Source organism: Bacillus sp. RB3, assembly GCF_030164735.1.
GTDB lineage: Bacteria > Bacillota > Bacilli > Bacillales > Bacillaceae_G > Bacillus_A > Bacillus_A cereus.
On the sequence record NZ_JASNGE010000001.1, the window covers coordinates 346,029 to 461,371 of the forward strand.

Consider the following 115,343-nt stretch of genomic DNA (forward strand, 5'->3'; position numbering starts at 1 on the left):
TTTCTTTTGATAACTCTCCAATTCGCAATGTGTTTCACTCCTTTTACATGTATTGTAAACCTTCACACTAATGTGAAGGTCAATGCTGTTTTTTCGCAAAGGAATCTACATGATTTAAAAACACTTGAATAGCTTTAGACTGAATAAAATATTTGCCGCGCACGATGGAGAATGGACGGATGAGTTGTTCATTTGGAACTTCGACGTGGAATAGTTCTTTTGCTAGTAGCTCTTTCCGTACAGTCCAATCAGAAAGGATAGCGATGCCAAGCCCGGCACTAACAGCTTCCTTTACGCTTTGGATACTACTGAATGTAAAGAATCGTTTCATTTTTAAATGGTGTTGATGAATAAAGCGGTCACTATAAGCGCGTGTACCAGAACCACTTTCTCTTAATACCCATACTTGATCTTGGAGTGTACTTTCATTTATTTCATTTGTGCGGAGTAATGGATGATTTGGCGGGACGACGAGCTTCATTTCATCTTGCATAAATGTTTCAACATCTACGTCGGCGTATACGACTTGTCCTTCCACTAGGCCGATATCAATTTGATTAGAGCGAAGGCTTTGCAAAACGTCTTCTGTATTTGAGATAAAGGTATGAACTTCGACGTGTGGATTTTCATTTGCATAGTTAGCCAGTATTTTTGGAAGTAAGTATTCGCCAATTGTAAAACTAGCACCAATGCGCAGTGTTCCTGTTACAACGTTATGTAGTTCATTAATTTCTTGTTTCGCATCTTCGTAAAGAGAGAGCATTTGCTTTGCATGTATATATAATATGTTTCCAGCTTCCGTAACTTGGACGTGCTTCGGGGAGCGTTGAATAAGTGTAGTGCCAAATTCGTTTTCTAAGTTGCGTATATGCATACTTACTCCAGGCTGTGAAAGGTTTAATAATTCTGCTGCACGAGAGAAGTGTTTCTGCTCAACGACAGTAACAAAAATTTTTAAAATGTCTACGTTCATATAATGGGCTCCTTTCTTTTTCTATTATCTTATCATAAGTATTTCTAATGATAGAGATTTGGTATTGGTATTAAACTTATTATAGAAACTCTCTTATAATGTAAGTAGAAAGAACATGCATGTTCCAATACGATTATTGGAGTGGTTCAAAATGGAACAAACACTTGTTATACAAAAGAAGAAGCGTTTTGGATTTTCGCAAGGGATTGGGATTACGCTATTAATCGCAATTGCCGCGAAATATTTAGCAGAGCTTCCATTTTTAAATATTATGGGACAATTAGTAATTGCTATTCTAATTGGGATGGTTTGGCGTGCGGCAATTGGAGTCCCTCAAGATGCGATTGCAGGGACGAACTTTGCGAGTAAGAAGTTGCTGCGCTTTGGAATCATCTTACTTGGAATGCGATTAAATCTTGTTGATATTGCGAAGGCAGGGCCGAAAGTATTGGTCATCGCAGCGGTTGTTATTACATTTACGATTTTCGTTGTATATGGACTAACGAAAGTATTTAAGGTAGAAAAGAAACTTGGGATTTTAACCGCATGTGGTACAGCAATTTGCGGGGCGGCAGCGGTCGTGGCAATTGCGCCGCAAGTGAAAGCAAAAGATGATGAAACGGCAGTTGGGGCTGCAATTATTGCTATTTTAGGTACGATATTTACGCTTATTTATACGTTGTTATATTCAGTGCTTTGCCTATCTCCATATGGTTACGGTGTATTCTCAGGGGCCACGCTGCATGAAATTGCTCATGTTATCGCAGCTGCGGCGCCAGGAGGAAGTACAGCTGTAGACATCGCAGTTATCGTGAAGTTAACGCGCGTTGCAATGCTCGTACCAGTAGCAATTTTAATTGGATTATGGTTTGGAAAGAGTGAAGGAAGCAAGGAAAAAAGATCGTGGCGTGATCTTCCGATTCCGTGGTTCATTTTCGGATTTTTAGCGATGAGTGCAGTGCATTCGCTCGGGATTATTCCAGAAGTTGTTGCGGGATACATTGTTGTCATTGCTTATATGCTAATCGCAATGGCGATGGCAGGACTTGGTTTAAATGTAGAGTTTAAAACGTTCCGTAAGTTAGGAAGCAAAGCGTTCGTGGCGGGGCTGATTGGCTCGGTTTGCTTATCGGTTCTTGGATACGTTCTTGTATATGCGCTAGGATTTATGTAGTAGAGGAGAAAGCTGTTCCCGAAGGTATTTGGGGACAGCTTTTTCTTATGATTATAGTAGCGCTACGGATGTCGATATATTTGGGAAATCGCCGATATAATTTAAGTTGCGCTGATATATTTGGGAAATCGCCGATATAATTTAAGTTGCGCTGATATATTTAAAAAATCGCTGATATAAATTGAATTACTCTTGTACTTCGTTAGAGTAGATGTTTAATGAAACATTTTTCTAAAATTTGTAAAGATATCTTTACTTATAACTGGAAAATATTTATAATTTAAGTAAAGATATCTTTACTTTTGAAGGTGGAGCCTATGGGTGTGAAAAATAAAATAAAAGAGTTAAGAAAGCAAAATCATATAACGCAAGTTGAAATGGCAAAGGCGATGCAAGTGACGCGGCAGACGATAGTGGCGATTGAAAACCATCATTACAATCCGAGTCTAGAGTTATCTTTAAAAATCGCCAAGTATTTTGGAGTGAAGGTGGAGGAAATATTTACGCTGGAGTAAGGAGAAAGAAAATAAATGATAAGCTTGAGAGATTTCAATTAGAGTAAACGTTTAAATATATAAGGATTGGTTTTGATTTATTAATTAGTATCGCATCAACGAGCGTGTTAGCAACAAGGAATAATAGATAGAAAAAGGGGAACTGGGATGGGATTACCGGTGTTATGTGTCGCTACAGCTATATTTTCGCTTCTTTGGGGAATGCAAAACTTTTCTCGTAATCCAGTGCCGAGCATTTGTATTATGATTGGTACTGTAGGTTTATCGTATTATTTATTATTATTAGCCCATTATCATAAAACGGCAACGAATGTTGTTGTTGGGGCACTTATTTTATTTTGTGGGCGCGCCATACAAAAGGGGTTATTTCCATAAAAGCTGTTTATACACTTTGTATAAACAGCTTTTTGTATTTTTTTTACAAAACGCTTGAAAGTTACGTAACGTCATCTTTTATAATGAGAGGGAAGAGGTGATGGTAGTGATTTCAATACAAGAATTGACGAAAGAAACAGGGGTTACAGTACGTACACTACGTTATTATGATCAAATAGATTTATTAAAGCCGAGCGGAAAAACAGAGGGTGGACATCGGTTATATAGTGAAAATGACGTTATTCGTTTGCAACAAATTTTATTTTTGAAAGAAATGGGATTTTCATTAAAAGAAGCTGCGAATATGTTAGTAAAAGGTGAGCTGGATTTAAAAAATTCGCTTGAAAAACAACTTCGGTTTGTACAGGAAGAACAAAAGAAATTTAATCGAATGGAGCGTGTTTTACAAGCAGTTGTTTATTCGGTAGATGTAGAGGGAGAACTTGATTGGAAAGTTATGTTTGAACTTATTCAGCTTTCAAAACAGTCTCCTCGTATACGTGAAATATTTCAAAATGAAGTATTTTCAAAGGAAGAACAAAAATTGCTTCAGAATTTGCCAAATATGAGTGAGGAAGATCCGAATGTTTTAGAATGGGTAGATTTATTAAAGCAATTACGTACTTTTATGAAAGACGGTAAAGAAGTCACGAGTGATGAAGTACAAGAGGCAACGAAGAAATTAATGCAGAAATGTTTAGAAATGGCTAATGGTGACGAAGCGTTTTTAGATAAGTTATGGGAAGTTAGAAAATCGAAGGAAGATTCACAGAAAATGAGCATGTATCCAATTGAAGAAGAACTTTTAGTATATATGGATGAGGCTTTTCGTATTTATGATGAAAGGGAGAAGGATAAATGAGTATACTCGCAGAATATCGTTGGTATTTTTTAATTGGGGCAGAAATTGTATTTTGGTTATCAGCTATCGGTTTCTTTTTACTTCGCTACGGATTCCGTTTGAAAAGGGCGAGTTTTATTCTGGGGATTGTACTCCTCGTAAATGAAGTATTTATTTTAACTTTAGGGGTAGTGGACTATTATCAAACAGGAAAGTTCTCTAACTTTCAGATTATTACTGTAATCATTTTATTATATGCAGTTTTCTACGGGAAAAAGGATTTAAAGAAGCTTGATATATTTGTACAAAAATCAGTTGCGAAATGGCGTAATGAACCGGCGCCTATTATTGAAGAACAGGTAGAATTAACAGGTATGGCCTATGCAAAGCAGGAAATAAAAAATTGGGTATTACATCTTGTTTTATTCGTTGGTGTGCACATATTCTTTTTCTTCGCGTATGGATTTATTCCATTTGAACAATGGGGTAATTGGTTAGAATCGGGAATCGTTTTAAATAAAGCTGCAAGTCGCGTGAGTCAAGTGTGGGCGATTATATTTTTAGTTGATACAGCGATTTCATTTTCATATGTGATTTTTCCGAAGAAGGAGAAAGGAAAAGAAAAGCTACTTTCATAATTGAAAGTAGCTTTTCTGGTATACAAATAATTTTTATAGGAGAGGATGACAATAGGAAAAAGAACCAGTTTTATAAGTCTATTTCTCTTTAGTTTAGTAGCATGTTCACCATCTAGCACTACAATTGATAAGAAGAATAATGTCATTGTAAAGGGAGCAGGAATTCTCAATCTAGATAAATTTGAAAAGTTCGTTTTGAATGTCGAGCAAAGGGAAGTTGATAAAATAAGAATTGTACAGTATACCCTTGAAGGGGACCCGATTTTTCAAACGTTAGAGTATAGTGGGAACGATATATTTTATGTGTCAGATAATAGAAAAGACAAATTTGCTGGGAAGGGTAAAGGGTTACATAAAGATAGTTGTAAAGGTATTGTTAAAGAGCAGCGCGAATCAGAAAGTACTTATCGGTTAATAGATTGTATGAATGAAGCTGGGCGCAATGGATATGACTTAGTATATGTACCTAAAAAATAGAATTAGTAGAGGAAGGAAGTATTTACTCCTTCCTTTTTCTATGTGTATATTGTCGAAAACTTTACCGAATATCTGTTCGTTTTTTTAGGTTTTTTATAGGTATTCGTGGTAAAATAATAATACAGATTTTTATGAGGAGGTCGGATTTTCTTGGAACGTCAATTTGAAATTGTCTCAGCGTATTCCCCGCAAGGTGATCAGCCGGTAGCTATAGAGAAGCTTGTAGAGGGAATTAATAGTGGAAAGAAAAAGCAAGTGTTGCTTGGAGCGACAGGAACGGGTAAGACATTTACGATTTCAAATGTCATTAAAGAAGTGCAAAAGCCAACACTTGTTATGGCTCATAATAAAACGTTAGCAGGGCAGTTATATAGTGAGTTGAAAGACTTTTTCCCGAATAATGCAGTTGAATATTTTGTTAGTTACTACGATTATTATCAGCCAGAAGCGTATGTACCACAAACAGATACGTTTATTGAAAAAGATGCGCAGATTAATGATGAAATTGATAAATTGCGTCACTCGGCAACGTCTGCATTATTTGAACGGGACGATGTAATTATCGTTGCGAGTGTTTCGTGTATATATGGCTTAGGTTCTCCAGAAGAATACCGCGAGCTAGTTGTTTCGCTTCGAGTTGGTATGGAAAAAGACCGTAATCAATTGCTTCGTGAACTTGTTGATGTACAGTATGGACGTAATGATATTGATTTCAAGCGTGGTACATTCCGTGTACGCGGAGATGTAGTTGAAATCTTCCCAGCATCACTTGATGAGCATTGTATTCGAATTGAGTTTTTCGGTGATGAAATCGATCGTATTCGTGAAGTAAATGCGTTAACAGGTGAAGTATTAGCAGAACGTGATCATGTAGCAATCTTCCCAGCATCTCACTTCGTTACACGTGAAGAGAAAATGAAGGTCGCTATTGAAAATATCGAAAAAGAATTAGAAGAACGTTTAAAGGAGTTAAATGATAACGGTAAGTTGTTAGAAGCGCAGCGTATAGAGCAACGTACACGTTATGATTTAGAAATGATGCGCGAGATGGGCTTTTGTTCAGGTATTGAAAACTACTCCCGTCATTTAACACTTCGTCCAGCGGGGGCAACGCCGTATACGTTATTAGACTATTTCCCGAAAGATTTCTTAATCGTTATGGATGAGTCGCACGTATCAGTACCGCAAGTAAGAGCGATGTATAACGGTGACCAAGCACGTAAACAAGTGCTTGTGGATCATGGATTCCGTCTGCCATCAGCTTTAGATAATAGACCGCTCATGTTTGATGAGTTTGAGGAGAAAACGAATCAAGTTATTTACGTTTCAGCAACGCCAGGACCGTACGAGTTAGAGCAGTCACCAGAAGTAATAGAACAAATTATTCGTCCAACAGGGCTTTTAGATCCACCAATTGATATACGACCAATTGAAGGGCAAATTGACGATTTATTAGGAGAAATTCAAGATCGCATTGCAAAAAATGAACGTGTATTAATTACGACTTTAACGAAGAAAATGTCAGAGGATTTAACGGATTACTTAAAAGATGTAGGAATTAAAGTTAACTATCTTCACTCTGAAATTAAAACGTTAGAACGTATTGAAATTATCCGTGATCTTCGCCTCGGTAAATTTGATGTACTTGTCGGTATTAACTTATTGCGAGAAGGATTAGATATTCCGGAAGTATCACTTGTAGCTATTTTAGATGCTGATAAGGAAGGATTTTTGCGTTCAGAACGTTCATTAATTCAAACAATTGGTCGTGCCGCGCGTAATGAAAACGGCCGCGTTATTATGTATGCAGATCGTATAACGAAATCTATGGGGATTGCGATTGAAGAAACGAAGCGTCGTCGTAGTATACAAGAAGCTTACAATGAAGAGCATGGTATTACACCGAAAACGATTCAAAAAGGCGTTCGTGATGTTATCCGTGCAACGACAGCAGCTGAAGAAACAGAAACATATGAAGCAGCACCAGCTAAGAAGATGACGAAAAAAGAGCGTGAAAAAACAATTGCGAAGATGGAAGCAGAGATGAAAGAAGCAGCAAAAGCGTTAGACTTCGAGCGTGCAGCTGAACTAAGAGATTTACTATTAGAATTAAAAGCGGAAGGGTGAAAAAAGTGAGTAAGAGCAAGGATTTTATCGTTGTAAAAGGTGCTAGAGCACATAACTTAAAAAATATTGATGTAACCATTCCGAGAAATCAGCTTGTCGTTGTAACGGGATTGTCTGGTTCGGGGAAATCATCATTAGCATTTGATACGATTTATGCAGAAGGGCAGCGCAGATACGTAGAATCATTATCTGCGTATGCGCGCCAGTTTTTAGGACAAATGGATAAGCCGGATGTGGACACGATTGAAGGATTGTCACCAGCGATTTCAATCGATCAAAAAACGACGAGTCGTAATCCACGTTCAACTGTCGGAACGGTAACGGAGATTTATGATTATTTACGTTTATTATTTGCGCGAATTGGTACGCCAATTTGTCCAAATCATGGGATTGAAATTACATCACAAACAGTAGAGCAGATGGTAGACCGTGTTCTTGAATATCCTGAACGTACGAAATTACAAGTGTTAGCTCCTATCGTGTCTGGGCGTAAAGGTGCACATGTGAAAGTACTTGAAGATATTAAGAAGCAAGGATATGTTCGTGTACGTGTTGATGGTGAAATGCTTGATGTATCTGAGGATATTACGTTAGATAAAAATAAGAAGCATTCCATTGAAGTTGTAATTGACCGTATTGTTGTAAAAGAAGGAATCGCAAGCCGTCTTGCTGATTCACTTGAAAGTGCATTAAAGCTTGGCGGAGGCCGAGTGTTAATTGATGTAATGGGAGAAGAGGAACTTCTATTTAGTGAACATCATGCTTGTCCGCATTGTGGTTTTTCAATCGGAGAATTAGAGCCGCGTATGTTCTCATTCAACAGTCCGTTCGGAGCATGTCCTTCTTGTGATGGACTTGGTTCAAAGCTAGAGGTAGATTTAGAGCTTGTTATCCCGAACTGGGATTTATCATTAAATGAACATGCAATTGCACCTTGGGAACCGACAAGTTCACAATATTACCCGCAACTTTTACAATCTGTATGTAATCACTACGGCGTTGATATGGATGTGCCTGTGAAAAATATACCGAAAGATTTATTTGATAAAGTGTTGTACGGAAGCGGGGAAGAGAAGGTTTATTTCCGCTATGTAAATGAATTTGGTCAAGTAAAGGAAAATGAGATTTTATTTGAAGGTGTTATTCCAAACATTGAACGTCGTTATCGTGAAACGAGCTCCGATTACATTCGTGAGCAAATGGAAAAGTATATGGCAGAACAAGCTTGTCCGAAGTGTAAAGGTGGACGCTTAAAGCCTGAGAGCTTAGCTGTATTTGTTGGCAATAAAACGATTGCTGACGTAACGAAGTATTCAGTTCAAGAAGTACAAGAATTCTTCTCGAATGTAGAGCTAACGGAGAAGCAACAAAAAATAGCTCATTTAATTTTAAGAGAAATTCAGGAGCGCGTTGGGTTCTTAGTGAACGTTGGTTTAGATTATTTAACGTTAAGTCGTGCCGCAGGAACTTTATCAGGTGGTGAGGCGCAGCGTATTCGTTTAGCGACGCAAATTGGTTCTCGTCTAACTGGCGTACTTTATATTCTTGATGAACCTTCAATTGGTTTACACCAGCGTGATAACGATCGTCTTATTCGTACATTGCAAGAAATGCGCGATTTAGGTAATACGTTAATTGTTGTTGAACATGATGAAGATACGATGATGGCTGCTGACTATTTACTTGATATAGGGCCTGGTGCAGGTATTCACGGTGGACAAGTCGTATCAGCAGGTACACCGGCTGAAGTGATGCAAGATGATAATTCATTAACAGGGAAGTATTTAAGCGGTAAAGAGTTTATTCCTGTTCCACTTGAAAGACGTAAAGGTGACGGAAGGAAAGTGGAAATTGTCGGCGCAAAAGAGAATAACTTAAAGAATGCGAAGATGTCATTCCCGCTTGGTACGTTTGTAGCGGTAACAGGTGTATCTGGATCAGGTAAAAGTACGATGATTAATGAAGTACTATATAAATCGTTAGCGCAAAAGTTATATAAAGCGAAAGCGAAGCCGGGTACGCATAAAGAAATTAAAGGTCTTGAGCACTTAGATAAAGTAATCGATATTGACCAATCACCAATCGGTCGTACACCACGTTCTAATCCAGCGACTTACACAGGTGTATTTGATGATATTCGTGATGTGTTTGCACAAACGAATGAAGCGAAAGTGCGCGGATATCAAAAAGGACGTTTCAGCTTTAATGTAAAAGGTGGACGTTGTGAAGCGTGCCGTGGTGATGGAATTATTAAAATCGAAATGCACTTCTTACCAGACGTATACGTTCCGTGTGAAGTTTGTCATGGTAAACGTTACAACCGTGAAACGTTAGAAGTGAAATATAAAGATAAGAATATTTCTGAAGTGTTAGGGATGACAATTGAAGATGGAGTAGAGTTCTTCGCTAATATCCCAAAAATTAAGCGTAAACTTCAAACGCTTGTAGACGTTGGGCTTGGTTATATGAAATTAGGTCAACCAGCAACAACATTATCTGGTGGGGAAGCACAGCGTGTGAAATTAGCCTCTGAATTACACCGTCGTTCTACAGGACGTACGTTATACATTTTAGATGAACCAACGACTGGTTTGCATGCGCATGATATTGCACGTCTTCTAGAAGTGCTGCAACGTCTTGTTGAGAGCGGTGAGACGGTACTTGTAATTGAACATAATTTAGATGTGATAAAAACAGCTGATTATATAGTTGACCTTGGACCAGAGGGTGGAGATAAAGGTGGACAAATCGTTGCTTCCGGAACGCCAGAGCAAGTAGTGAAAGAAGAGCGCTCGTACACAGGTAAATATTTAAAAGAGATTTTAAATCGTGATAAAGCAAGAATGAAAGAGAAAATAAAAGAAGTAGAGTTATCGCAATAAGTTTATTGATAAAAACCGGGTGGAAATGACGCTCGGTTTTTATTTTATAGGGGGAGAAAATGGAGTTTTTAGAGGTGTTAAGAAAGAAAAATATGAAAGTAAGAGAGTTTCAAAATTGGGGTGTATATTTTCGAAAGCGCTGGGAGGATCACTTTGCAAATCATTTAAGTGATGAAGAAAAAGAAGACATTTTTCTTTATGGAGATAAGTATGGATGTGGGTATCTTTGGAACATATTTAGTTATGAGAAAAAGAAGTGTTTAGAGGGTAAAGAAGCAAAGAACGCGTTTCATAATGAAGTGAAAAAGGATTGCTACATTTTCTACCAACACTGTGATGAGGTACTGTTAATAAAGGATGCGAGTTTGTTACATATGGATGATATATTGTGTGAGAGGGACGATATGTATAAGGGTGATATCTATATTGTAGATAAGGAGTTCACTTGGACTTTTGTAAAAACTCATGAACATAGATGGTGCGGCCCTTATTTTACTAAGAAATGTTAGTAGGTATACAAGCATGAAAGATAGAATAAGTTGATATAAGTGTTCGTATCATACTTGCGTTTCTTATCTATTAGCGTATGATGAAATATATATGTTTAAAAGGATGTGTAACGAAATGAGATGGATTGTATCACTTCTTGTAAATAGCGTTGTGTTAATCGCTGTATCGGGACTTTTAAAAGGGATTGCACCAGATGCATTTTACGTAGCAAATATACAAACTGCAATTATTGCGAGTATTATATTGGCGGTTTTAAATGTGTTCGTAAAGCCATTTTTAATTTTAATTACGCTACCAATTACTGTTGTAACTTTCGGCTTCTTCTTAATTGTTATTAATGCGATTACGTTAAAAATAGCAGATTCATTATTAGGAGATGCTTTTAATATATCAGGATTTGGTGTAGCGATTGTTGCGGCAATTTGTATTTCAATTTTTAATATGATAATTGAAAAGGCAATTGTTGAGCCTCTGTATGAAAAAAAGAGAAAGTGACAAAAAGAAAAACATTTCATTATTCGTATGAAATGTTTTTTTCTATTTATTAGAAACCGTATTTCTTGTTTTCAGAAAAAAATGGTACAATATCCGATAGAATGGAATTTTACATCAAACGAGACTGAACCCGCAGCGGAGTGGAGGTTTATACATATGCCGAAAGTAAGGACAAAAGATTTAATTGAACAATTTCAATTGGAGTTAATCAGTGGTGAAGAAGGTATTCATCGTCCAATTGATACAAGTGATTTATCACGACCTGGAATTGAAATGGCAGGATTTTTTACATACTATCCAGCAGATCGTGTGCAGCTTCTTGGTAAAACGGAGCTTACTTTCTTTGACACGTTAACGTCAGAGCAAAAACAAGAGAGAATGAAAGCGCTTTGTACTGAGGAGACGCCATGTATTATTGTAACTCGTAATCAAGATGTACCAGATGAGTTATTACAAGCATCACGTGAATCAGGTATGCCTTTATTACGTTCTTCTCAAACGACAACGAGATTATCAAGTCGTTTAACAAACTATTTAGAAGGTAAGTTAGCACCAACAACAGCTGTTCATGGTGTGTTAGTAGATATTTACGGCGTTGGTGTTTTAATTACAGGTCAAAGTGGTGTTGGTAAAAGTGAGACAGCTCTTGAGCTTGTAAAGCGTGGTCACCGTCTTGTTGCGGATGATAGTGTAGAAATTCGTCAAGAAGATGAAGATATGTTAGTCGGAAGTTCACCAGATTTAATCGAGCATTTATTAGAAATTCGTGGTCTAGGTATTATTAACGTTATGACGTTATTCGGTGCAGGGGCAGTACGAAATTATAAGCGTATTACACTTGTTATTAATCTTGAAATTTGGGATCAAAAGAAAAATTACGATCGCTTAGGTCTTGATGAAGAGAAGATGAAAATTATTGATACAGAACTTACGAAGATTACACTTCCAGTTCGTCCTGGTCGAAACTTGGCTGTTATTATTGAAGTAGCAGCGATGAACTTCCGTTTGAAACGTATGGGAGTCAATGCAGCACAGCAGTTCTCTGAACGATTAATGAGTGCAATTGAGTTAGGAAATCAGGAGTAAACTTTGGAGAGGGAGGTCATATACATATGCTGTTAGCTTCTGTACCACAGCTTGACCGTGTAGCTATCCAACTTGGGCCGTTTCCTGTGTATTGGTACGGGATTATTATCGGTACAGGTGTGCTATTAGGTCTTTGGCTGGCAACTCGCGAGGGAGAAAGGCTAGGTATTCCAAAAGATACATTTGTTGACCTTGTATTAATTGCAGTACCGATCGCTATTCTTTTTGCGAGAATGTACTATGTTATTTTTGAATGGGAATATTACGCACAAAATCCGAGTCAAATTATTAATATTCGTCAAGGCGGTTTGGCGATTCATGGTGGTTTAATCGGAGCTGTTATTACCGGAATTCTTTTTGCGAAGCGACGCGGGGTTTCCTTCTGGAAGTTGGCTGATATTGCTGCACCAAGTATTTTACTAGGACAAGCAATTGGCCGATGGGGAAACTTTATGAACCAAGAGGCGCATGGTGATGAAGTAACGAGACAGTTTTTAGAAGGTCTTCATTTACCGGATTTCATTATTAATCAAATGTATATTGAGGGTGTGTACTATCATCCGACGTTTTTATATGAATCATTATGGAATTTTGCAGGCGTAATTTTACTACTTGCATTAAGAAAAGTGAATTTACGTCGCGGGGAGTTATTCTTCACATATTTAATTTGGTATTCAGTAGGACGCTTCTTCGTAGAAGGCTTACGTACAGATAGTTTAATGCTAGGACCACTTCGTATTGCACAAGTAATGTCAATTGGACTTGTTGTTATTTCTATTATTTTCATTATTGTGAGACGAAAAATGGGGCAAGCTGATAAAAGATATTTAGAAAATTAGAGACAAGTAGCATCTTATTATAAGATGCTGCTTCTTTCATATTCAGGAAGGCGAAAGGACTAAGGCGATGAGAATAAATACCGTGTTATTTGATTTAGATGGAACTTTAATTAATACAAATGAACTTATTATTTCTTCGTTTTTACATACTTTAAATACATATTATCCAAATCAATATAAGCGTGAAGATGTGTTGCCATTTATCGGTCCATCTTTGCATGATACTTTCAGCAAGATTGATGAAAGTAAGGTTGAAGAGATGATTACTAGCTATCGGAAATTTAACCATGATCATCATGATGAATTAGTAGAAGAATATGAAACTGTATATGAAACAGTTCGAGAGTTGAAGAAGCAAGGTTATAAAGTTGGTATTGTTACAACGAAAGCGAGACAAACCGTTGAGATGGGATTACAGTTGTCAAAGCTTGATGAATTTTTTGATGTTGTCGTGACAATTGATGATGTAGAGCATGTGAAACCACATCCGGAGCCACTTCAAAAAGCGCTTGAATTATTAGATGCAAAACCAGAAGAGGCATTGATGGTTGGGGATAATCATCATGATATTGTCGGTGGTCAAAATGCGGGGACGAAAACAGCTGCGGTTTCATGGACGTTGAAAGGTAGAGCGTATTTAGAGGCTTACAAGCCGGACTTTATGCTAGATAAAATGAGTGATTTGCTACCGATTTTGTCTAACATGAACCGTTCATAAAGGTCCAAGTAAGTTAGTAGAGGAGCGAGCTAAGTGCGACGGACAACGCGCTATCCTGTTTCAGGAGAAAATTCGTTATGGAATGTGTATAAAACAGTGTCTTTTTGGAAGGTAATGAAAAACTTTATTATTATCCAAATTGCGCGTTACACGCCATTTTTATCCGTGAAAAATTGGTTGTACCGCACTTTTTTACGGATGAAAGTAGGAAAGAAAACATCATTTGCGCTTATGGTAATGCCGGATATTATGTTCCCAGAAAAGATAACTGTGGGAGAGAATTCGATTATTGGCTATAACACAACGCTTTTAGCACATGAATATTTAATTCGTGAATATCGACTTGGCGAAATCGTCATTGGAAATGAAGTAATGATTGGAGCGAATGTAACAATATTACCAGGTGTGAACATTGGAGACGGTGCGACTGTCTCAGCTGGCACACTTGTTCATAGAGATGTACCGAGCGGTGCTTTCGTAGGTGGAAATCCAATGCGTATTATTTATACGAAAGAGCAAATGACCGCAAGAGAAGGTTCATGGTGAAAATGTAACATTTCTCCTCTTTTTTTATGAATAAAAAGGAAATAATTGAGTATAATATACTGTTTTGTTTTTTACGGAATCGTTTATACTTATAGATAGAAGAATGTGTGAACGAAGAAAACAAAAAACTGGAGGATATATGGGGAAAAATCAAAGGATATATAAGGAGAACGGACAAGTTATCTCTTTTAATCAATTAGCGGACTTCTTTTATAAAAAAGGGATGAGAGCTTACAAAGGACAAAAATTGCAAGATGCAATTAAATATTTTCGAAGAGCGGCACAAAGTGAGAAGGAGCCGTTTATTTTATGTCAATTAGCATCAGTATTATCTGAGGCTGGTGAATATCAAGAATCGAATCAAATCTTCTTAAAGTTAGTTAGATCTAATCCAGAACTTGAACAGTGCTATTATTTTATTGCAAATAATTATGCATATATGGGGTTATTTCAACAGGCGAAGAAATATGCAGATCGTTATTTAGAAGTTGCAAAAGAGAAGGAATTCGTAGAAGATACGTTAGAACTTCTTGAGATTATGGAAGAAGAAGCAATGGGTGCGGAAGAGATTGAAGATGAAGATGATTTAATTGTTATGCAGGAAGAAGCGAATCGCTATATTCGTAATGGACAATTGGAAGAAGCAATTGCTACATTAGAAATTGTTACGAAAGATTATCCGGAATTTTGGTCAGGTCATAATAATTTAGCCATTGCACATTTTCAATCTGGTAATGTAGACAAAGCACTGAAGTTAACAGAAATGATTTTAGAGAAAAACCCTGGTAATATACATGCGCTTTGTAATACGCTTATTTTTCTATATTCAATTGGAGAGCATAAACAAGTAGAGGCATTAGCGGGACAGCTAGTTTCGGTATATCCGATTTCATTTGAACATCGTTTGAAACTGGGAACTACACTCGCAACAATTGGTTATTTCGAGCATGCATATAAGTGGTTCAAACTATTAAAGCGTCAAGGATATGAGGGAGACGTTAGTTTTTATTATTGGTTTGCATATTCTGCGTATATGGTGAAAGACCAGCAACTAGCTGAAAAAATGTGGCAATATGTCGTGGAATTACATCCTGATAAAAAGGGGAAAGAACCGTGGAATGCGCTGAATTTAGCAGATGAAGGGCAAAATGTGTTATTTGAAGAATTACGAAAATCATTTCAGCAAAGTGCGACGCTAGAAGAACAAATGCTAGCTTTATATTTAATGAATGAATTGTCAACGCCGGAGAAGGTTGGATTCTTCTTTGATATAACGCAAGCGAAGAACGGTGTTCCCATCGTATCGCAACTTGCAAAGTACTTCTTTTTACTTAATAGTCATAAGAGTATTCCAGCTGATTTACAGCAATTTGAGCAGTGCGCGAGAATTGCGGATGCATTATACAATTATACGAAAAAAGATGATGAATTAATCGAAGAGTGTTTACACTTTTGGTTTTGTACGTTCATACGTTTATATACATCTGGAGACATATTTACAAATGTGTACGGCTGGTCAGCTGCGATTGAATACATTGTACGCGGCGAACAAGGAAATAAAATGACACAGTCGGAGCTTGGAGATGTATATAATGTATCTGTAGCGACTGTCCGAAAGTATGTGCAAGCTGTTAAGCGTACGCACACATAAGATAAGCAAATCATTGGGAAAAAAATGATGCTAACAGTATAATGAGGGTAACTTAATTGTGTAGGAATGGATAGGAGTGAATAGTGTGTCAGAAGAAAAAATTTATGATGTCGTTATTATTGGTGCAGGACCAGCTGGTATGACAGCTGCAGTATATACATCTCGTGCAAATTTAAGCACATTAATGCTTGAGCGAGGTATTCCAGGTGGCCAAATGGCAAACACGGAAGATGTAGAAAACTACCCAGGTTATGAGTCTATTTTAGGACCAGATTTATCAAATAAAATGTTTGAGCATGCGAAGAAATTTGGTGCTGAATATGCATACGGTGATGTGAAAAAAGTCATCGATGGTAAAGAATACAAAACAATTATTGCTGGTAAAAAAGAATATAAAGCACGTGCAATTATCGTTGCAAGCGGTGCAGAGTATAAAAAAATTGGTGTACCGGGTGAAACAGAACTTGGCGGCCGCGGTGTATCATATTGTGCAGTATGTGACGGAGCATTCTTTAAAGGAAAAGAGCTTATCGTAATTGGTGGCGGAGATTCTGCTGTTGAAGAGGGTGTGTTCTTAACACGCTTCGCATCAAAAGTAACGATCGTTCACCGTCGTGACACGCTTCGTGCACAGAAAATTTTACAAGACCGTGCTTTCCAAAACGAAAAAGTAGATTTCATTTGGAATCACACTATAAAAGAAATCAACGAAGCAAGTGGTAAAGTAGGAAGTGTAACACTTGTGGACGTAAATAGTGGAGAAGAGAAAGAAGTCAAAACTGACGGCGTATTTGTATACATCGGTATGTTACCTTTATCAAAACCATTTGTTGAACTAGGTATTACAAATGAAAATGGTTACCTTGAAACGAACGAGCGTATGGAAACGAAAATCCCTGGTATTTTCGCAGCTGGTGATGTTCGTGAAAAAATGCTTCGTCAAATTGTAACTGCAACAGGTGACGGTAGTATTGCAGCGCAAAGTGCACAACATTACGTAGAAGAGTTATTAGAGGAATTAAAAACTGTATCAGAAAAATAAGGGATAATATACCTTGTGAGAAGAAAGCTACCGACAGGAGCTTTCTTCTTTTTTTGTGTGAAAATGTCAAAGTTTTGTCAAAAAATATAAGGATTATAAGCTTTCTTATTGATATACTGGACTTTACGGAAAAAATCACTATAAGAAATGAGGAATTTATTCAGTATGGAATGGCGTAATATATATCGTGGATTTTGTATGGGCGTTAGTGATTTAATTCCTGGTGTGAGCGGCGGTACAATCGCTGTTGTGTTAGGGATTTATGAACAATTGCTTGCGGCAATTAGTGGATTCTTTAGTCGTGAATGGAAAAAACATTTAGGATTTTTAATTCCCCTTGCAGCTGGTGTGGCAGCGGCATTTTTAACGTTAAGTCACGTTATTAAATATTTACTTGCAAATCATTATGAACCGACTCAATTTTTCTTCCTCGGTTTAATTATTAGTATATTACCGATGTTAATGAGGGAAGCTGATGCAAAGTCGTCGTTTAAAGGTAAGCACATCGTTTTATTAATAGTTGCAGCAATTCTTGTTGCGATTACAGCTTTCTTTAAACCAGATAAGGCAGCAGATCCAATTACGACTTTAACAATTTTAAATGCAATTGGTTTATTTTTCGCAGGATGGATGGCTAGTATGGCAATGCTGCTTCCTGGGATTAGTGGATCGTTTATTTTATTAATTATTGGTGTGTATCCAACAGCAATTAACGCTTTAACTACACTTAACTTACCTTTAATCGTGGTTATCGGTGCTGGTGTTATGGTTGGATTTGTTGTAAGTAGTAAAGGTATTAGTTTTTTATTAGATCGTTATAAAAGTATGACATTTGCGGCAATTATTGGACTTGTAATCGGTTCGATTGTAATTGTATTCCCTGGGATTCCGACTGGTGGATTTTCAATTATAAGTTCAATCATTACCTTTATTTTAGGATTTGCGATTGTTACTTATTTCGGTAAGAAATAAGGGCTTTAATCCCCTTGGCGATAAAAATCGTTAAGGGGATTTTTCATGCTATTCATTAAAAGTCTAAGCATTTACATTGCTTGTTATAGAAAGCTTTTTTAAAATTGCTGAGTAGCATATGCTTAGCGAAAGAGGACTGGCTCCTTCGTTGTAGCAAACTGTTTTTGATAGTATAATGAAAGAAGTATGCAGTGAGGAATTTTACTGCAAGTAGCTGAGGTGAAGAAACATGCAAAGAGTGACAAACTGTGTGTTAATTAGAGATAATGAAGTACTCTTACTCCAAAAACCTCGCCGGAATTGGTGGGTTGCACCAGGCGGGAAAATGGAGCGTGGTGAGACTGTAAGAGATTCCGTTGTTCGCGAATATCGCGAAGAAACAGGTATTTATTTGAAAAACCCAGCGTTAAAGGGGGTCTTCACCTTTGTCATCCAAGAAGGTGATAAAGTTGTTTCTGAATGGATGATGTTCTCCTTTTTAGCGACAGATTTTGCAGGAGAAAACAAACTAGAGAGCGAAGAAGGCATCATTGGTTGGCATACATTTGATAAAATTGATGATTTAGCAATGGCGCCAGGAGATTATCACATTATTGATTATTTAATTAAAGGAAATGGCATAATCTACGGTACATTTGTATATACCCCAGATTTTGAGTTGCTTTCATATCGATTAGATCCGAGTTAAACCGTCAAGGAGAGGATACGATGACAGAGAATAATGATATAAAAATGGTAATTATTACAGGGATGTCTGGAGCTGGAAAAACAGTAGCTTTACAAAGTTTTGAAGATTTAGGATATTTTTGTGTAGATAATTTACCACCGATGTTATTGCCAAAGTTTATTGAGCTTATGGCGGATTCAAAAGGGAAAATGAATAAAGTGGCACTTGGTATTGATTTACGTGGCCGCGAGTTTTTCGAACATTTATGGGGAGCACTTGATGATTTATCAGAACGTACATGGATTATTCCTCATATTTTATTTTTAGATGCGAAAGATAGTACGCTTGTAACTCGTTATAAAGAAACGAGACGTTCGCATCCACTTGCACCAACTGGTTTGCCGTTAAAGGGAATCGAAGCAGAGCGCAATTTATTAACAGATATGAAAGCACGAGCGAATATTGTGCTTGATACATCGGATTTAAAACCGAAAGAATTACGTGAAAAAATTGTTCACTTGTTCTCAACAGAAACTGAGCAAGCATTTCGTGTAAATGTTATGTCATTTGGATTTAAGTACGGTATTCCAATTGATGCAGATTTAGTATTTGATGTTCGTTTTTTACCAAATCCATATTACATTCCACACATGAAGCCATTAACAGGACTAGATGAAGAAGTTTCTTCGTATGTACTGAAATTTAATGAGACACATAAGTTTTTAGAGAAGTTGACGGATCTGATTACTTTCATGCTGCCTCATTATAAAAGAGAAGGCAAAAGTCAACTTGTAATTGCAATTGGATGTACAGGTGGACAGCATCGTTCTGTTACGCTTACAGAATACCTTGGGAAACATTTGAAACCAGAGTATAGTGTTCATGTATCTCATCGTGATGTGGAGAAGAGAAAGGGCCATTAAGGGATGAAAAAAGAGAGAAAACCTAAAATTGTCATCATGGGAGGCGGAACTGGACTCTCAGTTTTATTAAGAGGATTAAAGCAATATCCTGTTGATATTACAGCAGTTGTTACAATCGCTGATGATGGTGGCAGTTCGGGTCGATTACGTGATGAGCTAGAAATTCCACCTCCAGGTGACATCCGTAACGTACTTGTTGCGTTATCGGATGTAGAGCCACTGGTGGAAGCTTTATTTCAGCACCGTTTCACAACAGGAGACGGACTGAAAGGTCATGCGTTAGGAAATCTATTATTGGCAGGTATGACCTCGATTACAGGAGACTTTTTCCATGCAATTACAGAAACAAGTAAAGTATTAAATGTCAGAGGACGTGTATTACCAGCAGCGAATCAAAGTGCGGTACTTCATGCGGAACTTGAAGATGGGGAAATTGTAACAGGTGAATCAAAGATTCCTTATTACGGAAAGAAGATTAATCGTGTCTTTTTAACTCCAGAAGATGTAGAGCCATTGCATGAAACGTTGGCTGAGATTAAACGAGCTGATTTACTTGTTTTCGGTCCTGGCAGTTTGTATACGAGTATATTGCCCAATTTAGTTGTTAACAAAATTGGAGACGCTGTTCTTGCTGCAAAGGCGAAGAAGGTATATGTATGTAACGTTATGACACAAGCGGGTGAAACGATGGGATATACTGCTTTTGATCATGTGCAGGCGTTACACGATCATTTAGGGCAACCATTTATCAATACTGCAATTGTAAATAACCGTGAGATTCCTTGTGAATTACGTAAGTTATATGATGAAGAAATGTCTACACCAGTTGTAGTGGATGAAGAACGTTTTGTTGAAAATAATATTGATGTTATTCAAGAGGGATTAGCGAAGTATGATGATCATGTTGTAAGGCATGATACGTTAAAGTTAGCTTCCATTTTATATTCATTGTTATAAATATGCGTTGCCTCGTTTGAGGTAGCGCTCCTCATTCATATAGGACAAGAATTTTGTTCCATAATAATCGTATAAGGAGGTGTTGACTGTGTCATTTGCATCAGAAACAAAGAAAGAGTTGACGAATCTTGAGATGAAGGAATGCTGTGAGAAAGCAGAATTATCAGCGTTACTTCGAATGAACGGGTCGCTTTCTTTTTCAAACCGTCGTCTATCTATCGATATTCAAACGGAAAATGCGGCAATTGCAAGAAGGATTTATACGCTTTTGAAAAAAGGATATGACGTGACGGTAGAATTGCTTGTTCGTAAAAAAATGCGCTTGAAGAAAAATAATGTATATATTGTGCGGCTTGTTGAGAAGTCTCGTGAAATATTAGCTGATCTTCATATCGTTCGAGATGACTTTTCATTTATTCGAAATATATCACAAGAATTGATTGAGAAGAAGTGTTGTAAACGATCGTACTTACGCGGCGCATTTTTAGCAGGTGGTTCAGTAAATAACCCAGAAACATCATCTTATCATTTAGAGATCTTTTCGTTATATAAGGAACATAATGATGCTATATGTGAACTGATGAACGGATTTGATTTAAATAGTAAGACGTTGGAAAGAAGAAAAGGGTACATTACGTATTTGAAAGAAGCAGAAAAAATTACAGAGTTTTTAAATATTATAGGTGCTCATAATGCACTTTTAAGATTTGAAGATATTCGAATCGTACGTGATATGCGTAATTCTGTAAATCGTTTAGTGAACTGCGAAACAGCTAATTTAAATAAAACAATTGGTGCAGCACTAAGGCAGATTGAAAATATTCGTTACATTGATGAGACAGTTGGTCTTGATATATTGCCGGATAAACTACAAGAGATTGCACAATTACGAAGAGATTATCAAGATGTAACATTGAAAGAGTTAGGTGAGATGGTATCCGGGGGGAAGATTAGTAAGTCGGGTATTAATCATCGTTTGCGTAAAATCGATGAAATTGCAGAGAAATTACGCGCGGGGGAAACGGTAGCAAAAAAATAAGAGGTTAAAGGGGAAATGGAGCTGTGGTTCAAAAACGAGTTCAGGTTTCATTAAAAAACGGTTTACAAGCACGTCCGGCTGCGTTGTTTGTACAAGAGGCAAATCGCTTTCATGCAGATATCTTCATCGAGAAAGATGGAAAGACAGTAAATGCAAAGAGCATAATGGGGATTATGAGCTTAGCAATTGGAACTGGAAGCATGATAACAATTACAACAGAAGGTTCAGATGCAGAAGAGGCTTTAGAAGCATTAGCTGCATATGTACAATAAAAAGCTATCGCGTATATGCGATAGCTTTTTGTTGTCTGTGCGAATTAGCGAGGAGGGGTATTTAAGGGGTACGTGCTTGTCGAGAATTGTCGGTAAGTCGATAAGTTGTGTCGAAACGTCGATATATTAGAATAATCGCTGATATAATCGGAGTTACGGTCGATATATTTGAAAAATCGCTGATATATTTAGAGAGATACTGGATGGGGTATGTGAGCGGGGAACAATATATAAAAGAAGCGCCCAATTATAGGGCGCTTCCACTTTTAGTTGTATCCAGCTCCAGCGACCTGCGATTCTAAACGAGCCGCTTTCGCTTTTAAGTATTAACGATTTGTAAAGATCTTATCGATTAAACCGTATTCTAAAGCTTTTTCTGCTGTCATGAAGTTGTCGCGGTCTGTGTCGCGTTGTAGTACTTCAAGTGGTTGACCAGTGCGGTCAGCAAGAATTTGGTTTAGTTTTTCACGTAAGAATAGGATACGTTTTGCAGCGATTTCGATTTCAGTCGCTTGACCTTGTGCTCCTCCAAGTGGTTGGTGAATCATTACTTCACTGTTTGGAAGTGCATAACGTTTTCCTTTTTCACCTGCTGCAAGTAAGAATGCACCCATAGATGCTGCCATACCGATACAGATTGTTGATACTTGTGGCTTAATAAACTGCATTGTATCATAGATTGCCATACCTGCTGTGATAGAACCACCAGGGCTGTTGATGTAGATATGAATATCTTTTTCTGGATCTTGAGATTCCAAGAATAAAAGCTGGGAAACGATTGAGTTAGCTACGTTGTCATCAATTGCACTACCAAGCATAATGATGCGGTCTTTTAATAGTCGAGAGTAAATATCGTAAGCGCGTTCTCCACGATTTGTTTGTTCAATTACTGTAGGAATTAAATTCATCTGTTATTTCCTCCTTATAAAGCTTTCTTAGTCTTATAATACAATTATGGTCAATAAAGGTCAAACGAAACCACTTTAAATCAAAAAAATATGTAGTTGTACCATGAAATATTCGCTATGTTTTCGAAATTCCCTGCTTATGTATCTTCAACATCATAACCGAATTACATAAATTTAAACGTTATGAAAACTGGAGAAAAAAGAAAAGAACGCCTTTTAACTGAAGCGTTCTTTCGATAATTAGTCTTTTAAAAGATAGGTTACTTTATTTAAAATCTTTTCGATTTGTTTCGCGTTTTTACTATACATTTCACTTGCTGATTTCGACTTTGTTTCTAAGGAAAATAGTTCAAGATCAGCATGACATTTTTTTAAAGATGCTAATAATAAAGGTTTGTTTTGAGGAGAAGGCATTTGGAGTTTGTCATTGTAAATGTCGATAGTAAGTTGTCCGTATGAATCCACTTGACCGAGGAAGACATTTTCAATAACAACACCAAGTTTTTCTAATTCTGAATGTAGCCAAGCGCGGTTATGTCCGCTTGCTGAAAGAGGTTCATCTAGTACATTTCCATCCATAATAACAGTTTGTGGTTCTTTCTCGTTTGGTACTTTTAAACCGATGTCTTTTGCTGTAAGTGGCTGGGAATCTTTCTTTAATAATACATTTAATTCTCCGCTCGGTTCTAAGACAGCAAATTCGACTTCAGCTACGCTGAACGCACTTTTTCCACGGAGAAGTTCCAGTAATTCGTCACTGGTATATTTTTCTTTCTTTAAGTTATCTTCGAGTATCTTTCCGTCTTTTATTAATACGGTAGATTTCCCTTCAAAGAAGTCCCGAGCTGTTTTGTTCTTTAAAGAGAGGATTCCTGTTAAAAAAGGTACCACAGCGAAAATGAGTATCGCAAAGACGCCGTGAAAAAATTTTGAATCGAGCCCTGTAGATACTTGGGCAGCGATGTCACCAATCGTCATTCCGGCTATGTATTCAAAAAAGGAAAGCTGAGAGATTTGTCTTTTCCCTAACCATTTCGTAATAGCGAATAAAATAATTAATATGAATACAGAGCGAAGAATGACAAGTGTCCATTCCGGCAGGTGAGACATAGTCGTTTCCTCCAGTCTACTTAAAACCCTTTATATTGAGGTTCTTCACGTTCTAATACTGAAATTCTATCCTTTAAATCAGCGATGACGCTGTCCATTTCTAACATACATTCATGAAATACGCGTTTTGATTCTTCGTCTTGTGAATTTAATGAAAGGGAGCTTAAACTTGCTTGAGCGCCCCTTACACTAGCAAGGCAAGTTTTTACGCTAGCGATAACAGTCATATAAACACCTCTTATCCTTTCGGTTTGAATAACAATGCTCCAATGAAGCCGAAAATAATAGCCGCTGATACACCGGCGCTCGTTACTTTAAACATGCCGGTAATAACGCCAACGATGCCATGTTTTGCAGCTTCTTCCATTGCGCCATGAACGAGGGCATTACCAAAGCTTGTAATAGGTACAGTTGCCCCGGCTCCAGCGAAATCAATTAATGGCTCATACAAATTAAATCCATCTAATATAGCTCCAGCAACAACGAGTGTTGCCATTGTATGAGCAGGTGTTAGTTTGCCGACATCAAACATAAGTTGGCCGATTACACATATGAGTCCGCCAATGACGAAAGCCCAGAAAAAAATCATTGCGTTGCACCTCCAAATTCAATCGAAACGGCGTGAGCGATACACGGAATCGTTTCTTCTTGTTGGAATGTAAGTGGAGATAGTAAAGCGCCTGTCGCAACGACAAGTATTTTTTTGAACTCTCCTCTTTTCATTCGGTTTAATAAATGACCGTACACGACTGTTGCAGAACATCCAGGTCCGCTAGCACCAGCTATGACAGGTTGTCCTTCTCTATAAATGATAATTCCGCAATCTTGAAATTGTTCGCTCGTTACTTTCGTTCCGTGTTTATGTAGTAAGTCATAAGCAATTTCGCGTCCTACATGTCCGAGATCGCCTGTTACGATTAAATCGTAGTAAGAGGCATCAATTTGACGTTCACGTAAATGGGCTTCAATTGTATCAACTGCAGCTGGAGCCATTGCGCCTCCCATATTAAACGGATCCGTTAATCCCATATCAACCACTCGGCCGATTGTTGCAGAGGTTACTCTTGGACCGTGTCCAGTATCGCTTAAAATAGCGGCTCCTGCTCCGGTTACTGTCCACTGTGCAGTAGGCGGCTTTTGTCCACCGTATTCGGTAGGGTAGCGGAACTGTTTTTCTACAGCTGTATTATGGCTTGAAGCTCCAGTTAATAAATATTTTGCACCTTTTGCATTTACGATACTTGCCCCAAGTGCTAAACCTTCCATAGAAGTAGAGCAAGCCCCGAATAATCCGAGATAAGGAGTCCCAAGTGTGCGGCAAGCAAAGCTTGTTGGAGTAATTTGATTAATTAAATCTCCTGCGAGTACGAATTGAATATCATCTTTACGAAGTTCTGCTTTTTCAGTAGCGCGACTACAAGCTTCTTCAAATAAAATCTTATGTGCTTTTTCATAGGAATCTTGTCCGAGCCATAAATCTTCATGAAGGATATCGAAGTCTTCTGGGATGTTCCCCTTTGCTTCAAATGGTCCACCGACAACCCCTGTTGAAATAATGACTGGTTTGTTTTCAAATACCCACGTTCGGTGTCCTTGTAACATTTATAGCCCTCCCCATTGAACGAGAATAGTTTTAATAAGTGCGATGACGAAAGCGGAAAATACACCAAATAAAATAACAGAACCAGCTAGTTTAAACATATTACCGCCGACACCAAGTACAAAACCTTCCGTTCGGTGTTCAATACACGCGGAGATAACAGAGTTACCAAATCCAGTGACAGGTACAGCTGTTCCAGCGCCTGCAAACTGACCGAGACGATCGTATACACCGAATCCGGTTAGCAACATTGAGATAAAAATGAGAGTTGCGACTGTTGGATTTCCTGCTGAGCGTTCGGTAAAATCGAAATACGTAATATAAAAAGTTGATATCAGTTGCCCGATTAGGCAGATAAAACCACCAACGAAAAAGGCCTTTAAACAATTTTTTAGAACAGGGCGTTTCGGTTCGCGTTCTTGCTCAAATTTTTTGTATTCCTGTTGTACAGGGGTTAAGTTTTTATCTTTACTTGACATTGCAATCCTTCCTTTTCTATTCGAAAGCGTTAAGTGTTAGATTCCATTTCTGATCCGATTAGCTTTAACTGTTTTTTGATCTCATCTTTAGATACTTCTTTTTTCTTAATTTTGTTTGCAAGCTTTTCGAGTAACATAAAGATTTTTTTATCTGTACTAACACGAACATCGAAAGTAGGATATTCATCACTTAGTTGCTTTTGAAGTTTCTTGCGCAAAGGTTTTAATCCAAACCTTTCATGATGCTCAGGTATAACCGCTATGTAGAGATCTAAATTTGAATTCACTGCTGCGCTTTTTATAATTTCATCCATAGCGAGGGCCTTTTTCTTAGCTCCTTGCGATATAGATTGATTAAAGGATTCTGTACTCATCTTTGTTAATTTTGGACCCTTTTCTTTTTCTGTTCGTTTTGTTTCTTCTTTCTTTACCTTTTTATCTAATGGGCTATGATCACAACCGGTAAAAGAACTAAATAGAAGTATAAATAACGCGGTTATAAGTCCAATCTTTCGCATAATCATCATTCCATTTCTATTGCAATATGTAATGTGATAGAAAAAGGATGACTGCATATCATCCTTTTTCTATTTCACAGCAAGACTGATTCATTATTGCTGTGAGTATTGTGGTTCTTCTTGTTGGACTTCTTCAACACGTGGGTTTAAAGAATCGATAATCGTTTGTGTTTGCTGCGCAGCTGTTTGGAAAAGTTGCTTAGCTTGTTGGTTATCCGTATCAAGAGCGAATCCCTCTAAGCTAGCTTGTGCACTTTTTAATCCAGAAACAGTCTGCTTTAATTTTGTAATTACAGTCATTGAATGAAGCCCCCTTTGGAATATCAATTCAAAGATTATAATTTGTGAGTTGGGGAGAATTTATGATTGGAAAATTTAGGGGTGGAATGGATTTTATATGCTTTTAGCTAAGATGCATAAGGTATTACGGGGATATTTTTATTGATTTAGATGGATTTTATTGCTATTATTATGAGAAGAAAATGAAGTGTTTTCTATAATCATGCGCCCATAGCTCAGTCGGATAGAGCGGTGGTTTCCGGTACCACGTCTGCCGGGGGTTCGAATCCCTCTGGGCGCGTCAAAAAGTCCTAACTTACGTTTTGTAGGTTAGGACTTTTTTTATTTACCTCTTGTTATATCTAGTAATAAGATTTACTATTAGTACTTGATAATAATTTTTAATTTTATTATTTTCTTTCAATATTATTCAAATTTCGGTTGTAAGTTGTAAATCTCATTAATACATATAAATTAATAATATTTTGGAATGGGTGTCTGCGTGAGGATTCTCCTTTTACCAAACTTATTGTACAATAGAAACAAGGGGGAGATTAGTTTGAAGGCAAGTCTTTTACAAGAACAAAGCTTACGTTTGGCAATGACACAAGAGTTAAGGCAAGCGATTACAATGCTCCAGTATAATGTACAAGAATTATCGGAGTTTTTGTATGAGCAATCGTTAGAGAATCCCCTTATTGAGTTAGGTGGTTTTGAGAGGGAGAAGAAAAAGAGCTCTAACAACAGTAAAAGTACCAGCAAACAAGTCGAGAATCAGATGGAGATCTACAGTGTGGATTCTACAACGATTCAGCAACATTTATTAAATCAAATACAGTATTATAAAATAGATGAAGAAGAGCGAAAAGTAGCTTCTTTCATTATTATGAACATGGATGGAAATGGATATTTACAAGAAACGAATGAAGAGTTAGCAGAGCTCCTTTCTGCACATATTCATGTAGTCGACCGTTCTGTAGAGCTTGTCCAATCACTGGAGCCAGCAGGGGTAGGGGCGCGTAATATTCAGGAATGTTTAACCTTACAATTGAAGCGCTTACAAAGACGTAATGGATTAGCAGAAGAGGTTGTAGAAGATCATTTCGCTTATTTTGTGAAGAAAGATTGGCGAAAGCTCGTTCAAGTGTTGAAATGTAGTAATGAGGAATTGCAGAGTGCGGTAAATTGTATAACGTCATTACAACCAAAACCAGGTCTTGCGTTTTCTTCAGATAAACCACTTTACATTGTACCTGATATGGCGGTGAAAAAAGATGGCGATCGCCTCGTTTTACAAATGAATGAGAGAAATATGCCGAGAATTGAAATTCATTCTGAATATAGTGCGCTTCTTAATAATAGTGAAAGTGAAGTAGCATCTTACGTATCAGAAAAGTATCAGCATGTGCAGTGGATTATGCGCAGTTTGAAGCAGAGAAAACAGACGCTTCTGCAAGTAATGACTATTATTATGGAAAAACAACGTGATTTCTTCTGGAAAGGTCCAGAGTATTTAAGACCTCTCGCTTTAAAAGAGGTAGCGGAAGAGTTAAGTGTGCATGAATCGACAATTAGTCGTGCGACGCGAAATAAATATGTGCAAACACCACACGGTTTATTTGAGATGAAATCGTTCTTTAGCAATGCCGTTTCGACGACTGAAGATGAAGCAGTTTCTACAAAACGTGTAAAACAATTTATTCAAACGCTAATTGGGGCAGAGGATAAGAAAAAGCCACTTTCAGATCAAAAGATTTCAAAATTATTAGAAGAAGAGCATGAAATTGTTATTTCTCGAAGAACAGTGGCGAAGTATAGAGAACAAATGCATATCCCAGCTTCGTCATTACGAAAAACGATCGGATAGGTGAAGAAGATGAAAGTTGTACTGTATACTAAAAAAGATTGTGGCCTTTGCGTGAAGGCGAAACAAGTTTTACAGGAAGTACAATGTGAATATTCTTTTCAAATCGAGGAAATAGATATATATGAAGATAATGACCTTTTAGAAAAATATCACTTAATGATTCCGGTTGTAGAAATGGACGGAAAACAAGTAGAATATGGTAACATTCACAAAGGTGTCATAATAAACTATATAAAGAATGCAGTTAAGAGTTGAATAAGTTTCTATCTCCTGTTACAATAATACACGTAGCAGGGATTATTTTTTTAACCTATGTGGGACACAAAATGTCACTACGGGACGTAAAGTGACCACGAGGGAAAATGAACCGATGTAGTGAGGAGAAAAGATATGCGCTCATGGATTCAGAACACAAAAAAATTATTACCTGATCTGCTACCTGTTATGCAAACGAGAATGCAAATTCTTCAATACATTAGGCTCATGCAGCCGATTGGAAGAAGAAACTTATCAGCAAGTCTCGGTATGACAGAACGAGTATTGCGAAGTGAAGTTCAAGTTTTGAAAGAACAAAACTTAGTTCACGTCGCTTCTTCTGGAATGACTTTGACAGAAGAAGGAACAGCTTTAGTTCTTGCTTTGGAAGACTTTATGAAAGAAATTTCCGGGTTAAAGGTTTTAGAAAAGCAACTTAAGGAAACATTAGACTTGGATGAAGTTTTCGTTGTCCCTGGTGATAGTGATGAATCACCTTGGGTCAAACTGGAGATGGGCCGTGCTTGTGTGACTTGTATAAAAGACCGTCTGACAGCGAATAATATCGTTGCTGTGGCTGGAGGAACTACGCTAGCTGCTGCTGCGGACATGATGCAACTTGATTGCAAAGATTTACATATGCTGTTTGTCCCAGCACGTGGTGGAATTGGAGAAGGTGTTGAATTAGAAGCCAATACCATTTGTGCCAAGATGGCGCAAAATACGATGAGTAATTATCGCTTATTGTATGTTCCAGACCATGTTAGTAGCGAAGCATATGCGTCTATTGTGACAGAGCCTTCCGTGAAAGAAGTTCTTGAGTTGATTCGATCTTCCAATATCGTCATTCATGGAATAGGTGATGCGTTAACAATGGCACGTCGCAGAAGTACTTCAGAAGCAGATTGGTTAAAGATTCAGGCAAGCGAAGCAGTTGGCGAAGCTTTCGGTTACTACTTTAATGAAGAAGGAAATGTTGTTCATAAAGTAAGAACAGTTGGTATGCAACTAGAGGACTTACAAAATGTATCTCATGTTGTTGCAGTCGCTGGAGGTTCTTCAAAGGCAAAAGCAATACAGGCTGTAATTAAACAAGGGCACACTTCAATTCTAATTACAGATGAAGGTGCAGCAAAACAGTTAACAAAGGGTTTTACCCTTTAATATAATCCCCCAAGGAGGAAATTCAAATGACTAAAATTGGTATTAATGGATTTGGACGTATCGGACGTAACGTATTCCGCGCAGCTCTTAACAACTCTGAGGTAGAAGTAGTAGCAATCAACGACTTAACAGATGCTAAAACATTAGCTCACCTTTTAAAATATGACACAGTTCACGGAACTTTAAATGCAGAAGTATCTGCTAACGAAAACAGCATCGTTGTTAACGGTAAAGAAATTAAAGTTATCGCTGAGCGTGACCCAGCTCAATTACCATGGAGCGACTACGGAGTAGAAGTAGTAGTAGAATCTACTGGCCGTTTCACTAAAAAATCAGATGCTGAGAAACACTTAGGTGGATCAGTTAAGAAAGTTATCATCTCAGCTCCAGCTTCTGACGAAGATATCACTGTAGTTATGGGTGTTAACCACGAACAATACGATGCAGCTAACCACAACGTAGTATCTAACGCTTCTTGTACTACAAACTGTCTAGCTCCATTCGCTAAAGTATTAAACGAAAAATTCGGCGTAAAACGCGGAATGATGACAACAATTCACTCTTACACTAACGACCAACAAATCTTAGACTTACCACACAAAGATTTACGTCGTGCTCGTGCAGCAGCTGAAAACATGATCCCAACATCTACTGGTGCAGCTAAAGCTGTAGCATTAGTATTACCAGAACTTAAAGGTAAATTAAACGGTGGCGCTGTACGTGTTCCAACTGCTAACGTTTCTCTAGTTGACTTAGTTGTTGAACTTGACAAAGAAGTAACAGTTGAAGAAGTAAATGCAGCATTCAAAGCAGCAGCTGAAGGCGAATTAAAAGGTATCCTTGGATACAGCGAAGAGCCATTAGTATCTATCGACTATAACGGATGTACAGCTTCTTCTACAATCGATGCATTATCTACAATGGTAATGGAAGGTAACATGGTTAAAGTACTTTCTTGGTACGATAACGAAACTGGTTACTCTAACCGCGTAGTAGACCTAGCAGCTTACATGACTTCAAAAGGTCTTTAATTCTTAATTATATAAGTTATCAATGACAAAACGAGGGAGAGGGTTTGTTCCCTCTCTCTCTTCTTTCGTTTTAAAAGCAAATGTGTTAAGCTTTTGAGTGGGTTTTGTCAATCCTAACTAGTAGTCGGAGGGAAATCCAATGAACAAAAAATCAATTCGTGACGTAGATTTAAAAGGTAAGCGTGTATTTTGCCGCGTTGATTTCAACGTACCTATGAAAGAAGGCAAAATTACAGATGAAACTCGTATCCGTGCAGCTCTTCCTACAATTCAATATTTAGTAGAGCAAGGTGCGAAAGTTATTTTAGCAAGTCACTTAGGCCGTCCAAAAGGTCAAGTAGTAGAAGAAATGCGTTTAACTCCAGTAGCAGCACGTTTAGGCGAGCTTCTTGGTAAAGACGTTAAAAAAGCGGACGAAGCATTCGGACCAGTTGCACAAGAAATGGTTGCAGCAATGAACGAAGGCGACGTATTAGTTCTTGAAAACGTACGTTTCTATGCGGGCGAAGAAAAGAACGATGCAGAACTTGCGAAAGAATTTGCAGCACTTGCTGACATCTTCGTAAACGATGCATTCGGTGCAGCTCACCGTGCTCACGCTTCTACAGCAGGTATCGCAGACTACCTACCAGCAGTATCTGGTCTATTAATGGAAAAAGAGTTAGATGTACTTGGTAAAGCACTTTCTAACCCAGAACGTCCATTTACAGCTATCATCGGTGGCGCGAAAGTAAAAGATAAAATCGGTGTAATTCGTCATCTATTAGACAAAGTAGATAACTTAATCATCGGTGGCGGACTTGCTTACACATTCGTTAAAGCTTTAGGTCATGAAATTGGTCTATCTCTATGTGAAGACGACAAGATCGAACTAGCTAAAGAATTTATGCAACTTGCAAAAGAAAAAGGCGTAAACTTCTACATGCCAGTTGATGTTGTAATCACTGAGGAATTCTCTGAAACTGCAACAACTAAAATCGTTGGTATCGACTCTATCCCTTCTAACTGGGAAGGCGTGGACATCGGTCCTAAAACACGTGAAATTTATGCAGATGTAATTAAAAATTCTAAGCTTGTTGTATGGAATGGACCAATGGGTGTATTCGAAATGACTCCATTCGCAGAAGGTACAAAAGCAGTAGGACAAGCATTAGCAGATGCAGAAGATACATACTCTGTTATCGGCGGTGGTGACTCTGCAGCAGCTGTTGAAAAATTCGGTATGGCTGATAAAATGAGCCACATTTCTACTGGCGGCGGTGCGTCATTAGAATTCATGGAAGGTAAAGAGCTTCCAGGTGTAGTTTGTCTTAACGACAAATAAGTAGCAGCCAAAGAAAAAGGACGGTGCAAAGCATGCGTAAACCAATTATCGCAGGTAACTGGAAAATGAATAAAACTCTATCAGAAGCAGTTAGCTTCGTAGAGGAAGTTAAAGGTCAAATCCCAGCAGCTTCAGCTGTTGATGCAGTAGTTTGCTCTCCAGCTCTATTCTTAGAGCGCCTTGTAGCAGCAACTGAAGGAACTGACTTACAAGTAGGTGCACAAAACATGCACTTCGAAAAAAATGGTGCATTCACTGGCGAAATTAGCCCAGTAGCACTTAGCGACTTAAAAGTTGGCTATGTAGTACTTGGCCACTCTGAGCGTCGTGAAATGTTTGCTGAAACAGATGAGTCAGTAAACAAAAAGACTATCGCAGCATTTGAACATGGTTTAACACCAATCGTATGTTGTGGTGAGACTTTAGAAGAGCGCGAAAGCGGAAAAACATTTGATTTAGTAGCAGGTCAAGTGACAAAAGCACTTGCAGGTTTAACAGAAGAGCAAGTTAAAGCAACTGTTATCGCTTATGAGCCAATCTGGGCTATCGGTACAGGTAAATCTTCTTCTTCTGCAGATGCAAACGAAGTATGTGCGCACATCCGTAAAGTTGTTGCAGAAGCTGTTTCTCCAGAAGCTGCAGAAGCTGTTCGTATCCAATACGGCGGTAGCGTAAAACCAGAAAACATTAAAGAGTATATGGCACAATCTGACATCGACGGCGCTTTAGTTGGCGGTGCTAGCTTAGAGCCTGCTTCGTTCTTAGGTCTTCTGGGGGCGGTAAAATGAGAAAGCCAACAGCTTTAATCATTCTTGACGGTTTCGGACTTCGTGAAGAAACTTACGGGAATGCTGTAGCACAAGCTAAGAAACCTAATTTTGATGGTTACTGGAACAAATTCCCTCACACAACGCTTACAGCTTGTGGCGAGGCAGTAGGTCTTCCAGAAGGTCAAATGGGTAACTCTGAGGTTGGTCACTTAAATATCGGTGCTGGCCGCGTAGTATATCAAAGCTTAACACGCGTTAACGTTGCAATTCGTGAAGGCGAGTTCGATAAGAACGAAACTTTCCAAAATGCAATTAAAAGTGTAAAAGAAAAAGGTACTGCACTTCATTTATTCGGTTTACTTTCTGACGGTGGTGTGCACAGTCACATGAACCATATGTTTGCTCTTCTTCGCCTAGCAGCAAAAGAAGGCGTGGAGAAAGTTTATATCCATGCATTCTTAGACGGCCGCGATGTTGGACCACAAACAGCAAAAGGTTATATCGATGCAACGAATGAAGTAATTAAAGAAACAGGAGTAGGACAATTCGCGACTATCTCTGGTCGTTATTACTCTATGGACCGTGACAAGCGTTGGGATCGCGTAGAAAAATGTTACAGTGCTATGGTGAATGGTGAAGGCCCTACTTATAAATCAGCAGAAGAGTGTGTAGAAGACTCTTATGCGAACGGTATCTATGATGAATTCGTATTGCCGTCTGTAATTGTTAACGAAGATAACACGCCAGTTGCAACAATCAATGATGATGATGCAGTTATCTTCTATAACTTCCGTCCAGACCGTGCAATTCAAATTGCTCGTGTATTTACAAACGAAGACTTCCGTGAGTTCGATCGTGGTGAAAAAGTACCTCACATTCCAGAATTCGTATGTATGACACACTTCAGTGAAACTGTAGATGGTTACGTGGCATTCAAGCCAATGAACCTTGATAACACTTTAGGTGAAGTTGTTGCGCAAGCGGGATTAAAGCAACTTCGCATCGCGGAAACTGAAAAGTATCCGCACGTTACATTCTTCTTTAGCGGTGGTCGTGAGGCTGAATTCCCAGGAGAAGAGCGTATCTTAATTAACTCACCGAAGGTTGCAACGTATGACTTGAAACCTGAAATGAGCATTTACGAAGTAACGGACGCTTTAGTAAATGAAATCGAAAATGATAAACATGATGTTATCATTCTTAACTTTGCGAACTGTGATATGGTTGGCCATTCTGGGATGATGGAACCAACAATTAAAGCAGTAGAAGCAACTGACGAATGTTTAGGAAAAGTTGTAGAAGCGATTCTTGCAAAAGATGGTGTAGCACTTATTACTGCTGACCATGGTAATGCTGATCAGGAGTTAACTGCTGATGGCGGTCCTATGACAGCTCATACAACTAACCCGGTTCCTTTCATCGTTACAAAAAATGATGTAGAGCTTCGTGAAGGTGGTATTTTAGGAGATATCGCTCCAACAATGCTTACACTTTTAAATGTGGAACAACCGAAAGAAATGACAGGTAAAACAATTATTAAATAATTTGCTTATATAAAAAGGAGAGAATTTATTATGTCAACAATTATTGATGTTTATGCTCGCGAAGTCCTTGACTCTCGTGGTAACCCAACTGTAGAAGTAGAAGTTTACACAGAAAGCGGCGCTTTCGGACGCGCTATCGTACCAAGTGGTGCATCTACTGGTGAGCACGAAGCAGTAGAATTACGTGACGGTGACAAATCTCGTTACCTTGGTAAAGGTGTTGTTAACGCAGTAAACAACGTTAACGAAATTATCGCTCCAGAAATCGCTGGTTTCGATGTAACTGACCAAGCTGGTATCGACCGTGCTATGATCGAATTAGATGGCACTCCAAACAAAGGTAAACTAGGCGCTAACGCTATCCTTGGTGTATCTATGGCAGTAGCTCACGCAGCAGCTGACTTCGTAGGTCTTCCATTATACCGTTACCTTGGTGGATTCAATGCAAAACAATTACCAACTCCAATGATGAACATCATCAACGGTGGTTCTCACGCTGATAACAACGTTGACTTCCAAGAGTTCATGATCTTACCAGTTGGTGCTCCAACATTCAAAGAATCAATCCGTATGGGTGCTGAAGTATTCCATGCACTTAAAGCTGTATTACATGACAAAGGTCTTAACACTGCAGTAGGTGACGAAGGTGGATTCGCTCCAAACCTTGGTTCTAACCGTGAAGCTTTAGAAGTAATCATCGAAGCTATCGAAAAAGCTGGTTACAAAGCTGGCGAGAACGTATTCTTAGGAATGGACGTTGCTTCTTCTGAGTTCTACAACAAAGAAACTGGTAAATATGACCTTGCAGGCGAAGGCCGTACTGGCTTAACTTCTGCAGAAATGGTTGATTTCTATGAAGAGCTTTGCAAAGACTTCCCAATCATCTCTATCGAAGATGGTTTAGACGAAAACGACTGGGATGGTCACAAATTATTAACTGAGCGTATCGGTGATAAAGTACAATTAGTTGGTGACGATTTATTCGTAACTAACACTCAAAAACTTGCTGAAGGTATCGAAAAAGGTATCTCTAACTCAATCTTAATTAAAGTTAACCAAATCGGTACTTTAACTGAGACTTTCGAAGCTATCGAAATGGCTAAACGTGCTGGTTACACAGCAGTTGTATCTCACCGTTCTGGTGAAACTGAAGATGCTACAATCGCTGACATCGCAGTTGCAACTAACGCTGGCCAAATCAAAACTGGTTCTATGAGCCGTACTGACCGTATTGCTAAGTACAACCAATTATTACGCATCGAAGACGAACTAGGCGAAATCGCTGTTTACGATGGTATCAAATCTTTCTATAACATCAAACGATAATTGTAGGAAATAAACGACAGACCGTGAGAAATCACGGTCTGTTTTTTTTATGCTAAAATTGTTCACCCGTCATAAGTGACATGAAATGTTTGAAGAAGCGGTTATAGTCAAAATCAATTGCGATTTGATGAACCGGCCAATCAATAAATGGCTTCTGGTTCACTAAAGAGCGAAATTCCCCTATGCTTGCTCCTTGTGCAGAGGATTCTGTCATGACAACAATAGGTGATTTATGATACGTGAACATAGAGTTATCAAATAAAGCGAGTATTGGCATTGTGTCATGGAAGGGGCTCCCCTTTAAATGTGGTAGGGCGTCTTTATAATATCCGTAGTAATAATGATCAAATAACGGTTTGGCAAGTGGAGCTTTTCCTTTTGCCTCAATGTACTCTGCCATTTCTGGTGTAATGATGGAGTATTGAGTGACGTTTAATGGGTATATGTACATGTTAACTGCGGATTGAAGGACTATATTAGCAGCAGTAGGATCGCCATAAAAGTTTGCTTCGGAAATAGGGGTAACATTACCAGGATGTAAAAAGGCACCGCCCATTACGTAGTAAGATTTAATTTGTTTCATTAACTGTTTGCACATGATAAACAAAATTGCTAGGGAGGTAAGTCTTCCTAAACTCACAATGATTAATTCATCTTTATACTGTTCAATAAGAGGAATGACTTCAAAAAAATTCTCCATTTCTCCGTTAGTCACATTCACCTTTGGAATAATTGGACCGAGCCCCTGTTTCCCATGTACATCCGTAAAAAACGCAGGTGGGGCACCAGTAAGGGGACGTTCTGAACCACCGAATATCTTGATATTTCTATTCTTTGTTTCGTTATTAAAAAAATGAGCATTTTCTACGGCCATTTTTTTTGGAACATTGCCGTAATCAGCAACGATACCGACGATTTCTATTTCATCGATAAAGAATGCTAAGAGGAGAGCCATCGTATCATCAATCCCAGGATCACAAAAAATGAGAACTTTTTTGGGCATATGTTCACCACCTATCTTGTTTATCCGGTACAAATCCGCTTCGTGAGGGATAATAATTAATGGGGATGAGGAAAACCTCAATGATTAAAGTTTCACTTTATATATATGTAAGTTTAAGGATAAAAAGATTATTTTATTGAAATAATAGTCTTTTAAATTCAGAAAATAAAAACTTTTTATATTAGGTCAAGGTTTTTGACGTAATTTTCGTTTGAAAATGCAGTCATATCAAGGTTGTAAGCGTATAACATAGGCTGTTTTTGCTGTCAAGTTGATAAATTGCAGCTTTTTACAATTTATACTATGATAAAGATATTAACAGAAGATCGTATAAACATGAGGGATGATGAACATGAAATTTACAAAGATTCTTGTCCAAATTGCTGCTCTTTACGTGTTTTATATGGTTGGAACTTGGGTGCAAGAAATGTTAAATATTCCGATTCCAGGAAGTTTGATTGGAATGTTCCTCTTACTTGTTTTACTTAGCCTAAAAGTTCTTCCAGTGAAATGGTTCGATTTAGGAGCAGAAACACTCGTTGCTATTATGCCGTTTTTATTAATTCCGCCAACGCTTGGCCTAATGAATTACGGTGCTTTTTTTATGAGTAAAGGAATTTCTCTTTTCATTACAGTTGTAGCGAGTACATTTTTAATTATTATTGTCGCAGGACATACAGGACAATATCTTGCGAATAGGAAGGAAAGAGAGTCGCGATGAGCCAAATATTAATCGGAATTGGTTGGGTTCTTTTTACGGTGCTATTATATCAATTATCTAAAAAAATCTATAAATTATTTCCAACACCATTCACCATTCCAATGCTTGTAGCAACTGGATTAATGGCTTTCCTATTTATCGTGCTTGATATACCATATCAACATTATATGGAAAGTGGTGGTGGCTGGATTGCAAAGCTACTTGGACCCGGTGTTGTAGCATTTGCAATTCCTCTTTATAAACAACGTCATGTTCTGCAAAAATATGTTGTACCGATTGCTGGCGGGGTATTAGTAGGTACAACAGTTGCAATCGCTAGTGATTTTGCGATTGCTTCACTTATGGGAACGGATAAAAGCTTAATCTTATCGTCATTACCAAAATCGGTGACAATGCCAGTTGCGATGAGTGTTTCTGAACAAGTTGGTGGTGTACCTTCCTTAACAGCAGCTTTCGTTGTTATCGCAGGTATTACTGGAACGATTACAGGCCCACTTTTATTAAAATGGAGCCGTGTTACAAACTCAGTTGGTAAAGGTATCGGATTTGGATGTGCTTCTCATATTATGGGCGTGATGAGAGCAATGAAAAATAATGAGCATGAAGGTGTTATTGGATCGGTAACAATGACATTAACAGCAATTTTGACATGTTTACTTGGACCGTTATTTGCGATGATGTTTATGTAATAGAAGAAAAGCGAGAGCGCCTCTATAGCTCTCGCTTTTCTATAGAATTTATGCTACAGTTACAATAACTGAATCTTTGTAGGAGGTACGCCAAGTGCATACGTTATTATCAGTTTTACTTATTATTGTATCGATTTTAATGATTGTTATGGTACTTATGCAATCTAGTAATAGCTCAGGCCTTTCAGGTGCAATTTCAGGCGGTGCGGAGCAATTATTTGGTAAGCAAAAGGCACGTGGGATTGAAGCGGTATTAAACCGTATTACAATTGTTTTAGCTGTATTGTTCTTTGTATTAACAATTGGTGTTACGTACTTCAATTTATAGAATTGAAAGAAGAAGCGTTAGTGAATGGTACTAATGGTTCTTCTTTTTTTGTTTTGCTATTTGAAAGATGTTTCTAATTAGATTATAGAAATACAAATATGGTACACTAGATATAGAAAGAATACGACTAGATTACAGAAGAGAAAGAGGAGAAATACATGATGAAATTAGCATCTCCGAAACCATTTACATTTGAGGGTGGAGAACGCGCTGTTTTATTACTACATGGATTCACAGGGAACTCAGCTGATGTACGTATGTTAGGGCGTTTCTTAGAAAAGAAAGGCTATACTTGTCATGCCCCAATTTATAAAGGGCACGGTGTACCACCAGAAGAGCTTGTTCATACAGGGCCTACAGATTGGTGGCAAGATGTAACGGAGGCATATCAGCTTTTAAAAGATAAAGGTTTTGAGAAAATTGCTGTTGTTGGATTGTCACTTGGCGGCGTATTTTCTTTAAAATTAGGTTATACAGTACCGGTTTTAGGTGTAGTACCAATGTGTGCACCGATGTATATTAAGAGCGAAGAAACGATGTACCAAGGTATATTGGCATATGCCCGCGAATATAAAAAACGTGAGCAAAAATCACCTGAACAAATTGAACAAGAAATGTTGGAATTCCAAAAGACACCGATGAATACATTAAAAGCATTACAACAATTAATTGCTGACGTACGTAACAATGTGGATATGATTTATGCACCAACATTTGTTGTACAAGCACGTCATGACGAAATGATTAATACAGATAGTGCTAACATTATTTATAACGGTGTAGAATCTACGTTAAAAGACATTAAATGGTATGAAGACTCTACGCATGTCATTACACTTGATAAACAACGTGACGAGCTACATGAGGATGTATATAACTTCTTGGAGCAACTAGATTGGTAAGATCTAGTTGCCTCTTTTTTTCATAAGGAATTTTTTGTGAAAACTGTAAAAATCATAAGGGGAGTATTGAAGTTTCACTTTATACATCCCCTATCTTTCGGATACACTAAATAATATAAGGTTTTAAAGGAGGTATTTTTGCTTGGAAGAAATCATACAAGAACATATTGATAAGTTGTTATTATTTATGAGAGAAGAAGCGTATAAACCGCTAACGATACAAGAGTTAGAAGAGGCATTTGGAATTGAAGGTTCTGAGGGTTTTAAAGATTTTGTAAAGGCACTTGTAACGATGGAAGAGAAGGGACTTGTTATTCGTACACGTAGCAACCGTTACGGTCTTCCTGAAAAGATGAATTTAGTACGAGGTAAATTAATTGGACATGCACGTGGTTTTGCATTCGTTGTACCAGACGAGAAGAAAACGGGAGACGATGATCTTTTCATCCCGCCTACAGAATTAAACGGTGCACTTCATGGCGATACAGTATTAGCACGCCTTAGTTCTCAATCGAGCGGTTCGCGTCAAGAAGGTTCAATTGTACGCATTTTAGAGCGTGGAACGAAAGAACTAGTTGGTACATATACAGAATCGAAAAACTTTGGATTCGTTATACCTGACAATAAGCGCTGGACGAGTGATATCTTTATCTTGAAAAGCGCATCGATGGGTGCTGTAGAAGGTCATAAAGTAGTTGTGAAAATTACGAGCTATCCAGAGAATCGTTTAAGTGCAGAAGGTGAAGTTATTCAAATTCTAGGTCATAAAAATGATCCAGGAGTAGATATTTTATCTGTCATTCATAAACATCATTTACCTTTAGCATTCCCTGAGGAAGTGATGGAGCATGCAAACAGTGTACCAGAAACGATTTCAGAAGAAGATTTAAAAGATCGCCGCGACCTACGTGACCAAATGATCGTAACGATTGATGGTGCAGATGCGAAAGACTTAGATGATGCTGTTACAGTAACGAAGCTTGAGAACGGTAACTACAAGCTAGGCGTTCACATTGCGGATGTAAGTCATTACGTTCAAGAAGGCTCTCCAATTGATGTTGAAGCAGCGGAAAGAGCGACGAGTGTATATCTTGTTGACCGTGTAATCCCGATGATTCCGCATCGTCTATCTAACGGTATTTGTTCATTAAATCCGAAAGTAGACCGTCTGACGTTATCTTGTGAAATGGAAATCAACAACTTAGGTGATGTTGTTAAACACGAGATTTTCCAAAGTGTGATTAAAACGACAGAGCGTATGACGTATGCTGACGTAAGAAGCATTTTAGAAGATGAGGACGAAGAGTTAATTAAGCGTTATGAGCCGCTCGTACCGATGTTTAAAGAGATGGGTCAATTGGCACAAATTTTACGTGAAAAACGTATGCGCCGTGGTGCAATTGACTTTGACTTTAAAGAAGCGAAAGTATTAGTAGATGAAGAAGGAAAACCGACAGACGTTGTCATGCGCGATCGTTCTGTATCAGAGAAGTTAATTGAAGAATTTATGCTTGTTGCGAATGAAACAGTAGCAGAGCACTTCCACTGGATGAACGTACCGTTTATGTACCGTGTCCATGAAGATCCGAAAGAAGATAAGCTTGAGCGTTTCTTCGAGTTTGTAACGAACTTCGGATATGCGGTAAAAGGACGTGCGAATGAAGTGCACCCTCGTGCGTTGCAACAAATTCTTGAAATGGTTCAAGGACAGCCAGAAGAAGTAGTTATTTCAACAGTTATGCTTCGTTCTATGAAGCAAGCTCGTTACGATGCGGATAGTTTAGGACATTTCGGTTTATCAACTGAGTTCTACACACATTTCACATCACCAATTCGTCGTTACCCAGATACAATCGTTCATAGATTAATTCGTGAATACATTATTAATGGTAAAGTCGACAACGAAACGCAAGCAAAATGGCGTGAAAAATTACCTGAGATTGCAGAGCACTCTTCTAATATGGAACGCCGTGCTGTTGAAGCAGAGCGTGAAACAGATGAGATGAAAAAAGCAGAGTATATGGTTGATAAGATCGGTGAAGAGTATGACGGTATGATTAGCTCTGTAACAAACTTCGGTTTATTCGTAGAGCTTCCAAATACAATTGAAGGTCTTGTACACGTTAGCTACTTAACGGATGATTACTACCGTTATGACGAGCAACATTTCGCTATGATCGGAGAACGTACAGGAAACGTATTCCGCATCGGTGATGAAATTACAATTCGCGTTATTAACGTAAACAAAGACGAGCGTGCAATCGACTTTGAAATCGTTGGCATGAAAGGCACACCTCGCCGTAAGTTCAAAGATCGTCCAGTCGTTATCGAGCAGCCAAGAACAGGCAGAAAGAAACGCGGTGGACGTAGCGAGCGCAGTAATGAGCGCGGCGGTGAACGTGGCACAGGTAGAAAATTTGACCGTGGTGGTAAAGGAAAAGGAAGAGGATCTGCATCTGCATCCGCTTCTGCTAGTCAGCCAGGAAAAAAAGATGGTAACGGTAAGAAGAAAAAAGCATTCTTCGAAAACGTACCAGGATTCAAGAAGAAAAAGAAAAAGCGTAAGTAAGAAAAGAGTGGCTTCGCTTTGATGAAAAGCGGGGCCGTTTTCTTTTTTCTTCGTGGCTTGAGAGCGAGCCACTTTCGCTTTTTGATGGAATCCAGCTACAGTGGCTAGAATGTTCGGCGGCTTCACTTCTTCCCGAGAGGCAAAGAGCGCCTCAAGGTCAGAAGCTCCATCCATCTCACATTCTGAGCGAGCCACTTTCGCTTTTAATGGAATCCAGCTACAGTGGCTAGAATCTGTTGGCCATTTCACTCCCTCGGACGAAGCAAAAAGCGCTTCTCTGTCGGGAGTTCCAATGTCCAAAGATTCTGAGCGAGCCACTTTCGCTTTTTATTAACATTTGTTACAATAGTAAAAATAGAGGAGGGACGTTATATGCCAAAGGGTACAGGTAAGGTTATTGCACAGAATAAAAAAGCATTTCATGATTATTTCATCGAAGAAACATACGAAGCAGGGCTTGTCCTTCAAGGAACGGAAATTAAGTCGATTCGCGCTGGACGCGTAAACTTGAAAGATGCGTTTGCACGTGTACATAATGGTGAAGTATGGGTTCATAATATGCACATTAATACGTACGAACAAGGGAATCGTTTCAACCATGATCCACTTCGTACGAGAAAATTACTTCTGCATAAAAAAGAAATTGATAAACTAGCGGGCGCTGCGAAAGAAACAGGTTACGCATTAGTTCCACTTAGAATTTATTTAAAAAATGGATTTGCAAAGATGGCACTTGGTTTAGCAAAAGGTAAGAAGCAATACGATAAACGTCACGATTTAAAAGAGAAAGAAGCTAAACGTGAAATTGCACGCGCGTTCCGTGATCGCCAAAAGATGTAATACAGATATTTACATTTGTAAAATGGAGCGCGTATGTTATAATAATTTATGTAAGGTTGTTGCACATTGAAAAACAGCTCTTAGTAGCTATCACGATATTTTCTTCGTATGCTCCATTTTTATCATGGGGACGTTACGGATTCGACAGGGATAGTTCGAGCTTAGGTTGCGAGTCGAGGGGATCGGCCTCGTTAAAACGTCAAAGCCTATAATTGGCAAACAAAACAATCTTTCTTTAGCTGCTTAATTGCACTAAAGGTTCCTCCCTCCATCGTCCATGTGGTAGGGTAAGGGACTCAAACTAAGTGGACTACGCCGGAGTTCGCCGTCTGAGGACAAAGGAAGAGAATAACCAGACTAGCAACTTGGAAGCCTGTCGATAGGCCGAAGAGTTCGCGAAATGCTAATATATCGACTACACTCGTAGAAGCTTAAGTGCCGATATTTTTGGACGTGGGTTCGACTCCCACCGTCTCCACCAATACATATTTGGTGGTTTTTTATTTTGTATAATATGAACCATAATTTTGCCAGGTTGGTGAGGTTATGGTTCTTTTTGTTTGTGGTTTTATAGAATGCTGAAGTTGATGGGACGGTATCCCTGAAAGAGAGAATAAAAAATGGTTATTGATGATAAGCGGGTAGATACTATAGCAGATTGTAAACGCTCAATTGTTAAGTGATTATTATTTTTTTGCTTTATTCGAATCTTCATATGTTTTGTGTTTTTATCCATACATATTGTAAGATTATATAGAGTTCTCCTAATAAACTGTTTTAATGGATTATTTAGGGGTTTTAAATTTATAAATCTTAAATTATTTTTTCGGGATAATTTTTTTATCTAAATAATTTATATTGAAGTAGAGGTGAACCATCGGTGAAGCGGGTGTTGGTGATTAAAAATGAACGGTCTTCAGCAAAGAAAATCGTAAGCGGTTTAACGCAAGAGGGCCATTTCATTTTAAAACTTCACAATGAAAACCAAGGTTTAAATATAGCATATGAGCAAGATTGGGATATTATCATATTGGATTGGGATTCATTAAGTATATCGGGACCAGAAATTTGTAGACAAATACGACTTGTTAAAACGACACCAATCATTATTGTGACCAACAATATTTCTAGCGAGGATTGCATAGCAGGGTTACAAGCAGGAGCAGATGATTATATTAGAAAACCATTTGTGAAGGAAGAATTAGTAGCGAGAGTTCAAGCTATTTTAAGAAGAAGTGACTATAACCAGCAAAATGAGACAAATTTTTTTCAGTTTAAAGATCTCTTTGTTGATGCATCTAGCAATATTGTGAAAAAAGGTGGCAAAAATCTCTCGCTTACGAAGCGCGAGTACGATTTACTTGTATTTTTAATTAAGAATAAAAATACGATATTAAGCCGTGAAATGCTTTTGAATCAAGTTTGGGGATATGACGTAGTAGTAAATCCGAATGTAGTAGACTTATATATTGGGTATGTAAGAAAAAAGCTAAAGTGCGAGAAGAAAGATAGATATATTCAAACGATACATGGCAGAGGCTATTCAATGGTTGAATGATAAAAATAAGATAATAAAGTAGTTTCTGTGAAATATTAGCTATTACTGCGCGTATTTTGTAAGGGAAGGTCTCTGTCCCGTATTTGTTGAGAAAGTATTTAATGAAGGTTAATCAACAGTCCTGACCGCACATATTACTTTTTATGCTTGATTTTATGAATTCATACGATTCACAAGATTTTCACAGAATTAATGACTATACTAATTAACAGGATGTTCAAATGAAAATGATTATCAATAGCGATTCAATTGAATAAAAGTTACCTTCCAATTCAATCTATGGATGTCATCATTTTCGAAATAAATCACACTATAAGGAGTATACATATGAAAAAATCTATGCTTTTAAAATTAGTGAGTATTCTAGCAATTTTTACTTTAATGTTAGTGGCTTGCTCAGATTCAAGTAAAGAAACTTCGAAGGCTAATAATAAAGATAATGGTAGTGATAAGCCAAAAACGGTTGAAATCACTGATGCTCATGGAACTGTTAAAGTACCTGTAAACCCAAAGAATGTAGTTGCTTTGGATAACAGAACTTTTGAAACTTTATCTGATTGGGGAATTAAATTAGCGGCTGCTCCAAAGGATATCATGCCTGCTGATTCAGCATATAAAAAGGATGAAAAAGTTCAAAATATTGGGAATCACCGTGAACCAAATCTAGAAATTATTGCAGCGGCAAACCCTGATCTTGTAATCGTTGGTCAAAGATTTGCTGATCATTATGAAGAAATCAAAAAATTAGTGCCAAATGCAGCTGTTATTGATCTTAATTTTGATGTTTCTGAGAAGGCTACTAAGCCTGGAGAAAACTTAGTAAAAGGACTTAAAGATTCTACAACTACTTTAGGTAAAATCTTTGCTAAAGATAAAGAAGCTAAACGATTAGTAGCTGATTTCGATAAATCTATTGAAAAGGCAAAATCTGCTTATAACGGAAAAGATAAAGTTATGAGTGTTATCGTTACTGGTGGAAATATTGGCTTTGCTGCGCCGCACTCTGGTCGCGTTTGGGGACCTATGTATGAAATTTTCGGTTGGACTCCAGCATTAGAAGTTTCGAATTCTACTGCAGGTCATAAAGGTGATGATGTTTCTGTTGAAGCTATCGCACAAACAAATCCTGATTGGCTTTTCGTATTAGATCGTGATGCTGCAACATCTGATGCAGCTAAGTCAACACCTGCTAAGGATGTTATTTCTAAATCACCAGCTCTTCAAAACACAACTGCTGTTTCTAAACAACAAGTTGTTTATGCACCAGAAGATACTTACACAAATGAATCAATTCAAACTTATATAGAGTTATTTGGAAATATGGCAAAAACTTTAGCTAAGTAGTGTAAAGGGGTACGAAACAGTGTCAAAAAATATGATTTCTAGGGTTGAGAATATTTCTCAACCCCAGTTTTATAATCAAAATAAAATATGGACAAAACCTTTTATAATAGCAGTTATAGTTGTTATAATTTTAGGTATTATATCACTGTTTACTGGAGTTTATGATATACGTGGACAAGAGGACGGAATGGAGATGTTTTTCATCACTCGTGTTCCAAGAACGTTTGCATTAATGCTTACTGGAGCTGCGATGGCGATGGCAGGGCTCGTAATGCAACTCATTACACAGAATCGTTTTGTTGAACCTACTACAACGGGGACTATTGAATGGTCAGGCTTAGGCCTGCTTTTTGTATATTTATTATTTCCTGCCCCGACTTTAGTTCAAAGAATGACTGGTGCAATCATTTTTTCTTTTATAGGAACTATGATTTTCTTTCTATTTTTAAGAAGAGTTAAGCTTCGTTCGTCTTTAATTGTCCCGATTATTGGATTGATGCTTGGAGCAGTTATTTCTGCAGTGTCTACTTTTTTAGGACTCCTTTTTCAAAAGACGCAAAGTATTGAAACTTGGTTTGTAGGTTCATTTGCTAACATTCAGGTCGGAAGATATGAATATTTATGGCTGATTGTTATCATTACTTTTCTTATTTTTATGTATGCTAATAGATTGACTTTAGCTGGACTAGGAGAAGATGTCGCAACAAGTCTTGGAGTTAATTACAATAGAATTGTTCTTTTTGGGACTGCTCTTATCTCTGTTGCAGTTGGAATTGTTGCAGCTGTTATTGGACACTTACCTTTCTTAGGATTAATTGTGCCAAATATCGTTTCAATGTTTAGAGGTGATGATCTTAGGAGTAATTTACCTTGGGTTTGTGTGATCGGAATGGGATCAATAACTGCCTGTGACATCATTTCTCGAACAATTATACAGCCTTTTGAATTACCTGTTTCTTTAATACTTGCAACAGTGGGAGCAGTCGTGTTTATTACTATTTTATTGAGACAAAGAAAACCAAGGAGGCTACGATGATCACATTAGAATATAGAAAAAAAGAAAATGTCGAAATCGATTCTAGCCTTCATAATGAAAGTAGATCAGCTAGCGCTTTTCGGTCTAAGAAGGAAGCAAGACGTTATTGGATTTTACTGATAACATTGATTGCTTTAGGTCTTCTTTCTTCATATGGACTTTTAGTTTATAACAATCCAGTTCCGATAGATTCACCTTCTTTTATCCCAGTCGTTAAGAGAAGGATAGTAGCTATTGTTGCAATGATTATTGCTGCGGTTTGCCATAGCTTGTCGACAGTTGCTTTCCAATCTATTACGAATAATAAAATTATTACTCCTTCACTTTTAGGTTTCGAATCACTTTATTCAGCAATTCAAACGAGTACAGTATTCTTCTTTGGTGCTAGTGCGTTAATAAATTTTAATGGAATTGGATCATTTTTATTCCAAGTTGTTGTTATGGTCTTCATGAGTTTGATACTTTATGGATGGTTACTTTCCGGTAAATACGGGAATTTACAACTTATGCTTTTAGTTGGAATTATTATTGGTACCGGGCTAAATTCTGTGTCAATTTTCATGAGAAAACTACTTGCGCCTTCAGAATTTGATATTTTACAAGCAAGATTATTTGGTTCTGTTAATCATGCAGATCCTGCATATTTTCCTATTGTAATTCCTATGATCATAATTGTAGCGATATTAATTTTTGTTCATTCTAAGAATTTGAATGTTTTGTCACTAGGAAAAGATGTTGCTACTTCTTTTGGAGTTAAATACCAACCTAGTGTAATTTATACGCTTGTATTAGTAGCTATTTTAATGTCCATTTCAACAGCTCTAATTGGGCCACTTACTTTCTACGGCTTTTTAGTGGCAACTTTGAGTTATCAGGCAGCGTCAACTTATGATCATAGATATATTTTTCCGATGGCTTTTGCTATAGGATTTTTAATAATGACGAGCGCATATTTTTTAATGTATCATGTATTCCATGCTCAAGGTGTAGTTTCAGTTATTATTGAATTATTTGGTGGAATCATATTCTTAACTATAGTTTTAAGGAAGAGGGCTTTATGATAAAAATTGATAATGTTAAAAAGTTCTATACTGATAAGGTAAAAATAGGACCTTTGGATATTGAAATACCAAAAGCAGGCTTTACTTCTTTAATTGGACCAAATGGCGCTGGAAAGTCCACGACACTTTTGATGATTGGTAGACTTTTAGATATGGATGAAGGCCAAATTCAGGTAGCAAATATGGATGTTTCTGAATCCAAATCAAAAGACTTAGCAAAAGTTTTGACTATATTGCGACAAGAAAATCATTTTGTAACTAGGCTTACAGTTAGACAATTAGTTGGATTTGGGCGCTTTCCTTATTCAAAGGGAAGATTGACTAAAGAAGATGAGGTTATCATTTCTAAATATATCGATTTCTTAGATTTAACTAGTTTAGAGAATAGATATTTAGATGAGCTTTCTGGTGGTCAAAGACAAAGGGCATATGTAGCTATGGTATTGTGCCAAGAGACGGAATATGTACTTTTGGACGAACCTTTGAACAACCTTGATGTTGCTCGTTCTGTTCAAATGATGGAGCATTTAAGACGTGCAGCTAATGAATTTGGACGAACAATTTTGACTGTTATGCATGACATAAATTTTGCAGCTAAATACTCGGATAAAATTTGTGCTATGAAAGATGGACAAATTGCTGCTTTTGGAACAGTAGAAGAGGTTATGGACTCAACACTTTTGACAGATATTTTTGAAACAAAAATAGAAATTATTAATGGTCCTTATGGGCCAATCGCAGTTTATTAGTTATAAAATGTCTTGCGTAGATTATGCAAGACACTTTAGTTGAAGTTGCTGTCTATATTTTATAGGCAGCAGCTTTTTTTATGTGATTACTCATAAAATGCAAAAGAATGTTCACCTTTTCAAGTATGTACCAAACGAAAAAATATCTCTGTATAATTTTTCAAAAGAATTCAGCTTGTTTTTTGTATATGTAATATTGCATATCAGAGTGTATTGATAAAAGTGTAAGGGGTCACTATAATGAGGGCATAAAGATAAATCATATTTTCGTAGTAATAAAAAGGAGGAAATAATATGGAAATCGCAATGGCAGTTTTAAAATTTGTAGGTGGCGTAATCCCGTTAATTCAAGAACTTTTAAAAGCATTTATGTAAATTTATTAGTTAGCTATCATTTATCAATCATTATCATATTTTACTAAAAAAAGAACGGGGTGATTTTTCTGAATATTAAGAAAAACACTAAAAGAAGAAAGTTCCTTACATGTTTATTAGTTAGTCTATGCACTATTAATTATTCATCTATTTCCTTCGCAGAAACACAAGCAAGTAATGTAACTGATGTAACCAAAAATGCTAGTGGCATTGATACTGGTATAGCAAATCTTAAATATAATAATCAAGAGGTTTTAGCTGTAAATGGTGATAAAGTAGAGAGTTTTGTTCCGAAAGAAAGTATCAATTCAAATGGTAAATTTGTAGTAGTGGAACGGGAAAAAAAATCACTTACAACGTCACCAGTCGATATTTCAATTATTGATTCTGTAGTGAATCGCACGTATCCAGGAGCTGTACAACTTGCAAATAAAGCTTTTGCAGACAATCAACCAAGTTTATTAGTGGCTAAGAGAAAGCCTTTGAATATTAGTATAGACTTACCTGGCATGAGAAAAGAAAATACAATCACTGTCCAAAATCCGACATATGGTAATGTAGCTGGAGCAGTAGACGATTTAGTATCTACTTGGAATGAAAAGTATTCTACAACACATACGTTGCCTGCAAGAATGCAGTATACGGAATCTATGGTTTATAGTAAATCACAAATCGCAAGTGCTCTTAATGTTAACGCTAAATATCTTGATAACAGTCTAAACATTGATTTTAATGCGGTTGCAAACGGAGAGAAAAAAGTGATGGTTGCCGCATATAAGCAAATATTTTATACGGTAAGTGCTGAACTACCTAACAATCCATCCGACCTTTTTGATAATAGTGTTACTTTTGATGAGTTAACTCGAAAAGGCGTAAGTAATTCGGCTCCACCTGTTATGGTTTCAAATGTAGCTTATGGTAGAACGATTTATGTAAAATTAGAAACAACATCTAAGAGCAAAGATGTACAAGCTGCTTTTAAAGCCTTACTTAAGGATAACAGCGTTGAAACAAGTGGACAGTATAAAGATATTTTTGAAGAAAGTACCTTTACTGCTGTAGTATTAGGCGGAGATGCGAAAGAGCATAACAAGGTTGTTACTAAAGATTTCAATGAAATCCGAAATATCATTAAAGATAATGCTGAATTAAGTCTTAAAAATCCAGCATACCCAATTTCATATACAAGTACTTTCTTAAAAGATAATGCAACTGCTGCTGTTCATAACAATACAGATTATATTGAGACGACAACTACAGAATATTCAAGTGCTAAAATGACACTTGATCATTACGGTGCTTACGTTGCTCAATTTGATGTATCTTGGGATGAATTCACATTTGACCAAAAGGGTAACGAAGTATTAACACATAAAACATGGGATGGTAGCGGAAAAGACAAAACGGCTCATTACTCTACAGTTATCCCACTCCCACCAAATTCAAAAAATATAAAAATTGTAGCAAGAGAATGTACAGGTCTTGCATGGGAATGGTGGAGAACAATTATTAATGAACAAAATGTTCCATTAACAAATGAAATAAAAGTTTCAATTGGAGGAACAACATTATACCCAACAGCTAGTATTAGTCATTAAGTATAAAAAAGCGCCCTATAAGTAGGGCGCTTTTTACTTGGTCACAAATTTTATTTTGTATCGGTATGTTTTTAAGTTTTGTAAATCATCAACTATAAGGTGGGAATATTGTGCAGACGAAAAGCTACATGTTTTTCGTCTTTTCGTTCTGTTGCTTAATAAGAAAGATCCTGTAACTCAGTACAGGATCTTTAATCAAACGTTTTTAAAAGCTAAATTGTGGTTTCATATCACCTTTATAAGGTTCATGTTCAACAAATATAGTTATATCCTTACCAGCTTGGTCTTTACCAGTTCTCTTATACGTAAATTTATTCTTATTTAGTTCAGTAAGTTCAAGAGCAGCACCGTATTTGTTATTTCCAATTGAAACATGGGCTCTTATTTTATTTTCGTGTACAACATCGAAGTAGCCATAATCACCGCGGCTTTGACCTGTTTCGCTATTGAAGAACTCATATTTATTAGATTTGTCATCAAATTTTGCTAGACTTATAAAATTCGAATTAAACTGTGTTACATCGTTACCAGTTTCGTCTAATACCTTTGTTCCGTGCCAAAGGGTACCGCCCAAAATTTTATCTCCATCAACGTTTGTAACAATATCTCCTGTAGTCGTGTTCAGCTGCTTGTCCGGATCAGTGAAAGAAAGTTCTTTTTCTTTATATGGGACATGTTCAACGAAAACTTCTACATCTTTACCGTTAGCGTCTTTCCCTATTCGTTTATAAGTAAATACATTTTTATTTAGTTTTGTCATGTCAACGACAGCTTGATACTTCATTGATTCTGAAATTAATATTCTCTTTTTCCCATCATTTGTGATAAAGAAAGTTCCTTTAGCGCCACGACTTGCATCTGTTTTAGCATCAAAAAATTCATATTTGCCTGACTTCGCATCATATTTTGCAAGGCCGATGAAGTTTGCATTCTCTTTTGTTAAGTCATTCTTATCTTTGTCATACACTCGTGTACCTTGCCAATTTGTCTCGCTAAGAATATTAGCCATTTTTTGCCCTTTAGTTAATTTATTTTCCTTTTTTGTTTCTTTAGCAACTTGTTCTTGCTTTTGTTTCCCATGATTTTCTTCAGCTTTAGTACCAGCACACCCTGTTAATGCTAATGTGAATCCGAGCAGTATGGATGATAGTGTTTTTGTTTTTTTGTTCATGTTTTATCGTCTCCTTATTTTATGATTTTAGGTAGTACGGTTAGCGATTATAGTAGCAGTGCGTCATATACGAACTTAGTTGCTACGTTTCTTATGTTAATACTCGACTATAAACTGTCTCTAAATAAAACATTAAAAAAAGATAAACTAATTCCTAAAAAATGTTCATATTTATAAAAAATTGCTAGCTTGCTGTAGTGCCTACGAGTAATCCCAAAAATACATTGTAAAGAAGAAGGAAAGCCACTAACAATAATGTAATTGCTAATAGAGCTAATCGATTGTAGTGCAAAACTTTTGAGGAAAACTGTAAGGGAAATGAAGATTTTATAGAATTCGTTTCGTATAGGAAGGGGATGCCCATGTTTGATTCAACAGATTTTAAGATTATACAATTACTACAAGAAAACGCTAGAATGAACTGGAAGGAAATTGGGGAGATAGTACATTTGACTGGCCAGGCTGTTGGGAAACGAATTAATAAATTAGAAGAGGCAGGTGTCATTCAAAAATATACGATAAATATTGACAGGGCTAAGCTAGAAGGTTCTATTATGACCTTTGTTACACTATTTTTGCATGCACCGCACTATCATAATCAAATTCAAAACTTTTTTGAAAAAATGGACGTAATTACTGAAATGTATCGTATAAGCGGCGATGGGTGCTATGTCATGACTCTTCACACATCTTCGCATCAGCAATTAGAAGAGGCTCTTGCAGATGTTTTACATTATGGTGATTATAGTATAAATACTGTTATTAGGACGATTGAAAAAAAGAAAGGATAAGATACTTATCCTTTCTTTTCTCATATGGAACTGTAATTCTTTATTTGCTTTTGTTTATAAAACAGCTCGCTGACATGATTGTTGCATAAATATCACCAAACTCTAATGCACTCATGAACGATTGATGAGCGTGTACTGCGGGGATTAAATTTCCTTGGAATTCTAAATCTTTTGTTGTACAAGCATCTTCAATTACAATACATTGAAATCCGAAGTCACTGGCAGCGCGTACTGTTGCATCAATACATACATGAGTCATCATACCGCAAATGACTAATTGATCTATTTCTTCTGTCTTTAATGTTTCTAATAAATTTGTTCTTAAAAAACTGTTAGGGTGGTGTTTTTGAATGACTCTTTCGTTAGCAATCGGTTGTACATCATCATAAATTTGAACACCTACTGTATCGGGTAAGAAGAAAGTAGCCCCTTCATTGTTCGCAATATGTTGTACGTGAATAACTGTTTTATGCTTTTCACGAAATACTTTCAAAACTTCTTTCGCTTTGTGTGCGGCTTTTTCAGGTTGATGTAATTCCATATTGCCGCCTGCAAAGTAATCATTTTGTATGTCTACTAATAGTAACGCCTCTTTCATCGTTATTCCCCCATACTTAGTGATTTAGTACGTTATTTGTACTGTGCCGTTATTATATAAATTGTAGCTATGCGTAAGTAATAACGTCGTGAAACGATTTTAACGTATATAGTTTCATTGTGAAAAAGGTGAAAGTTGGTATAGGTACAAATGGATTTTGTGGAATTCACGGCAAAGTTATAGGTAGAGTGGCGTTGTAGGATAAAAACATAACTTTGCTAGAGGAGCGGGTTATGGTTTTTTTATGAGGAAATACGATTTTAAGTTTTTGCTGAGGGTGTTTTTCTGGGGTATGCTGTGAGTGAGTGGAGGGAGGTAGTGTCGGATATTGTCGACCGATCGATATATTGGAAAAATCGTTGATATATTGTGAGTTATGATAGATATATTGGAAAAATCGTTGATATATTGCGATTTGTGATAGATATATTGAAAAAATCGTTGATATATTTGTAAAGGGGTGTTTGAGATGATTGTGAAAGAAAGAAAAATGCCGATTTATATAAGACAGTTAGAAGCGCTTCTTAGAAGGTTACCTGTACATCATCCAAAACGAAATTTAATTGGAGAAAACTTAGCAAAACACATGGCGGGGTATAAAGGGGAGCAAGCAATTGATTATCCACTTAGTTTTATTTCTGAGAAAGAGTACAGTGTTTTACATGACGTTCGCTTATCTAATCATGATCAATACTTTCAAATTGATACTATTATCCTTTCCACAAAGTTTCTTCTTTTTCTTGAGATAAAAAATATAGCAGGTACATTAATGTTTGATGCAAAGTTTAATCAACTTATCCGAATAACAGAAGGAAATTCAGAGGGATTTCCAGATCCGGTTTTACAAATAAAAAGGCAAGAAATACAACTAAAGAAATGGTTAAGCTTACATGGATTTTCCTCTAGTCTTCCGATCGAGTCCCTCGTTGTTATTAGCTCGCCTCGTACCATTATAAAATCTTCAGATGACAATCTTCTTCATACAATTATTCATAGTGCAAATTTACCTCATAAAATAAAGTGGTTTGAAAGTAAATATAAGAGAAAGGTTATAGATAATGTAGATAGGCTCATTCATCAAATAATAATGGAGCATTCTCCACTTCAACAAAATATACTTGAGCAATATAAAATAGAAAAAGAGGAGTTGTTAAATGGAGTACAATGTGAGAAATGCTTAGTTATTCCAATGGTTAAAGTGAAGAAGGGGTGGCGTTGTAAAAGTTGTAAAGATTTTTCAAAAGTGGCACATGAGGGTGCTATACGAGATTATGCATTGCTTATTAGTACGACATGTACGAACGGTAATTTGAAAGAGTTTCTCCATGTTTCGTCGGGTATGGTTGTAAACAGAATTCTCCACACACTAAATCTGCCCTTCACTGGCAACAACAAAGGACGAATATATGATTTAACTTCTTTCCAATCGTAATTTTGCTATAATAAATAAGTACTTATACGAAGGGGAGTCTAAAGAGAGTATGAAGTCATTTAATATCGATCATATTATAGCTAGTGTTTTGCAATGGATATTAAATATAGCCTTAATTATATTATCCATTGTGTTATCAATTTTCTTAGTGAATGAGACAATTACGTTCGTGCAGTATATTTTTTCGGCAAAAGAGTATACGTCTTATAAATTGGTTGAAAGTATCATCGTTTATTTCTTATACTTCGAGTTCATTGCATTAATTATTAAGTATTTTAAATCGAACTATCATTTCCCGTTACGTTATTTTATTTATATCGGAATTACGGCCTTAATTCGATTAATTATTGTGTCTCATGAGGAACCGATGGAGACGTTATTATACGCAGGAGCAATTCTTGTTTTAGTTATTGCTTTATACATATCAAATATGAGAGATTTGAGAAAAGAGTAGTAGTGCAGACATAAGTCAGCACTACTTTTTTACATCTTGACCTTCAAGTTGCTTGAAAGTTTACAATGAAATTAGGGCGTTTGAAATCGAAAAAAATTGAGAAATTAAGTGAAGAGGTTTCTTTTAGTTGGAGGTTATAGGAATGAATCAGGAATTGAAGTTACGTCCATTAGAACGAGAAGATTTAAAGTTTGTACACGAACTGAATAATAATGCGCATATTATGTCGTATTGGTTTGAAGAGCCGTATGAGGCATTTGTGGAGCTGCAAGACTTATATGATAAACATATACATGATCAAAGCGAACGCCGATTTATCGTTGAGAAAGACAATGAAATGGTTGGATTAGTTGAGTTAGTAGAAATCGATTATATTCACCGTAGAACAGAATTCCAAATTATTATTGATCCGAATTATCAAGGATATGGTTATGCAGTGGATGCGACGCGTTTAGCAATGGATTACGCTTTTTCCGTACTAAATATGCATAAGATTTATTTAGTTGTGGATAAGGAAAATGAAAAGGCAGTACATGTTTATAAAAAAGTTGGGTTTATGGTAGAAGGTGAGCTTATCGATGAGTTTTTCGTTGATGGTAACTATCATAATGCAATAAGAATGTGTATGTTTCAGAAGCAATATTTTGAAAACAAGTAGTTGAAAGATTCGGAAGTAATGTTGACGCTTCGTAAAACCGTATGCTAAAATCCTTTTTAAGTATTAAGGAAGGTGCATAATATGCTTTATATAAAATTTGTAAAACTCATTAGAAAACTTTGCTCCGCACAAATGTATACGGTGAAGCGTTGTACGGAGCTTAATCAAGGGGTATAAATCCCCTATATTCATCGGCTGAATAACTTTTCTAAAAAAGTATAGTGTACCTATGCTTATTTCGTTATGGTTTTTCAGCTGGTGTATAAAATAGATTAAGGGGCCATAGACAATGCTTTGTCTATGGCCCTTTGTGTATATTATTCCGATGAGTCTTTACTATAAATTGGAGTAGTATAGGAAAAACCACGAAGCAGAGGGCTAGTGTCGAATGACGCTATCTCTCTGCTTTTTTTAATTTCAGGAAAAGAGGAATAAAAATGAGTTTACTTAAAGTGGAAAGTTTATCACATAGTTTTATAGATAAAGTATTATACGAAAATGCTTCTTTTGATTTGCATAAAGGGGAGCATATGGGAATTGTTGGACAGAATGGTGCAGGAAAAAGCACATTAATGAAAATATTGGTGGGGGAAATTATTCCTGATAAGGGAGACATAAAGTGGCAACCTAACATTCAAATTGGACATCTTGATCAATACGCAGAAATTGATGAGGGTTATACCATTTCACAATATTTAAAGAGAGCCTTTTATGATTTGTATGAAATGGAAAAGAGAATGAACAAGTTATATGAAGAAAGTGCGATGACTGGAGATGAAAATCAACTATTGAAAGCGGCAGAAATTCAAGGACTGCTCGAGGCTCGTGATTTTTATTCAGTAGATAGTATTACGAATAAGGTGGCAGCCGGTTTAGGTATTGATGTGATTGGGATGAATCGTGTGATTGGTGAATTAAGCGGAGGGCAGCGTGCAAAGGTAATTTTAGCGAAGCTCTTATTAGAAGAGCCTAATATTTTATTGCTAGATGAACCGACGAATTTTCTCGATAAGGAGCATGTGGAGTGGCTTGCTAATTATTTAATGAATTTTGAAGGAGCGTTTATTGTCGTATCACATGATTTTGATTTTCTGGAAAAGGTAACTTCTTGCATATGTGATGTAGAGTTCGGAACAGTTAAGAAGTATTACGGCAAATACTCAGATTTTGTAAGACAAAAGGAGCATTTGCGAAAAGATTATATTCGCCAATATTATGCACAGCAAAAGAAAATTGAAAAAACGGAAGAGTATATTCGTAGAAATATTGCTGGGGTGAATTCAAAAATAGCGCAAGGTCGTAGAAAACAATTACAGCGTATGGAAAGAATTGCGCCACCAAGTTTTACTCATAAACCGTCTATCCATTTTCAGGAACTTCCCATTTCAGTTCAGACAGTTCTTGAAGTAAATAATCTTGAAGTTGGTTACGACTTCGCTCTCTTACCAAAGTTGAATTTTTCAGTAATGGGTGGGAAAAAACTTGTCATTACAGGTTTCAATGGAGTAGGGAAATCTACTTTATTAAAAACAATCGTTGGAAATATTGCTAGTATTTCTGGAGAGTTTCACTTTTCAGAGCAAATAAAGATTGGATATTATGAGCAAGATTTAAATTGGAGCAATGATTCTTTAACGCCGCTTCAAATTATTTCAGAACAGTTTCCTAAACTGAATATGAAGGAAATACGCCATCATTTAGCTGCGTGTGGAGTGAAGGATACGCACGTTTCGCAAGAAATTCGTACGTTAAGTGGTGGTGAACAATCGAAGGTGAAACTGTGTGGATTATTACTATCACCTTGTAACTTCTTAATTTTAGATGAGCCGACAAATCATTTGGATGCAGAAGCGAAGGAAGCTTTGCAAAAGGCGTTAATTAAGTTTAAGGGCAGCATTATACTCGTATCTCACGAAGCAAGTTTTTATCTTGATTGGGCAGATAGCATCTTTCATATAGAGACGGGATTAGTTAAGGGGGTGTGAAACATATGAGTGAAAACAATTGGAAAACGAAAATTATATTATTTTTGACCGCTCAAACTATTTCGTTGTTCGGTTCCTCTCTCGTGCAATACGCAATTATATGGTATATCACCCTTACAACATCATCAGGAGTGATGTTGACTATTTCAACTGTTTGCGGTTTTCTACCACAAATTGCGATATCTTTGTTTGCAGGTGTTTGGATTGATCGTTATGACCGTAAAAAGATGATTATGTTATCGGATGGAATTATAGCGATTGCGACGTTAGTCTTAGCAATTTTATTTTTAACAGGATATAAAAGTATTTGGTTACTTTTTATTGTGTTACTCATTCGTTCAGCTGGAACAGGAGTACAAACGCCAGCTGTGAATGCATTAATTCCGCAAATCGTTCCGAAAGAGTATCTTATGAAAGTAAATGGAATAAATAGCAGTATTACATCTTTAATTTTTTAATTGGTATAACAATGCCGTGCTTCAATACACCAGTTACTGTGTTATTGCAGGAGAAAGTAGAACCATCAATGCACGGACGGATGTTTAGCCTTGTACAAATTGCGAATTCATGCGCGCTTCCTTTAGGAATGATAATATTTGGTCCGTTGTCGGATATGTTTAGTGTAGAGATTTTGTTAATTTATGCTGGGATATTCGTGCTATTTTGCGCAATGTATATTGTATTAAGCAAGAGGTTTGAAGTGTAAATATTTATAATTTAGAAGGTTTGCGAAGTGATTTAAGATGCTTTGCAAACCTTTTTGTTGTTTGTTTAGTCAATAATTATTTATTGTTTAACAATAAATAATTATTGACTGTTAATTCTTTTTTAGATAATATGATGGTAAGAATCTAAGGGGAATTACATAAGTAGAGGAGAATGTGAAATGAAAAATAAATACGTAGTAGCTATTTCTTTCATGATTTTAGCGATTATTTCTTTAACGATACATGCTTCAAACAGTAAAGTAGGAGCGGATGGATTTCTTGAAGAACCTTTCTTTTTCCTAGTACCGATAAGTTATATATTGTTCCTTAGTGGTATTGGTATATTGCTATTTGGATTTATTACTTCAAAGCTGAAAAAGGGCAATAGATAGGGACAAAACACTCACTATGAAATAGAAACATACCATATGGAAGAAAAAGAATAAGTGAGATGAATCATGATGAATCATTATTTTTATAATGGTAGACAAGTAGGAGCTGCTATTACGCTGGCTGGGGCACAAGGGACAATTCATGCTGTGAATCTAGCTATTCAAATGCAGCAACAAGCATATTTTGCACAAATGATGCAAAGTCAGTATATGCCGTATTCACAACTTCCGATGCAAATTATACATTACGATGTACATCCAGCTGGTTTATTTTCCATTCCATATGGCGGGACATATTTCTTATGAAAAAAAGCGACTCAATAGAGTCGCTTTTTTATATTCCGCCTAACTTCATTCCAAGGAAGGCAAAGGCGATACCAATTATGTAAGTAGCACTTAAATATAAAAGGAAGATGTATAGTTTTTTACGATTGAGAAGCTGAACAGATTCTAATTTAAACGTAGAAAATGTAGTGAATGCGCCCATAAATCCAGTACCTAATAATAGTTGCCAGCCTGTAGTGACTCCGTTGCCAATTATATACCCAAGTAAAAATGCCCCTGTTATATTAATAAGGAATGTAGCAATTGGAAATTGTGTTTTATTTCTTTTCTTAAACCAATTGCTAATTGCAAATCGTGTAATCGCACCGAAAAATCCTCCTGTTGCGACTAATAAAGCTTCTATCATGAGTAATCACCTTCTGTAAGAGATTTCTTAATTAAGAAATCTCCAAGTGTATAGCCAAGGCCAGACATAATGAGGCCACCAAGTATGCTGCATGATACATATAAGAAGGCTATGCTCCACTCAGAATGATTGATCAATTGCACAGTTTCTACACTAAATGTTGAAAAAGTCGTAAAGGAACCGATGAATCCAGTTCCGATGCCTGTGATAACCTCTGAAGGTAAGATGTTTAGCCGAGCGATATAAGTAGTTAGCCACGCTAAGAAAAAGCAACCGATTGAGTTAATGAGTAATGTTGCCAATGGAAATGAATGATGCCAAAATGTGTTGATATTAAGACCTAAATAATAACGAGAAAGAGCTCCTAATATACCAGCAATGCCAACGATAATATAAATCAATTTTCTCACCTCTTTAAATAGCTTGCTCAAAAAAATAGACTCCTACCAGTATCCATACTGGTAGGAGTCATTAGCTAAGCAGCGTTTATGGCGAACTCCATCGCCTATGATTATTACATATAGTGTACTAAATATACCGTTTAATTTCCAGTGAGGAGGAGGGTGTAACTTTTCTTTTTTTGATGTCTGAAGGCTTTTTAAGTAATTAAAATGGGATCGATTACTTATCAACTAAATATAGTGATATACGGTTTTAATTATGATAAAATGTTTCTTATGTGTGTCGTTTTGTTTTATTTGACTGAAAATAAAGAAAAATAAATTTGCGTGAAAAGGAGTCATTTATTTGAAGAAATTTTTAAAAATCGTATTTACATGTGTTTTAGTAGTAGCGGGCATTGTAGGAGGATTTCTAGCTTATATGACACTTACTAAAGAACAGCCTGCTGATGTTATAAGCTTGAAGGTAGAGAATAATAAGGAGCGCGTATTAGCGACTGGAAATGAGTTTAAAGTTACAACATTTAATATTGGATATGCTGGGTTAGATAAGGATCAAGATTTCTTTATGGATGGTGGAAAGGGATCTGGTTCAAGTAGTAAAGAGCAAACGGAAACTAATTTAAAGAATATGCTTTCGTTTTTACAAAATGAGAATAGTGATTTTGCACTATTACAAGAAGTTGATATAAAGTCACTTCGTTCATTTGATGTAAATGAACATGAATTTTTGAAAAAAGGATTACCTGATTATGTTTCGTCATTTGGCAAGAACTACGATACGAAATGGGTTCCAGTGCCAATAACAAATCCAATGGGATATGCGGAGGCTGGATTAAGTACGTTTTCTAAATACACTGTTCAAGAAGCGAAGAGGTTCCAGCTGCCTGGAATGGAGCCTTGGCCAAAGCGTTTGTTTGATTTAGATCGAGCAATTGTGGAATATAAAATTCCTGTTAATAATGGAAAACATGTTAGACTCGTAAATTTACATTTGTCTGCTTATGATGAAGGCGGGAAAATTAGAAAACAGCAAGTAGAGTATTTAAAAGAATATATGAACAAGCATTATGAAAATGGTGATTACGTAATAATGGGTGGAGATTGGAATCAATTGGTTTCGAACGCTCAATTAAGTGATCCGAAGTTCGTGAAAGAGCGTCCTGAGTGGTTAGTAGAGTTACCGAAGGACTTTACAGACGGTGGCTTTAAATGGGCTGTAGATCCGTCTGTTATGACTGTAAGAGATGATGTAAAGAAATATGTAGAAGGTGAAAATTTCGTCACTATTATTGATGGCTTTATCGTTTCACCGAATGTAGAGATTGTAAATGTACAAGGGAAAGATTTAAAGTTTGAAAATAGCGATCATAACCCAGTAAGTGCGGTATTTAAACTGAAGTAATTGATATGTATAAGTAGAAGGTGGGGCTTCATATGGAGTGGTTAAAGAGGACTTGTTTTTCTAACCTTGAGAAAGAATCACAGAAAAATCATTTATTACTGTTTATAACGATTTGTAGTTTCTTCCTTGGGATAATCGCAATTGGGTATTATGGATATATTTTTACAGAGAGAGCCATAGCATTTTGGATTTCTGGTATTTCTGTCGTTGCATTTGGAACGCTTTTTACTTTTATAAAAAGTATGGAATCAGCGTATAAATATATCATGACATTTATGTTGCTTACAATGTCTTACATTATGGTACAAGCTTTTAATGAAAGCCCGGCTGTATTTCAAATGGTCTATTTTACATTAGCTGTTTCACTTATTTATTTAAGCGAGCGCCTCATTTTAATTATTGGCGGGGTAGCTGTTGTGATCACATTTATCCTTTGTAGCTATTGGCCGGAGCAATTTTTTGCTTATACAGCCTCATCTGAAGCTGCTAATTTCGCAAGTTTGTTAGCGATTGTAACAATCGCTATGTGGGGCGTCACAAAAATCGGTTCTAATCTGCTCCTTCGTTTAAGTGATGAGAAGCAAGAAGTAATGAGAAAAGCTCAGGAGTTAGAAGAGACGCAAAGACTTATTGAAGAAACAGTTGTGAAACTAGATAGTAATTTCAATCATTTAAGACAAAATATGAACACGTCGATGGAATCGATGAGTGAAATTAATTTTGCCTTTGAAGAGGTGGCAGTTGGTACGCAATCACAATCAGAGATGATGTATCGTTCGGTAGAAGTATTGAATGATATGGAGGGAAATATTGAAAAAATCATCTCTCAAGTAAGAACTGCATCGGCTCATGTGGATGAAAGCTTAGAAATTTCAAAAGGTAGTGTACATACTCTAAGAAATTTTGAAACTAACATGAGAAGTTTAAATGATGTTGTTTCACAGTCTGGAATTATATTTAGAGATTTAATGATGCAATCGAAACAAATTAATGAAATTGTAGATGTAATAACGAATATTTCAAGTCAGACGAGTTTGCTAGCTTTAAATGCAAATATTGAAGCTGCGAGGGCAGGCGAGCATGGAAAAGGTTTTGCTATTGTAGCGAGTGAAGTGTTAAAGCTCGCTGAAGAATCAAATCGTTCTGCGGGAAGAATTCAAGGGATTTTGAAGGAGTTTAGTAATCAAGCAAGTAAGGTAGAAGTGCAAGTAGAGAAGTCAGAAAGAGTACAAGAAGAATGTAACGAGATGTTAGCAAGCGTTTTAACAAATGTAACTGATTTAGGGAAGTTTATTGATGCGATTAATGAAGTAATGCGAGAGGTTGTTGTTCAACAAGAAAGTTTCCAAGTTAAAACGACGAATATCGTAAAGGATGTTACGCATGCTTCTAACGTAATTCAGCAAACTTCTACAGCTACAGAAGAAGTGCTAGCGAGTGTGGAAGAAGAAAAACATCGAAATGATACGTCAGTGAAGACGTTACAAACTGTTAGCGAGCAAGTGAAGTTGTTAGAAGATATTTTAGAAAAGTAATATTGCTTAGAAAGAGCACGAGTGATGTGCTCTTTTTTCATTGAAACGAATACTTGATAGGAATTTAATTGCTTTTCTGCGCGTTTTCTGCCAAGCTTAAGGAGATAAAGTGAGACTAGTACATACTGATTATTAGCCCTCACCAATCAAGCTATCCGCAAATAGCGGAATAAAATACTTCAAAGAAAGAATTATATAGGTGACGCATATGATCGAAGTTAAGACTTCTGAACTTAGTGATGGAGAATTTAATAGAGGTGTATTTGCAACTCGTGATATTAAAAAGGGTGAGTTGATACACGCAGCGCCAGTTATCTCTTATCCGAATGAACAGCATGAACATATTGAGAAAACGTTACTTGCTGATTACGCATTTGAGTATGGAATCAATCATACGGCAATCCTTTTAGGATATGGTATGTTATTTAATCATTCATATACACCGAATGCAACGTATGACATCGTTTTTGAGAATCATACATTTAACTTCTATGCTTATAAAGATATAAAAGCAGGAGAAGAAATTTTAATCAATTATAATGGTGAAGTTGATAACGATGAGCTGTTATGGTTTGATAAAGAAAAAGAAGAGAACGAAAAGTAATATAAAGAGTATAGAAAGAGCACATTCTGTGGGATGTGCTCTTTTTTATTGATGTAAATAAAGTAAAAAGTACAAAAAAATACCACTTTCTTTTTGTGTGGTATAGTAAGATACTGAGGGATAGTGTTTTGAAAAAGTCATATATTTTACAAATTGTTGTCTTTCTGATGACATGTCAAGTTTAGTAGTCCATTTGGGTTGCTTTATTATGCAATATATATTTTAATATGAGTGGCACCTCTTATAAATTAAGAGGTTTATAGGTGTCTCGAATTGATTTTGGGTACACTGTATCCACCACTTTAGGTTCTTTCATGTACGTGGGGATATTATGGGCCCGTATAACGGGATAAAATGAATATAGAAATAGAGGAATCGTAAAATGAATATGCAAGAGGTTTATAAATATTTAAGTACGGTATTGCCTGAAGGACATGTTAAACAAGATGAAATGTTAAAGAATCATACGCATATTAAGGTTGGCGGAAAAGCAGATGTTTTCGTTGCGCCTACAAATTATGATGAAATTCAAGAAGTTATCAAATATGCGAACGAATATAATATTCCAGTTACGTTTTTAGGAAATGGATCAAATGTCATTATTAAAGATGGTGGAATTCGCGGAATTACAGTAAGTTTAATTCACATTACAGGTGTTACTGTAACAGGAACGACGATTGTAGCACAGTGCGGTGCGGCAATTATTGATGTATCACGTATTGCACTAGAACATAACTTAACGGGTCTTGAGTTTGCTTGTGGTATTCCAGGTTCAGTTGGCGGAGCATTATATATGAATGCAGGTGCATACGGCGGTGAAATTTCGTTTGTATTAACAGAAGCTGTCGTAATGACAGGTGATGGAGAGCTACGTACTTTGACGAAAGAAGCATTTGAATTTGGATATCGTAAGAGTGTATTTGCGAACAACCATTACATTATTCTTGAAGCGAGATTTGAACTTGAAGAAGGTGTACATGAAGAAATTAAAGCCAAAATGGATGATTTAACGTTTAAACGTGAGTCAAAACAGCCTCTAGAATATCCTTCATGTGGTAGCGTATTTAAGCGCCCACCAAATAACTTTGCTGGTAAGTTAATTCAAGACTCAGGACTACAAGGTAAGCGAATTGGTGGAGTAGAAGTTTCTTTAAAACACGCTGGATTTATGGTGAATGTTGATAACGGAACAGCACAAGATTACATCGATTTAATTCACTTCGTACAAAAGACAGTTGAAGAGAAATTTGGCGTGAAGTTGGAGCGAGAAGTAAGGATTATTGGAGAAGATAAAGAATAACGAAATACGTATGAAGATATAAATTATTTTAAAATAACATTTGGGTATTGTTGACAATTTGTTTTCAATTCAATATAATGGCTAATAATTTAACAAATAACATACGTTGAAAGAGCCCAGTAGCAGTTTGTCACTGTTAACGAGAGAGCTAGGGGTTGCTGGAACCTAGCACAAACAAACTTGCGAATTACACTCTGGAGTATCTTAGGTAATGCTAAGCGGACTAGCAATCGATATTATTGCTAAGAGTGGTATGAGTAGCTATGCTATTTATGCAAACTGGGTGGTAACACGGTGAATAATCGTCCCTATGTCTATCGTAGACATAGGGGCTTTTTTGTTTTTAAAAAATAAAGGGGATGACAAAAGATGAATATTATTGATGAATTAGAATGGCGCGGCGCCGTTAATCAGCAGACTGACGAAGAAGGCTTACGTAAGCTAGTAGAAGAGAAAAAGATTTCACTATACTGCGGAGTTGATCCAACTGGTGATAGTATGCATATCGGACATTTGATTCCGTTTATGATGATGAAGAGATTCCAATTAGCTGGCCATCATCCTGTTATTTTAATTGGCGGGGCAACAGGAACAATTGGTGATCCGAGTGGACGACAATCAGAGCGTCAACTTCAAACGTTAGAAGTGGTTCAGCATAATGTAGATGCGTTAACAGCACAAATGAAAAAGCTATTTGATTTTGGTGGAAATAGCGAAGTGAAGATGGTAAATAACTATGATTGGACACATAAAATAAATATTATTGAGTTTTTACGTGATTACGGGAAAAACTTTAGCATCAATAGCATGTTAGCGAAGGATATTGTAGCAAGCCGTTTAGATACAGGTATTTCTTTCACAGAATTCACGTACCAAATTTTGCAAGCGATGGACTTCCATCATTTATACACGAAAGAGAATGTTCAACTTCAAATTGGTGGCAGTGACCAATGGGGAAATATTACGAGTGGTTTAGATTTAATTCGTAAGTTAGAAGGTCATGAGGCGAAAGTATTCGGATTAACGATTCCGTTATTATTAAAATCGGACGGTACGAAGTTTGGTAAATCAGCAGGTGGTGCGGTTTGGCTTGATCCTGAAAAAACGACACCGTTTGAATTTTACCAGTTCTGGGTAAATACAGATGACCGTGATGTAATTAAATACTTGAAATACTTTACGTTCTTAACGAAAGAGCGTATTGATGAATTAGCAACGAAGGTAGAAACAGAGCCTCATAAACGTGAAGCGCAAAAAGTGTTAGCGGAAGAAATGACGAAATTTGTTCATGGAGAAGAGGCGTTCCTGCAAGCTGAGAAAATTACAGCAGCGTTATTTAGCGGAGATATTAAATCGTTAACAGCTGATGAAATTGAACAAGGCTTTAAAGAAATGCCAACATTCCAGTCTTCAAAAGAGACGAAAAACATCGTAGAGTGGCTAGTCGATTTAGGGATTGAACCATCTAGACGACAAGCACGCGAGGACATTAATAATGGTGCGATTTCTATGAATGGTGAGAAAGTAACAGATGTGGGTACAGATGTTACTGTAGAAAATTCATTTGATGGAAGATTTATTATTATTCGTAAAGGGAAGAAGAACTACAGTCTTGTGAAATTAGGATAATAAGTAAGGCTGGAAAATATATCGGCGATTTTTCGAATATATCGACCGTAACTCAAATTATATCGGCGATTTTCGAAATATATCAGCGCAAATCCGAATATATCAGCGATTTTCCCAATATATCGATTTACCGACAATAAGAGCTGTTCCGAACGGGACAGCTTTCATTATAAAAAGTCAGTATATTTAGATAAATTTAAAGGGTATATAATTTTTTTGACGAATAAATAAGTTAGAGAAAATTACGGATAAAAAATAGCCCGAACCATGCAGGGCATGATTCGGGCTTATATTCAGATTAGTAAGCTAAGCTGAATAGACCTTTAATGTGTGATAAGTAACGAACGTTACTTGCTTCTTTCATTAATGATGCTGGTAAGCCTTTAAGTGGAGTATTGCTTGCTCCAATTGTAGCAACCGCATCTTTACGTCCTAGACTAGCAAGTGTTCCAGAGTTTACAGGTGCGAACTCTTCCAATGCTTTGCCTTCTAGTGCTGCGTATAAGTTGTATCCAATTAACTCACCCATTTGCCAAGCGATTTGTGCAGTTGGTGGGTATGGACGTCCGTCTGGAGCGAAGACAACAGCGCTGTCTCCAGCAACGAATACGTCTTTGTGAGAAGTAGATTGTAGGTATGCATCAACTGTTGCACGTCCACGGTTAACTTCAAGACCTGATTCACCGATTAATGGGTTACCTTGTACGCCGCCTGTCCAAACGAATGTGTTAGCAACAAGTTTTTGACCGTCTTTTAAGTCGATTTCATTGCCAGCAACGTTTGTTACAGGAAGACCAGTTAAGAATGTAACACCGCGTGCTTCTAGGCTAGTAGTTGCACGTTCGATTAAGTGGTCTGGTAATACTGGAAGGATTTTTGGACCTGCTTCAACAAGAAGAAGTTTCACTTCTTTTGGATTTACGCCGTGGCTTTTTGCAAGTTTAGGCATAATGTCAGCAAGCTCACCAACTAGCTCAACGCCAGTTAATCCGCCACCACCGATTACGATTGTAGCATCAGCTTCGTTTTTCGTTTTCGCGTATTCACGAATACGGTCTTCAACGTGTTTGTAGATTTTGTTTGCATCAGCAGCAGATTTTAATACCATGCTGTTTTCTTCTAGTCCTGGAATACCGAAGTAAGCAGTTTTACTTCCTAAAGCAACTACAAGTGCATCGTAAGATAAAGTAGTGCCACCAGCTAGTTTGATTTCTTTGCTATCAACTGAGAATGACTCAACTGTTGCGATTTTAAGATCGATGTCTTTCCCTTTGAAAAGCTTTGTAAGTGGCATTGCAACTGCTTGCTCAGACACGTTACCAGCTGCAAGGCGGTGTAGTTCAGTGATGATTTGGTGTGTTGGGTATTGGTTAATCACTGTAACTTGTGCTTCTGATTTGCTGTAATATTTACGTACGTTTAAAGCGGCAAGAAGACCGCCATAACCAGCGCCTAAGATGACAATTTGTTTTGACATAGTATGATATCCCCCGTCTTTACTAATTGTTGTTATAAGTTAAATTATTTATTGTTGCGTTCTGCACTAATTTGAAGATATGCGTTCACAAAGCGGAACATTTTTTGTGCTTGTGGATCTTTTAGTAATTTTAACAGACCGAATAGGCCGATAACTTCGTTGCTTTCTTCAGCACGATCTTTCGCTTCGATTGCAGTTGCAGCCATGCTTTTCACTGTATCTTTTACAGGTTCTACAAGCTCTGTAATTGCACCAACAGTATCGCTTTTTAATACTTCATCAGTAGCAACAGTTTGAGCGAAGTCATAAGACTTAGTTAAAATGTTAACAAGCTCAGTTAATTTTGGAAGCTGTTCTACTAGTGTTGTTAATGATTCTTGTACCTCAGGTTTTAACAACTGATCAAGTACATCAAGTTGTCCTTGGCTAGCAGAAATTTGTACAGTTTCTTGTTCTGGCTTTGTTTGAGTCATAGTTTCTGGCATCTCCAATTCTCCTTTACGATAGCAATACTCTTATTTTTTATAAGTAAGATAGTAAACGTTTACGAAACTTTATACAAAGTTTCACAAAACACAATAAAATGCCTTTAAATTTATGACAGCAAGTAAGCTGCAAACATAAATCTAAAACCATAACGTCTTACTTATTATTTATGAACTGTCCGATACATGGCTTGTCCGCATAATGGAAAAGCTCCGTTACCGGAAAGTGTATATAATATATATCCTATATTATATACTATATACACCTATGTTAACATAAAAATGATTCCTAATTATTTGATATTGAGTGTATAACGTAGTGCTGACAAGGTATGAAAGCGTATAAAATATTTTGTTCCAGTTAGAAATGTATATACATATAAAGAAAAAAAGGAAAAAATGAACAAATTCATGTTCGTTTTTTCCTTTTTCCTATTATTCACCTTCTACAATTAGCATCGATGTGTTACCGCTTTTTTCAAGATGGCATTCGCCCCAAGTACAAAGAGAATCAAGAATGGACTCTAAAGACCAACCGTATTCTGTAAGTGAATATTCTACTTTTGGTGGTACTTGATTGTATACCTTTCTTTGAATAACCCCATCGTCTTCTAATTCACGTAATTGCTGAGTTAACATTTTTTGTGTAATCCCAGGCATTAAACGTTTTAGTTCACTCGTTCTTTTTGTGCCTTTCGTTAGATGACAAAGGATAACAACCTTCCATTTTCCACCGATAACCTCTAAAGTCGCTTCAACGGGAATATTATATTTCTTCATATAAAAATCTCCTTTGATGAATGTAGATTTAAGTTCTCCAACAAAAGAAGCTAAATAATTAAATGTTACTAAAAAGTGCCTATAGCACTTTAAAGTACGTACTTTTTATCATGTTGAATATGTTCCATAATAGCATACGTAAGAGGGAAATGAGTAGTACGGTACTAAAAAGTGCCTATGTTACTTTTAGGTACCTATCGTACTTTTAAGTGCGTTCTTCAAAAAAAGAGTAAAGCCATTCATAATAGCATATATCAACAGTAAAGTTATTTTTGTAGAAGATAAAAAGGCCTTTTTATCATACTATTATGATTGGATTTCTCGCATTAAGGAGGAGTTCAATTGAATTCATATACAGTATCTTCTTCGGTTATGCAGACGAATCGGAGAAGTATGTTTGCTTTATTAGCACTAGCAATTAGTGCGTTTGGAATTGGTACAACTGAATTTATTAGTGTCGGTTTATTACCATCTATCTCAGAGGATTTACATGTTTCTGTTACAACAGCGGGGTTAACTGTTTCTTTATATGCATTAGGAGTAGCGTTTGGTGCTCCAGTATTAACGTCATTAACAGCTAGTATGTCGCGAAAGACGTTATTAATGTGGATTATGATTATTTTCATTATTGGTAATGGAATTGCGGCGGTAGCAACAAGTTTTACTGTGTTACTTATTGCGAGGGTTGTATCTGCATTTGCGCATGGTGTTTTTATGTCAATTGGATCTACAATTGCGGCTGCGCTTGTACCTGAGAATAAACGTGCAAGTGCAATAGCATTTATGTTTACTGGTTTAACTGTTGCGACTATTACAGGTGTACCAATTGGAACATTTATCGGTCAACAATTTGGCTGGAGGGCCTCGTTTATTGTTATTGTGGCCATTGGAATCGTTGCTTTAATCGCCAATAGTATGCTAATTCCTTCTAATTTAAAAAAAGGTACGTCTGTATCATTTCGCGATCAATTTAAGCTGATTACGAATGGAAGACTGTTACTTGTATTTATTATTACTGCATTAGGATACGGGGGAACGTTCGTAACATTTACGTATTTATCTCCGTTATTACAAGAAGTAACAGGATTTAAAGCAAGTACCGTTACAATTATTTTGTTAGTATACGGAATTGCAATTGCGATTGGGAATATGGTCGGGGGAAAATTATCAAATCATAATCCGATTCGAGCGTTATTTTACATGTTCTTTATTCAAGCGATTATATTATTTGTTTTAACATTTACAGCGCCATTTAAAGTCGCTGGATTCATCACAATTATTTTCATGGGACTATTCGCATTTATGAATGTTCCAGGGCTACAAGTGTATGTTGTTATATTAGCTGAGAGGTTTGTACCTAGCGCTGTTGATGTAGCATCGGCGATTAACATTGCAGCATTTAACGCAGGAATTGCTCTTGGTGCTTACTTGGGCGGTATTGTAACGAACTCGTTAGGATTAATTCATACGGCTTGGGTAGGTGGAATTATGGTAGTAGGTGCTGTTGTTTTAACTGCGTGGAGTATGACATTAGAAAAAAGAGATCAAGTAAAATAAAAGGAGAGAAAATAAAATGAAAAACTTACAAAGTAAAACAGTATTAAATAATGGTGTAGAAATGCCTTGGTTCGGTTTAGGTGTATTTAAAGTAGAGGATGGACCAGAACTTGTAGAAGCAGTGAAATCGGCGATTAAAGCGGGATACCGCAGCATTGATACAGCTGCAATTTACGGAAATGAAAAAGCTGTAGGTGAAGGAATTCGCGCAGGTATAAAAGAAGCATGCATTTCTCGTGAAGATTTATTCATTACTTCAAAAGTGTGGAATTCGGATCAAGGATATGAAACGACACTTGCTGCATATGAAGAAAGCTTAAAAAAATTAGAGCTGGATTATTTAGATTTATACCTTGTTCATTGGCCTGTAGAAGGGAAATACAAAGATACGTGGAGAGCGTTAGAAACACTTTATAACGAAAAACGCGTACGTGCAATTGGGGTAAGTAATTTCCAAATTCATCACTTACAAGATGTAATGAAAGATGCAGAAATTAAACCAATGATTAACCAAGTAGAATACCACCCTCGTTTAACACAAAAAGAATTACAAGCTTTCTGTAAAGAACAAGGTATTCAAATGGAAGCATGGTCACCACTTATGCAAGGTCAATTATTAGATAACGAAAAATTACAAGAAATTGCTGAGAAACACGGTAAAACAACAGCGCAAGTTATTTTACGTTGGGATCTTCAAAATGGAGTAATCACTATTCCAAAATCAACGAAAGAACACCGCATTATTGCAAATGCCGATATATTTAATTTCGAATTAACGAAAGAAGATATGGAAAAAATCGATGCGTTAAATCAAAATCACCGTGTTGGTCCGGATCCTGATAACTTCGATTTCTAAGATTAAAGTAAGAAAGAAGAGTGCGTAAAAGCACTCTTTTTTTGTGCATAAAAATAGTTTCTAAATAAATACTACTTAGTATTAAGTTTGTGATAAGGGGCTGTAAACATGAATATAAAGCAATCGTTCAAGATTTTAGCTATGTTTTTAAGTGTTTTATTTGTGTTATTCCCGCTTCAAAAAGCATTTGCAGAAGTTATGGACCATACAAAGTATGAAATGAATTGGAGTTATAGTAAGTCAAAGAAGAAACCAATTCGAACAGAGCTTATTAAAACGGCAGATGGCAAAATTGCTTTTTGCTTAAATGTAGATTTGAAATCTCCAAGCGGTCAAGATTTACCGGAAATGGGGAAAGTGGATATTAACGTATACCGTGTACTATTGAATGGATATCCACAAAAGAGTCCACAAGAATTAGGTGTTTCTGATTGGAGAGAAGCACATTACGCAACGCAGCTTGCAGTGTGGAATGCGTTAAAACAAATCGATATTAATGATTTAGATTTCCGCAATAAAAATGTAGAGAAAGTAACGAAAGACATTGTTGCAAAAGCAAGCGCTAGTGAAGAGTTACAAGAAATTACGATGAGTGTAACTCCTACAGAAGAACAAGAAGCAGTATTAAAAAATGATTTCTTTGAAACAGGTTTATATACAGTAGAAACAAATGCAAAAAGCGGAACGTATAAAGTACAAGCAACAGGTGCACCAGCGGGCGTGAAATTTGCAAATGAAAAAGGCGAAACAAAAACAGAATTTAATGTAGGAGAAAAGTTCCGCATTTTAATTCCGAAACAAACACCAGCTGGTGGATTTAGCTTTAAAGTATCAGGAAATTTAACGAAATTACAAGGGATTGCGTATAAAGGTACATCGACTATTCAAAATGCAGTAGTATTACTTGAGCGTAGTGAAGAAAAAACAAGTCCAGAGTTAGCGGTAAGTTGGAAAAAGGCTGAGGCTCCAAATAAACCAAATAAGCCATATACTCCAAATGAACCGCATAAACCGAATCAAAAGAGATAATGAAAAAGCATTGGCGTATGCCAATGCTTTTTCATATGAATTCTTTAAAGGTATATCAAGATAATAATTAATCGAGTGAAACACTATTTTAATGTTTTAAAAAGTATTTAAAAATAATAAAATGTGAAAAAATCTAAACGTTACAATAAATAGATTTTATTCACGAAATTGTAACATTATTCTAATTAGAGAGGTTATCAAACAAAGTGTAAAGCGTGTAAAATTCATTTGGAAAAACTACCTATAGATGGTCATATATGAAGAAAATGTAAGTTTTTATTGTTATTTTTATTTTTAGATGTATAGATGACAATACTGAAAAATATCTTTTACTATTCTCTTTTTTATGTAGCAAGAGAACTCATCACAAATAGAGAGAAGTGAGGAGGGCATATTACATATAAATTTTACAATGTAAGAAAGCGAATGCATGGAGAGAAATGCGGTAGTAATATATACAGGTGCGCGAGGTGTTAGTCCATTCATTAAATGTTTTTATAGAAATAATAGGATTACTTATTAGATGAATATATAGGGTAGTTTATTTAAATAAAGGAACAGGGGACACAGATTATGTCGAAGAAAAAGACGAGTAGGGTATTAGTAGCTGGAATATGTATATCTACATTATTATCGCCAGTAGCTTTCGAAGCATCGAAAGGATATGCAGCACCTTTGGAAGAAAATAAAGGTGGGAAATTAGAAGAGGTAAAAGAGAATAAGTTTGAGCAGAGAGTATTTCAGTTGCCGGGGAAAGGTAGCGTAGAAGAAGAAAATAATCGTTTAAGAGTTACTTGGAAACTTTCCGCTAATGAACCGACTGGAATTTATGCAGAGCCAAATGAAGAGATTACAATTGACATAAAAGGAACGCAGTCTATCCAAGCTTTTATTGGAACGAGATCTGATGATGAAAAGGACCCAGAGGAGTTTGATTTAAAACCAGGGAAAAATGTTATTTCATCTTCAAGAGGCGGTATTTTATATTTTTATAATATGAATAACGAAGGAGAAGTAACAGCTTCCGTTACAAATGGTGGTAGTCACTTTCCTTTATTTATTTTAGGTAAGCATACAAAAAAAGATTGGGATGAAATGTTAAAAAAATATAAGGATCCTTATGCAGTTGAATTAAAAGGTGAGAGAAGCTTAATTACTACTACTTACGATTCTGTGCAGAAATATATGAAGAATACGGATCCAACAGATTTAATGAAATTGCATGATAAGATTATCCGTTTAGAAAACGCGGTGGCAGGGTTATCTGAGGACAGTGTTGGGTTTGCAAAATCTCCAACTCATTATGTTCAGTTTGTTGAAAAACGGAAGCCTGCTAAAGGGGACTTTATGTTTGCAAAACATTATCATACAGGATATATTCCAACTGCAATGAATAGAGTTTTAGATATAGAGGTACTTGAGAAGGATGGATGGGGACCGTGGCATGAAGTTGGTCATTTACATCAGCAAGAACCGTGGAAGTGGTCTAAAGTAAGGGAAGTAACAGTAAATATTTACTCATTAGCTGTTCAAAAGGCGTTAGGGAATCAATTAGAAATGGATGAGCACTATAAAAACTCATTTGAGTATTTAGAGAAGCCTAAAGCAGAAAGATTCATTGATGACATTAATCCTCTTACAATGTTTTGGCAATTAAATGTAGTGTATGGAGAACATTTTTATCCTAGGTTACATCAAGCTTATCGTTTGTTACCTCAGAGTGAAATGCCTCATTCTGATGAAGAGAAAAAGCAGCTATTTATTTATATGACATCGCAAGTGGCAGGGCAAAATTTAATTCCTTTCTTTGAGGAATGGGGATTAACACCAAATGATGATATTAGAGAGAAAATAGAAAAATCAAAGTTACCTAAATTAGAAAAGGAAATCTGGAAAGCTACAGATAGTAATGATATTCGTGAGAAGCAAGTTGAACCGTATAAGGTTCCATATGGTGAACCTGCTAATGAAGTACAAAATCTTTTAGTTGGTACAGATTCTGACGAGAATGAAGCAAGTAAACTTGTTCGAAATTTAGGTGAGAATGTAAAAGTAACAGGAAAGATTGTATGGCCTAAATTAGAGAATGGTAAACAGGAAGTGTTAGTAGAAATTGGGGATGAGAAAGGAAATAAAAATTCAATTCCTGTCCAAGTTAACGGATTTTATGATGACAGTATAGTTTTTCAAGGACTTTCAGATGATGTAATGTCGACAGTGACACTTCACCACAATAAGAAGAAATTAAATGTAAACTTTACTAATAATGAAATACATTACCGTTTTGAAAAAGAAGAATATATGGGCTTAACGCTATATGATCGAAATGGAATTGAAAAGAAACGTGTATCAGCAGAAGGACAAGAAACGGGAAAAAGATTTGCGATGGAACTAAATGAATTGGATTTTGAATATGGTGATGTAGTAAAAGTATTCCATGCAGAACCGGATCGTCTGAAGTGGTACCAAAATAATACACTTGTAGATCAAGGGAAGGCTAAAAATAAAAAAGAGAAATTATTCCAAATCACTGAGCAAGGGTTCGAATTAAAAGAGAGTTTACAAGAAGTGACGGCGAAACCGCAAAAAGTAGTAGTTGGAATGGATGTAGACAAACTAGATCCGAAAGAATTTGTACAAGTAAAAGATGGAGAAGTGGTTGGTTTTGCAGAAAAACCAAATACATCAAAAATCGGAGAACAAAAAGTAAAAGTAGAAACGAAAGATCGATTTGGAAATAAGAAAGTGACAGAAGTTCCTCTAACAGTAACATATGGAGATAGCCTACTTGTATATGGGCTAAGCTATAGAGATGGTGACTTGAAATCAATTGTAACTTTGCATCATGATACGAAAAAACTGAGTGCGACAGATACAAAGAACCTAATTCATGATTACTTTAAAGATGAAAAGTATTTTGAATTCACATTGTACGATAAAGAAGGAAGAGTGAAGAAAAATATAGCAGTAAAAGGTTTAGAGAATACGCAAGAATTTGCTAAGGAAGTAAATGGAATTGCATTTGAGTATGGAGATGTAGTGAAAGTATATCATGCGGAATCTTCTCGTTTACATTGGTATCAAAAAGATGTATATGTGGGCGAAGGAAAAAGTAAAGAGATAAAGGAATTAGTCTTCAAAATAACTGAAAATGGATTTGAAAGATTAGACGGTGAGCAAACAGTAAAAGCAAATCCGCAGCAAGTAGTAATCGGAACAAATAGCGAAACGCTAGACGCGAAGAACTTTGTTGAAGTACAGGGTGGAGAAGTAGTAGGTTTTGTAGGGAAAATAGATACGACAAAAATTGGTCAGCAAACAGTGAAAGTAGAAACGAAAGATCGATTTGGAAATAAGAAAGTGACGGAAGTTCCTGTAGAAGTGACATATGGGGATAGTCTAGTCTATCAAGGTGTGTCCGATGTTACACGTTCAATTATTACGTTAAACCAAGCTGAAAAGAAATTACATGCAACATTTACAAATGATGAGATTCATTATCGCTTTGTAAATGAACAGTATATAGGCCTTACGATTTATGATCAAAATGGAACTGAGAAAAAGCATGTAACCGCAGAAGGACAAGAAACTTCGCAGAATTTTGCAGAACAAGTAAATGGTATGGCGTTCGAGTATGGTGACGTATTGAAAGTGTATCATGCCGAGTCAGATCGTTTAAGTTGGTATAAAAATAGTGAGTTAGTTGGAAAGGGAGATAAGAAAAAGTTTAAAGAAATATCCTTTAAGATTACTCCAAATGGATTAGAGCAAGTGCAATAATAAAAAAGCTCGTAAAACATTATGTTTTACGAGCTTTTTTATTATTCAGCTTCAGAAACTACTGTGAAGCGTTCGTTTACATGTTTTGGGTTTTCAATTTCATCAAGTGCTGCAACTGCGAAGTCTTCGTAACTTACGTAGCTATCACCTTTTGAGTTAACAAGAAGATTGTCTTTGCCAGCTTTGTAAGAACCAGTGCGTTTTCCTAATGCGAATAGTGCAGAAGGGCTGATAAATGTCCAAGTGATATCATTTGTTTGTTGTAAGATTTCTAAGTTTTTACCTTGGTTTTGAGCTGTTGCAAGATATTCTTTCGGGAAACCTGGTGTCTCAAATACACGTGTTGTTTTCTCTTCGTCTACAAACAAGCTTCCAGCGCCACCAACTACAAGTAATTTTGTGTTAGGTGCACCTTTCATCGCTTCAATTAGTACGTTTCCTGCATCTACGTGAAGGTGTTCTTGTCCTGCTGGAGCACCGAATGCATTTACAACTACATCGAATGCTTGCAAGTCGTTAGATGTAAGAGAAAATACGTCTTTTTCTAAAACTTTTACGTTTTCTTCTGTAATTTTTGCAGCGTTTCTTACGATTGCAGTTACTTCATGTCCGCGATCTAATGCTTCTTTTAAAATGCGACTTCCTGCTTTACCAGTTGCTCCGATAATTCCTATTTTCATAATAAATCCCTCCAAAGTGTTTTGTTAAAGTGTATATCTGAAAGTGAATGAATGTATTGTAATTAGGTTTGTTACAACCTGTTGTAATCATTATAGTTACAGGTTGATGTTTTTGTCAATGGGGTTGTTTGTGAATTTATTTTTTGTTTTAGTATGCACAGTTAGAGGGAGGGCAGTCATAAAGGTATTATTACTGCGAGCTTGTCTAATATTTGGAAATTGCAAATTGTCGAAAAATGTTGATTTTTGAATGTTTTTTAAATATAATTCGATTTATGGAGAAAAGGAGGGGTTAATTGTATGAATATTTTAGAGCAATTCGTTTCATCAACGAATACGATTCTTTGGTCATATATTCTTATCGCAATGTTAATTGGTTTAGGTCTTTATTTTTCTATTAAATTGAAATTCGTACAAATTACTCATTTAGGGGAAATGATTCGTTTAATGAGTGATGGGTTAACTGGAAAGACACGTAAAAAAGGCAGTGTATCATCATTCCAAGCATTTTGTATGAGTTCTGCAGCTCGTATTGGTATCGGTAACTTAGCTGGTGTAGCGTTAGCTATTTCTATGGGAGGACCTGGAGCAGTATTTTGGATGTGGGTTATTGCGATTATCGGGGCTTCTTCAAGTTTCGTCGAAAGTACGCTTGCACAAATTTATAAAATAAAAGATGGCAGTGGATTCCGTGGTGGTCCTGCTTATTATATGGAAAAAGGTTTAAATAAACGTTGGATGGGGATTTGGTTCTCTATTCTGATTACAATTAGTTACGGTTTAATTTTCAACTCAGTACAAGCAAATACAGTTACATTAGCGTTTAAAAATGCATTTGGTATTGAGCGTTACGTTGTTGGGATTGTATTAGCAGTATTAGTTGCGGTTATTATTTTTGGTGGTGTAAAAAGTATCGCGCGTATGTCGGAAATGATTGTTCCACCAATGGCAATTCTTTATATTGCGGTAGCGATTTTTGTTGTTATTAAAAACTTCTATTTACTACCAGATGTGTTTACAGAAATCTTTAAAGGTGCATTCGGTTTAGATTCAGCTGTAGGCGGTGGTATCGGTGCTGCGATGAAATATGGTATTCAGCGCGGATTATTTGCGAATGAAGCAGGTATGGGTAGTGCACCAAACGCGGCAGCGACGGCTGATGTAACGCATCCAGCTAAACAAGGTTTTATTCAAACAATTGGTGTTTTAGTAGATACATTCTTAGTATGTACATCAACAGCATTTATCGTACTATGTTCTGGTGCATATAAAGCAACGAACTTAGAAGGTATTGAATTAACACAAAATGCATTAAGCTCACAAATTGGCCCATGGGCGAGCAGTTTCTTAGCGATTATTATTTTCTTATTCGCTTTCAGTTCACTTCTAGGAAACTACTACTATGGTGAAACAAATATTGAATTTATTAAGCAAAGCAAAACGTGGTTAACAATTTACCGTATTGCGGTAGTTGGAATGGTATTATTCGGTTCTGTTGCGACGCTTCAAGTTGTATGGAATATGGCAGACTTATTTATGGGTCTAATGGTAATAACGAACTTAATTGCGATTACACTTCTTGGCCGATTTGCGTACGCGGCATTAACAGACTATGTAAGGCAAAAGAAACAAGGGAAAGATCCAGTCTTCAGTGCAGATTCTATTCCTGGTTTAACGAATACAGAGTGCTGGGATAAGCCAGTGGTAACAGATAAAGAAAAAGCAGTGTAATTGAAAAGGCGGGCATCGAGGTAAATTTGATGCTCGCCTTTTTTGTTGTAGTAAATGATGAAAAGGGTGAGGGGTAATTATTAATATAACTTTTTTGTTTGTTCCTCTCGTTATTTGTGGGGAACGTACTGTTTTAAAAGTATGGCTGGGCGAAGAGGATAAGAGATTGAGTATTGGATAAATGCATGTAATAGCTATATTTTTATGAAAAAAATACGTATGTTAATATAGTTAACGTATTCATGTCATGAAACCTAACATAAAGTTCTTGATTACTAAAAGTTTTTAGAATATAATTTTCTTATTGTTAGGAAGAGGGGGCAATGCAAATATGGATTTTTTAGCTAGGGTAATTGGGGATGTAAATAATATCCTTTGGTCATATGTCATTATTGCGATGTTAATTGGGTTAGGGCTCTATTTTTCATTTCGTGTGAAATTTGTCCAAGTTCGTTACTTCGGTGAAATGATTCGATTACTTGGGGATGGAGCAAGCTCGAAAACGAGAAAAGCGCAAAAAGAGAAGAGCGGCGTATCATCATTCCAAGCATTTTGTATGAGTACAGCTTCTCGTGTAGGTACTGGTAACTTAGCTGGTGTAGCTATCGCAATCTCAGCGGGTGGTCCAGGAGCAGTATTTTGGATGTGGTTAATCGCGGTAATTGGGGGTGCTTCTGCATTTGTAGAGAGCACATTAGCGCAAATTTATAAAGTGAAAGATGGGAATGCATTCCGTGGGGGCCCAGCGTATTATATGGAAAAGGGTTTAAATAAACGCTGGTTAGGTGTTGTGTTCTCTGTTCTAATAACAGTAAGTTTCGGATTGATTTTTAATGCTGTACAGTCTAATACTGTAGCGGCTGCCTTTGATGGGGCATTCAAAACAGATAGTAGATTAGTAGGTCTTGTTATGGCTGGTTTACTTGCAGTTATTATTTTCGGTGGAGTAAAACGAATTGCTCGCGCGGTTGAAATGATTGTTCCAGTAATGGCAATTATTTATGTAGCAGTGGCATTATTCGTTGTTGTAACAAATATTACGGCAATTCCATATGTATTTAAAGAAATTTTCTTACATGCTTTCGGAATTAAAGAAGTAGTAGGCGGAGGATTAGGAGCTGCGATTTTATTAGGGGTAAAACGTGGATTATTCTCAAATGAAGCAGGTATGGGTAGTGCGCCGAACGCAGCAGCGACTGCAAACGTAACGCATCCAGTTAAACAAGGTTTTATTCAAACTTTAGGGGTATTTACAGATACATTATTAATTTGTAGTTGTACAGCATTTATTATTCTTTTATCAGATGTGCATAATGCAGCTGATTTAAATGGAATTCAATTAACGCAGCAGGCGTTAAGTCAACATATCGGTCCATGGGCTTCTATATTTGTAGCAGTTGCAATCTTCTTGTTTGCATTCAGTTCATTAGTAGGTAACTACTACTATGGTGAAACAAATATTGAATTCTTAAATGGAAGTAAAGTGCTATTAACAGCGTACCGCATTGCTGTACTTGGTATGGTCATGCTAGGATCTGTAGCGACAATTCAAATCGTTTGGGATGTAGCAGATTTATTCATGGGTATTATGGCTGTTATTAACTTAGTGGCGATTGTATTCCTCTCTAAGTATGCTTTTGCGGCATTATCAGATTACGTAAAGCAAAAGAAACAAGGGAAAGATCCGGTATTCTATGCGGATTCTATTCCAGGTTTGAAAAATACAGAGTGCTGGGATAAGTCAGCAGTAGCTGATAAAGAAAAAGCAGTATAATGAGGTGAGCATCAAGTGAAACTTGATGCTCATTTTTTGTTTTATCCAGTTGTTTATAGATGGTAAAAGACGAACATTTATGAGCATTTCATAATTAAATGTAATTTTTTAAAGAAAAGTGCGGATATGAGTTGTGATTTATGTTAGAATGGAAAATGCCTTTGAAACAAGAGTTTTTATGACATTTCCTATCCAATCGAAGGTTACGGAGGAGAAATGGAAAGTTCGGATTATTTCTTGTTTTGAATGGTCAGACGTTCAACGTTAATGAAGAGTTAAATGGAGGATTTTATTAATGAAGTTTGTTATGTTCCTTGTAGGATTACTCGTTGTATTTGTACTCGGTTTTCTTATAAGTGCCGATCGAAAGAAGATTAAGTATAAACCAATCGCAATTATGCTTATTATTCAGCTAGCATTATCTTATTTCTTATTAAATACGCAAGTTGGTTATATTTTAGTAAAAGGAATTTCAGATGGATTTGGCGCACTTCTTGGATATGCGGAAGCTGGAATCGTTTTCGTATTTGGTGGTCTTGTTAATAAAGGAGAGGTTTCATTCTTCTTAACAGCGCTATTACCAATCGTATTCTTTGCGGTTTTAATCGGAATTCTGCAACACTTTAAAATTTTACCGATATTTATTCGTGCTATTGGTACGTTGTTAAGTAAAGTAAATGGTCTAGGAAAACTAGAATCATATAATGCAGTAGCAGCTGCCATTGTTGGACAAGCAGAAGTATTTATTACAGTAAAAGATCAATTAAGTAAAATCCCAAAACATCGTTTATATACATTATGTGCATCTTCTATGTCGACAGTGTCGATGTCAATCGTTGGTTCTTATATGAAAATGATCGAACCGAAATATGTAGTAACAGCACTTGTATTAAATTTATTTAGTGGTTTCATTATCATTCATATTATTAACCCGTACGATATTACAGAAGAAGAAGATACACTGAAATTAGAAAATAAGAAAAAACAATCATTCTTTGAAATGCTAAGCGAGTATATTATGCTTGGTTTCACGATTGCGATTACAGTAGCAGCTATGTTACTTGGTTTCGTAGCATTAATTACAGCAATTAATAGCTTGTTTGATTCAATGTTCGGTATTACATTCCAAGCTATTTTAGGATATATTTTCTCACCATTAGCATTCGTAATGGGTATCCCGCAAGCTGAGATGGTAACAGCGGGACAAATTATGGCAACAAAATTAGTATCAAACGAGTTTGTTGCGATGCTTGATCTTGGAAAAGTAGCTGGTGATTTATCGGCTCGTACAGTTGGTATCCTTTCTGTATTCCTTGTATCATTTGCGAACTTCTCATCTATCGGAATTATCGCAGGTGCAACGAAAGGTATCGATGAAAATCAATCAAATGTTGTATCATCATTTGGTCTACGCCTTGTGTACGGTGCGACATTAGTAAGTATTCTATCAGCGATTATCGTTGGTGTTATGTTATAAAAAAAGATGGCTCTAGCTCATAGCTAGGGCTATTTTTATGGTAAATTTGCATGAAAAAACCAATTAATTAGGAATATATTAACATATAAAAATCTTTTAAAATTTATATTGCATTTCGTCTAGATAACGCTTACAATTTGATTTGTAGGTGGTATCAATTTCAGACTTTCAATTATGGTAGGAGAGAAGAAGCTACCTTTTATAAATTGCAATTTATGTAAACGCTTACTGATTTTAGATGACAGTTGAATAGTTTTAAGGGTTTTAAATTTTTTAACAACAATGGTCAGACGTCATTCGTTATACGTTATACGACCAATAACTCGTGGGAGAAGTGGAGGATTCACATATGAAGTTCGTAATGTTTCTAGTCGGTTTACTTGTAGTGTTTGTACTAGGTTTCCTTATCAGTTCAGATCGTAAGAAAATTAAATATAAACCAATTGCACTTATGCTTGTCATTCAATTGGTACTTGCTTATTTCTTACTAAATACAAAGGTCGGATTCGTATTAGTAAAAGGGATTGCAGATGGATTTGGCGCCATTTTAAAATTTGCGGAAGCTGGGGTTAATTTCGTATTTGGTGGTCTAGCAAACGATGGACAAGCACCATTCTTCTTAACAGTATTATTACCGATTATTTTCTTAGCAGTATTAATCGGGATTCTGCAACATATTAAAGTTTTACCGATTATCATTCGTGCAGTCGGTTTCCTATTAAGTAAAGTTAACGGTTTAGGAAAACTAGAATCATATAATGCGGTAGCAGCTGCAATCGTTGGTCAAGGGGAAGTATTCATTACGGTAAAAGATCAACTAAGCAAATTACCGAAAAATCGCTTATACACACTTTGTGCATCTTCAATGTCTACAGTATCGATGTCAATCGTCGGTTCTTATATGAAAATGATTGATCCAAAATATGTAGTAACAGCACTTGTATTAAACTTATTCAGTGGATTCATTATCGTTCATATCATTAATCCATATGAAGTAAAAGAAGAAGACGATATTTTAGAATTACAAGAAGACAAGAAACAAACATTCTTTGAAATGTTAGGCGAATATATTATGCTTGGTTTCTCTATCGCTGTAACAGTAGCGGCGATGTTAATCGGTTTCGTAGCATTAATTACAGCAATTAACGGTGTATTCGATTCAATTTTCGGAATCACATTCCAAAGCATTTTAGGATACATCTTCTCACCATTAGCATTTGTAATGGGTATTCCAACATCAGAGATGCTACAAGCGGGACAAATTATGGCAACAAAATTAGTAACGAACGAATTCGTTGCAATGCTTGACCTTGGAAAAGTAGCTGGTGATTTATCAGCTCGTACAGTAGGTATTTTATCTATCTTCCTTGTATCATTTGCGAACTTCTCATCTATCGGAATTATCGCAGGTGCAACGAAGAGTATCGATGGCAAACAAGCAAACGTTGTATCATCATTCGGTTTAAAACTTGTATACGGTGCAACATTAGTAAGTATATTATCAGCGATTATCGTTGGGGTTATGCTTTAATAAATTAAGAAAAGCAATGAGCGTAGGCTCATTGCTTTTTTGTTTAACTTGCTTTATCCAAGTCTCTTTTAAAACGTGGTTTCTCTAAATAAGTTCCCAGTCTCCACACATATTCCACTGGCCCCATTCGGTATTTCTGGAGCCAATAGGTGCTAACGAATAATTGAATCGTATAAATTCCGATGGTTAAAAGAATACCGAAGAAATAGCCGATTTTCCCGTATAAGCCAAATCCATATGCGTAAAAAATAGTTGTTGCGATAATAGATTGCGCTAAGTAATTACTAACGGACATTTTCCCCATGTTCGCCATGTATGTTAGTAGACGGGTTGCTTTTTTGTAATGGAATAATAAAATGATTGTGCTTCCGTAAAAGAAGGTCATAGTTACTGGTGTAAGGCCATCTTGTAACATAATTAAAAGCGGGTGCTTTACGAACATAGCTAAGATTTTAATTGTAAAAGAAAAGAGACCGGTGGCAAACCATATTTTTTTGACAGCAGGTATATGTTTATTGACCTCAAATAGCCAGCCTTTTTTCCCTACATACATTCCGAGTAGAAACAGTGGAGACATAAAAATTATTGCGAAAACTGATATGAAAAATAATCCGAATGCACCGTCAATTCCCATGTAATCAAAAGGATTTTCAGTCAATCTAAAGTTGACGTGATCCATATAGCTTCCAGTTTGATGGACTTTATGTTCTTTTTCAGTATAAGGTGCAAAATCATTTATATTTGTAGATGGATCAGTTTGATAAGACATAAGTGTAATAAGTGCGAGTAGAATAATCGCCCAAATGAGCAAAGTTTTCGGTTTTCGATTGATGAACATCATTAAGAAAACCCCAATTATTCCGTATGCAAATAAAATATCTCCCTCCCAAACAAAAGTGCCGTGAATGTAGCCGAGTAGTAAAAGAATGATAATACGTCTTATGTATGTGGGGAAGAATTTTTTTCCTTTTGCGATAATACTTTTTTGTAACAAAATAATGCTAAGTCCAAATAGAAAAGAAAATAGGGATATAAAGTTATGTGTGCCGAAGAATTGAATAAACCAATTAGCGCCTTTATCAAGATCGCCGAATAGATAAGTTGGTTTTTCACTGGTGAAGAACCCGAATTGAATTAATGTCATATTGACTAGTAAAATGCCAAACAAAGCGAAACCACGAATTGCATCAACAGCTTCTACACGTTGATTCATTTTTCCTCTCCTCGTATATTCGTTTTTATATTGAAAATAATACCATTTTATAGCTGGCACTATGTCAAATATGAGGAAATTTAAGGTGATTTTAAGATAGAGAGCAAACAAAAAAATCACCTTAATTCATGTATTAAGGTGATTGAAATATTATTCAGCTGGAGGCGTAAATGTACGTTTCTCTAATTCAGCATCTAGCATAAACAGTGCGTTTGAATCGCTTGTAATACGTTTTAATTTTTGAATGATGCTATCGAATGAAGCTTCTTCTTCAACTTGTTCGTCAACGAACCATTTTAAGAATGTAATTGTTGCATGTTCACGCTCGTCCCAAGCGATATCAGATAAGTTGTAAATACGTTTCGTTACTTCACGCTCGTGCTCAAGTGCGACTTCAAAAGCGTTTAATACAGATTTGTATTCGTTATTCGGATTATCAAATCCAGTAATAATAGCGCGTTCTCCGCGGTCATTAATATAGTTGTAAAGCTTCATTGCGTGGAAACGTTCTTCTTCAGCTTGTACAAGGAAAAAGTTAGCGAATCCATCATAGCTCTCAGCTGTACAGTAAGCAGCCATTGCCATATAAGCATGGGCAGAGTAAAATTCAAAGTTCATTTGTTCATTTAATGCGTCGTGCAATTTTTTTGATAACATAAAATCCCCCTTAGTATTGTGACAATAATATTATACCATAATTGATAATATTCTCATTTAGATACTTCGAACCTTTTCGAAAGCTTTGTGACGTGTGCATCCATAATGTCTTGTAAGTCTAAATCATATTTTTGCGAAAGAATAATAAGGTTAGATAGTACATCGCCAAGTTCTTCTTTTAGTTCTTGTTTTAGCTCTTCTTCTGTTTTCGCATCTTCATCAGGGCGATCGCGGCCAATTTCAATAGCACGAACGACTCGTGAAACTTCCCCAACTTCCTCGGTTAAGAAATTTAAGCGAATAAAGGCATTATACTGTGACCAGCTTCGTTTTTCGTAAAATTCCTCAACCCATCTTTGAAATGCAACGATATCCATTTCTTCCTCATCTCCTCAATATGTTGTACAATGTTCATTGTATCATAACAATATATAGTTTCGGGGTGTAGGGATGAGAAAGATTTGTGTGTTTGCAGGTTCTAATTTAGGGGAGAGACCAGAATTTAAAGAGCAGGCAATTCAGTTAGGTAAAATGTTTGTTGAGAACGACTATGAGCTCGTATACGGTGGTTCATGTGTCGGATTAATGGGAGAAGTAGCAAACGAAGTTCTTCGTTTAGGTGGACGTGTAACAGGTGTTATGCCGCGCGGTCTATTCCGAGGAGAAATTGTGCATACAGGATTAACAGAATTAATTGAAGTAGAGACGATGCACGAACGTAAAGCTAAAATGGCAGAGCTTGCAGATGCTTTTATTGCGCTTCCAGGCGGATACGGAACGTTTGAAGAACTATTTGAAGTTGTATGTTGGTCACAAATTGGTATACATAATAAGCCGGTTGGTTTATTAAACATAAAAGGTTTTTACGGACCAATTTTGCAAATGGTTGAACGTGCAGCGGAAGAAGGATTTATGAATCCATCAAATAAAGAATTGATCGTTTCAGCAGAGACAGCAGATAAACTGATTCATGCAATCCAAAATTATGAGCGTCCTGTTTTGGGAACGAAGTGGAAGCAACTATCATAGCAAATACGGAAACACATGTCGTTTTAATTTAAGATGGCATGTGTTTTTAATTTGGTTAAATATGTTAATTTTTAGATGTAATGTTTTTGGAAAAGGAGAAAGAGATGGAGGAGTTTGTGTATTTAAGACCGGTCTTTAAAAGTATTTTAGCAGCATCTATTCTTGTTATGCTAATTGTTTTGAGACAGAAGAAAGAGTTGATTAATGAATTTTCGCTTTGGTTTATTTCGGTATTATGTATCGGTGTTTCCGCGATAACGTTGTTTATGTCTGGATTTATCGTTGATGAGTATAATCTAGGTGGAGATCCACAATCGTTTTGTATGTTTATTGCGATTGGTTGTATTAGTGGTCTGAATTTCATTATTTATTACAGAAGGCAATAAAAAGAGGCATTCCGTATTACTTTGGAATGCCTTTATTATTTTGATTGCTTTGTTTTTTATACAGGTACCAGCCACCCCAGCCGCCACCAATTGCTACGACAACAAGGAAAGCATAGTCCTTAACCTCGACACGTATATTGAAAATATTAGCTATAAGTAAGAGAATCCCAACTGTTATTAACGCAAAAAATGCTCTAATTAAGTAGTCTTTCAACTGAACCACTCCCGTCATTTAAGTAGTAAATGATGAATTTGGAAAAGCTTTTTGGGTCTATGATACTAAAGGGTGTTTCCTATATTTTAACATAGATGAGATTGTAATATATTGATAAAAGTAGGGGAGAGGGGTGTGTTAATATTGTCGTGATTTGTCGATAAGTCGATATAATTGAAAAATCGCTGATATATTGGATGGAATCGCCGATATAATTGGAAAATCGCCGATATATTGGAAAAATCGCTGATATAAATTTCATGTACCAGCATGCGCGATCAATCTATAGAAAAAAGCGACTCTGAACGAGCCGCTTCCGCTTTTAATTATTATTGATTCAAGAACGCACGTAGCATCCAAGCGTGTTTTTCTAGTTCTGTGTAGATGCCTAGTAGTAGGTCAGATGTCATTTCATCGTCAGAGTCTTGAGCGATTTCCATGCCTTTTTTCAGTTCGACTAGCATCATTTCGTAGTCTTTCATGATTGCTTCGACCATCCCTTCTGCAGTTTCTCCGTATGCTGCTTCTTGAATAGAAGATAGTTCTAAGTATTCTTTCATTGTTGCTACTGGTTTGCCGCCAATTGCTAAAATACGTTCTGCAATTTCATCGATGTGAGTAGCTGATTCTGTGTAAAGTTCTTCGAATTTCTCGTGTAATGTGAAGAATTGAGGTCCTTTTACGTACCAATGGAAGTTGTGAAGTTTTGTGAATAAAACGCTCCAGTCTGCTACTTGTTTGTTTAATACTTCGATTACTTGTTTGTTCATTATGATCAATCTCCTTTTGAGTTGTTATGTGATATCAATTACTAATTTATAATAATTATAATCTAGTAATCTCTATAAATCAACCCTTTTGCTGGAATTAATTTGAACAAATTATGAACTGTTGTAAATAAAAGGCCCTATTACGGTGAAGTAATAGGGCCTTTGTTTGAGGTATGGCTCTTGTTCTAAACGAGCCGCTTGTGCTTTTAATGATATCCAGCTCCGGTGGCTAGACCAGTCGGTCATTTCGCGCCTTCCTGTGAGGCAAAGAACGCCTCTTCGTCAGGAGCTCCAATGCCCTCCTGTTCTGAGCAAGTCACCTCCGCTTTTAATTGATATCCAGCTCCAGCGGCTAGAATCTCCGGTCATTTCGCTCTCTCGCTCGAAGCAAAAAGCTCTTCAAGGTCGAGAGCTTGAAGTGTCCTGCGATTCTGAACGAGCCGCTTCCGCTTTTATTTGTTAAACAGCCTTTTGTTTTTCTTCTACATCTTGCCCATCCCAGCACTCTGTATTCTTTAAGCCAGGGATAGAGTTTGCAACGAAGACAGGATCTTTTCCTTGTTTCTTTTGCTTCAAATAGTCTACTAATGCAGCGTAAGCAAATTTGCTAAGGAATGAGATGGCAATTAAGTTTGTGAATACCATTAGTCCCATGAATAAATCAGCTAAACTCCAAACTGTTTTAAGAGCAGCGATTGATCCGAAGAATACCATTCCGACAACTGCAACACGATAAATCATTAACCATGTTTTACTTTCTTTAATGAATGCGATATTTGTTTCACCATAATAGTAGTTTCCTAGAAGTGAACTGAAAGCGAATAGGAAAATAATAATCGCTAAGAAAGTGCTTGCCCACGGTCCAATTTGTGAACTTAATGCGTTTTGTGTTAATTCGATACCTTCTAAATTTGATCCTTTGTAAAGTCCAGAACATAATACGATAAATGCTGTTGATGTACATACTAAGAATGTATCTACGAAAACGCCTAACGCTTGAACAAGCCCTTGTTTTACAGGGTGAGATACATCAGATGTTGCGGCTGCATTAGGAGAACTACCCATTCCCGCTTCTGTAGCGAATAAACCGCGCTGAATTCCGAACTTGATTGCTGCTCCAATACCACCAGCGATGGCTTGGTCTAAACCGAATGCACCGTTAAAGATTTCCATGAAAATGCTTGGTAACATACTGAAGTTGTTAATAACGACAAAAATAGCCACGCCGATATAAACGATTGCCATTGGCGGAACAATCATTTCTGTAATACGTGAAATGCTCTTAATGCCACCAAAAATAATAACTGCAACTAATAAGGCTAATAGAGCTCCTACGATTGTTCGCTCTAGTCCAAAAGCATTTTCAAACGCTATTGTTACTGTATTTGCTTGCACTGAATTGAAAATTAATCCGTACGCAACTGTAATAAGAAGTGAAAACCAGACGCCCATCCAGCGTTTGTTTAACCCTTTTTCCATGTAATATGCTGGTCCACCACGGAACCTACTTCCATCTTTTACTTTATAAATTTGCGCAAGTGTACATTCTACAAAACTAGTAGCTGCTCCGATAATTGCGATAAACCACATCCAAAATATTGCGCCAGGTCCACCCATTGAAATTGCTAATGCTACACCAGCTAAGTTTCCGATACCGATACGTGCTGCTGCACTTAAGCAAAATGCTTGGAATGGTGAGATGCTATCTTTCTTTTTTTCTTTTCGATTAAACCCTTTACTAATTAAGCTGACCATCTCACTGAAATGAGTAATTTGGACAAATTTTAATTTAAAAGAGAAGTAAAGACCGAAGCCGATTAGCATTGCAATAAGAATATATGACCATAAAATATTATTCGTTACCTCAAGGAATCTGCTAAAGATATCAACCATATAATACACTTCCTTTTTTCGTAATAAGAAAATTATATGCAAAAAATATACGAGAATCAATTTTTCTAAAAAATTATGTTACTTAAAACATTTTTATGTTATGATTATGTTACATCGTAATATTTTTAGAATTATTTACATTTTAAAAAACTAAATTTAAAGCGAGAAGGTGGGGATAATTTGAAAGAAGATTCTTTATGGAAAGTAAGCCTTGAGAGTTTGAAAATGAGAAGTAATATATTTTTTATCATTACATCTTTAAGTATCTTTTTAGGGTCCACTTATTATTACAATAAAAGATTTCCAAATCACAAATATCCTGAGTGGTTAGAATTTCTAAAGTTGATTGGATGAATAAAAGACAGAAAAACAGAAAATTAAAATAAACAAGTTATGGAGGAGCTAAAAATGAATATTAGAGAAAGTGAACTTCCGGGTATTGGTTATAAGTTTCAAATCGTTACGAAAGGTAATGAAAAGATGGTAATTGTCATTCATGATGATGGTCGTAGAGAAATGTATCATTTTGATTCAGACCATGAAGAAAGCATCTCAAGTATTTCACTACGTGACTCAGAGGCAAGACAAATCGCTGCAATATTAGGTGGAATGGTATATAAGCCTAGGGCGTTAGAAAATGTTGAGATGGTTTTTGAAGGTTTAGCGATTGAGTGGTTCAAAGTGGAGAATACAGCTCCAGCAATCGGAAAAACAATTGGCGATCTTGAAATAAGAAAAACATATAGCGTAACAATAATCGCGGTTATGAAGAAGAACATGAAGAAGCTATTTAATCCAGGACCAGAAACAGTAATTGAAGAAGGAGATATGCTTGTAGTTTCAGGTGAGAGAGAAGAAATTAAAAAAATCATTAATGAATTACTTTCAAATAGGGGGGACTGATTAGATGGATACGTTAATTTTTGAAGTTGGTACAGCTTTAGTTTTAGTGGCAATTGCAGCAGTAATTGCTGGAAAATTTAAATTCTCAGTAATTCCTTTTCTAATCGTTCTTGGAATGTTAGTAGGACCGCATGCACCGACAATAGGTGTTATCGATCTCAAATTTATTGAAAGTGCAAGTGTAATTTCCTTCCTTGGACGAATTGGGGTTCTATTCCTTCTATTCTATCTAGGATTAGAATTTTCAATGAAAAAACTAATTAAATCTGGACGCTCTATTGCGATTGGCGGAACGATTTATATTTTAATTAACTTTTCACTTGGTTTGTTATACGGATTTATAATGGGATTCCCATTACTAGAAATCTTAATTATTGCGGGTATTATTACGATTTCTTCTAGCGCTATCGTTGCTAAAGTGTTAGTGGACTTAAGAAGAACTGGTAATAATGAAACCGAATTAATTTTAGGAATTATTATGTTTGAAGATATATTCCTTGCTGTATATTTATCAGTTGTTTCTGGTTTAGTACTTGGAGATCACGCTTCCTTCTTAGGTGCCCTTACTTCAATTGGAATTGCTTTAGGATATATGCTTCTATTCTTTATAGTAGCTAGAAAGGCTACGCCGTTATTAAATAAATTGCTCAATATTAGCTCAGATGAAATCTTTATTATTGTAGTATTTGCTTCGTTATTCTTCATTGCTGGTTTTTCAGAAACAATTCACGTTGCAGAAGCAATTGGAGCACTTCTTCTAGGATTAGTTTTCTCTGAGACAGAGCATAGTGACCGAATTGAACATCTTGTTGTTCCATTTAGAGACTTTTTCGGAGCTATTTTCTTCTTCAGCTTCGGGTTAAGTATTGATCCGTTCTCATTAGGCGGAGCGATATGGTTAACGTTAGGTGCTGTCCTTCTTACGATAATCGGTAACTTTGTAGCAGGAATGATTGCAGGAAGACAAGCTGGATTATCTCATAAAGCATCAACAAATATCGGATTAACAATCGTTTCCAGAGGAGAGTTCTCCATCATTATGGCTAATATCGGTATCGCCGGTGGTTTAATGTCAGTACTGAAACCGTTCTCAGCACTATACGTGCTTATACTATCCATTTTAGGCCCACTTCTGACAAAAGAGTCGAAGAATGTATATAAATTCTTAAATAAAATCTTTAAGTGGGATACGAAGACTAACTAAATTAAAAAAATAAAAGTACAAGATATTTCCTGCTTGTACTTTTATTTTGGTGATGAAAATAGTAAAGAGAGGTACATGATGTTAGGAGAGTTGATTCATTCGGTTTTAGTTTTTTTAGAAGGAATTGGTTATTGGGGAATTATGCTTGGATTAATGCTAGAGGTTATTCCAAGTGAAATCGTATTGTCTTATGCAGGCTATTTAGTATCAACAGGAAGCATTACATTTTGGGGCGCTGTCGCGTTCGGTACAATTGGTGGTGTAATTGCACAACTATTCATTTATTGGATTGGTCGATATGGAGGAAGACCTGTTCTTGAGCGATATGGAAAATATATTTTAATTCAGAAGAAACATATTGATTATGCTGAAGATTGGTTTAATCGTTATGGAACTGGCGTTATCTTTACCGCACGTTTTATTCCGGTTGTGCGTCATGCTATTTCGATACCAGCGGGTATTGCGAAAATGTCACATGCTAAGTTTATTACGCTAACTACATTAGCTGTTATTCCGTGGTCAATTGTGTTTGTATATTTAGGTTTTAAATTAGGAACAGAGTGGGAAAGTATTAATAAAGTTGCGGGGCCATATGTGAAATACTTTGCACTTGCTGCTATTGTTTGTGCAATTGGTTATTTTGTATTAAAAAAAATGATGCAAAAAAAGTGATTACAGAAAAGGAATCTATGTCGACGTAGATTCCTTTTTATTGGCATTTTTTCAAGGATGAAAGAATACGTTTAATATTTACCATATTGTGGCATACATATAGAAAAAGGGTGCTTGGAAAGGGGAATAAAGAGAAATGGAACTCCAGTTTCAAAATGTATATCAACAGGTAGAGAATTGGTATGTGTTGGATTCGGAGCTTCCTTGGGATGTCAAAAAGTTGAGAGAGGATTTGTTTTCTCTTATTGAAGTATGTAAAACGCCCGTTATTTTTTGTGATACGTGTGATGCAAATGATGTGCTTCTATCATTAGGGGAAGAGGAAGAAGAGTTCCTATTCCCAGTAGGTGGTTTTTATCATAAAGAAAAGCAATTAATTTTCGTTTGTATGTGGGAAGAGTATGATCAAGTTCTCAAAACGCTACTGCATGAATTCCGCCATGCGATGCAGCATAAGAGAGATATATTGTATGTGGGAAGTGAACGGTACGAAGAGCGGTGGATTGAAAAAGATGCGAGGAAGTTCGCGGAGAGGAAATTGGATGAATATAAGAGTAGAAAGTTAATGTAAAGCATAGTGGAGAAATAGCGCTGTGCTTTTTGCTTATTAAAAATAAGTATTTGACTTTTATTAAGTTTAGTTCTAAACTAATGATATGAAACGAGCGAGGTGATGAAATGAAAACAGAAGATAGACTAGGGCTACTATTATGGTTTCGTTTGTCACGCTTTTATAATAAGAGTATTCGTGAGACGAATCAGCATTTGAAAAAATGGAATATATCTGCCGCCCAGTTTGATGTGTTAGCTCAAGTTGGAGGATATAATCGTTTAACGCAGCAAGAACTTGGAAATAAGCTATTTGTTACGAAAGGAAATGTAACGCAGCTTTTAAATAAAATGGAGCAGCTTGAGTGGATTTTGCGTGAACAAGAGGGTACTACGAAATATATTTCTTTAACAGAAAAGGGAAGAGCTTTATATGAGGAAATCGTCCCACCTCAAGAAACGTTCCAAGCAGAGAAGTTTCATAATTTAAATATAGAGGAACAAAAGCAGTTATTAACACTATTAAAAAAGTTACAGTAAGAAAAAATTTTAAAATAAATCTCGAATTCGAGATAGTATGAGGTGAAGGATATGTTTAGAAAAGTTGATCATAAAAATATGGGCAGAGCAAATCATGGTTGGTTAAATACACATTTTCATTTTTCTTTTGCCAATTACTACAATCCAAATAAAATGAACTTCGGAGCGTTACGTGTTATTAATGATGATCTAGTAGCGGCGCAAACTGGTTTTGATATGCATCCGCACCGTGATATGGAGATTATTTCTTACGTTGTAGATGGTGCTTTAACACATGAAGACAGCATGGGAAATCGCGGAACGATTGAGCGTGGACATGTTCAATATATGAGTGCTGGCACGGGTGTATTTCATAGCGAGCATAATTTAGGCGATGAAACGCTGCGTTTATTACAAATTTGGATTTTACCAGACCGTGCGGATCATAAACCAAACTATGGTGAGTTTAAATTTGATTGGAGCAAGCGCGAAAATGAATGGTTCCATATGGTATCTTCAGTAGAAGGAAATGCACCAATTCAAATTCACCAAGATGCGAATTTATACTCCTTATCATTAGAGGCTGGAAAAGAAATTCATTTTCCAGTGAAAGAAGGCCGTCAATTGTACCTTGTACAAATTGAAGGAAGCAGTGTAATAAATGGTGAAACGTTTGTTATGCGTGATGCAGCAGAAGCGGTAGAAGAAGATATTCATATTGAAGCAAAAGAGCAATCTCATTATTTAGCAATTGAATTGAAAAAACAATAAAAGGTTTATAGAAAAGAGGACATCCGATAGATGTCCTCTTTTTTTGATTAGAATTGTCTGAAAAATGTTTCTCAAATTTTCGGTAGAGGTATCGGCTGGGAAAATAAGAATTGTATAAAAGTGTCAAAAATCTTTATGGGAATGGGGAATGTTATAGTGAAAAAGCAAGTCATTTCATCAGCATTAGCGTTAACTGTTATCGCCGGGGGATTTGGAGCGTTTGGGGCAACGACAACGAAAGCGGAAGAACAAAAAATTCAATATCATCAAGAATTTAAAACACCTGCATACATAGGTGAAGAATGGAAAGCACCGGAAGGACTAGATAAAAAAGAGACAGTCTTTCAATACTTAGAGAGTAAGAAAGATATGTTTAAATTAGCAGGAAATATTGAAAAGCATTTTAATATCGTTGGGGAAGAAAAAGACGCTGAATCTGATACGACACATGTGAAGCTAGTTGAGAAACATAATAACATTCCTGTGTACGGTTCTGATCAAACTGTTACACTTGATAAAGAGAATAATGTAAAAGCATTCTTCGGACAAGTTATTCCGAATTTAGATGATAAAAATATTCCTGCAGCTGCAAGCATTACTGCGGAACAAGCAGAAACGATTGCAAAGGCAGATATTGAGAAAGAAATTGGTAAAGTAAAGAGTTATGACGGTGTGAAAAAAGATTTGTTTGTATATGAAAAGGACGGTAATTACTACCTTGCATACTTAGTTAAGGCATCGATTTCAAAACCAGCTCCAGGATATTGGCATTATTTTGTTGATGCAACGAATGGAAATGTTATTGAGAAATATAACGCTGTAGATAACATTACTGGATTTGGTTACGGAGTATTAGGTGCTAGACAATCATTTGAAATTGCTCAAGATACGAAAACAGGACAATTCAACTTGTTTGATGGTAAACGAGGACAAGGCATTCATACATTTGATGCAGAAAATATGGACGAGAACTGGTTTAATTTATTCTCACAATGGCTTGGATATACAGGAGAAGAAGTTGAAAGTAAATCTAAGTTCTTCGAAGATAAAGCTGCAGTTGATGCGCATGTAAATGCAGGGAAAGTATATGATTACTACAAAAAGACATTTAATCGTAACTCTTTCGATGATAAAGGTGCGAAGCTTATTTCAACTGTTCACGTAGGTACAGCTTGGAATAACGCAGCTTGGAATGGTGTGCAAATGATGTATGGTGATGGAGATGGAAAAACTTTCATTCCATTATCTGCTGGACTTGATGTTATCGGTCACGAATTAACGCATGCTGTAACTGAACATACAGCAAACCTTGTTTACAAAAATGAGTCAGGGGCGTTAAATGAATCGTTATCTGATATTATGGGTGTTATGGTTGAGAAGAAGAGCTGGGATTTAGGTGCTGATATTTATACACCTGATAAACCTGGTGATGCGCTTCGCTCTCTTAAAGACCCAGCGTCTATTCCAAACCCATTAAAACCAAGTGAAGGTTACCCAGATCACTATAGTAAACGTTACACTGGAACAGCTGATAATGGCGGCGTTCATATTAACAGCAGTATTAACAATAAAGCTGCATACTTAGTATCTGAAGGCGGGGATCATTACGGCGTGAAAGTAACTGGAGTGGGCCGTGAAGCGACAGAAAAAATTTACTACCGTGCTCTTACGAAATATTTAACTGCAAACTCTGACTTCAAAATGATGCGTCAAGCGGCACTTCAGTCAGCTGAAGATTTATACGGTAAAAACTCTAAAGCTGTACAAGCTGTAACGAAAGCCTATGATGCAGTAGGTGTAAAATAATAAGAGAAAAGACCTGACATCCTAGTCAGGTCTTTTCTTTATCCCGCTATCCGCAAATGATGAAATTTCCACTTTATTTAGTCGCGAATACCTAATGCGATTTTCGCCATACGTGACATACGTTCTTTCGACCACGGTGGATTCCAAACGACATTTACTTCTATTTCATTAACTTCAGGTACGTTTGTTGATAATACTTTTTTAACGTCTGATACGATTTGCCCAGCCATTGGACAACCGATAGAAGTCATCGTCATCGTAATGACAGCATTATTATTTTCATCTGCTGTAACATCATAAACTAATCCAAGATTAACGATATCAACACCTAGTTCAGGGTCAATAACAGCTTCTAAATTGGCAAGTAATTTATTTTCAAATGCTTCTTGTGACATAAGCAGCCCCTCCTACACTTTAATGATATCGATTCTCATTATAACGGAAATGAGCATAATGTGCAGGAAATGAGCTCAAAAAAATATCCCTCTTCACAAGAGGGATATTTTTTGAACATCTATTCTGTTTTAAAATGAGATACGAGCTGATCTAACTCTTCAACTGTTTGTTTCATTTTTCTAGCAGTTACTGTCATTTCATTCATAACAATAACTTTCTGTTCAGCAGATTGTGCCGTTGCGGCAGTTTCGCTGGATACTTCAGTAGAGATAGAAGCGATGTTATTAAGTGAAGCATTCATTTCTTCAGCACTTGCAGCCATTTCTTCAGCAGTTGCTGATATATCTTGCATTTGAGTAGATACTTTATTTACTTGTTCCACAATTGTTGTGAAAGAAGTACCAGCTTCACGAATAACATTGATACCTTCAAATGCTTCAGAACGGCCTTGAGACATCATAGAGCTAGCAGTTTCTGTATCATTTTGAATTTGATGTAGTAATTGATTAATGTCTGTTGCAGCTGTTTTAGATTGTTCAGCAAGTTTTCGAACTTCGTCAGCTACGACAGCAAATCCTTTTCCTTGCTCGCCAGCACGAGCAGCCTCAATAGAAGCATTTAAAGCAAGTAAGTTTGTTTGCTCAGCAATATTAGAAATAGATTGTACAGCAGTATCAATATATTTCGTATGAGTGATTAGACGTTCAACCACTTCTGACGTAGCATTTACAGCTTCGTGTATTGTTGTCATTTGTGAAACAGATTTTTGGATAACGGTACTTCCATCGCTAGCATGTTCAGATGTGGCAACAGCAAGTTCCGCTACAGATGAAGCAGATTCAGCAATACGCTGAACACTTACTGCCATATCGTCCATTGCAGTTGAACTTTCTTCCATACTAGAAGTTTGTGATTGAATACTTGCATTTAAGTTGGACATCGAGCTTTGGACTCTTAATGTCGCCTCACGTGATGTATTCGTTTTTTCTAGCATATTTTCAGAAGCGGTTTGTACTTCCACTGATGTTTTTTGAACGCGATTAATGATATGTTGTAGGTTTTCTAACATTTTATTAAATGATGTTGCGATAGCACCGATTTCATCGTTGCTATTTACTTGTAGACGTGCCGTTAAGTCACCTTCTTGAGAGGCTAATTCTTTTAGTTTTGTATCAATTTGTTGAATTGGTTTCACAAGTTTACCAGAGAACCACCATGCAAGAATAATTGCAACGACAATACAAATAACAAGTGATAGAAAGACTGCATATTCAATTCCTAGTGAAGATTGATCAATTTGTTCAATAGATTGTTCACGTAATTTAGCTTGTTCATTACTGTAATTTGTGAAGTCACCAATTACTTTATAGACCGTTCCGTTTTCTGAAGAAGCTACTTGTAAAGCTTCTTCCCATTTTTGTTCTTTTGCAAGAGTGAATACTTTTTCTTCAACGAACTTTCTCCAAGTAGACCCTAATTCCATTGTACTTTTTACGGACGAAGAAAGATTTGGATTAGAAAGAAGTTTATCTTTTGAATCCTCAAGACGTTTACTCATCTCATTAAACTTGTCTAATTCGACTTGATCATGTTGTAGTAAATAACCTCTTAAAGCAGATAGCTGTACTTGATAAGCGTCTCCACGCTCTTTCAATTCTGTTGCCAGTGGAGAAATTTCTTTTTGTAATGTTTCAGCTTTACGAGATTGGTCAATAGCAAAAAATAAAATAAAAGCTAAGGCGATGCCAAATAAAGCGCAAATCGTTCCCATCATGAACATAAGTTTTTTTCTGATACTTACAAAATTCATATGATTAAAAGCCTCCTTTGTGAAATCTTAGTATTAGAATTAATAAATGTAAAAAATTGAAAGAAAGCTTTACTCCATTTGGAATAAAGCTTTCTTATTTCCTTTAGGAATTATAGCAGACGGAATGAGAGATAGAAAGAGATATTTTAAATTGAAAAAAGAGAGACTGTAAAATTTTCTTTCCTATACCTTTGGGCTTGTGTCATTACAAGCGAAAGGTTCACTTTAAGCGTTTGTTTTGAAATGAGAGACGAGAACTTCAAGTTCTTGTACGATTGTTTTCATTTCAGATGATTTGTTAGCCACGATACTCATTTTGTTTACTTGATCACCAGCTGAATGTGCTGTTTGTAATGTTTCTGCAGCAACTTCATTTGAAATAGAGGCGATATTATTTAAAGCTGCGTTCATTTCTTCAGAGCTTGCAGCCATCTCTTCAGCAGTTGCAGACATTTCTTGCATTTGCGTAGAGACTTTGTTAATGTGGTTAACAATTTCTGAGAATGAAGATCCGGCAGTACGAATAACAGTAATTCCTTCAGAAGCTTCTGCTTGGCCTTGTGTCATCATGTCATTTGCTATTTTAGTATCGGCTTGAATTTGATGCAGTAAATGGTTAATGTCAGTTGCGGCTAGTTGAGATTGTTCAGCAAGTTTTCGAACCTCATCAGCAACAACAGCGAATCCTTTTCCATGTTCACCAGCACGAGCTGCTTCAATAGAAGCATTTAAAGCGAGTAAATTTGTTTGCTCGGCGATATTCGAAATAGATTGAAGTGCAGTATCGATATGATTTGTATGTGTAATGAGTCGCTCAACTACTTGTGATGTAGCGTTAACAGCTTCGTTAATTGTGTGCATTTGTGTAATAGATTTCTCAATGACTTTATTCCCATCATCTGCTTTTTCTGAAGTTGTGACAGCTAAACTAGTAACAGAAGAGGCGGACTCAGCGATACGCTGAACACTTGTTGCCATGTCATCCATTGCAGTTGAACTTTCTTCAATGCTAGAAACTTGTGAACGAATATTGTGTTCAAGAGCATTCATAGTTTCTTGGGTCCTTGCGGTATTTTCCATAGAAGCAGTCGTTTCGATAAATACATTTTCGGAAGCTTCTTTTACACTTGTTGATGTTTGTTGAACTTGTTTTATTATATGCTGTAAGTTAGTGAGCATTTGATTAAAGGAATTTGCAATGTCACCTATTTCATCTTTACTTGTTACGTGTAATCTAGCCGTTAAATCTCCATCTTGAGAAGCTAATTCTTTTAACTTCTCATCAATTTGTCGAATTGGTTTAACGAGTTTACCAGAGAACCACCATGCTAATAAAATAGACGTTAATGTACATGTAATGAGTGAGAAGAAAATAATATATTGAATAAGTGATGAAGAAGACTCGACGTCAGCAATTAATGCGTCACGTTTCTCATTCTCTTCATTTGTATATTTATTAAAACGATCTAAAAGATCATTTACATAATCTGTTTGTGCTAAAGCAATTTTGGATGCTTCGTCCCATTTTCCTTCACGAGCAAGAGGTAGTACCTCATTATCTATGACGCTACGCCATTTTCCCCCCATTAAAATAGCTTCTTTCATTCCTTCTGGGAGCTTCTTGTCACTTGTTACTTTCTCTCTAGTATCAGCTAATTTTTTCCCTTCTCGGTTGAACTTATCTAATCCTTTTTGATCATGTGATAGTAAATATTCTTGTAAACCAGCAACTTGTGCTTGGAACCAATCGCCACGTTCTTTTAAAATCGTCGCTCTTTTTGATACATCATTTTTTAACGTTTCGATTTCACTTGCTTGATTCATGGCGAATGAAAGAATAACAATAAGAGCAATGCTAAATAAAGAAGAAATGCTTAAGAGTGTGAACAGTAGTTTTTTTCGAATACTAACATATTTCATCGTTACCCCTACCCTCATTTAAACTGTTTATTATGATTTATGGATATTTAAAACGAAATTAATAAAAACATTATTATGAAGTTATTAATCTGTTCAATGAAAATTATAGCAGATAATGGAAGGAGTCAGATTGGTATTAGAAAAAGTTCTTAAAATGTATACATTTGTATATCATAAAATTCATAAATAAATATTAGAAATGCTATTGAAATTTGAAATGACATCATGTATACTTCTAATTAGTTGATAACGATTATCAGTATCAACTAAAACATTACTCTTCGTTATGTTGGTCATACCCCTTTTTGACGGCGTAAGTCAGAGACGAAATGTTGAAATATCTTGTGTCCTATTCTACAGAATTATGGTAATCTCCAACCTCAACTTATATGCGTGAGCATGCAAAAAGGATCCTATCCGTGAAGGGATCCTTTTTTGCATGCTGTCGCAATTATTGTATATAGACCAGGGATACGTTCTTCGATTCCTTCCGGTGCAGTAGAAGGGAAGAGCCATCTTTGATGAGGTCCGTGTTCTTCAACTAGTTTTTCAATTTTAAAATGTTCTTCCGCGAGTGTTGTAATGATTTCTCCTAACGTCCAGCGACGGATGGTTGTTTTAGGTAGCGATTCTTTCTGTGCTTCTGTAAGAAGGATGCTATAAGCAACATCATCTTCAATTAATTCTTCATCGAAATAATTTCCACTTGCTCGAAATGATGGATGGTCTACTCCTAATAGCTTTGTGTATATTGGATGGTAATCGCGAAGGATAAGTATTCCACCGGGCTTTAGTAGTTGAGAGATTGTTGTGAAAAGTGGTTTTAAATCTAGAAAGTAATGAAGTACACCAAGTTCCAGTAATACGATATCAAATGATTTGGAGAGATTTACATCTAGTACATCAGAAACGATGTAATGAATAGAGACGCCTGCGGCTTCCGCAAGTTCATTTGCATATTTTGCATTACTTGCTGAAATATCAACAACTGTTACGTCAGAGCCTAAAAGGGCGAGTGCGACAGCTTTATTTCCTTTTGAGCCGAGTAAATTAATAATACATTTTCCTTTTGGGGATTTTATGTAAGGTAAATAATGTGCTACTTCGCGCGTGGGATCTTTCATGATTTTTTTCGCATAATCAGCTGGTGCCCCGTGGCGATTCGTCCAAGCTTCATAAGCAGCTGTATTCCAGCTTTTTTCATTTATAGTGCTTAGTTGTTTTTGGTTCAATGTTATCACTCCTTTTGTGAACGTATAGTTATTCGGCAGGGGGATGGGATTTCCTTTTCTTTCTGGATAAAAGTTTGATTTTTCTGTGATTAATTCGTACAATACTTGTTATACGTAAAAGCGTTGAAAAGGAAAAGTAGGATGAACACATTCTTTCCAGAGAGCTTCGGTAGCTGAGAAGAAGCAAGAATATTCATTTGAACAATGGCCTTTGAGCTTCGTCCTGAACTTATCAAATGATAATAGTAGGCGGCGACGAGAGTTGGTACTCGTTATCAAAACCACAGTATAAGAGCACATAGCTCCGTACTTGTTAAGGCTAATTATGTGAGTAATTGGCGAAATAAGGTGGTACCGCGACTGTTTATACAGCCCCGCCCTTATCTTTTTTAAGATAAGGGCGGGGCTTTTTATATTTAAAAGGAGGAATGTAAGATGAGTATTTTTATTGGAGGCGCTTGGCCGTATGCAAATGGTTCGTTACACCTTGGCCATATTGCGAGTTTGTTACCTGGAGATATTTTAGCGCGTTATTACAGGGCAAAAGGTGAGAATGTGCTGTATGTTTCAGGGAGTGATTGTAATGGAACACCGATTGCAATTAGAGCAAAACAAGAAGGTGTGACAGCGAAAGAAATTGCTGATAAGTATCATGAAGAGTTCCAGCGATGTTTTCGTAGCCTTGGTTTTACTTATGATTGTTATACACGTACAGATAGTGAGCACCATCATGAAACGGTTCAAAATGTTTTTTTACGTTTATTAGAAGAAGGACATATTTATAAAAAAACAGTGGAACAAGCGTATTGTGAAACGTGTACACAGTTTTTACCGGATCGTTATGTAGAAGGAATATGTCCACATTGCCATGAAGCAGCAAGAGGAGATCAATGCGATGCTTGTTCTGCTATTTTAGATCCTCTCGATTTGTTAGAAAAGAAATGTAAGTTATGTGGTAGTACGCCATCTGTAGAGGAAACAGAGCATTTCTATTTTGCATTGCATACATTTCAGCAGCAAATTAAAAGAGCTGTAGAAATTGCCAAACAAACAGGGACATGGCGCGACAATGCGATTCAACTAACAGAGAGATATGTAAAGGAAGGATTACTAGATAGGGCCGTATCACGTGATTTACCAATTGGGGTACCAATTCCAGTAGAAGGGTATGAAGATAAGAAAATTTACGTATGGATTGAAGCAGTGACAGGCTATTATTCAGCGAGTAAACATTGGGCTGAAGAAACAGGGAAAGATGATCAAGAGTTTTGGGATAGCGAAGCGAAAACATATTATGTGCACGGAAAGGATAATATTCCGTTTCATTCCGTCATTTGGCCAGCGGTATTACTTGGAATAGGGGAGGAAGCAATCCCGCGTCATATCGTTTCGAATGAATATTTAACAGTTGAAAAAAGAAAATTATCTACAAGTAAAAACTGGGCAGTATGGGTGCCTGACATATTAGAACGCTATGATCCAGATTCTATTCGTTACTTTTTAACCGTCAACGCACCAGAAAATCGCGATACTGATTTTTCATGGCGGGAATTTATTTACAGTCATAATAGTGAATTATTAGGTGCATACGGGAACTTTGTGAACCGGACATTAAAGTTTATCGAAAAATATTATGGTGGTATCGTGCCGAAAGGAAGTATTGAGGTAGAGCTGAAAGATAAAGTAGAAGGATTATATAAGCGTGTAGGAGAGGCGATTGAGCAAACTAAATTTAAGGTGGCGCTAGAAACAATATTTGATACAGTACGTTTTGCAAATAAATATTTTGATGAAAAGCAGCCTTGGAAACAAAGAGAAGATGATCCAGTTTCATGTGAAGAAACGATTTATAACTGTGTGTATCTTATCGCTAATTTTGCCCATCTCCTTGAACCATTTTTACCATTTTCAAGTGAAAGAGTTCGAAACACATTGTCGATTGTGAACCGAAATTGGGAACCGCAAAATACGTTGCCAAGTAGAATTGATAGCGTGCAGCCATTATTTGAGCGAATCGATGTAAAACAAATTGAGCATGAGATAGAGAAGCTGTATGGAGCGGTAAAATGAGATAGAGAAAAAGACCTTTCAAGTAAATGAAAGGTCTTTTGTTATGCAGTATGATTCTCTTTCTTATCTTTCAAAAAGAAAAGTACAGCAAGGATTACAAGAATAATAGCTGCAATATCATACGTTATTTTAAATGTAGTATTAAAGTTTAAGTACTCTACGAAAGGAGTTTTCACTGCTCCTGCATATATACAAACGGGAACGAGAAGTAAATCGTAAAATTTCTTTTCTTTCATATATCTTATTAGGAAGAAGATACACATAATAGCAAAAAATACGATGCTTAAAATAGTCATTTATACCTCCAGATAAATTTACTTATTTTAATTGCAGTTATATCTTTTATATAAATTCTGTATTTTTTCAAGCGCTGTGCACGCGATTGTGTTTCCTTTCTTTCCTAGCCGTAAGCAGCTGAGGAGTGAAGATCCCAACCAATATAAAAATAATTCCAATCCACTGCATGAACGTTACGACTTCATGTACAAGTGTAATTGAAGCAATAATAGCAGTTGGTAATTCAGCTGCACCTAATATCGTACTAAGCCCTGTTCCAACCTTTGGTACACCGATTGAAAAACAAATGACAGGTACGACAACACCGAACAAGCCGAGGAAGAAAGCATATTTCCATAGGCCAGCTTGCAAAGCACCGTCTGTTAAAAAGGTTGGCGGAAAGAATAGGCATACGATAAGAGTAGCACTTGTTGTCATAAGAAAGCTTTTCGTATAAGGCGGAACATCCGTAGCGACGCGCCCGCTTGCAAAAACATAGAATGAAAAAGAGACCGCAGCTAATAGCCCAAAGATAATCCCTTTCGTAGAAAAACTTTGTCCGAGGCCTTCAAATACACCACCTGCAAACAATGTACCAGCAAATAAAATAAGGATAGATATGATCTTATCGTGGCTTGGAAATGTTCGATTTGCAATGGCTTCGATAATGACACCAATCCAAGTGAACTGAAAGAGTAGGACGACAGCGATAGATGCGGGTAGTTCTTCTACAGAAATAGCATAAAAAATCCCAGTCATACTCATTGTTGTTCCGACGGTTAGTAATGAAAAAAATTGTTTTTTTGTTACTTTATGACGTGAAAAGAAAAGAACGAGTAGAAATAGTCCAATCCATCCGAAGACATATTGTCCCCCTAGTAGTTGATGTGCTGAAAATCCATTTATGAATCCGAGTTTGAAAATAGTTGAAAGTATGCCGTAGCTGCAAGCACCGAATAAAACGAGCAATGAATATTTAAACTTTTCCATAAAAAAATCCTCCTTTTAAGTAATAAAAAAACGCCCGCTATCCAAATAAGGATAACGGGCGAACGAAACAGAGTAAGACACTCTACAAAATTCCGCCACTCACACATGAAGTATGAGTTTGGGGTATGTAATTATAGTGAATGTTACATTGCTTTTGGGAATACAATGGAGCATTTTACACCTTGAGCTGTGTTTTGTATCCCGTAAGGAAACTGATGTTTATCTAATATTTGTTTCACGATATATAATCCAAGACCACTACCTTGTACTAACCCGTGTTTATCAGGGTTTGCGCGATAGAAAGGCTCAAATAAATGAGCAAGTTTATCTTCATCAATTTGTGAACCTGTATTTAATACTTCTAATGCGTAACCATTTGGTTTTTCATAAAGCTTTATATATACGTGCTGATGGTCAATTGTATAATGAATTGCATTTGAAATAATGTTAAAAATAGCAGTTTGAATAAATTTAGGATCAGCTAAAATTTGTACGTCGTGTTTAATATTAGATTGTACATTTAATTGTTTTACAGATACAAAGTAATCTACTTTCTTCATAACATCCTCAATAATATTAGATAAAGAAATGACTTCTAAATTCGGTTTAAATTGAGGGTTTTGTATTTTGGATAATTCCGACATTTTTTCCGTTAATATGTTAATGTCTTGCATCATCTCGTAGGAACGTTTCAAATACTTATCTCTATCTTTATAAGCTCCAATTCCGTGAATCATGCCATCTAGTTGTCCCATGACGGCTGCGATTGGTGTTTTTAATTCATGGGACACCATAGACATAAATTCTTTACGAGATTGTTCTAATTGTTGTTCCTTCTTGAGCTCGTTTCTTAAATCTTGATTGCTTGCATGTAAATTCTTCACAATATTTGGTACTTGTGAAGCAGCTACTTGCAAATTAAAATCTGTTTGATCTGCATTTTTGTTAAGTAGCTTTTTATCGGAGAAATCAAGATTCATAATATCTTTTAAAGCATCACTCATATATTGAAAAGGTTTGGCAATTAGTTTTGTATAAATTAATGATCCGAGTAGTGATAATGCAAGCATTGTCGCGCCAATATGTGGAGCTAATTGCTGCAACGCATCTGCTAACTTTGGATTATCATTTGTATCATTTGTTTTACTTGCTGCATTTTGTGTATGTAAGGCATCATTATTAGCGGCTTTCTTTTCTGCTTCTGTAGGCGGATTAGAAGTGCTATTTTTCCCCGAAAGATTTTGTGTATGTTCTTTTGCCTTTGCAGTTTGGCTAGGCTGCAAAAGGTGATTGATAGCTGTAGAAAGAGATTTATAATCTATAATAGAAGATTGGAAATTAGAAATACTCCCCTTTGACACAGCTTTATTTTGCTTCGTTTTACTTCCGTCGTTTTGCTTATCTGAATCGGCCTGTTCTGTAGTCGGCGTTCCATTTTCTTTCGCAAAACGTTCTTTATCGTAGTTTGAAGCTAGAAAGTAAATAATTTGATAAAGACAAAGTGATAAAAGAATACAAAATAATAAGGTTTTGATGAAAATATTTTTGGTGATGTTGTCTTTGCTACGATTCGATTTTGTAGCCAATGCCTTTCACCGTTTTAATATAAGGAATTCCTAATTTTTTTCTTAAGTTTTTAATATGTGTATCTATAACTCTTACATCACCATAATGTTCATAGCCCCATACCTTATTCAACAAATCACTTCTTGATAATACTTTTCCTCGATTTTGCAGTAAAGTATAAATAATTTCAAATTCTTTTGTTGTCAATTCAATTTGATTACCATGAACATAAGCTGCATATGCTGTAGAGTTTAACATCAATTCATGGAATTGTAGTATAGTTGCAGCTTCTGCTTCCTTCGTTGCTGCCCTTCTTAATACAGCCTCTACACGCTTAATAAATACAGTGTAATGGAACGGTTTCGTAATATAGTCATCAATACCTAACTCAAATCCTTTAATTTCACTTTCTTCATTATGTAAGCCTGTTAACATAATGATTGGTACATCAGATTGTCCTCGCATAATTTTACAAATACTATAGCCATCTATATCTGGTAACATTACATCGAGGAGGACAAGATCGTATGAATTTTTTTGGAAAAGAAGAATACCTTCTGTTCCGGCACCAACTACATCAACGGTAAAGTTTTGTGCCATTAGAAATTCACGAATCAGTTCTTGTATATCTGGGTTGTCTTCAATCACCAGTATATGCGTCATAGTAACACCTCCTAAATAACGCTTTTTACTGCAATATTCGAATTCATCATTTTTCGAGTGACTCAGATTGTTTATACATATAATAAGCCCCCGCTATAAAATAATCATGAAGGTAGCAAGGGGAATAGTTTAGTGTTACTGAATAATTCAGAATTACAGTAGTTCTATTATAGTATGTATTATAAAATTTATAAAATATTATAACTGTATAATTTTAATATCTACGTTTATCAATGTTTAGATATTAGCTAATCAAATCTATTCCTATTATATATGTAAATACAGTTGTTTTGCTACTGTAAATGAATAAATAAAATAAGCCAAGACATAAAATTCTTGGCTACACATAAATCTTGTTTTTAGGCTATTTTACAGTGACAGTAGCTTGCTGCTGAACGCGCTCAAATAACCAGTGTATATCATTGTTATACATACGAATACAACCAAGTGTTGTCCATTTGCCGATTGCTTGATTATTGTTAGTTCCGTGAATCGCATAAGTTGTTCCGTAAGTTCCTGCCATATTTAATCCGAGCCAACGGTCACCAAGTGGATTACGTGGATCGCCGCCTTTAATTTTTCCTGTATAATAAGGGCGGTTTTTAATTTTATTTACGATTTGAAAAGTGCCTTTAGGTGTAGGTGTTGCAGCTTTTCCAGTAGCGACAGTAAAACTTTTTATAAATTTTCCATCCTGATAATAATCCATTTTATTTAACTGAGTGTCTACGATTAATTGATCTTTCGTTGTAGCTGCCTCTGCACTAGCGAATGGAAGAGTTAAAAATCCTAATGATAATAGTGCGCTTAATAATAATTTTTTCATTGTTATTCTCCTTTTACTATCGTAATAGTCTTACATACAATGAAGTTGTAATCCTCGTAATGCTTTATTTACATTTTCATCTAATGTTTCAAAGAATGTAGTGATTTTGCTGTTGTGTTTGTTGTTATCAATAAGTAATCTTTCATTTAATAAAAGCTCACCACGTAGTCCAAAACTTTGAACTTGAATATTTAGCTCATCTTCATTTTCAGAAATGATTGGTAAGAAATAGTGAAAAGCTTTTGTTGGAATGATGTAGCTTTTGCCAATCATGCTTTCTTGATTTGAATTAATCCATTTTTTCGTGACAATTTTAATATTCTTTTTTGAAACGATAAAAGATAGTGTTGTAGATTTTGTTAAACTTACGTCAAATTCACTTGTTTCACATATTTGTAAATTAAAAACGGTTTCATTTTGATGAGATTCAACATTTGTATTAATAAAATCGTGCATTTTATATGCTTCCATTTCGTATTCACCCTTTTTTCAATTTCGAAAAACGACTTATATTTATTCAAATTAATGCTTAGTCATATATTGGTTAAATTTTTCAACAAATTCCGATATAATCTTACAATACGTATATGAAGCTAATATGAAGTTAGCATGAGTTTGTGATGGTTTTTTATTGAGAACAAAATAAGAGAGCTTTTTTAGTGCTAAAAAATGGATAAAATCTGCATGTTATTAATGCGTCTTTTCGCTATTGCGACTTGGAAAATAATTTTTACTATTTAATAAAGAACGAAAATCATTAGTGTGACCCTTACAAAAATGTAATAAAAATGTAAGCTATTGTGATAGTTATTTCGACAATTTTTTTATACAATAATAGTAAGAAGTTGTACGTGATTGAAAGGAGAGATGACATGGAATGGATTCATGAATTATTTCAGCAATACGGGTATTATGTTGTACTTGTCGGCTTGCTGTTAGAATATATTGCACTTCCGTTTCCGGGAGAGCCAACATTAGCATATGCGGGATTTTTAGCACATAAGGGTGATTTAAGTTTACCGATTTTAATCATTCTATCCTTTATTGGGACAAGTGTAGGGATGACGATTCAATACTTTTTAGGAAATAAATTAGGTATGCCTTTCATTCAAAAGTATGGGAAATACGTATTTTTAACACAAAGAAAAATTGACTTAACGAGAATGTGGTTTGATAAGTATGGGTACTTCCTAATTTTTATTGGTTTCTTTATTCCTGGTGTACGTCATTTCACAGGATACTTTGCAGGAATTATTAATTTACCATTCCGTCGTTTTGCCATTACAATTTATTCAGGCGCTCTATTTTGGGTATCATTCTTCTTAATCGGTGGTTACTGGTTAGGTGGAAACTTACATGATATCTTTGGAGTGCTAGAAGGTCATATCGGTAAAATCATTTTTGGAGTTATTGTGATTGTAGCGGTTACGTTGGGTATTCGTTTCCGTAAGCAGTTAAAACGAGTATTACTACAAAACGCAAGTTAATATGAAATCCATTCTATGTCAGAATTTAGGAAGGCAGTGCAAAAGCACTGCCTTTTTTATTTTATTTTTAAGACTATGTTTAATGCACATTTTACATTCTTTATAGGAATTTGATACAGGATAAGAAATAAGTATTTTGTCAATTATTATAGTCGTAATGACAATTATAATTGACAAATATAAGGATATTATTTACAATTTTAATTAAATAAATGAAAAAGAGGGAAGACATGAAGCTTCAAAATCGAGTGAGGGAATTGCGAGCAAAGCATCGTTTATCACAAGGGGATTTAGGGAAAGCGATTGGATCATCACGGCAAACGATTAGTTTAATTGAGCGTGGGGATTATGCACCATCTATCGTATTGTCGTTAAAAATCGCACAAATTTTCAATGTACCGGTGGAGGAAATATTTACGTTAGTAGAGGGGGAAGAGGACGATGAAGAGTAAGCGAAAAAAACAATTTGATTCTGTGGGGAAAATAGCATTAAGTATGATAGGAGGATTTTTAACGTCTTATATAGCTTTAAATTTACTCTCGGATGAACCGAGAAAATTATCATCCAATACATTTATAGGTATATGTACTATTTTTGGAATTTTAATGATGTACTATACTTGGAAGAATACACGTATGTTAGCAGAGGCACGCGATGAAGAAGAGAGCGTACAAGGCAGAAAATTAGGCATTATAAGTATATATTTACGTGTAGGTGATATAGTGACGCAGGCATGGTTTGTATATGCAGTTATTACATGTAGACGTGCACTGTTGCAGGATACAAATGTTTCATTTGCGGTGTGGAATTTAGTAGCTTCTATTGTTTGTTTAACTACTGTAGTAATTATCGGACTCATAACAAAAAATCGTTATAATAAGCTATATCCTGAACAAGGTGTAACGTATATGGAATCTATGAAAATGTGGACGAAAAACGCAGATGAAGGATTAAAGCACATTGTGCATGAGGCTGGATATAAAGCATATGAATTTACGAATACAATATTGGCATATGTATGGTGGGCTGCCGTTATATATACAGCTGCTAGTAATATCGATTTTGTATTAATTGGCTTAATCTCATTTATTTGGATATTGCATCTTGGGAAGTTCATGTACGAAATGCAAAGGAAAATGATTTATTAAGGGGAGAAAAAGATGGATATTTTAAGAAGGCCAGCTGGCTCAATGACAGTGGCGTTAATTCTGTCCATTTTATACGGAGTAATCCGAACTGGGAAATTAGAAGTAATTTTGAACCTATGGGCAATAGTTGGAATTTCATTATTAGTGTTAGCCATTCATGAGCTAGGACATGTAGTATTTGGTGTAATAGGTGGTTTAACATTTAAATTTATGACAGTAGGACCCATTACTATTCAAAAAGAAAAGGGAAAATTACGCATTCGAGCAAATAAATTATGGGCTTACTTTGGAGGCGTTGCAACACTAGTACCACCTTCTATAGAGACACCGAATCTTTCGAAAAAATGGGCGTGGCTCACTTTAGGTGGACCAATTACGAGTTTACTGTTTGGTATTACTTCCGGTTACATATACATGGTGAGTTATTATCAATATCTTTTATATTTTTCCTTTTTCCATTTTGCAATCTTTGCGGTTACAATTGTGCCGATAAAAGGAACGCTTATGAGTGATGGGATGCAATTTCTTATTTTAATTAAAGATGATGAAAGAGCTAGAAATCATTTATATGAGATTCAAATATCGAGTGAGTTATTTAGTTATAAAAGACCGAAAGATTGGGATGAAAGATTAGTAGAATTGAGTGAGGAGAAAATAAAAGAGAATAAAGGGATAAGAGAGATAATGAGTAGACTTATGCTTGTCTTTTTTGCTCGTGCAGATCAAGAGGGAATGGAAAGAGCGATACCGTATATAGAAAGAATTGTTCAACTACCTGTAACGAAAGAAAATAAGTTTTTCGTTAGTAGTTTTCATAGTTGGTATCTTTTATATAAAGCCCTTTATGAGATGGATAGTCTTTCTTTGCAAGAAGCAAAGGAACATGCAAAGGCTATTACAAAAATGGACTTAAACGGATATTATCGTACACAAGGAATTATCAAATATTTAGAGAATGATCTAGAAGCTTCCCATACTTATATGAAGAAAGCTGATAAAGAATTAAAGAGCGCCGAGAAGAGTGAGATTGGATATTTACAATTAGAAAGAGAATGGTTTGAGCAGTTGAAGGTGAGGGTATCTTACGATGGATGAGGTATCCTCTTTTTTATATGTCATCTTATGCCGTTCCATAAATAGCCTGGGGCGAGTAAAATGAGATAAGAAGAGCAAAGCTTGGAGGAAGTAAATATGGAAATTTTATCAATTATTTTGATAGTCTTGCTCATTTATGTTGTTTTTAAAGTGGCATATGTAGCATTAAAGATACTCGCGATCCTATTAATTATCTTTTTAATCGTAGAGTTCGGCAGTAAGTTGCTTGGGGGATAGGGTATATTGTGCGTTTCGAGTGTCGAAGGTTGTCGTTAAATCGATATCTTGTGTTGAACCGTTGATATAATGAAAAAATCGTTGATATAAGTGGAGAAATGATCGATATATTTTAAAAAACGTTGATATATTTTAGTGAATACGAAGTGGGGTATGTGGAAAAGAAGTTGCCGTTGGGTAGCTTCTTTTTATTGTAGTGGCAGGGTATAGAGCATAAATAGGTTGCCGAAAATTGCCGGTAAGTCGATATCCTGTGTCGAATGGTCGATATAATGAAAAAATCGCTGATATAAGTGGAGAAATCGCCGATATATATGGAGAATCGCTGATATAATCCGGTTGGTACTGGATGGGGTATGTGAGAAAGAAGTTGCCGTGAGGGTAACTTCTTTTTATCGTGATGCGGGGATATGCAAAACAATATAAAAAGCCGGAAGAGTATCTTCCAGCTTAAGAGTTACTTTCAATTTGACGACCGCTATCTTCTTCAGTGTCTTGTAATAGGTTGAATACGTCTGCTAGGCAGAATGCAATGAACCAAGTCCATAGACCGTGGAAGAAAGCTGAGCTTAATTGAAGTGGTAATGTATAGTTTGTCATTGAGTAGGAAATACATCCACCAACGATTCCGATCATTGTTAATAACATTGTTTTTTGAGCATTTTCTTCTGGATTGAAGAGGAAGTAAATGTATCCGCCTAAAATTGAAGCGCTTACAAGCGTTTCGATTCCATTAAAGATGATATTCTCTCCAAGCTGAGTGTTTGTCCAGAAGCAGATTGTTCCGCCGATAATAGCAAACAGGACAGCTATTGTATATCGTATATATTGATTCATATGTTCATCTCCCTATGTAATAAGATGATTTGGAAGTCAAAAAGGTAGGTATAGTATATTGAAGTGAGTTTTAATTGTACGTATCTTTTTATAAAAAGATCATTGAAGAGTAACTAAGATGATCGGTTGTTTAAACCGTTACGTGTATGGTGTCTGAAATATACCCGACTGCTCGTTTCTTTTTGCTTGTAAAATAAGAGAAACTTCCAAGTCTATATACTCTTTTTTTGTGAGTCTGCTTTCATTATAACACATTTAGGGACATAATAATAGAATTATCTGATTTTGTAATAAGTGTAAAAAATAAAAAGCGTAAGGAAATACCATTAACGGTGCAGTTTAGTGGAAGAAGGATTTTAATTTATTATGATGAAATATGTAATCAAGGTGAGATCTAAGAATGAGGCTTAAATACTATAAAAAATGTTTTATAGCATGAATGTAAGGGAGGAGAGCTAACTTGGAGTTCACAACAGAAAGATTAATAATTAGACCTTTTAAGAGTACTGATTTACAGGATGTATTTGCTATTTATAATAGTGATGATACATGTAAGTTCCTATTACATAATAAGTGGACTCATGAAGATATGCAGGAAAGATTTAATAAGAAGCTAGCAAATAATGTACTTACTAAAGAAAGAATATTAAGTTTGGCAGTTATATACAAAACTAAAGTAGTTGGTGATTTATCAATATGGTACACAAATATGAAAGACACTGTTGAGATTGGTTATAGTTTTTCAAATGAAGTAGCTGGGAGAGGTTTGGCAACAGAAGCAGTAAGTAGTTTGGTATTGAAATTATTTAATGAATGTAATGTACATCGTATACAGGCTAATCTTGATGCACGTAATACAGCTTCACAAAAATTGTGTGAACGAATAGGCATGAGAAAGGAAGCCCATTTCATACAAGATTTTTGGAATAAAGAGGAATGGACAGATAGTATTGTATATGGAATGCTATCCTCCGATTTGTAGTAATAAACTTAGTGATTTTATTATGCTAAAAGGTACGTTAGTTGAATAACAAAGGGCATAACATATTATATATGACTAATATGTTATGCCCTTTAATTTATTAACCTGTTTTATATGCGTTTGAAACGGCCGACAATTTCAACTGTTTCAGTAATGTTCATAAATGCTTTGTTATCCACTTGACGGATAATACGTTTCATTTCGCCTAACTCATAGCGAGTCACGACAGTGTAAATCATTTTTTTCTTATGGTTTGTATAGCCGCCGACAGCGTCTACCATTGTCACCCCGCGTATGCCGTGATGTAGTAGTGCGCTTTTTATTTCCTCGCCTTTTTCTGTAATAGTCATTATCGTTAATTTAATATGTTTCGTATGCACAGCGTCGATAACTTTGCTGACTACAAATCGACTAATTAACGTATAAAGTGTAATATCCCATCCGAAAATAAAACCTGCTGCTACAAGTAAGATTAAGTTGAATACAAATATGATTGCTCCAATTGAAACATCTCGATATTTCGCTACAATCAATCCGACAACATCAAAACCACCTGTTGAAGAAGCAAATCGGAATATAATTCCTGAAGCTGCTCCGCAGATAACACCACCGAATACAGAAGAAAGTAAAATATCGTCTGAAACTTGGTGTACCGGGATAATGTTCATCGCTAACGATGATACAGCTACAAAGTACGCTGTTAAAAAGGTTGTCTTCTTTCCTAAGTAAAAGTGACTTAAAATAAGAAGAGGAATGTTTAGTAAAAAGATAAGTGCACCGATATTGTAGTGCATTAAATAACCGATAATCATCCCTACACCAGCGAATCCACCGCTAATCATATTATGCGGGATAAAAAACATATTCATAGAAATTGCATACAAAATAGAAGCTACAAAAATAACAACCAACTGTATCATAAATTCTAAGTGAAATGTTTTAGCTGCTGGGAAGGATAAAAAGGCGGTGTCGGGAACGTAATCGGCGTCTCCTAGTTGACCCATAGTATGTTTCATCTCCATATTCATTTTTGATTACAAGAAGAGAATAAAGGTTTTTTCAAAAACTGGCAATAGTTTTATTATAATGCAAAAATTTTATAAATTTCTAATAAATCAAGCCTATTCATTGATGTGTGTGAATATGCTAAAGAAAGCGAATACAACGTTTCTTAATTATTGTTTTCTTGAGAAAATATGCAAAATACTTTTTTTGAAAATAAAAGGAAATAGAGAATATTTGCCCGATGTGCTAAAATGACCTTATTAAGGATGTGAAGCGATGGAATTTTTATTGCAGGATGCAATTCTATATATATCGTTTGTAACGACAGCACTTTGCTTATTAGAAGTTTTCTTCCTTGCTAATGTTTCTCGCTTTGTGCGTCAACAAGCATCAAGCGGTAGACAAAGAGCTTTTGCGTTAGTTGATACATGTGAAGATAGTGCGGGAAATGTACCGCTATTTTCAATTTTTTATAAATATGGAATGATTCGTTCTGTACGCAGACAAGAATCAAGTGAAGAGAATGATGAGGTTGGTCCGTATACACCAATGTTTCGCTAAATAATTACGAAACATTGGAGGAATGAACATGTTAAAATCATACCGAGCTGCGCTCATTAGTTTATCAGTAGTACTTGT

117 protein-coding genes, 1 tRNA gene, 1 other RNA gene, 1 pseudogene, 1 riboswitch and 2 other annotated features (2 of these 123 cut by a window edge) are annotated in these 115,343 nt (G+C 36.2%); of the genes and pseudogenes, 83 read left to right on the top strand and 37 right to left on the bottom strand.

What is annotated here, in order from left to right:
• Both QO049_RS01620 and QO049_RS01625 read right to left on the bottom strand, forming a co-directional pair.
• Nucleotides 1–28, bottom strand: partial view of a MerR family transcriptional regulator gene (locus tag QO049_RS01620; protein WP_001219181.1) — the beginning only. Its footprint begins 341 nt before the window's first position; 28 of the gene's 369 nt are visible here — the first part of the coding sequence; it begins with the start codon at nt 26–28; its stop codon lies off the left edge, out of view.
• A gap of 51 nt (nt 29–79) precedes the next feature.
• Nucleotides 80–973, bottom strand: coding sequence for a LysR family transcriptional regulator (locus tag QO049_RS01625; protein WP_284489103.1), 894 nt, complete (start codon nt 971–973; stop codon nt 80–82).
• Nucleotides 974–1,124: 151 nt separating this feature from the next.
• On the opposite strand from QO049_RS01625, the gene QO049_RS01630 reads away from it, so the two are divergent.
• The 22 genes from QO049_RS01630 (at nt 1,125) to QO049_RS01735 (ending at nt 21,719) form a co-directional block, all read left to right on the top strand.
• Entirely contained in the window at nt 1,125–2,147 is a 1,023-nt protein-coding gene (locus tag QO049_RS01630; RefSeq protein WP_246961595.1) for a YeiH family protein, read from the top strand.
• A 317-nt stretch (nt 2,148–2,464) separates the two neighbouring features.
• On the top strand, nt 2,465–2,662 hold the full coding sequence (locus tag QO049_RS01635) for a helix-turn-helix transcriptional regulator (RefSeq protein WP_000538364.1): 198 nt from the start codon (nt 2,465–2,467) through the stop codon (nt 2,660–2,662).
• A 147-nt stretch (nt 2,663–2,809) separates the two neighbouring features.
• A complete protein-coding gene (locus QO049_RS01640; protein WP_246961593.1) occupies nt 2,810–3,037 on the top strand; it encodes a hypothetical protein in 228 nt (75 codons plus the stop codon).
• Between the two features lie 100 nt (nt 3,038–3,137).
• Nucleotides 3,138–3,899, top strand: coding sequence for a MerR family transcriptional regulator (locus QO049_RS01645; protein WP_142288619.1), 762 nt, complete (start codon nt 3,138–3,140; stop codon nt 3,897–3,899).
• Nucleotides 3,896–4,516, top strand: coding sequence for a hypothetical protein (locus tag QO049_RS01650; RefSeq protein ID WP_246961591.1), 621 nt, complete (start codon nt 3,896–3,898; stop codon nt 4,514–4,516). The genes QO049_RS01645 and QO049_RS01650 overlap by 4 nt, the downstream gene beginning before the upstream one ends.
• A 45-nt stretch (nt 4,517–4,561) precedes the next feature.
• Nucleotides 4,562–4,993: a DUF4362 domain-containing protein gene (locus QO049_RS01655; protein ID WP_246961588.1), complete on the top strand. Its 432-nt coding sequence runs from the start codon at nt 4,562–4,564 to the stop codon at nt 4,991–4,993.
• 150 nt (nt 4,994–5,143) lie between these two features.
• Nucleotides 5,144–7,120, top strand: a complete 1,977-nt coding sequence (uvrB, locus tag QO049_RS01660) for an excinuclease ABC subunit B (protein WP_000441053.1) — start codon at nt 5,144–5,146, stop codon at nt 7,118–7,120.
• 5 nt (nt 7,121–7,125) lie between these two features.
• The gene (uvrA, locus tag QO049_RS01665; protein WP_000045583.1) at nt 7,126–10,002 is read left to right on the top strand and encodes an excinuclease ABC subunit UvrA; all 2,877 of its coding nucleotides are present in this window, start codon (nt 7,126–7,128) and stop codon (nt 10,000–10,002) included.
• A 59-nt stretch (nt 10,003–10,061) separates the two neighbouring features.
• Nucleotides 10,062–10,511, top strand: a complete 450-nt coding sequence (locus QO049_RS01670; protein WP_246961585.1) for a DUF4275 family protein — start codon at nt 10,062–10,064, stop codon at nt 10,509–10,511.
• Between the two features lie 115 nt (nt 10,512–10,626).
• The gene (locus QO049_RS01675; protein WP_001267308.1) at nt 10,627–11,007 is read left to right on the top strand and encodes a phage holin family protein; all 381 of its coding nucleotides are present in this window, start codon (nt 10,627–10,629) and stop codon (nt 11,005–11,007) included.
• Between the two features lie 156 nt (nt 11,008–11,163).
• Nucleotides 11,164–12,093: an HPr(Ser) kinase/phosphatase gene (gene hprK, locus QO049_RS01680; RefSeq protein ID WP_001127250.1), complete on the top strand. Its 930-nt coding sequence runs from the start codon at nt 11,164–11,166 to the stop codon at nt 12,091–12,093.
• 26 nt (nt 12,094–12,119) lie between these two features.
• Nucleotides 12,120–12,932 (top strand): prolipoprotein diacylglyceryl transferase, encoded by an 813-nt coding sequence (gene lgt / locus QO049_RS01685; protein ID WP_000922848.1) that lies wholly within the window; start codon nt 12,120–12,122, stop codon nt 12,930–12,932.
• A gap of 67 nt (nt 12,933–12,999) precedes the next feature.
• Nucleotides 13,000–13,650, top strand: a complete 651-nt coding sequence (ppaX, locus tag QO049_RS01690; protein WP_002097946.1) for a pyrophosphatase PpaX — start codon at nt 13,000–13,002, stop codon at nt 13,648–13,650.
• A gap of 33 nt (nt 13,651–13,683) precedes the next feature.
• On the top strand, nt 13,684–14,196 hold the full coding sequence (locus QO049_RS01695) for an acyltransferase (protein ID WP_001255073.1): 513 nt from the start codon (nt 13,684–13,686) through the stop codon (nt 14,194–14,196).
• Between the two features lie 139 nt (nt 14,197–14,335).
• Nucleotides 14,336–15,847 (top strand): tetratricopeptide repeat protein, encoded by a 1,512-nt coding sequence (locus tag QO049_RS01700; protein WP_000517720.1) that lies wholly within the window; start codon nt 14,336–14,338, stop codon nt 15,845–15,847.
• An 85-nt stretch (nt 15,848–15,932) separates the two neighbouring features.
• Nucleotides 15,933–16,889, top strand: coding sequence for a thioredoxin-disulfide reductase (trxB, locus tag QO049_RS01705; RefSeq protein WP_001288079.1), 957 nt, complete (start codon nt 15,933–15,935; stop codon nt 16,887–16,889).
• Nucleotides 16,890–17,054: 165 nt separating this feature from the next.
• A complete protein-coding gene (locus tag QO049_RS01710; protein ID WP_000455196.1) occupies nt 17,055–17,861 on the top strand; it encodes a DUF368 domain-containing protein in 807 nt (268 codons plus the stop codon).
• 229 nt (nt 17,862–18,090) lie between these two features.
• Nucleotides 18,091–18,549: an NUDIX hydrolase gene (locus QO049_RS01715; RefSeq protein WP_001190080.1), complete on the top strand. Its 459-nt coding sequence runs from the start codon at nt 18,091–18,093 to the stop codon at nt 18,547–18,549.
• A gap of 20 nt (nt 18,550–18,569) precedes the next feature.
• On the top strand, nt 18,570–19,451 hold the full coding sequence (gene rapZ, locus QO049_RS01720) for an RNase adapter RapZ (protein ID WP_000138459.1): 882 nt from the start codon (nt 18,570–18,572) through the stop codon (nt 19,449–19,451).
• A gap of 3 nt (nt 19,452–19,454) precedes the next feature.
• Nucleotides 19,455–20,408: a gluconeogenesis factor YvcK family protein gene (locus QO049_RS01725; RefSeq protein WP_000712186.1), complete on the top strand. Its 954-nt coding sequence runs from the start codon at nt 19,455–19,457 to the stop codon at nt 20,406–20,408.
• Between the two features lie 88 nt (nt 20,409–20,496).
• The gene (gene whiA, locus QO049_RS01730; protein ID WP_000006560.1) at nt 20,497–21,447 is read left to right on the top strand and encodes a DNA-binding protein WhiA; all 951 of its coding nucleotides are present in this window, start codon (nt 20,497–20,499) and stop codon (nt 21,445–21,447) included.
• A 23-nt stretch (nt 21,448–21,470) separates the two neighbouring features.
• Nucleotides 21,471–21,719 carry an HPr family phosphocarrier protein gene (locus tag QO049_RS01735; protein ID WP_000250307.1) on the top strand — a complete coding sequence of 83 codons (249 nt, stop codon included), beginning with the start codon at nt 21,471–21,473 and terminating at the stop codon, nt 21,717–21,719.
• 326 nt (nt 21,720–22,045) lie between these two features.
• Here the strand turns inward: QO049_RS01735 and clpP are convergent, their stop codons facing one another.
• From clpP to QO049_RS01775, 8 genes are all read right to left on the bottom strand, one after another.
• A complete protein-coding gene (clpP, locus tag QO049_RS01740; protein WP_001049162.1) occupies nt 22,046–22,627 on the bottom strand; it encodes an ATP-dependent Clp endopeptidase proteolytic subunit ClpP in 582 nt (193 codons plus the stop codon).
• 240 nt (nt 22,628–22,867) lie between these two features.
• Nucleotides 22,868–23,737 (bottom strand): DUF421 domain-containing protein, encoded by an 870-nt coding sequence (locus QO049_RS01745; protein ID WP_000018924.1) that lies wholly within the window; start codon nt 23,735–23,737, stop codon nt 22,868–22,870.
• A gap of 20 nt (nt 23,738–23,757) precedes the next feature.
• The gene (locus QO049_RS01750) at nt 23,758–23,964 is read right to left on the bottom strand and encodes a DUF1657 domain-containing protein (protein WP_000215909.1); all 207 of its coding nucleotides are present in this window, start codon (nt 23,962–23,964) and stop codon (nt 23,758–23,760) included.
• Nucleotides 23,965–23,975: 11 nt separating this feature from the next.
• Nucleotides 23,976–24,326 (bottom strand): stage V sporulation protein AE, encoded by a 351-nt coding sequence (gene spoVAE / locus QO049_RS01755; RefSeq protein WP_000575919.1) that lies wholly within the window; start codon nt 24,324–24,326, stop codon nt 23,976–23,978.
• The gene (gene spoVAD / locus QO049_RS01760; protein ID WP_000938972.1) at nt 24,323–25,339 is read right to left on the bottom strand and encodes a stage V sporulation protein AD; all 1,017 of its coding nucleotides are present in this window, start codon (nt 25,337–25,339) and stop codon (nt 24,323–24,325) included. Before spoVAD ends, spoVAE begins: the two co-directional genes overlap by 4 nt.
• Nucleotides 25,340–25,816: a stage V sporulation protein AC gene (spoVAC, locus tag QO049_RS01765; protein WP_000095408.1), complete on the bottom strand. Its 477-nt coding sequence runs from the start codon at nt 25,814–25,816 to the stop codon at nt 25,340–25,342.
• Between the two features lie 29 nt (nt 25,817–25,845).
• A complete protein-coding gene (locus QO049_RS01770) occupies nt 25,846–26,334 on the bottom strand; it encodes a YhcN/YlaJ family sporulation lipoprotein (protein WP_001226064.1) in 489 nt (162 codons plus the stop codon).
• A 93-nt stretch (nt 26,335–26,427) separates the two neighbouring features.
• Complete coding sequence (locus QO049_RS01775; protein WP_000216166.1) at nt 26,428–26,634, bottom strand: DUF1657 domain-containing protein; 207 nt, start codon at nt 26,632–26,634, stop codon at nt 26,428–26,430.
• 204 nt (nt 26,635–26,838) lie between these two features.
• On the opposite strand from QO049_RS01775, the gene QO049_RS01780 reads away from it, so the two are divergent.
• The 9 genes from QO049_RS01780 to eno all read left to right on the top strand — a co-directional run bounded on the left by QO049_RS01780 (nt 26,839) and on the right by eno (nt 35,894).
• Nucleotides 26,839–26,914, top strand: a tRNA-Arg gene (locus QO049_RS01780).
• Between the two features lie 258 nt (nt 26,915–27,172).
• Nucleotides 27,173–28,480, top strand: a complete 1,308-nt coding sequence (gene rpoN / locus QO049_RS01785; protein WP_000647955.1) for an RNA polymerase factor sigma-54 — start codon at nt 27,173–27,175, stop codon at nt 28,478–28,480.
• Between the two features lie 9 nt (nt 28,481–28,489).
• A complete protein-coding gene (locus QO049_RS01790) occupies nt 28,490–28,735 on the top strand; it encodes a glutaredoxin family protein (protein WP_000869730.1) in 246 nt (81 codons plus the stop codon).
• Nucleotides 28,736–28,870: 135 nt separating this feature from the next.
• On the top strand, nt 28,871–29,899 hold the full coding sequence (gene cggR / locus QO049_RS01795) for a gapA transcriptional regulator CggR (protein WP_001258185.1): 1,029 nt from the start codon (nt 28,871–28,873) through the stop codon (nt 29,897–29,899).
• Between the two features lie 26 nt (nt 29,900–29,925).
• Nucleotides 29,926–30,930, top strand: a complete 1,005-nt coding sequence (gap, locus tag QO049_RS01800; RefSeq protein ID WP_000161236.1) for a type I glyceraldehyde-3-phosphate dehydrogenase — start codon at nt 29,926–29,928, stop codon at nt 30,928–30,930.
• A 139-nt stretch (nt 30,931–31,069) separates the two neighbouring features.
• Nucleotides 31,070–32,254: a phosphoglycerate kinase gene (locus QO049_RS01805; RefSeq protein ID WP_001036350.1), complete on the top strand. Its 1,185-nt coding sequence runs from the start codon at nt 31,070–31,072 to the stop codon at nt 32,252–32,254.
• Between the two features lie 32 nt (nt 32,255–32,286).
• The gene (gene tpiA, locus QO049_RS01810) at nt 32,287–33,042 is read left to right on the top strand and encodes a triose-phosphate isomerase (RefSeq protein ID WP_001231038.1); all 756 of its coding nucleotides are present in this window, start codon (nt 32,287–32,289) and stop codon (nt 33,040–33,042) included.
• Nucleotides 33,039–34,568: a 2,3-bisphosphoglycerate-independent phosphoglycerate mutase gene (gene gpmI / locus QO049_RS01815; RefSeq protein WP_001231158.1), complete on the top strand. Its 1,530-nt coding sequence runs from the start codon at nt 33,039–33,041 to the stop codon at nt 34,566–34,568. The genes tpiA and gpmI overlap by 4 nt, the downstream gene beginning before the upstream one ends.
• A gap of 30 nt (nt 34,569–34,598) precedes the next feature.
• Entirely contained in the window at nt 34,599–35,894 is a 1,296-nt protein-coding gene (gene eno, locus QO049_RS01820; protein WP_000103951.1) for a phosphopyruvate hydratase, read from the top strand.
• Between the two features lie 52 nt (nt 35,895–35,946).
• Here eno and QO049_RS01825 read toward each other — a convergent pair whose 3' ends face one another.
• On the bottom strand, nt 35,947–36,897 hold the full coding sequence (locus tag QO049_RS01825) for a nucleoside hydrolase (protein WP_246961582.1): 951 nt from the start codon (nt 36,895–36,897) through the stop codon (nt 35,947–35,949).
• A gap of 352 nt (nt 36,898–37,249) precedes the next feature.
• On the opposite strand from QO049_RS01825, the gene QO049_RS01830 reads away from it, so the two are divergent.
• From QO049_RS01830 to alo, 13 genes are all read left to right on the top strand, one after another.
• The gene (locus tag QO049_RS01830) at nt 37,250–37,618 is read left to right on the top strand and encodes a CidA/LrgA family holin-like protein (protein WP_000673222.1); all 369 of its coding nucleotides are present in this window, start codon (nt 37,250–37,252) and stop codon (nt 37,616–37,618) included.
• The gene (locus tag QO049_RS01835) at nt 37,615–38,307 is read left to right on the top strand and encodes an LrgB family protein (protein WP_000078304.1); all 693 of its coding nucleotides are present in this window, start codon (nt 37,615–37,617) and stop codon (nt 38,305–38,307) included. The genes QO049_RS01830 and QO049_RS01835 overlap by 4 nt, the downstream gene beginning before the upstream one ends.
• A 94-nt stretch (nt 38,308–38,401) precedes the next feature.
• Nucleotides 38,402–38,635: a preprotein translocase subunit SecG gene (gene secG / locus QO049_RS01840; RefSeq protein ID WP_000557264.1), complete on the top strand. Its 234-nt coding sequence runs from the start codon at nt 38,402–38,404 to the stop codon at nt 38,633–38,635.
• Nucleotides 38,636–38,796: 161 nt separating this feature from the next.
• Nucleotides 38,797–39,537 (top strand): carboxylesterase, encoded by a 741-nt coding sequence (gene estA, locus QO049_RS01845; protein WP_162200390.1) that lies wholly within the window; start codon nt 38,797–38,799, stop codon nt 39,535–39,537.
• A gap of 142 nt (nt 39,538–39,679) precedes the next feature.
• The gene (gene rnr, locus QO049_RS01850; RefSeq protein ID WP_000391096.1) at nt 39,680–42,106 is read left to right on the top strand and encodes a ribonuclease R; all 2,427 of its coding nucleotides are present in this window, start codon (nt 39,680–39,682) and stop codon (nt 42,104–42,106) included.
• Nucleotides 42,107–42,478: 372 nt separating this feature from the next.
• Complete coding sequence (smpB, locus tag QO049_RS01855; RefSeq protein WP_001123919.1) at nt 42,479–42,946, top strand: SsrA-binding protein; 468 nt, start codon at nt 42,479–42,481, stop codon at nt 42,944–42,946.
• 126 nt (nt 42,947–43,072) lie between these two features.
• Nucleotides 43,073–43,427, top strand: a transfer-messenger RNA (tmRNA) gene (gene ssrA, locus QO049_RS01860).
• 399 nt (nt 43,428–43,826) lie between these two features.
• Nucleotides 43,827–44,504, top strand: a complete 678-nt coding sequence (locus tag QO049_RS01865; RefSeq protein ID WP_246961580.1) for a response regulator transcription factor — start codon at nt 43,827–43,829, stop codon at nt 44,502–44,504.
• Nucleotides 44,505–44,831: 327 nt separating this feature from the next.
• On the top strand, nt 44,832–45,848 hold the full coding sequence (locus QO049_RS01870) for a siderophore ABC transporter substrate-binding protein (protein ID WP_284489104.1): 1,017 nt from the start codon (nt 44,832–44,834) through the stop codon (nt 45,846–45,848).
• A 19-nt stretch (nt 45,849–45,867) separates the two neighbouring features.
• Nucleotides 45,868–46,884, top strand: coding sequence for an ABC transporter permease (locus QO049_RS01875; protein WP_000042072.1), 1,017 nt, complete (start codon nt 45,868–45,870; stop codon nt 46,882–46,884).
• Nucleotides 46,881–47,945 carry an iron chelate uptake ABC transporter family permease subunit gene (locus tag QO049_RS01880; RefSeq protein WP_246961576.1) on the top strand — a complete coding sequence of 355 codons (1,065 nt, stop codon included), beginning with the start codon at nt 46,881–46,883 and terminating at the stop codon, nt 47,943–47,945. Before QO049_RS01875 ends, QO049_RS01880 begins: the two co-directional genes overlap by 4 nt.
• Nucleotides 47,942–48,694: an iron ABC transporter ATP-binding protein gene (locus QO049_RS01885; protein WP_000590071.1), complete on the top strand. Its 753-nt coding sequence runs from the start codon at nt 47,942–47,944 to the stop codon at nt 48,692–48,694. Before QO049_RS01880 ends, QO049_RS01885 begins: the two co-directional genes overlap by 4 nt.
• Nucleotides 48,695–49,128: 434 nt before the next feature.
• Entirely contained in the window at nt 49,129–50,667 is a 1,539-nt protein-coding gene (alo, locus tag QO049_RS01890; protein ID WP_098283681.1) for an anthrolysin O/cereolysin O family cholesterol-dependent cytolysin Alo, read from the top strand.
• A 205-nt stretch (nt 50,668–50,872) separates the two neighbouring features.
• On the opposite strand, the gene QO049_RS01895 is transcribed toward alo, so the two are convergent.
• Nucleotides 50,873–51,838: a DUF4822 domain-containing protein gene (locus tag QO049_RS01895; RefSeq protein WP_246961574.1), complete on the bottom strand. Its 966-nt coding sequence runs from the start codon at nt 51,836–51,838 to the stop codon at nt 50,873–50,875.
• Nucleotides 51,839–52,200: 362 nt separating this feature from the next.
• Here QO049_RS01895 and QO049_RS01900 point away from each other — a divergent pair, with 362 nt between their 5' ends.
• Nucleotides 52,201–52,629, top strand: a complete 429-nt coding sequence (locus QO049_RS01900) for an Lrp/AsnC family transcriptional regulator (RefSeq protein ID WP_246961572.1) — start codon at nt 52,201–52,203, stop codon at nt 52,627–52,629.
• Between the two features lie 40 nt (nt 52,630–52,669).
• Here QO049_RS01900 and QO049_RS01905 read toward each other — a convergent pair whose 3' ends face one another.
• On the bottom strand, nt 52,670–53,227 hold the full coding sequence (locus QO049_RS01905; protein ID WP_048568709.1) for a cysteine hydrolase family protein: 558 nt from the start codon (nt 53,225–53,227) through the stop codon (nt 52,670–52,672).
• Between the two features lie 469 nt (nt 53,228–53,696).
• Between QO049_RS01905 and QO049_RS01910 the strand changes: the two genes are divergently transcribed.
• The 7 genes and pseudogenes from QO049_RS01910 (at nt 53,697) to QO049_RS01940 (ending at nt 59,161) form a co-directional block, all read left to right on the top strand.
• Nucleotides 53,697–54,659, top strand: a complete 963-nt coding sequence (locus QO049_RS01910; RefSeq protein ID WP_070757732.1) for a nuclease-related domain-containing protein — start codon at nt 53,697–53,699, stop codon at nt 54,657–54,659.
• A gap of 49 nt (nt 54,660–54,708) precedes the next feature.
• On the top strand, nt 54,709–55,113 hold the full coding sequence (gene psiE / locus QO049_RS01915; protein ID WP_246961570.1) for a phosphate-starvation-inducible protein PsiE: 405 nt from the start codon (nt 54,709–54,711) through the stop codon (nt 55,111–55,113).
• A 142-nt stretch (nt 55,114–55,255) separates the two neighbouring features.
• A complete protein-coding gene (gene speG / locus QO049_RS01920) occupies nt 55,256–55,771 on the top strand; it encodes a spermidine N1-acetyltransferase (protein ID WP_001071092.1) in 516 nt (171 codons plus the stop codon).
• A gap of 437 nt (nt 55,772–56,208) precedes the next feature.
• Entirely contained in the window at nt 56,209–57,756 is a 1,548-nt protein-coding gene (locus tag QO049_RS01925; protein ID WP_246961568.1) for an ABC-F family ATP-binding cassette domain-containing protein, read from the top strand.
• A 5-nt stretch (nt 57,757–57,761) separates the two neighbouring features.
• Nucleotides 57,762–58,462, top strand: a pseudogene (locus QO049_RS01930) (MFS transporter).
• Nucleotides 58,463–58,642: 180 nt separating this feature from the next.
• Nucleotides 58,643–58,855, top strand: a complete 213-nt coding sequence (locus tag QO049_RS01935) for a DUF3955 domain-containing protein (protein WP_000792610.1) — start codon at nt 58,643–58,645, stop codon at nt 58,853–58,855.
• Between the two features lie 66 nt (nt 58,856–58,921).
• A complete protein-coding gene (locus tag QO049_RS01940; RefSeq protein WP_246961566.1) occupies nt 58,922–59,161 on the top strand; it encodes a DUF3947 family protein in 240 nt (79 codons plus the stop codon).
• A gap of 28 nt (nt 59,162–59,189) precedes the next feature.
• Here QO049_RS01940 and crcB (QO049_RS01945) read toward each other — a convergent pair whose 3' ends face one another.
• Both crcB (QO049_RS01945) and crcB (QO049_RS01950) read right to left on the bottom strand, forming a co-directional pair.
• Nucleotides 59,190–59,546, bottom strand: coding sequence for a fluoride efflux transporter CrcB (crcB, locus tag QO049_RS01945; protein ID WP_000568580.1), 357 nt, complete (start codon nt 59,544–59,546; stop codon nt 59,190–59,192).
• Nucleotides 59,543–59,947, bottom strand: coding sequence for a fluoride efflux transporter CrcB (gene crcB / locus QO049_RS01950; protein ID WP_246963106.1), 405 nt, complete (start codon nt 59,945–59,947; stop codon nt 59,543–59,545). Before crcB (QO049_RS01950) ends, crcB (QO049_RS01945) begins: the two co-directional genes overlap by 4 nt.
• Nucleotides 59,948–60,001: 54 nt before the next feature.
• Nucleotides 60,002–60,061, bottom strand: a riboswitch (Fluoride riboswitch).
• A 232-nt stretch (nt 60,062–60,293) separates the two neighbouring features.
• Here crcB (QO049_RS01950) and QO049_RS01955 point away from each other — a divergent pair.
• The 5 genes from QO049_RS01955 to tyrS all read left to right on the top strand — a co-directional run bounded on the left by QO049_RS01955 (nt 60,294) and on the right by tyrS (nt 66,420).
• The gene (locus tag QO049_RS01955; RefSeq protein ID WP_000714051.1) at nt 60,294–61,352 is read left to right on the top strand and encodes an endonuclease/exonuclease/phosphatase family protein; all 1,059 of its coding nucleotides are present in this window, start codon (nt 60,294–60,296) and stop codon (nt 61,350–61,352) included.
• A 32-nt stretch (nt 61,353–61,384) separates the two neighbouring features.
• Nucleotides 61,385–62,887, top strand: coding sequence for a DUF4077 domain-containing protein (locus tag QO049_RS01960; RefSeq protein ID WP_246961565.1), 1,503 nt, complete (start codon nt 61,385–61,387; stop codon nt 62,885–62,887).
• A gap of 208 nt (nt 62,888–63,095) precedes the next feature.
• Entirely contained in the window at nt 63,096–63,491 is a 396-nt protein-coding gene (locus QO049_RS01965; RefSeq protein WP_000573649.1) for an SET domain-containing protein, read from the top strand.
• Nucleotides 63,492–63,873: 382 nt separating this feature from the next.
• Nucleotides 63,874–64,791, top strand: a complete 918-nt coding sequence (gene murB, locus QO049_RS01970) for a UDP-N-acetylmuramate dehydrogenase (protein WP_001057107.1) — start codon at nt 63,874–63,876, stop codon at nt 64,789–64,791.
• A 97-nt stretch (nt 64,792–64,888) separates the two neighbouring features.
• Nucleotides 64,889–65,104 (top strand) — a binding site (T-box leader).
• 56 nt (nt 65,105–65,160) lie between these two features.
• Entirely contained in the window at nt 65,161–66,420 is a 1,260-nt protein-coding gene (tyrS, locus tag QO049_RS01975) for a tyrosine--tRNA ligase (protein ID WP_246961562.1), read from the top strand.
• Nucleotides 66,421–66,718: 298 nt separating this feature from the next.
• Here tyrS and QO049_RS01980 read toward each other — a convergent pair whose 3' ends face one another.
• The 3 genes from QO049_RS01980 to QO049_RS01990 all read right to left on the bottom strand — a co-directional run bounded on the left by QO049_RS01980 (nt 66,719) and on the right by QO049_RS01990 (nt 69,162).
• Nucleotides 66,719–67,897, bottom strand: coding sequence for an NAD(P)/FAD-dependent oxidoreductase (locus QO049_RS01980; protein ID WP_000043203.1), 1,179 nt, complete (start codon nt 67,895–67,897; stop codon nt 66,719–66,721).
• Nucleotides 67,898–67,941: 44 nt separating this feature from the next.
• Nucleotides 67,942–68,382, bottom strand: coding sequence for a DUF1641 domain-containing protein (locus QO049_RS01985; protein WP_001115311.1), 441 nt, complete (start codon nt 68,380–68,382; stop codon nt 67,942–67,944).
• 435 nt (nt 68,383–68,817) lie between these two features.
• Nucleotides 68,818–69,162: a winged helix-turn-helix transcriptional regulator gene (locus tag QO049_RS01990; RefSeq protein WP_000760475.1), complete on the bottom strand. Its 345-nt coding sequence runs from the start codon at nt 69,160–69,162 to the stop codon at nt 68,818–68,820.
• 372 nt (nt 69,163–69,534) lie between these two features.
• Between QO049_RS01990 and QO049_RS01995 the strand changes: the two genes are divergently transcribed.
• From QO049_RS01995 to QO049_RS02010, 4 genes are all read left to right on the top strand, one after another.
• Nucleotides 69,535–70,719, top strand: coding sequence for an MFS transporter (locus tag QO049_RS01995; protein ID WP_176544969.1), 1,185 nt, complete (start codon nt 69,535–69,537; stop codon nt 70,717–70,719).
• A gap of 16 nt (nt 70,720–70,735) precedes the next feature.
• Nucleotides 70,736–71,575: an aldo/keto reductase gene (locus QO049_RS02000; RefSeq protein ID WP_246961560.1), complete on the top strand. Its 840-nt coding sequence runs from the start codon at nt 70,736–70,738 to the stop codon at nt 71,573–71,575.
• A gap of 108 nt (nt 71,576–71,683) precedes the next feature.
• Nucleotides 71,684–72,604, top strand: a complete 921-nt coding sequence (locus QO049_RS02005) for a thioester domain-containing protein (protein ID WP_246961558.1) — start codon at nt 71,684–71,686, stop codon at nt 72,602–72,604.
• Nucleotides 72,605–73,177: 573 nt separating this feature from the next.
• Entirely contained in the window at nt 73,178–76,384 is a 3,207-nt protein-coding gene (locus QO049_RS02010) for a putative mucin/carbohydrate-binding domain-containing protein (protein ID WP_246961556.1), read from the top strand.
• A 41-nt stretch (nt 76,385–76,425) separates the two neighbouring features.
• Here QO049_RS02010 and QO049_RS02015 read toward each other — a convergent pair whose 3' ends face one another.
• A complete protein-coding gene (locus QO049_RS02015; protein ID WP_130067991.1) occupies nt 76,426–77,064 on the bottom strand; it encodes an NAD(P)-dependent oxidoreductase in 639 nt (212 codons plus the stop codon).
• A gap of 300 nt (nt 77,065–77,364) precedes the next feature.
• Between QO049_RS02015 and QO049_RS02020 the strand changes: the two genes are divergently transcribed.
• The 4 genes from QO049_RS02020 to QO049_RS02035 all read left to right on the top strand — a co-directional run bounded on the left by QO049_RS02020 (nt 77,365) and on the right by QO049_RS02035 (nt 83,577).
• Nucleotides 77,365–78,795, top strand: a complete 1,431-nt coding sequence (locus tag QO049_RS02020) for an alanine/glycine:cation symporter family protein (protein WP_001022939.1) — start codon at nt 77,365–77,367, stop codon at nt 78,793–78,795.
• 331 nt (nt 78,796–79,126) lie between these two features.
• Complete coding sequence (locus QO049_RS02025) at nt 79,127–80,569, top strand: alanine/glycine:cation symporter family protein (protein ID WP_000346415.1); 1,443 nt, start codon at nt 79,127–79,129, stop codon at nt 80,567–80,569.
• Between the two features lie 295 nt (nt 80,570–80,864).
• Entirely contained in the window at nt 80,865–82,046 is a 1,182-nt protein-coding gene (locus QO049_RS02030; protein ID WP_000673839.1) for a NupC/NupG family nucleoside CNT transporter, read from the top strand.
• 349 nt (nt 82,047–82,395) lie between these two features.
• Nucleotides 82,396–83,577, top strand: coding sequence for a NupC/NupG family nucleoside CNT transporter (locus QO049_RS02035; RefSeq protein ID WP_000673874.1), 1,182 nt, complete (start codon nt 82,396–82,398; stop codon nt 83,575–83,577).
• 43 nt (nt 83,578–83,620) lie between these two features.
• Here QO049_RS02035 and QO049_RS02040 read toward each other — a convergent pair whose 3' ends face one another.
• From QO049_RS02040 to QO049_RS02050, 3 genes are all read right to left on the bottom strand, one after another.
• Nucleotides 83,621–84,790, bottom strand: a complete 1,170-nt coding sequence (locus QO049_RS02040; protein WP_001076359.1) for a DUF418 domain-containing protein — start codon at nt 84,788–84,790, stop codon at nt 83,621–83,623.
• Nucleotides 84,791–84,940: 150 nt separating this feature from the next.
• Nucleotides 84,941–85,447, bottom strand: coding sequence for a ferritin (locus tag QO049_RS02045; RefSeq protein WP_000949404.1), 507 nt, complete (start codon nt 85,445–85,447; stop codon nt 84,941–84,943).
• Nucleotides 85,448–85,500: 53 nt separating this feature from the next.
• Nucleotides 85,501–85,824 carry a MazG nucleotide pyrophosphohydrolase domain-containing protein gene (locus tag QO049_RS02050; protein ID WP_000355749.1) on the bottom strand — a complete coding sequence of 108 codons (324 nt, stop codon included), beginning with the start codon at nt 85,822–85,824 and terminating at the stop codon, nt 85,501–85,503.
• A gap of 73 nt (nt 85,825–85,897) precedes the next feature.
• Between QO049_RS02050 and QO049_RS02055 the strand changes: the two genes are divergently transcribed.
• Nucleotides 85,898–86,476: an LOG family protein gene (locus tag QO049_RS02055; protein ID WP_001225751.1), complete on the top strand. Its 579-nt coding sequence runs from the start codon at nt 85,898–85,900 to the stop codon at nt 86,474–86,476.
• Between the two features lie 104 nt (nt 86,477–86,580).
• Nucleotides 86,581–86,862 carry a hypothetical protein gene (locus QO049_RS02060; RefSeq protein WP_000390910.1) on the top strand — a complete coding sequence of 94 codons (282 nt, stop codon included), beginning with the start codon at nt 86,581–86,583 and terminating at the stop codon, nt 86,860–86,862.
• A gap of 16 nt (nt 86,863–86,878) precedes the next feature.
• On the opposite strand, the gene QO049_RS02065 is transcribed toward QO049_RS02060, so the two are convergent.
• From QO049_RS02065 to QO049_RS02075, 3 genes are all read right to left on the bottom strand, one after another.
• The gene (locus QO049_RS02065; protein WP_000656313.1) at nt 86,879–87,076 is read right to left on the bottom strand and encodes a hypothetical protein; all 198 of its coding nucleotides are present in this window, start codon (nt 87,074–87,076) and stop codon (nt 86,879–86,881) included.
• Between the two features lie 329 nt (nt 87,077–87,405).
• A complete protein-coding gene (locus tag QO049_RS02070) occupies nt 87,406–87,846 on the bottom strand; it encodes a Dps family protein (protein ID WP_001041895.1) in 441 nt (146 codons plus the stop codon).
• Nucleotides 87,847–88,305: 459 nt separating this feature from the next.
• Entirely contained in the window at nt 88,306–89,739 is a 1,434-nt protein-coding gene (locus QO049_RS02075; protein WP_000227591.1) for an alanine/glycine:cation symporter family protein, read from the bottom strand.
• A gap of 408 nt (nt 89,740–90,147) precedes the next feature.
• On the opposite strand from QO049_RS02075, the gene QO049_RS02080 reads away from it, so the two are divergent.
• The 7 genes from QO049_RS02080 to QO049_RS02110 all read left to right on the top strand — a co-directional run bounded on the left by QO049_RS02080 (nt 90,148) and on the right by QO049_RS02110 (nt 96,163).
• On the top strand, nt 90,148–90,642 hold the full coding sequence (locus tag QO049_RS02080; protein WP_001026075.1) for a cation:proton antiporter regulatory subunit: 495 nt from the start codon (nt 90,148–90,150) through the stop codon (nt 90,640–90,642).
• Between the two features lie 4 nt (nt 90,643–90,646).
• A complete protein-coding gene (locus tag QO049_RS02085) occupies nt 90,647–91,846 on the top strand; it encodes a cation:proton antiporter (protein WP_000380223.1) in 1,200 nt (399 codons plus the stop codon).
• A 78-nt stretch (nt 91,847–91,924) separates the two neighbouring features.
• Nucleotides 91,925–92,518 (top strand): undecaprenyl phosphate transporter UptA, encoded by a 594-nt coding sequence (uptA, locus tag QO049_RS02090; protein WP_284489105.1) that lies wholly within the window; start codon nt 91,925–91,927, stop codon nt 92,516–92,518.
• Between the two features lie 136 nt (nt 92,519–92,654).
• Nucleotides 92,655–93,089, top strand: coding sequence for a DUF3920 family protein (locus QO049_RS02095; protein WP_000422800.1), 435 nt, complete (start codon nt 92,655–92,657; stop codon nt 93,087–93,089).
• A gap of 107 nt (nt 93,090–93,196) precedes the next feature.
• Nucleotides 93,197–93,607: a MarR family winged helix-turn-helix transcriptional regulator gene (locus tag QO049_RS02100; RefSeq protein ID WP_000845468.1), complete on the top strand. Its 411-nt coding sequence runs from the start codon at nt 93,197–93,199 to the stop codon at nt 93,605–93,607.
• Nucleotides 93,608–93,658: 51 nt separating this feature from the next.
• Complete coding sequence (locus QO049_RS02105; RefSeq protein ID WP_097998973.1) at nt 93,659–94,357, top strand: pirin family protein; 699 nt, start codon at nt 93,659–93,661, stop codon at nt 94,355–94,357.
• Between the two features lie 156 nt (nt 94,358–94,513).
• Nucleotides 94,514–96,163 (top strand): M4 family metallopeptidase, encoded by a 1,650-nt coding sequence (locus tag QO049_RS02110; RefSeq protein WP_000745121.1) that lies wholly within the window; start codon nt 94,514–94,516, stop codon nt 96,161–96,163.
• Nucleotides 96,164–96,240: 77 nt separating this feature from the next.
• On the opposite strand, the gene QO049_RS02115 is transcribed toward QO049_RS02110, so the two are convergent.
• The 4 genes from QO049_RS02115 to QO049_RS02130 form a co-directional block, all read right to left on the bottom strand.
• On the bottom strand, nt 96,241–96,558 hold the full coding sequence (locus tag QO049_RS02115) for a metal-sulfur cluster assembly factor (protein WP_000076422.1): 318 nt from the start codon (nt 96,556–96,558) through the stop codon (nt 96,241–96,243).
• A gap of 119 nt (nt 96,559–96,677) precedes the next feature.
• Nucleotides 96,678–98,369, bottom strand: coding sequence for a methyl-accepting chemotaxis protein (locus tag QO049_RS02120; protein ID WP_016110910.1), 1,692 nt, complete (start codon nt 98,367–98,369; stop codon nt 96,678–96,680).
• A gap of 225 nt (nt 98,370–98,594) precedes the next feature.
• Nucleotides 98,595–100,289: a methyl-accepting chemotaxis protein gene (locus QO049_RS02125; RefSeq protein WP_048568699.1), complete on the bottom strand. Its 1,695-nt coding sequence runs from the start codon at nt 100,287–100,289 to the stop codon at nt 98,595–98,597.
• 413 nt (nt 100,290–100,702) lie between these two features.
• On the bottom strand, nt 100,703–101,521 hold the full coding sequence (locus tag QO049_RS02130; RefSeq protein WP_048568698.1) for a class I SAM-dependent methyltransferase: 819 nt from the start codon (nt 101,519–101,521) through the stop codon (nt 100,703–100,705).
• Between the two features lie 114 nt (nt 101,522–101,635).
• Nucleotides 101,636–101,906 (top strand) — a binding site (T-box leader).
• 50 nt (nt 101,907–101,956) lie between these two features.
• Between QO049_RS02130 and metG the strand changes: the two genes are divergently transcribed.
• Nucleotides 101,957–103,591 carry a methionine--tRNA ligase gene (metG, locus tag QO049_RS02135; protein WP_000021560.1) on the top strand — a complete coding sequence of 545 codons (1,635 nt, stop codon included), beginning with the start codon at nt 101,957–101,959 and terminating at the stop codon, nt 103,589–103,591.
• Between the two features lie 41 nt (nt 103,592–103,632).
• On the opposite strand, the gene QO049_RS02140 is transcribed toward metG, so the two are convergent.
• The 6 genes from QO049_RS02140 to QO049_RS02165 all read right to left on the bottom strand — a co-directional run bounded on the left by QO049_RS02140 (nt 103,633) and on the right by QO049_RS02165 (nt 108,383).
• Nucleotides 103,633–103,887 carry a hypothetical protein gene (locus tag QO049_RS02140; RefSeq protein ID WP_000154132.1) on the bottom strand — a complete coding sequence of 85 codons (255 nt, stop codon included), beginning with the start codon at nt 103,885–103,887 and terminating at the stop codon, nt 103,633–103,635.
• A gap of 67 nt (nt 103,888–103,954) precedes the next feature.
• Nucleotides 103,955–104,857 carry an EamA family transporter gene (locus QO049_RS02145; protein ID WP_065702893.1) on the bottom strand — a complete coding sequence of 301 codons (903 nt, stop codon included), beginning with the start codon at nt 104,855–104,857 and terminating at the stop codon, nt 103,955–103,957.
• A 143-nt stretch (nt 104,858–105,000) separates the two neighbouring features.
• Nucleotides 105,001–106,443 (bottom strand): sensor histidine kinase, encoded by a 1,443-nt coding sequence (locus tag QO049_RS02150; RefSeq protein WP_000201959.1) that lies wholly within the window; start codon nt 106,441–106,443, stop codon nt 105,001–105,003.
• Entirely contained in the window at nt 106,421–107,086 is a 666-nt protein-coding gene (locus QO049_RS02155) for a response regulator transcription factor (RefSeq protein ID WP_000148833.1), read from the bottom strand. Before QO049_RS02155 ends, QO049_RS02150 begins: the two co-directional genes overlap by 23 nt.
• A 364-nt stretch (nt 107,087–107,450) precedes the next feature.
• Nucleotides 107,451–107,912, bottom strand: a complete 462-nt coding sequence (locus QO049_RS02160; RefSeq protein ID WP_000735058.1) for a L,D-transpeptidase — start codon at nt 107,910–107,912, stop codon at nt 107,451–107,453.
• Nucleotides 107,913–107,942: 30 nt separating this feature from the next.
• The gene (locus QO049_RS02165) at nt 107,943–108,383 is read right to left on the bottom strand and encodes a DUF3978 family protein (protein WP_000388768.1); all 441 of its coding nucleotides are present in this window, start codon (nt 108,381–108,383) and stop codon (nt 107,943–107,945) included.
• 401 nt (nt 108,384–108,784) lie between these two features.
• Between QO049_RS02165 and QO049_RS02170 the strand changes: the two genes are divergently transcribed.
• The 5 genes from QO049_RS02170 (at nt 108,785) to QO049_RS02190 (ending at nt 111,880) form a co-directional block, all read left to right on the top strand.
• Complete coding sequence (locus QO049_RS02170; protein WP_000454754.1) at nt 108,785–109,399, top strand: DedA family protein; 615 nt, start codon at nt 108,785–108,787, stop codon at nt 109,397–109,399.
• A 230-nt stretch (nt 109,400–109,629) separates the two neighbouring features.
• Nucleotides 109,630–109,851: a helix-turn-helix transcriptional regulator gene (locus QO049_RS02175; RefSeq protein ID WP_000776168.1), complete on the top strand. Its 222-nt coding sequence runs from the start codon at nt 109,630–109,632 to the stop codon at nt 109,849–109,851.
• Nucleotides 109,841–110,548, top strand: a complete 708-nt coding sequence (locus tag QO049_RS02180) for a DUF3169 family protein (RefSeq protein WP_016110907.1) — start codon at nt 109,841–109,843, stop codon at nt 110,546–110,548. Before QO049_RS02175 ends, QO049_RS02180 begins: the two co-directional genes overlap by 11 nt.
• A 12-nt stretch (nt 110,549–110,560) precedes the next feature.
• Nucleotides 110,561–111,643 (top strand): site-2 protease family protein, encoded by a 1,083-nt coding sequence (locus tag QO049_RS02185; RefSeq protein ID WP_000353778.1) that lies wholly within the window; start codon nt 110,561–110,563, stop codon nt 111,641–111,643.
• Between the two features lie 96 nt (nt 111,644–111,739).
• Nucleotides 111,740–111,880 (top strand): DUF3985 family protein, encoded by a 141-nt coding sequence (locus QO049_RS02190; RefSeq protein WP_000404758.1) that lies wholly within the window; start codon nt 111,740–111,742, stop codon nt 111,878–111,880.
• 450 nt (nt 111,881–112,330) lie between these two features.
• Here QO049_RS02190 and QO049_RS02195 read toward each other — a convergent pair whose 3' ends face one another.
• A complete protein-coding gene (locus tag QO049_RS02195) occupies nt 112,331–112,717 on the bottom strand; it encodes a DUF3938 domain-containing protein (protein ID WP_001077776.1) in 387 nt (128 codons plus the stop codon).
• 460 nt (nt 112,718–113,177) lie between these two features.
• On the opposite strand from QO049_RS02195, the gene QO049_RS02200 reads away from it, so the two are divergent.
• Nucleotides 113,178–113,699 (top strand): GNAT family N-acetyltransferase, encoded by a 522-nt coding sequence (locus QO049_RS02200; RefSeq protein WP_000397297.1) that lies wholly within the window; start codon nt 113,178–113,180, stop codon nt 113,697–113,699.
• Between the two features lie 110 nt (nt 113,700–113,809).
• On the opposite strand, the gene QO049_RS02205 is transcribed toward QO049_RS02200, so the two are convergent.
• Nucleotides 113,810–114,703, bottom strand: coding sequence for a YitT family protein (locus QO049_RS02205; protein WP_284489106.1), 894 nt, complete (start codon nt 114,701–114,703; stop codon nt 113,810–113,812).
• A gap of 277 nt (nt 114,704–114,980) precedes the next feature.
• Between QO049_RS02205 and QO049_RS02210 the strand changes: the two genes are divergently transcribed.
• Nucleotides 114,981–115,265 (top strand): hypothetical protein, encoded by a 285-nt coding sequence (locus tag QO049_RS02210; RefSeq protein WP_000394930.1) that lies wholly within the window; start codon nt 114,981–114,983, stop codon nt 115,263–115,265.
• A 28-nt stretch (nt 115,266–115,293) separates the two neighbouring features.
• On the top strand, nt 115,294–115,343 hold the 5' end (the start) of the coding sequence (locus tag QO049_RS02215) for a membrane protein insertase YidC (protein WP_000920519.1). Its footprint extends 733 nt past the window's final position; 50 of the gene's 783 nt are visible here — the first part of the coding sequence; it begins with the start codon at nt 115,294–115,296; its stop codon lies beyond the right edge, outside the window.

What these genes read in the sequence shown, in the direction of transcription:
- QO049_RS01675 (WP_001267308.1), top strand. Translation starts at nt 10,627, where the DNA reads ATGAGATGGATTGTATCACTTCTTGTAAATAGCGTTGTGTTAATCGCT.
- QO049_RS01960 (WP_246961565.1), top strand. Translation starts at nt 61,385, where the DNA reads ATGGAGTGGTTAAAGAGGACTTGTTTTTCTAACCTTGAGAAAGAATCA.
- QO049_RS01835 (WP_000078304.1), top strand. Translation starts at nt 37,615, where the DNA reads ATGAGCCAAATATTAATCGGAATTGGTTGGGTTCTTTTTACGGTGCTA.
- QO049_RS02030 (WP_000673839.1), top strand. Translation starts at nt 80,865, where the DNA reads ATGAAGTTTGTTATGTTCCTTGTAGGATTACTCGTTGTATTTGTACTC.
- QO049_RS01805 (WP_001036350.1), top strand. Translation starts at nt 31,070, where the DNA reads ATGAACAAAAAATCAATTCGTGACGTAGATTTAAAAGGTAAGCGTGTA.
- QO049_RS02070 (WP_001041895.1), bottom strand. Translation starts at nt 87,846, where the DNA reads ATGAACAAACAAGTAATCGAAGTATTAAACAAACAAGTAGCAGACTGG.
- QO049_RS01870 (WP_284489104.1), top strand. Translation starts at nt 44,832, where the DNA reads ATGAAAAAATCTATGCTTTTAAAATTAGTGAGTATTCTAGCAATTTTT.
- cggR (WP_001258185.1), top strand. Translation starts at nt 28,871, where the DNA reads ATGCGCTCATGGATTCAGAACACAAAAAAATTATTACCTGATCTGCTA.
- QO049_RS02105 (WP_097998973.1), top strand. Translation starts at nt 93,659, where the DNA reads ATGTTTAGAAAAGTTGATCATAAAAATATGGGCAGAGCAAATCATGGT.
- QO049_RS02205 (WP_284489106.1), bottom strand. Translation starts at nt 114,703, where the DNA reads ATGGGTCAACTAGGAGACGCCGATTACGTTCCCGACACCGCCTTTTTA.
- QO049_RS02025 (WP_000346415.1), top strand. Translation starts at nt 79,127, where the DNA reads ATGGATTTTTTAGCTAGGGTAATTGGGGATGTAAATAATATCCTTTGG.
- QO049_RS02075 (WP_000227591.1), bottom strand. Translation starts at nt 89,739, where the DNA reads ATGGTTGATATCTTTAGCAGATTCCTTGAGGTAACGAATAATATTTTA.
- QO049_RS01670 (WP_246961585.1), top strand. Translation starts at nt 10,062, where the DNA reads ATGGAGTTTTTAGAGGTGTTAAGAAAGAAAAATATGAAAGTAAGAGAG.
- QO049_RS02000 (WP_246961560.1), top strand. Translation starts at nt 70,736, where the DNA reads ATGAAAAACTTACAAAGTAAAACAGTATTAAATAATGGTGTAGAAATG.
- QO049_RS01895 (WP_246961574.1), bottom strand. Translation starts at nt 51,838, where the DNA reads ATGAACAAAAAAACAAAAACACTATCATCCATACTGCTCGGATTCACA.
- QO049_RS02190 (WP_000404758.1), top strand. Translation starts at nt 111,740, where the DNA reads ATGGAAATTTTATCAATTATTTTGATAGTCTTGCTCATTTATGTTGTT.
- ppaX (WP_002097946.1), top strand. Translation starts at nt 13,000, where the DNA reads ATGAGAATAAATACCGTGTTATTTGATTTAGATGGAACTTTAATTAAT.
- QO049_RS02100 (WP_000845468.1), top strand. Translation starts at nt 93,197, where the DNA reads ATGAAAACAGAAGATAGACTAGGGCTACTATTATGGTTTCGTTTGTCA.
- QO049_RS02120 (WP_016110910.1), bottom strand. Translation starts at nt 98,369, where the DNA reads ATGAATTTTGTAAGTATCAGAAAAAAACTTATGTTCATGATGGGAACG.
- QO049_RS01770 (WP_001226064.1), bottom strand. Translation starts at nt 26,334, where the DNA reads ATGCGAAAGATTGGACTTATAACCGCGTTATTTATACTTCTATTTAGT.
- smpB (WP_001123919.1), top strand. Translation starts at nt 42,479, where the DNA reads ATGCCAAAGGGTACAGGTAAGGTTATTGCACAGAATAAAAAAGCATTT.
- QO049_RS01905 (WP_048568709.1), bottom strand. Translation starts at nt 53,227, where the DNA reads ATGAAAGAGGCGTTACTATTAGTAGACATACAAAATGATTACTTTGCA.
- QO049_RS02045 (WP_000949404.1), bottom strand. Translation starts at nt 85,447, where the DNA reads ATGTTATCAAAAAAATTGCACGACGCATTAAATGAACAAATGAACTTT.
- gap (WP_000161236.1), top strand. Translation starts at nt 29,926, where the DNA reads ATGACTAAAATTGGTATTAATGGATTTGGACGTATCGGACGTAACGTA.
- QO049_RS01985 (WP_001115311.1), bottom strand. Translation starts at nt 68,382, where the DNA reads ATGCCAGAAACTATGACTCAAACAAAGCCAGAACAAGAAACTGTACAA.
- rapZ (WP_000138459.1), top strand. Translation starts at nt 18,570, where the DNA reads ATGACAGAGAATAATGATATAAAAATGGTAATTATTACAGGGATGTCT.
- QO049_RS01885 (WP_000590071.1), top strand. Translation starts at nt 47,942, where the DNA reads ATGATAAAAATTGATAATGTTAAAAAGTTCTATACTGATAAGGTAAAA.
- QO049_RS01775 (WP_000216166.1), bottom strand. Translation starts at nt 26,634, where the DNA reads ATGACTGTAATTACAAAATTAAAGCAGACTGTTTCTGGATTAAAAAGT.
- estA (WP_162200390.1), top strand. Translation starts at nt 38,797, where the DNA reads ATGAAATTAGCATCTCCGAAACCATTTACATTTGAGGGTGGAGAACGC.
- crcB (WP_000568580.1), bottom strand. Translation starts at nt 59,546, where the DNA reads ATGATAGAAGCTTTATTAGTCGCAACAGGAGGATTTTTCGGTGCGATT.
- uptA (WP_284489105.1), top strand. Translation starts at nt 91,925, where the DNA reads ATGTTAGGAGAGTTGATTCATTCGGTTTTAGTTTTTTTAGAAGGAATT.
- QO049_RS02160 (WP_000735058.1), bottom strand. Translation starts at nt 107,912, where the DNA reads ATGAAAAAATTATTATTAAGCGCACTATTATCATTAGGATTTTTAACT.
- tyrS (WP_246961562.1), top strand. Translation starts at nt 65,161, where the DNA reads ATGAATATTATTGATGAATTAGAATGGCGCGGCGCCGTTAATCAGCAG.
- spoVAC (WP_000095408.1), bottom strand. Translation starts at nt 25,816, where the DNA reads ATGTCAAGTAAAGATAAAAACTTAACCCCTGTACAACAGGAATACAAA.
- QO049_RS02180 (WP_016110907.1), top strand. Translation starts at nt 109,841, where the DNA reads ATGAAGAGTAAGCGAAAAAAACAATTTGATTCTGTGGGGAAAATAGCA.
- QO049_RS01995 (WP_176544969.1), top strand. Translation starts at nt 69,535, where the DNA reads ATGCAGACGAATCGGAGAAGTATGTTTGCTTTATTAGCACTAGCAATT.
- QO049_RS01990 (WP_000760475.1), bottom strand. Translation starts at nt 69,162, where the DNA reads ATGAAGAAATATAATATTCCCGTTGAAGCGACTTTAGAGGTTATCGGT.
- clpP (WP_001049162.1), bottom strand. Translation starts at nt 22,627, where the DNA reads ATGAATTTAATTCCTACAGTAATTGAACAAACAAATCGTGGAGAACGC.
- QO049_RS01790 (WP_000869730.1), top strand. Translation starts at nt 28,490, where the DNA reads ATGAAAGTTGTACTGTATACTAAAAAAGATTGTGGCCTTTGCGTGAAG.
- QO049_RS02050 (WP_000355749.1), bottom strand. Translation starts at nt 85,824, where the DNA reads ATGGATATCGTTGCATTTCAAAGATGGGTTGAGGAATTTTACGAAAAA.
- QO049_RS01625 (WP_284489103.1), bottom strand. Translation starts at nt 973, where the DNA reads ATGAACGTAGACATTTTAAAAATTTTTGTTACTGTCGTTGAGCAGAAA.
- QO049_RS01630 (WP_246961595.1), top strand. Translation starts at nt 1,125, where the DNA reads ATGGAACAAACACTTGTTATACAAAAGAAGAAGCGTTTTGGATTTTCG.
- QO049_RS02170 (WP_000454754.1), top strand. Translation starts at nt 108,785, where the DNA reads ATGGAATGGATTCATGAATTATTTCAGCAATACGGGTATTATGTTGTA.
- QO049_RS01650 (WP_246961591.1), top strand. Translation starts at nt 3,896, where the DNA reads ATGAGTATACTCGCAGAATATCGTTGGTATTTTTTAATTGGGGCAGAA.
- QO049_RS02055 (WP_001225751.1), top strand. Translation starts at nt 85,898, where the DNA reads ATGAGAAAGATTTGTGTGTTTGCAGGTTCTAATTTAGGGGAGAGACCA.
- QO049_RS02155 (WP_000148833.1), bottom strand. Translation starts at nt 107,086, where the DNA reads ATGACGCATATACTGGTGATTGAAGACAACCCAGATATACAAGAACTG.
- tpiA (WP_001231038.1), top strand. Translation starts at nt 32,287, where the DNA reads ATGCGTAAACCAATTATCGCAGGTAACTGGAAAATGAATAAAACTCTA.
- QO049_RS01830 (WP_000673222.1), top strand. Translation starts at nt 37,250, where the DNA reads ATGAAATTTACAAAGATTCTTGTCCAAATTGCTGCTCTTTACGTGTTT.
- QO049_RS01925 (WP_246961568.1), top strand. Translation starts at nt 56,209, where the DNA reads ATGAGTTTACTTAAAGTGGAAAGTTTATCACATAGTTTTATAGATAAA.
- QO049_RS01750 (WP_000215909.1), bottom strand. Translation starts at nt 23,964, where the DNA reads ATGACTGTTATCGCTAGCGTAAAAACTTGCCTTGCTAGTGTAAGGGGC.
- QO049_RS01940 (WP_246961566.1), top strand. Translation starts at nt 58,922, where the DNA reads ATGATGAATCATTATTTTTATAATGGTAGACAAGTAGGAGCTGCTATT.
- hprK (WP_001127250.1), top strand. Translation starts at nt 11,164, where the DNA reads ATGCCGAAAGTAAGGACAAAAGATTTAATTGAACAATTTCAATTGGAG.
- QO049_RS01635 (WP_000538364.1), top strand. Translation starts at nt 2,465, where the DNA reads ATGGGTGTGAAAAATAAAATAAAAGAGTTAAGAAAGCAAAATCATATA.
- QO049_RS02175 (WP_000776168.1), top strand. Translation starts at nt 109,630, where the DNA reads ATGAAGCTTCAAAATCGAGTGAGGGAATTGCGAGCAAAGCATCGTTTA.
- QO049_RS02165 (WP_000388768.1), bottom strand. Translation starts at nt 108,383, where the DNA reads ATGGAAGCATATAAAATGCACGATTTTATTAATACAAATGTTGAATCT.
- QO049_RS01640 (WP_246961593.1), top strand. Translation starts at nt 2,810, where the DNA reads ATGGGATTACCGGTGTTATGTGTCGCTACAGCTATATTTTCGCTTCTT.
- eno (WP_000103951.1), top strand. Translation starts at nt 34,599, where the DNA reads ATGTCAACAATTATTGATGTTTATGCTCGCGAAGTCCTTGACTCTCGT.
- QO049_RS01825 (WP_246961582.1), bottom strand. Translation starts at nt 36,897, where the DNA reads ATGCCCAAAAAAGTTCTCATTTTTTGTGATCCTGGGATTGATGATACG.
- QO049_RS02095 (WP_000422800.1), top strand. Translation starts at nt 92,655, where the DNA reads ATGGAACTCCAGTTTCAAAATGTATATCAACAGGTAGAGAATTGGTAT.
- QO049_RS02035 (WP_000673874.1), top strand. Translation starts at nt 82,396, where the DNA reads ATGAAGTTCGTAATGTTTCTAGTCGGTTTACTTGTAGTGTTTGTACTA.
- metG (WP_000021560.1), top strand. Translation starts at nt 101,957, where the DNA reads ATGAGTATTTTTATTGGAGGCGCTTGGCCGTATGCAAATGGTTCGTTA.
- QO049_RS02040 (WP_001076359.1), bottom strand. Translation starts at nt 84,790, where the DNA reads ATGAATCAACGTGTAGAAGCTGTTGATGCAATTCGTGGTTTCGCTTTG.
- QO049_RS02080 (WP_001026075.1), top strand. Translation starts at nt 90,148, where the DNA reads ATGAATATTAGAGAAAGTGAACTTCCGGGTATTGGTTATAAGTTTCAA.
- QO049_RS02060 (WP_000390910.1), top strand. Translation starts at nt 86,581, where the DNA reads ATGGAGGAGTTTGTGTATTTAAGACCGGTCTTTAAAAGTATTTTAGCA.
- QO049_RS01880 (WP_246961576.1), top strand. Translation starts at nt 46,881, where the DNA reads ATGATCACATTAGAATATAGAAAAAAAGAAAATGTCGAAATCGATTCT.
- QO049_RS02140 (WP_000154132.1), bottom strand. Translation starts at nt 103,887, where the DNA reads ATGACTATTTTAAGCATCGTATTTTTTGCTATTATGTGTATCTTCTTC.
- spoVAE (WP_000575919.1), bottom strand. Translation starts at nt 24,326, where the DNA reads ATGATTTTTTTCTGGGCTTTCGTCATTGGCGGACTCATATGTGTAATC.
- QO049_RS01725 (WP_000712186.1), top strand. Translation starts at nt 19,455, where the DNA reads ATGAAAAAAGAGAGAAAACCTAAAATTGTCATCATGGGAGGCGGAACT.
- QO049_RS01715 (WP_001190080.1), top strand. Translation starts at nt 18,091, where the DNA reads ATGCAAAGAGTGACAAACTGTGTGTTAATTAGAGATAATGAAGTACTC.
- QO049_RS01700 (WP_000517720.1), top strand. Translation starts at nt 14,336, where the DNA reads ATGGGGAAAAATCAAAGGATATATAAGGAGAACGGACAAGTTATCTCT.
- QO049_RS02085 (WP_000380223.1), top strand. Translation starts at nt 90,647, where the DNA reads ATGGATACGTTAATTTTTGAAGTTGGTACAGCTTTAGTTTTAGTGGCA.
- QO049_RS02010 (WP_246961556.1), top strand. Translation starts at nt 73,178, where the DNA reads ATGTCGAAGAAAAAGACGAGTAGGGTATTAGTAGCTGGAATATGTATA.
- QO049_RS02005 (WP_246961558.1), top strand. Translation starts at nt 71,684, where the DNA reads ATGAATATAAAGCAATCGTTCAAGATTTTAGCTATGTTTTTAAGTGTT.
- spoVAD (WP_000938972.1), bottom strand. Translation starts at nt 25,339, where the DNA reads ATGTTACAAGGACACCGAACGTGGGTATTTGAAAACAAACCAGTCATT.
- QO049_RS02015 (WP_130067991.1), bottom strand. Translation starts at nt 77,064, where the DNA reads ATGAAAATAGGAATTATCGGAGCAACTGGTAAAGCAGGAAGTCGCATT.
- speG (WP_001071092.1), top strand. Translation starts at nt 55,256, where the DNA reads ATGAATCAGGAATTGAAGTTACGTCCATTAGAACGAGAAGATTTAAAG.
- murB (WP_001057107.1), top strand. Translation starts at nt 63,874, where the DNA reads ATGAATATGCAAGAGGTTTATAAATATTTAAGTACGGTATTGCCTGAA.
- QO049_RS01710 (WP_000455196.1), top strand. Translation starts at nt 17,055, where the DNA reads ATGGAATGGCGTAATATATATCGTGGATTTTGTATGGGCGTTAGTGAT.
- QO049_RS01745 (WP_000018924.1), bottom strand. Translation starts at nt 23,737, where the DNA reads ATGTCTCACCTGCCGGAATGGACACTTGTCATTCTTCGCTCTGTATTC.
- lgt (WP_000922848.1), top strand. Translation starts at nt 12,120, where the DNA reads ATGCTGTTAGCTTCTGTACCACAGCTTGACCGTGTAGCTATCCAACTT.
- psiE (WP_246961570.1), top strand. Translation starts at nt 54,709, where the DNA reads ATGAAGTCATTTAATATCGATCATATTATAGCTAGTGTTTTGCAATGG.
- QO049_RS02125 (WP_048568699.1), bottom strand. Translation starts at nt 100,289, where the DNA reads ATGAAATATGTTAGTATTCGAAAAAAACTACTGTTCACACTCTTAAGC.
- QO049_RS01935 (WP_000792610.1), top strand. Translation starts at nt 58,643, where the DNA reads ATGAAAAATAAATACGTAGTAGCTATTTCTTTCATGATTTTAGCGATT.
- QO049_RS02185 (WP_000353778.1), top strand. Translation starts at nt 110,561, where the DNA reads ATGGATATTTTAAGAAGGCCAGCTGGCTCAATGACAGTGGCGTTAATT.
- QO049_RS02020 (WP_001022939.1), top strand. Translation starts at nt 77,365, where the DNA reads ATGAATATTTTAGAGCAATTCGTTTCATCAACGAATACGATTCTTTGG.
- QO049_RS01910 (WP_070757732.1), top strand. Translation starts at nt 53,697, where the DNA reads ATGATTGTGAAAGAAAGAAAAATGCCGATTTATATAAGACAGTTAGAA.
- QO049_RS01645 (WP_142288619.1), top strand. Translation starts at nt 3,138, where the DNA reads ATGGTAGTGATTTCAATACAAGAATTGACGAAAGAAACAGGGGTTACA.
- QO049_RS02115 (WP_000076422.1), bottom strand. Translation starts at nt 96,558, where the DNA reads ATGTCACAAGAAGCATTTGAAAATAAATTACTTGCCAATTTAGAAGCT.
- QO049_RS02195 (WP_001077776.1), bottom strand. Translation starts at nt 112,717, where the DNA reads ATGAATCAATATATACGATATACAATAGCTGTCCTGTTTGCTATTATC.
- QO049_RS01900 (WP_246961572.1), top strand. Translation starts at nt 52,201, where the DNA reads ATGTTTGATTCAACAGATTTTAAGATTATACAATTACTACAAGAAAAC.
- QO049_RS01965 (WP_000573649.1), top strand. Translation starts at nt 63,096, where the DNA reads ATGATCGAAGTTAAGACTTCTGAACTTAGTGATGGAGAATTTAATAGA.
- QO049_RS02145 (WP_065702893.1), bottom strand. Translation starts at nt 104,857, where the DNA reads ATGGAAAAGTTTAAATATTCATTGCTCGTTTTATTCGGTGCTTGCAGC.
- gpmI (WP_001231158.1), top strand. Translation starts at nt 33,039, where the DNA reads ATGAGAAAGCCAACAGCTTTAATCATTCTTGACGGTTTCGGACTTCGT.
- QO049_RS02210 (WP_000394930.1), top strand. Translation starts at nt 114,981, where the DNA reads ATGGAATTTTTATTGCAGGATGCAATTCTATATATATCGTTTGTAACG.
- QO049_RS01980 (WP_000043203.1), bottom strand. Translation starts at nt 67,897, where the DNA reads ATGTCAAAACAAATTGTCATCTTAGGCGCTGGTTATGGCGGTCTTCTT.
- QO049_RS01655 (WP_246961588.1), top strand. Translation starts at nt 4,562, where the DNA reads ATGACAATAGGAAAAAGAACCAGTTTTATAAGTCTATTTCTCTTTAGT.